Raw genomic sequence first — 115,343 nt, 5'->3', positions numbered from 1 at the left:
GTGTCTTTTGAAAATTCTGCTGGTACCACTACAACTCTTAATACCTGATTATCTGTATAACTTGAGTCTAAGGTTGCAAAATCTACAGTTCCTTCTAAGTATATTAATACATTAAAATAGGTATAATCAAAATTATATTGAAGTGCTTCGCCATTTATAAAATATGTTTGCGGCATTTGTCTCCAAACCTCAACCGGAGCACCATCGGCAACTCCATCTTCACCTGTTTTTAAGTAAACCAAAACTGCATCTGTTTCAAAAACTTCTAGATTGTAATCATTGAAATTAATTCCAAGTTCGTAGTTGTTACCGGCGGTAAAATCACTTTCAATGTCTATAACAGATCCTATTAAACCATCTGCACCAGCAGGTCCTTGTGGTCCTTGAGGTCCTTGATCACCATCGCTGCTACAAGAAGTTAGCGTGATTGCAGCTAAAAATAAAAGTATAAATGTCTTTTTCATAGTTTGTTGTTTTATATTATTGTTCAAATTCAATACTTGCGGAGTTTACGCAGTAGCGCTGTCCAGTATTTGTTGGGCCATCATCAAAAACATGACCTAAGTGACTTCCACAATTAGCGCATAGAATCTCAGTTCGTAACATTCCAAAAGTTCTATCCTGAATGTATTCTACACTACCTTCAATAGATTCATCAAAACTAGGCCAACCACAACCACTTTCAAATTTAGAATTGCTCTCAAACAATTTAGCATCGCAAGCAGCACAGTGGTAATCTCCATTATCTGCAAAGTGAAGATTATATTTTCCCGTATGCGGAGCTTCCGTTCCTTTTTGTCTTAGGACCCTAAATTGTTCTCCAGAAAGTTTCTCTTTCCATTCTGATTCTGATTTTTCTATATTATATTTCTTCATAGAATATTATTTTTTTGAAGGTTTAAACTCCATTGCTACTCCGTTCATACAATATCTCTTTCCTGTTGTTTCTCTTGGACCATCGTTAAAAACATGTCCTAAATGTCCGCCACAATCGGCACAAATTACCTCATCTCTGGCATAGCCTAATTTTTTGTCAGATCCAATATAAAGCGCGTCATCACTCACGGGCTTGTCAAAACTTGGCCAACCCGTTCCGCTTTCAAATTTGCGAGCAGTGGTATAAAGTTCGTTCCCACAGGCAGCACAAACAAAGGTTCCCGGTTCCTTAATTTTGTTCAAATCACTAGAGAAAGGCGGCTCTGTTGCAGCATGTCTTAAAACTTGGTAAGCTTCAGGGCTTAATTCTGATTTCCAATCTGCATCAGATTTTTCTATTTTAAAGGCTACATCACCTTTCTGTTCTTTCTTCTGCGCATTTCCATTACAACTAAAGGTTACAACTGCTAGAAGAACTAGAATTAACTTTTTCATCTTTATTTTTTTACTAAAATTACAAAGATTATACCACGATGAACGTTGTGGTTTTGTTAATAACCTCTGGGTCTCCAAGTATCTTTCTATGACCAAGTCCTTTAGTCAGGAATAATTCTGAATTTTCTAAGTTATCAGAAATTTCATGTGCAGAACTTATATGGACATCTACATCATCTTCGTCATGAATAATAAGCGTTGGGATCTTAACCTCCTTGGCAGAAATTGCCCCAGAATAGTTATCCATGTTCTCGCCGTATCTCTCATCAAAATAGGATTTCATTTTTTCTGCTACATCCTCATTTAATTTCATATTTCTTGCAAACTCTTTAGTAATATGAGTAACACTATTAGCAGTGCCTATAATCACCAATCTTTTAATATCGAAACCATCTTTTACAGCCCTTAACAGAGACATTCCTCCTAGAGAATGTCCTATCGCCGCTTCAAAAGGACCATATTTTTTTGAAATATGATGGATAGATTCAATAAAGAAAGGCATCATACTAACTTTACCAGAAGCTTTACCATGTGCCGGTGCATCAAAACTAACTACACTATATCCTTTTTCTAATAGGGCCTTGGCAATTAAAGAAAGTTGAGTTCCTCTGCCGCTCCAACCGTGTACCAGAAGGACTTTTTTTGGAGAGGTGCCATAAGTGTAAATAATAATTTCTCTATTTATAGAAGACACCATGATCTTTTCCTGAATTGATCTAGCATCCATTTCTTTTTCTCTTTCAGGTAATTTATACTTAAAGGGGGTAAGAAATAAACGAGCCGCAAATCTACTTGCTAAAAAGGGGGAGATCTTGGTAAGAATCTTTCCGATAGTAAAAATATATTTTGGAGTAAGTAAAACCTGAACAGGTTTTTTGTGAGAGTGCTTATTTGCCATATTATTATAAATCCGAAAGGTACTAATTTGTTGGGATAATAAGCGATCTGGGTTGCTTCGAGATTCTATGCATATAAATTTGGTATCATTTTTGAAAAATGTTAATTGTTAAAGCAAGCATAAACTTTTTAAGGCTAGCGTTACGCTTTTGTACATTTATCGATCTAAAACCAATAATTATGAAAATTAAATCACTATTAATAGTTGCACTAGCTGTGTCCACAGTATTAGGTTGCAAAACAAATCCTTTTACCGGTGAGAAGAATTTGAATTTTGTATCTAATGAGCAAATTTTCCCGGCATCTTTCGCTCAGTATGATCAGTTTTTAACTGAAAATGAAGTTGTTACTGGTACTAAAGAGGCCCAAATGGTTAAAAACATAGGGCAGAAAATCGTAACAGCCTCAGAAAGATATTTAAACGCTAATGGATACCAAGGGTACCTTAAAGATTTCGCATGGGAGTTTAGTCTTGTAAAAGATGATGCAGTAAACGCATTTGCAATGCCAGGAGGAAAGACAGTGGTTTATACAGGAATTCTTCCTATAGCTAAAGATGAAACTGGATTAGCAGTAATTATGGCTCATGAGGTAGCCCACGCCTTGGCAGATCATGGTGCTCAGCGTATGAGTGCTGGTCAATTACAACAATTAGGCGCAGTAGCAGGTACCGTTGCTCTTAGTGGTAAAAGCCAACAAACTCAACAAATATTTGCACAAGCTTATGGATTAGGTTCTCAAGTAGGGGTAATGTTGCCTTTTAGCAGAGGTCATGAATCTGAAGCAGATCATATTGGTCTTACTTTAATGGCTATTGCTGGTTATAATCCAGATGAGGCTGCACAATTGTGGGAAAGAATGCAAGCTAACTCTGGAGGACAAGCTCCACCAGAATTTTTAAGTACACACCCTTCTAATCAGACAAGAATTAATAATCTTACACAATGGGCACCTCAAGCTAAAGTTGAAGCTAGAAAATACGGTGTAACCTCATTTAAATAAGATTCACAAAAATATAAAGTATTAAAGCTACCTTCATAAGGTAGCTTTTTCTATTTTTAACAAATGGAAAACCTTCAAAAAGGGAGTAAAAAATTGTTAAATGCTTGGGCATTTTATGATTGGGCAAACTCCGTTTATAGTCTTGTTATAACTTCAGCAATCTTCCCAATATTTTATGGGGCCATTACTATCATTAAGAATGACGAAGGACAAATTATAAGTGATAAAGTTCAATTTTTAGGTTTCAACTTAAATAATGATTCTCTAATAAGTTATGTTACCGCACTTGCATTTTTAGCGGTTTCAATTTTAAGTCCGTTCTTATCTGGAATCTCAGATTACGTAGGAAATAAAAAATCGTTTCTAAAGTTCTTCTGTTATCTAGGAGCTATTTCCTGCATAGGTTTGTTCTGGTTCAGTTTAGATTACTTGTGGTTTGGCCTATTATGTTACTTTCTAGCTTTAATAGGATTTTGGTCTAGCTTAGTTTTTTATAATTCTTATTTACCAGATATAGCATTTCCAGAACAACAAGACAAAATTAGTGCTAAAGGCTTTTCTCTAGGATATATTGGAAGTGTGATCTTGCTTATTATCTGCTTGGTAATGATCTTGAAGTTTGAATGGTTTGGATTTGAAGATGAAGGTTTACCTACTAGGCTATCTTTTGTTTTAACTGGGGTCTGGTGGATAGGTTTTAGCCAATACACTTATTATTATCTACCAAAAGGAAATAAGAAACAGAAAATTACCAAGAATGTACTTTTTAATGGATATAAGGAACTTAGAAAAATATGGAATTCCCTTACACATCATAAAAGATTAAAGAGATATCTCGTTGCTTTTTTCACATATAGCATGGCTGTACAAACTGTAATGCTTATTGCAACTTATTTTGGCATTGAAGAATTAGATTGGGGAGATCAGGATCCTACCACAGGTTTAATTGTGAGTATCCTACTAATACAACTGGTTGCTGTTTTAGGAGCAACTCTTACTTCTAGGCTTGCAATAGTAATAGGAAATATAAGAACCTTAATTATTTTAAATATTTTCTGGATCGTAATATGTGTATATGCCTATTTTATAATTACTCCTCAAGACTTTTATGTTGCTGCTGCAGGCGTAGGTCTTGTCATGGGAGGAATCCAGGCATTATCTAGGTCTACCTATTCTAAAATGCTCCCTATTAACACGCTAGATACTGCAAGTTATTTTAGCTTTTATGATGTTGCAGAAAAAATTGGAATTGTAATAGGAATGCTTCTATACGGAATAGTAGCGGAGATCACAGGTAGTGTGAGAAGTTCTATATTATTTTTAGTAATCTTCTTTGTTATAGGCGTTATTTTATTGCTTAGAGTTCCTAAAGAAGAAAGCATAAAAAAAGACCCGTTAGCAGCGTAACAGGTCTTCAGCATTGTAAGATTAATTTTGCTAGTATTTTGAAATATCTCCAGAACCAAAAGTTTTAAAATTCTGCTTCTCCGGATTTCCCTTATAAGTTATATCCCCGGAACCGGAGACTTTAGCCTCTAGAGATTTAGACGCGCTAACTTCAATATCCCCAGAACCGGAAACAGCTGCTTCAACATCTTCTGCATTCAATTGAAAAGCTTGAAAATCACCGGAGCCGGTTACTGCACAATTTAAAGATTTAGTGCTTCCAGAGAGCATTATATCTCCAGATCCTGTAACGCCACTTTTAACCTCTTTGGCATAGATGTTCAATTTAATATCACCAGAACCTGTAACGTTCACTGTTAAATATTCAGATTTTATTCTATCCTTGTTCCAGATATCTCCGGAGCCTGTAAGGGTTACTTCATTTATATCTTCAAAGGGCACCGTTATTTTAATGGTCTTATTATTAGAAGATTGAATAGAAACTCCTTTTTCTACTGAGATCTTAAGCTTACCATTTTCTACCACAGTGGTTATATATTCTAATAAATTACTTTCGCCTTCTATAGTTAATGCACCTTCTTTACCGGCAATTAATTCAACATTCATCGATCCTACTAGGGCAACTCCTTCATAATTTCCCGTAGATCTTTTTTCACTGGTCATTTTACCATTCCCTTTAATGGTTTTACTGCCAAACCATTGTGCGTTCATAGTAGATATTCCTAGTAACATTATTGCTACAATAATTGATAATCTTTTCATTGGTGTTGTTTTTTAGTTATAGTTATTTTGTTTAATTTTTTCTGAAAGAGACACTGCCATAGCTGGCTTTCACTCTAATATTGCTGCTGCTATTTGCATTTAGATAATATCCGGAGAAACTTTTATCTGAAGAGCTGGAATTCTGTTTTCTAATTTCGAAATTATCCAAGCCTTTTACTCCACCGTATGAAGTATTTACATCAAAATTGAAAGCTTGGTCTGAGGCATATCCAATTTTTACTCCTACATAATCTGTGTTTAATGAAATATCTCCGGCACCTTTTACTATTTTATCAATAGAAACGCTACCATAATCGAAATTAAGATCTGCATTTTGATGAATCTGACCAATTTTTGTGCTAAGGTAATCTCCGGAACCAGAAACTCTCTTCACCTTTCCCACTGTTAAGCTTCCATAATCACAACTAAATTTTAAAAGCTCTACTTTATTAAATTGGGAATTTGTATAGTCTGCAGAGAGGTCTATAGAATTTGCATCTTCTATAGTAAATTCAGAATAATCTGCACTTATCACCGCTTTGTTCACAAATCCAAAATGACTATTTCTGGAATAATCAAAGCTAATCCTATTACTATTTCCTCGTAATTCTCCAATATCTATTGTGCCATAATCACAACTAATCTTAGAATCCCCGGTTAATTTGTCTAAATAGATATTTCCGTAATCATTACTAATATCTATATTGTTGGTAATTGGAGCCTTAATAATATAATTTACTTCCATATTAACATTGTTACTATTTCCAAAAAGAATATCCCACCAGGAATTATTCTCGTTCTTAGAAAAATAGGTTTTAGCGCTTACGTAGGAAGAACTTTGATTGAACTCTATTCGAATATCTTCCAATTTTTGACGGACTTTATCCTCATCATCGCCATTAGTTTTAATGAGTACTTCTATACTCACTATATTTTTGTCCCAGGTAGTGATATCTATATTTCCGTAGCTGTTGTCAATTTTAAGCAGGTCGTTGGCAGAAACATTAAATTGTTTAGAAACTTTCTTCTGTTTAGTATGTCTCCCATTCATTTCTCCTGAAACCGGTGAATTTTTAGCAAAAATAATACTTGGCAGTAATGCTAATAGAAACAGCAGTTTATATGTAATTGTTCTCATCTTTAAGGTTTTTAAGTTCATTAATTTCATCTATTCTAGATAAAACGTTATTTAATACATCTATACGTTGTTGAAGGTTAGAGACCATTGCAAAAATTACACGCTTATCTTTGCCGCTACTGTTTAAATCTTCTTTCAGTTTGGTATATTCTATATCCAGCCTTTCCATTTGTGCTAATGCATCTTTAATAACTGCCTCTGTTGCTGGAGATTTACCGGTATTAACCTTCTCTAATTCAGTTTTTATTAACTGGTTGTAAAAATGTTGAGTTTCTTTCATCTCTGGAGAAACTGCCGCTAGATCGGTATTTTCTTTAGCCAGTTTTGGAGCCCATAGATTTCCTGTAAGTAAGATCACCAAAATTATACTCGCAGCAACTGATACAATTGGAGCCCATAGCGTTCTAAGCTTATAATGATTTTTAGGTTTTGAGTCTTCATGGTGCTTCAACTTTTCTAAAAACCTATCTTGATGACCATTAGCAGGCTCTACAAGATCAAAATCCTGATCTTTAAATAGCTCGTTTATATCTATATCTCTATTTTTCATTTCCTAATAATTTTGCTCTCAAGCTTTCTTTCGCTCTGGAAATTGTTGTTCTGCAATTAGCGGCACTAATTTTCATGATCTCGCAGATCTCTTCATAATCATAGCCTTCAATTAAATGTAAATGCAGAATGATCCTGTAATTATTCTTCAGGCATTTCATTGCATTTAGAACTTTTAAAACTTTAGAATTGATTTGATCTTCATTATGATCTATGCCTTCATCTTCAAATACATCATTTTTAAATTCATCTTGATAAGAAACTTCCTGATATTTAGATCTTTTATTACATGAATTAATGCTTAGGTTCACCACGATTCTTTTTAACCAAGCACCAAAAGTTGATTTTCCTTCAAAACTTTTAATTTTAGCAAAAGCCTTTATAAAAGCTTCTTGCATTATATCTTCCGCTTCTGCACTGTCGTTAACAATTCTAAGTGCGGTATTATACATTGCTCTGTAATATTTATTATATATTTCTAACTGCGCACGTTGCTCGCCTTTGCGACATCGCAATATCAAATCGTCTATATAATTAATAGTTGTTATCAAGAAAATTCCCTTAGCTCTATTATAAAGATAGTCTTCAAATTAAATTGTTACAGTTTTAATAAAATAATTTAGCTAATAATAGGTGGCACAAGAATTGAATTGATTAAAAAGATAAGTTCTTTTAGAGCAGCGGTTTTGTAACCCCAGCAATTTAGAGGCCTTAAGACAGATTGAATAATAAACTGTAATGACAGTTTGACCTAAAAAACGATATGGCTAAATCAAAATTATTAAATATTGACAGTTTGTCATTTCAAGGAATAGATGAAGATGCAGAATTAATTCCTTTAATGACGCCTGAAGATGAAGAAGAGATAAATAAAGAAGAGCTTCCTAACGCGCTTCCTATATTACCCCTAAGAAATACAGTATTATTCCCAGGAGTTGTGATACCTATAACTGCAGGAAGAGATGCATCTATTAAACTAATTAATGATGCTAATAATGGGGATAAGGTTATTGGAGTTGTAGCTCAAAAAGATGAAGAAGTCGAGAACCCTAAGGATAAAGATATTTTTAAGACTGGGGTAGTAGCTCGGATCTTACGAGTGTTAAAAATGCCTGATGGAAACACAACAGTAATCATTCAGGGAAAAAAACGCTTTGAGATTGAAGAGATAATTTCTGAGACTCCTTATATAACTGCTTCTATAAAAGAAGTTCCTGAAGCAAGACCAGAACAGGAAAATGCTGAGTTTGGTGCGATCATAGAATCAATAAAAGAACTTGCTTTGCAAATTATTAAGGGAAGCCCTAATATTCCCACGGAAGCTTCTTTTGCAATAAAAAATATTGAAAGTCCTTCTTTCTTAATAAATTTTGTTTCTTCTAATATGAACCTTACGGTAGAGGAGAAGCAGAAACTATTGGAGAACAATGATCTTAAAGGAAGAGCATTAGCTACCTTGAAATATATGAATGTTGAATTTCAGAAATTGGAATTGAAGAATGACATTCAAAGCAAGGTTCAAAGCGATATGAGCCAGCAGCAGCGTGAGTATTTCTTACATCAGCAAATGAAAACCATTCAAGAAGAGTTGGGGGGAGTTTCTCAAGACGATGAGTTGGAAGAAATGAGAATGCGTGGCAAGAAGAAAAAGTGGAGCGAGAAAATTAAGAAGCACTTTAATAAAGAGCTTTCTAAGATGCAGCGAATGAATCCACAGGTAGCCGAATATAGCATTCAAAGAAATTACTTAGATCTGTTCTTGGATCTTCCTTGGGATGAATTCAGTAAAGATAAATTTGATCTTAAAAGAGCTAAAAGAATTCTAGATAGAGATCATTACGGGTTAGATGATGTTAAGGAACGTATTATAGAATATCTAGCAGTGTTAAAATTGCGTAATGATATGAAGTCTCCAATTCTATGTTTATACGGTCCTCCGGGAGTTGGTAAAACATCTTTAGGTAAATCTGTAGCAGAAGCCTTGGGAAGGGAATATGTACGTATTTCTTTAGGTGGATTAAGAGATGAAGCAGAGATTCGCGGACATAGAAAAACCTACATCGGTGCGATGCCTGGTAGAATAATTCAGAGTTTGAAAAAGGCTGGTACTAGCAACCCTGTGTTTGTATTAGATGAAATAGATAAGTTATCTAATGGTCATAACGGAGATCCATCTTCAGCATTATTAGAAGTACTAGATCCCGAGCAAAATAGTGAGTTTCATGATAACTTCTTAGAAATGGGGTTTGATCTTTCTAAGGTGATGTTTATTGCCACTGCTAATAATATGTCTACCATTCAACCTGCACTTAGAGATAGAATGGAAATCATTAATGTTACAGGATATACTATAGAAGAAAAGGTTGAGATCGCTAAGCAACACTTATTGCCTAAGCAGTTGGAAGAGCACGGGCTTACCAAGGATAACATAAAAATTGGTAAAGCGCAGCTAGAGAAAATAGTTGAAGGTTATACAAGAGAATCTGGTGTGCGTGGTTTGGAGAAGCAAATTGCCAAAATGGTAAGATATGCGGCTAAGAATATTGCCATGGAAGAAGAGTATAACGTTAAGATAACTAATGAAGATGTTATCAAAATTTTAGGAAGTCCTAGAATGGAGAGAGATAAATACGAGAATAACGAAGTAGCCGGAGTAGTTACAGGTTTGGCTTGGACTCAAGTTGGAGGAGATATTTTATTTATTGAATCTATACTATCTAAAGGTAAAGGGAATTTAAATATAACCGGAAACTTAGGAAAAGTTATGAAGGAGTCTGCCACGATTGCTATGGAGTATATCAAGGCAAATGCAGATATTCTTGGATTAGATGCAGAAGTATTTGAGAAATATAATGTACATATTCATGTGCCAGAAGGTGCTACTCCAAAAGATGGCCCTAGTGCAGGAATAACAATGCTAACTTCTTTGGTTTCATTATTTACTCAAAGAAAGGTGAAAAAGAATATAGCAATGACGGGTGAGATTACACTTAGAGGAAAAGTTCTACCTGTAGGAGGAATCAAAGAAAAGATACTTGCTGCTAAGCGCGCAAGAATTACCGAGCTTATTTTGTGTGAAGAGAATAAGAGAGATATTGAAGAGATAAAAGCAGAATATCTTAAAGGTCTTACCTTTCACTATGTAAAAGACATGAGTGAAGTAATAACCTTAGCGCTCACAGATGAGAAAGTGAAGAACGCAAAAACTTTATAAAACAGAAACCCGGCTAATGGCCGGGTTTTTTATTAAATGATACATCTGATTATGTATTTTTGCACTGTAATTTCAATCAATTAAAAAATCAATTTTGACAGATCATAAAATCACCATAGCGATAGACGGATTTTCTTCTACAGGAAAGAGTACAGTAGCTAAACAAATTGCAAAAGAATTAGGCTATGTATACGTAGACTCTGGTGCTATGTATAGAGCTATAACATTATATGCGTTAAGAAATTCCCTTATAACCGAGACCTCTTTTGATAAGGAATCTTTAATTGAAAAGTTATCTGAAATTAAATTGAAATTCAAATTCGATGAAAACTTAGGTTTTGCAGCAATTTATCTGAATGATGAAAATGTAGAAGATGAAATTAGACAAATGAAGGTTTCAAACTTCGTTAGTCAAGTGGCAGCAGTGCCAGAGGTAAGAGTGAAATTAGTACAGCAACAGCAACTTTTAGGAAAAGAAAAAGCGGTAGTTATGGACGGTAGAGATATAGGAACTGTTGTATTTCCCGATGCTGAACTTAAGTTGTTCATGACAGCAACTGCAGAAGAAAGAGCTAAGCGTCGCTTTAAAGAAATGGAAGAAAAGGGTGATAAAGTGAAATATGATGAGGTTCTAAAAAATGTTACGGAAAGAGATCATTTAGATACTACTAGAGAAGATTCTCCTTTAATTAAGGCAGATGATGCTATAGAAATAGATAATTCTTCACTAACCTTAGAGGAGCAATTCCATACCTTACTGAATCTTGCAAATGAGGTAATTGCTAAACAAAAATAAGTTGGAATAATAATGTCTGAGGCTAAACTTCCAAATTCGCTATTGTACCTAATGGCTGTTGGAGCTGGGTTGGTAGTTGCTAACAACTATTATAATCAACCACTTTTAAATCTTATTGCTGATACCTACAATGTTAAAGAAACCGCGGTAAGTAATATTCCTTTATTTACTCAGATAGGTTATGCTTTAGGATTATTATTTATAATTCCTTTGGGAGATAAATATCCAAGAAAGAAATTAATTCTTATAGATTTTATTGCCATCGTTATCAGTTTATTAGCTGCTGCTTTAGCTCCATCCTTATTAATATTAACCATAGCCAGTTTCTTTATCGGTTTTTCATCAGTAGTCCCACAACTCTTTGTACCCATGGCAGCTCAGTTAGCTTCGGAAGAAAGAAAGGGTAGGGCTATAGGAATTGTAATGAGCGGTTTGCTTATTGGAATTCTTGGAAGTAGATTCATTAGCGGAATGGTAGGGGAATATCTTGGTTGGAGAGCCATGTATTATATAGCTACAGGAATTATGCTTGTTTATTGGGTACTGCTTAAATACAAATTACCAGAACTAGCTCCAGATTTTAAGGGCACGTACGCTCAATTAATGAGATCTATAATTCATTATTTTAAGTCTGAAAGTTCTGTGAGATTGGCTGCTGTAAGAGGAGGATTAGGGTTTGCAGGGTTTAGTGCCTTTTGGACTACACTGGTTTTTCTTATGGAAGATTCTTTTAATTATGGTAGTGCGGTTACAGGTGCCTTTGGAATTCTAGGAATAGCAGGAGCGCTTGCAGCAACGGTCATGGGCAAACTAAGCGATAAAATGAATAAGAATAAACTTATTACCATCTCTACCATTATTATGATCTTGGCTTGGGGAGTTTTTGAGTTTTCAGGAACTTCTATTGTTGGGTTAGTTATAGGAGTACTTTTAGTTGATATGGGTTTACAATCTTTACATATTACCAATCAGAATATCATCTTTTCAAAGAATCAAGATGCCAGAAATAGGATCAATACTATCTATATGGTTGGATACTTTATAGGGGGAGCTATTGGTACTACTTCAGGAGCATATGCCTGGCAAGAATTTGGATGGACAGGCGTTGCCACACTTGGTATGATCTACTCTGTACTGATTCTAATTTTTCATTTTTTATTCAAAAATTCTGTTTCTTAATTCAGAATAATCAAATGTTTGAATTTTAAAAAATTAATTGTATTTTTGCACTCCTTTTCGGCAATAGTATAGGAAAAGAAAAGGGACTGAAAATCAAATAAATAATCGCTTCTACGTTTTTTAATTGCCATAATTTTTCCTGAATAAGAACATAGAATACAAATATTACAATCAGCAATGGCTGAAGAAACAAAAAATCAAGACGTTCAAGAATCAAACATTCAGGCGGTAGCCGGATTAGATAATGATTCTCAACCAACTGCAGCTGCACAACAGGCTAACCCTGAAAAATTCTTAGCAGACTTTAACTGGCACAATTACGAAGAAGGAATTGACCCGGTTGATGATTCTAAATTAGAAGAGTTTGAGCAGTTAGTAGCAGAGAATTTTGTTGATACTTTGGACGACGAAGTTGTAACAGGAACTGTAATTAATATTACAGATCGTGATGCAATCATCGACATTAACGCGAAGAGTGAAGGAGTTATTTCTCTTAACGAATTCCGTTACAACCCAGACCTTAAAGTAGGAGATGAGGTAGAAGTTTTAATTGATGTGCGTGAAGATGCAACAGGACAATTAATACTTTCTCACCGTAAAGCTCGTGTGATCATGGCTTGGGATCGTGTGAATAAAGCACATGATGAAGCATTAATAGTAAATGGTTTCGTTAAATGTCGTACTAAAGGTGGTATGATCGTAGACGTATTTGGAATTGAAGCATTCTTGCCAGGTTCTCAAATAGATGTGAAGCCAATTAGAGATTACGATGCTTATGTAGGAAAAACAATGGAATTCAAAGTTGTGAAAATCAACCACGAATTTAAGAACGTTGTAGTATCTCACAAAGCGCTTATCGAAGCAGATATCGAAGAGCAGAAAAAAGAGATCATCGGTCAATTAGAAAAAGGTCAGGTATTAGAAGGTACTGTGAAGAATATTACTTCTTACGGTGTGTTTGTTGATCTTGGTGGTGTAGATGGATTAATCCACATTACAGACCTTTCTTGGTCTCGTATCAACCATCCAAATGAGATCGTAGAACTAGATCAAAAATTAAACGTTGTAATTCTTGACTTCGATGAAGCTAAAACAAGAATTCAATTAGGTCTTAAACAATTACACAAACACCCATGGGAAGCTCTTGATGAGAACCTAAAAGTTGGTGATAAAGTAAAAGGTAAAGTTGTTGTAATCGCAGATTACGGAGCATTTATTGAAGTTGCTGAAGGTGTAGAAGGTCTTATCCACGTTTCTGAAATGTCTTGGAGCACTCACTTAAGATCTGCACAAGATTTCGTAAAAGTTGGGGATGAGGTTGAAGCTCAGATCTTAACTTTAGATCGTGATGACAGAAAAATGTCTCTTGGTATTAAGCAATTATCTCAAGATCCATGGACTGATATTACTTCTAAATATCCTGTAGGTTCTAAGCACACAGGTATTGTACGTAACTTTACAAACTTTGGTGTATTTGTTGAATTAGAAGAAGGAATTGACGGACTTATTTATATTTCTGATCTTTCTTGGACTAAGAAAATCAAGCATCCGTCTGAATTCACTAACGTTGGTGATAAATTAGAGGTTGTTGTATTAGAATTAGATGTTGAAGGACGTAAGCTAAGTTTAGGTCACAAACAAACTGAATCTAATCCTTGGGATAAATACGAAACTGAGTTTGCTGTAGGTACAACTCATACTGCTGAAATTTCTGAAATTGTAGACAAAGGAGCGACTATCGACTTTAATGAAGATATCACTGCATTTGTTCCTACTCGTCACCTTGAAAAAGAAGATGGTAAGAAATTGAAAGCTGGAGAGTCTGCAGAATTCCAGATCATAGAATTCAATAAAGAATTCAAACGTGTGGTTGCGTCTCATACTGCTATCCACAAAGAAGAAGAGCAAGAAATTGTGAAGCAAGCCGCTAAAAAAGCAGCTTCTCAAAACAGTAGCGACAAAACCACTATTGGTGATGTAAATGCTGAACTTCAAGCGTTGAAAGATAAAATGGAAGGGAAGAACTAATCCTTTTATAATATCATAAATAAGAAAAGCCTCCTGAATAAGGAGGCTTTTTTATTTAAAGATTTTCGAGATGTTTTAAAGAAACTTTGATAATTAATTAGAAGTTTTTAAAACTATCTTAATTATATAATTCCTGAGCTTTCCAAACCACCTTTACTGCAGATATCTTCTCTAATCCCAATCTACAGTAATTAAAGACTTCAAAATCATTGTTCTTGTAAAACTGTAGTGGAGACATATAAGCTTCTCCAGATCTTAATATTTCATTGTTATGATCTATTACCCACCCATTGAGCTCTAAGTGCTTTTGCTTTGCCATATTAAGCAGTTTCCTTCCTAAACCTTGTTTTTGAATGGTAGATGCCAAGATCAAAGCAAACCAATTTTCTTCACTTCTTATAAATGTAAAAAACCATCCTATTAATTCTCCGGAAGAATTTAAAACAAGTACATGTTCTATATTTTCCTTAGTATGTAAATACTCCTTGAAATGAAACATTTTGTCAATATAGAGCTTCTCCGGATATTCATTATTCCAGAGTAACTTAAGCTCTTCAAGCTGTTTGGCACTTAATATTTTAGTTTCAACAAATTCCATACAATTATTAAGGTACTTCAACTCCCATGGAGGCAGAATATATTTTATACCAATGCTCTAATGTAAAAGGCAGTTGTGAGGCATCTACAGCGGTCTTAATTCTATTAATATTTCCTGTGCCAACTATTGGGAGTATTTTTGCAGGATGCTTTAAAAGCCAGCTGTAAATTACTTTATCCAATTTATCTTGTTGCAAATCATTAGCCACTTCCTGTATAGCAGTAAGAACTCTTTTTCCTTTATCTGATTTGGGCTTTAGAATTTCACCGCCGGCAAGTGGAGACCAAGCCATTGGTTTAATATTGTTTTCAATTAGATAGTTAATATTATTATTCTCAAAATGTTCTAAACAGTAAGGAGAGATCTCAATTTGATTAGTTACTAATTTATCTTCTAATCTTGAATTCAACATACTAAATTCTTGAGGCGTAAAATTGGAAACTCCAAAATGAAGCACTTTTCCTGAATTTTTAAGATGATTAAAAGCTTTGGACACTTCATCTGGATCAAAAAAAGGGGCAGGTCTGTGCAATAATAAAAGATCTAATCTATCTGTATGTAATTGTTTCAAAGAATTTTCTGCAGAAGACACTATATGCTTATAGCTGTAATCATAATGTTTGATGGTTCTTTCCGGATATTTTTCAGAAATTAATTTGATTCCACATTTAGAGATAAGTTGAATTTTATCTCGAAGTTCCGGTTGTAACTTTAAAGCCGCTCCAAATAATGCCTCACAGGAATAATCTCCATAGATATCTGCATGATCAAAAGTGGTTACACCTAAATTCACACATTCATTCAAAAGCGATAGTAACTCGTTATTAGTTAAACCCCATTCAGATAAACGCCATTGGCCATGTATAATAGGCGAAACTTCTAAATCTTCAGAAAGTGTTACTTTATTTAGAGTTTCATATAATTTCATTGCTTGCTTAATTTTTATTTGTAGGTTCTAAATCATATTTCAATACATCTTCTAAGTCGTCAAAATTAGTAACTACTTTTAAAACTTTTCCATCTTTACCGAGTATGATGTGGGTAGGATAGTATGTAATTTTAAGATCGTATTTTAAAAAATCTTCCTGATCTGGTATCACGCTATAGCTTAAAGGACGTTTGATTAAGAATTCCTTCAGTTCATCTTCGGTATCCAGAGCCAGACTAATAAATTTAATATCAGCATGATCTTTATAATTTTCAACAAGTTCGTTTAGATCTGGAAATTCCTTGATACAAGCGTAACAATTAATGAACCAACATTTTATCACTAAGATCTTGCCTTTTGTATTTTTGCTGGTATAATTGTTATTCTGAAGATCTGTCCATTTAAAATTTGGAAATTCTGCTCCTTCCATTTTAACGAACTTTAGTTCTTTAATAGCATGAGATGTAATGGTTTGATTTATACTTATTGGAGCATTCTTATTTATTTTGAATATTTTATAATATATCAAATGGTCTTTAGACTCCAATTGAATTGGAATATAGTTTCCTGAGGTTAATGTATTCAAGAACTCCTCTTTGCTTATTCTTTTAGAATCCTGATCTAATGGAATGAAGTTACCAGCCAGTCTAATGGCATTAGATTGATAATTCCACTAGGTAATAAAGTCCTTCTGGAGAAGATCTGTGTCTGTTTTGGGTTTTAATGCGATAGTTCCATCTTTACAACTCAAAAGGCTACCAGAGACCAGTATAATCGTAATAATAGAAGTTAAGAAACGGTGCATAAAGGTTGGATAATACTAAAAATTTAGAGGCACTAATTTAAATTTTATTTTTGATATAGCTCTATTGGAAGGCCATCAGGATCAAAGAAGAATAGGAAATCTTTTCCTGTAATTTCATCTCTTCTAACTTTTTCATGATCAACTTTTAGTTTTTCTAATTTTGCTTTTTCTAAAATTAGATTGTCAACTTCAAAAGCTAAATGGCGTAGCCCCGTGGCTTCAGGTTTTGTTAGTCTATTTGGAGTGTTGGGAAAGGAGAAAAGTTCAATTATGTAATTACTTCCTAGGGCCAAGTCTAATTTATAAGATTCTCTTTCCTTTCTAAAGACTTCATTTAAAATCTGAAATCCTAGAATTTCAGTATAAAAAGTTTTGGATCTTTCATAATCTGAGCAGATTATCGCTACATGATGAATTTTATTTAAGCTAAGCATATTTATAATTATGAATAAAATTTTTCATATTATTTTCTTTCAAATCTAACCTTGCGTATTCCAAAATTAGTATCCCATTCTTTTATATATTTAAACCCATTTTTCTCATACAATTTAATTGCCGGAATATTATCTACCCCGGTTTCTACGGTATGAATAGGCGTATGATACGTTTCTAAAACATGATCTATCAATTTTTGTGCAATCCCCTGTCTAAAATATTGCGGAACTACTACCATACTTTGGAGATGAGTACTTCCATCAAATTTCCTAATTTCAATCACAGCCACAAGTTCCTGATGCTTCCAATATCCATAGAAATCTGTGTCATCTTTTATAAAGTCTGCTACCTGTCTCTTTAAAGGAGGAAACTCCTTCGCTTTTAACAATTGCGCTTCTACAACATAAGATTCTTGAAACACTTTATAAATTAAAGCGGTAATATCTTTATTTCTATGGTTTAATAGTTCTATCATTTTGGTATAGATCTAGTGATTTTTAAGATTTCAGGTTGAGTTCGTATTTTGCAAAAGTTTCCAATATAAATGCTCTTTTCCATTAATTATGTAAACTTACTACTTTCGTGATCTTCCAATCTGCTTCGATTTTTCTCCAAAAAATGATAAACTTACTTGGCTTGGATATCGCATCTGGCTCTTCGCTATTATAGAATTTGTGGTATCCAATTTCTACAGCGCCAAAATCTTTAATAGGATATACTTCCATACTTCCAGAAAGTATTGTTCTGGTAACTTTTCCACATATATTTTTCTCTGTGCCTTCTATTAGAGCTTCTTTAGAAGTCATCAATCCTCCCTTATCATGAAAAAACTCAATATCTTCTGAGTATATCTCAGATTGAAGTTGAAGATCACAAGTATTATAAGCTTTGAAGAATTTGGTATCCATCGCCTCAATTTCATTATAAAGATCTATATCTACGGGCTCATATTTTTTTAATTCTGAGATACTTGATTCTTTGATTTTACATGAAAAGATCATTAATAATAAACAAATAGAAAGAAAGTAAGTGCAATGATTTTTAATGTTTATCATAAGTTATGCGTTTTTGAAAGATGCTGTTTACTACCTAATTCTTTTCATTAATAGAATATTTCTATTCTTTTTTTAACTCCTGAATGTTTTTAGATTCAAACCAATTTTTACCATCTATGTTTAATTGAACAGTATTTAGCAGGTATCTTCTCGTAGATAACGGTATATCAAAAGCTTCATCCATTTCTCTATTAACATCAGAGATATACCCTAATTTCAAATTCTCGTCAGCAAAAATTCTAAACACAATGGTCTCATCAATTTTAAATGGATGATTTCTAATAATTTTCTTGATCTCAACTTTGATGTTTGAAAATTCTGTTTTGTTGGATTCTACATAAACCTGCTTGTTTGAATTGATAAATACATTTATATAAAACGTAGATTTATTTATAGCATTATTTTGAGAGAATAGTGGAAAACTTAAAAGAATGCTAACAGCAAGAAGGAAGATATTTTTGAGCATAGACCGAGTTTAAAATTTTAGTGTTGAATTATATAATTTGGATCGAGATCTCGATCCTATTGATTATCATCTATTCTTCATAAAATTAGTCAATTTATGATTTGTATTCTCTTGAATTTTTCTTCTAAGAAATCCGGTCCACCCTAGAAAAAATCCGCTTACTCCTAATGCCTGGATAGCCCACTTATAAGTATTAAATGAATCTCTATGCCGATAGATCTTTCCGTCTTTAAATTCAAATGTAGCAGAGACATTATTTATAACCTTTCTTTTCTTTGGTCCGAAATTATAGGAAGCTCTCCAGTGAACCCTTCCATTTTTATCATTAACCTCAATTATGTTATACGCTATTTTAAGTTCACTTTCTTTTCTGCTTAACAGCATTTGCCACATAGCTTTTACTTTAGCTCCTTGTAATTCCCCAAATGCAGGATCTCTGAAGATAATGTCTTCATGGTAACAAGAGTTCATCCCTGCTGCATCATTTTTAGAGAATGAGCTATAGAATTTTTCTAATATTGCTGTTTCTTTCATAGCTTTCAAAATACTTTAATAAATCTAATAAATATATGAGTTCTCAGTCTGCATTTAAATGTTCCTTTTCTTTAATAGCGCAATTAATCCCACTATTGGTCCTAGGGCTAAGATCATATAAATCAAATTTGTATTAAACTGATAATTTAGATATGATAATAATTGTATACTGCCAATGGTTATAAGAAATCCTATGCAATTTACAATTGTTAAAGCTGTTCCTTTTACTTTTACAGGCGCCTGCTGAGCAACTAATGTTGAAAAAAGTGGTGAATCTGCCACTACCATAAACCCCCAAAATAGAAGATATCCTATAAACAAGCTTTTTGAAGGAGTTGCTATAAAAAATGGCAGTCCTAAGCAACAAGCACAAGACATTAGTAAGCAAATAAATGCTGTTCTCTTAACTCCAATTTTCTGAGATATATAACCTCCCAGAACGCAACCTAGCGCCCCAATTGCTATTATTAGAAAACATAGAATTGGAATATTGAGCGAAATATTTGGATGAGATGTTTTATAAGCAATTAGGATTAATGGTAAAAATGCCCAAAACGCGTACAACTCCCACATATGCCCAAAATAGCCAATCGCAGGAATTCTGAAGTTTTTATTCTTAAAAACGTTGATAAAAGCATCTAGTTCTAAGCGTTCACTTTTTAATCTGTTAGTGCTTGGAATAGCAACTAGCATGATAGTTCCACCAAATACTGCTATTATAGAAGTGACTGCTATTACACCTTTCCATGGGAAACTATTGGTAAAACTGCTTAATAAATAGGGAAAGGCGGTGCCGAGCACTAATGCCCCTACAAGAAATCCCATTGCCTTTCCAAGACCATTTTTAAAATGGTCTGAAGCTATCTTCATACCAACCGGATAAATTCCTGCTAGAAAGAATCCTGTTAAATATCTCAGCGATAAAATGCTCCATAAATTATTACCTTCAAATATAATTGCAGCGTTACATAAAGCACCAAGCAGCGCACAAGTAAAAAACACTTTTTGAGCAGCAAATCTATCGGCTACTGTAAAGATCGCAAATAGTAAAGTACCAGTTATAAAACCTAATTGAACAGATGACGTTAAAGTGCCTAAACTGTTATCGTTTAGACTGAATTCGTAAATTAGATCGTTTAAAACCGCATTCCCGGCAAACCAAAGAGAAGTACAGCAAAATTGAGATAATACAATATTGATCAATACGAATTTAGGATCAGTCCTTTTTTTTAATTTCAATGTAGAAGTCTGTATGATTTTAAAATTACTTGCATAATACTATTTGCCTTGTTGCTTACTAAAAATCCAATTTACAGATATTATTGAAATTTATGACAATACTAGTAGGTAGCATTAACTTAAATTTCATCCTATAAGATGCAAGATGTCCTATCAAAGTCGTTCAAAATTACATGCTATTACAGTAATTGTTGTTTGTATAATTAGGATTGTAATACATTAATTTCTTAATTTTTAGAAAAATTTAAGAAGATGGCAGAATTCAATATTAGCATAAATGGAAAAAGTCGAAAAATAGAGGCAGACCCTAGTACTCCTCTACTTTGGGTTTTAAGAGATCAATTGAAAATGGTAGGTACCAAATATGGATGTGGAATAGCCCAATGTGGCGCTTGTACTGTACATTTTAATGGTACCGCAGTAAGGTCTTGCCAACTTCCCATTTCTGCTGCTGCAGATAATAAGATCACCACCATAGAAGGATTATCAGAGACGGGAGACCATCCAATTCAAAAGGCGTGGTTGGAGCATGATGTACCGCAATGTGGTTACTGCCAGGCGGGGCAAATGATGTCTGCTTCTGCTTTGTTAAATAGAAATCCTTCACCTAGCGATAAGGATATTGAAAACGCAATGAATGGGAACATTTGTAGATGTGGTACCTATACAAGAATTAAAGCAGCTATTAAAACTGCTGCAAATTCTGAGCTTTCATAATAACCATTAATTTGAAAATATTAAAATGACTAAAGTAAAAACATCCTTAGGTAGAAGATCCTTTATTAAAAGCGTATCTCTAGCTGGTGGCGGACTAATAATAGGATTTAATTGGTTAGCATGTAAAGGACCTACAGAAGATGGAGGAGAAGAATTGGCAATGCAAATGCCTAAAGAATGGTTTGAATTAAATGGATATTTAAAGATAGGTGAAAATGGTATTGTAACTATTTATTCTCCTAACCCGGAAATAGGGCAGAACGTAAAAACTTCGATGCCTATGATAGTGGCAGAAGAACTAGATGTAGATTGGAATAACGTTATTGTAGAACAAGCTCCACTAAATACTGAAATTTTCACCCGTCAACTTGCAGGTGGAAGTCAGTCTATACGTCAAGGGTGGCAATCTCTAAGAACTGCCGGAGCAACTGCAAGACAAATGCTACTTACGGCTGCTGCAAATAAATGGGAAGTTCCTGTTTCTGAATTAAGTGTTGAAAATGGTGTTATAAAACATTCCGGTAGCGATAAAACTATTGGATATGGAGATATTGCTAAAGCTGCGGTAGATGTTGAGGTTCCTGAAGAAGTGGAATTAAAGGAAGTCAAAAATTTTAAAATAGTTGGGACTTCTCGAAAAAACGTAGATGCAAAGAAGATCATTACCGGGAAACCTTTATATGGAATAGATACGTATAAGGAAGGAATGCTAATAGCTATGGTGGTTCAACCGCCGGCTTTTGGGATGGAATTTAAATCTATGAATGCGGAAAAGGCTAAATCAATGCCTGGTATAAAGGATGTTTTTACCATTGATACCTATCCTGAAGACATGGAAAAGGAATGGAGCGATGTAGGTTCTTTTTCGAAACTAGTAGTTGTTGTTGGAGAGAGTACCTGGCAGGTGATGCAGGCTAAGAAAGAAGTAAAGGTAGAATGGGATCTAAATCCAGAACTTACTAAGCAAATCGAGATATTAGAAAAATCTGCGGCAATGGCTGGTACTGCTGGATTAGAAAGCAGTACTACTCATACTTCGTTAATGGCAGATATTGGTTCTAAAAAATCTGAGATCGTTAGAAAAGATGGAGATCCGGAGAAAGCATTTAAAAACGCAGCCCGTGTTATAGAACGTTCTTATACGTGCCCCTTTCTAGCACATAATTGTATGGAGCCAATGAATTTCTTTGCAGATGTAAGCGGAGGAAAAGCAGAGCTTTTAGGTCCTATCCAAACGCCGGAATATGCCGAGATAAGCGTTAAGAAGCGTTTAGGGATAGATCTTGAGAATATTGATATCCAAATGACTAGAATGGGTGGAGGATTTGGTAGAAGGCTGTACGGTCATTTCTTAGTTGAGGCAGCAGTAATTTCAGAAAAAATGGGCGCTCCTATTAAACTTATGTATAGTAGAGAAGATGATATGACCAACGGGGTATATCGCCCTGCATATCATGTCACTTATAAAGCGGCACTCGATGGAAATAATAAACTTACTGCTTTTCATGTAAATGCAGGAGGAATTCCTGAAAGTCCGCTCTTTCCAAATCGTTTTCCTGCAGGTGCCATCGATAATTATTTAGCAGAAAGTTGGAGCGTAGAATCTAATATTTCTACTGGAGCCTTTAGAGCTCCGCGATCTAATTTTATTGCAGGAGCAGAACAATCTTTCTTAGATGAACTAGCAGAAGAAATGGGGCAGGATCCAATTCAGTTTAGATTAGATCTGCTTAAAAGAGCATCCATTCATCCTGTAGGAGAAGAAAATGATTATGATGCAGCGCGATTTTCCGAAGTTTTAAAACTAGCAAGAGAGAAATCTGGTTGGGATAGTGGTAATTCTAGTAAAAATAGAGGTGTTGCTGCTTATTATTGCCATAACTCTTATGTAGCTCAGGTCATAGATCTTAGTGTAGAAAACAATCTACCGGTTATAGATAAGGTAACCTGTGCAATAGACTGTGGAATTGTAGTTAATCCAGACGCTGCAAAAAACATGGTAGAAGGTGGAACCATAGATGGTATAGGGCATGCTTTGTATAGTGAAATTACTTTTAAAGATGGAGCACCTCAGCAAAGCAATTATGATAAATACAGATTAATTCGTCATAAAGAGGCGCCTAAAAGCATAGATGTTCATTTTGTAAAAAGTACTATAGATCCAACAGGTTTAGGGGAGCCGCCATTTCCTCCAATTCAGGGTGCTTTAGCAAACGCTCTTTATAAGGCTACGGGTAAACGTTTTTACGATCAGCCATTTATTTCTCATATGCAAGACGATCTAAAAACATAAGATTAACTTTCTAATGAAACAATTAAAGATCAAATGCTGGATAGAGGAAGATGGCGAAAAGTTTTATGGACCGGGTCCTCATATACTTTTAAAAGAGATCCAGAAAGAAGGATCATTATCTAAAGCTGCAGAAAAAATGCAGTTATCTTACAAGAAAGCTTGGGAGATGGTTCAAAGATTAAATTTAGGATCGAATCATAATTTGGTAAATCTTAAAAAAGGAGGTCAGCATGGGGGTGGAGCAGAAATTACTCCCCATGCTTTTCAAATTATGAGTGCATATGAGTTGCTTCAAGATAAGATAAAAGAACTAATAAAGGCAGAGGATGAACTAATGAAGGTCTTAAAAAAAGATTAAAGCCTCTTTATTAGTCCTTGTGGTTTATTAAATTTATCCACCGATATGTTTACAGATACATAACGCTTTTAATGAGTTTAAAAAAGAAGATATATTTAGATTTTAATGCCACGACACCTGTTGATAACAGGGTGTTAGAAACGATGTTGCCTTATTTTACTGAGAATTTCGGAAATGCCAGCAGCGATCATGTTTTTGGTTGGGATGCAAATGAAGCTGTTGAATTTGCTCGTGAACAAATTGGCAATTTGATAAATGCTAAAGCCACCGGAATCACATTCACTTCTGGAGCAACCGAAGCAGCAAACTTGGCTCTTTTTGGGTTTTGTAAAGCAAATAGTTCAAAAGGGAACCATATCATCAGCTGCAAGACCGAGCATAAGGCGGTTTTGGATACGCTAGAAGCGTTGGAACAGCAAGGTTTTAAAGTGACCTATTTGGAAGTAGATGCTGAAGGGAATATCGATTTAAAAGAGTTAGAAAAAGCGATCACTTCGGAAACCATTTTGGTAAGCCTGATGCTTGCCAATAATGAAACCGGCTTGATTCATCCTATGCAGGAAATTGAAAAGATCGTACATTCAAAAGGTGTTAGCCTGATGAGTGATATTACGCAGGCGGTCGGCAAGATCCCGGTAGATATGAAAGTATTGAATCTGGATATTGCTATTTTTTCTTCTCATAAGCTCTACGGACCAAAAGGCGTGGGCGCTTTATATATCAACAAAAAGAATAACATTGAGATCGATTCATTTGTTTTTGGTGGCGGACAAGAAAAAGGCATGAGACCTGGGACTTTAAATGTGCCTGGAATCGTTGGTTTTGGAAAAGCTGCTGAAATAGCTAAAGCTGAAATGGAAGAGGAATCTATCAGAATCTCCAAATTGAGAAACGTTTTCGAAAAAAAATTAGCAGAACTTGAAGAGGTGCAGTTCAATTCGAAGAATTCAAACCGACTACCAAATACCACGAATATCTCCTTTCAAAATATCGACGGTAATTTGATGTTAAGAAAACTAAGTAGATTGGCTATTTCTCGAGGTTCGGCCTGTACCTCCAATACTATAAATCCTTCGCATGTTTTAAAAGCGATGGGCATAAATGATGAATTAGCACTTGGGTCTTTCCGGATAAGTTTAGGTAGAAATACAACTCAGAAAGATATCGATTTGGCTGTGGAAGAAATTAAATCTTGCGTAAACCAGTTAAAGAAAGTGGAAGTATGAGAGAACTGGAAGCTATAATTGCCCAATACGATCAGTTAAAGTCTGCTGATACAGGCTGTATTCTGGCAACAGTTGTGCATGTAGAAGGTTCTTCCTATCGCAGGGCAGGCGCTAGAATGCTTATAGATGAGGTTGGTAATATTACTGGTGCAATTAGCGGTGGATGCTTAGAAGGTGATGCTTTGCGAAAAGCGCTGCACGCTTTGCATCAACAAAAGAATAAATTGATTACTTATGACACCAGTGATGAAGATGATGCGGTGATTGGTGCACAGTTGGGATGCAATGGAATTATACAGGTAATGTTTGAACCATTAAATTTTCAAGATGAATTCAATCCTTGTGAATTGTTGAAAAATGTAATTTCCAAAAATGCCGCTCAGGCAATCATTGTTCAATTCAATTTGAACCGGACTAGGGAACAATCGGGAACAACTTTAGTTATTGATGAAAATTCAGAAGTTATAGGCAAGAAACCTGAGTCAGAATTACTTCAAATTTTTCAGAAGCAGGCAAAACTTAGTTTAGAAACTACAAGATCTCAATTTGCAGAATTTCAGAATTCCGAAGAAATACAACATGTTTTTATTCAGAATTATCAGCCGCCAGTGAAACTTATAATTGTTGGGGCAGGGAACGATGCACAAATATTAGCACAACAGGCTGAATTACTTGGTTGGGAAGTTACGGTGACCGACGGCCGACCTACGCATGCGAATGAACAACGTTTTTCCAGCTCGTGCCATGTGATCGTTTCAAAACCGGAACAAACCCTGGAGAATATTGAAATAGATGAGCGAAGCTGCTTTGTGTTGATGAGTCATAATTATAATTATGATCTGGCTGTGCTAAAATTGTTGCTTAAAGAAGATGCGATCCCATATATAGGAATTCTAGGTCCACTGAAAAAATATGAAAGGATGCAAGCAGATCTAGAAATTGAAGGTTTTGATATTTCAGAAGAAAATTACGACAAAATATATGCTCCGGTAGGTTTAGAGATTGGTGCAGAAACTCCGGCAGAGATCGGACTTTCTATTTTAGCTGAAATTCAGTCGGTGCTTACTCGGACATCTGCGGGAAACCTTAGGGAAAAGTCGGAGCCTATACATGAAAAGAAAAATAACCATTTCATGCAGTTAAAAGTTTGATACAGAATGCTAAAATAGGAGTTGTGATTCTTGCCGCTGGTTCTTCCAGCCGACTTGGATATGCTAAACAGCTAGTGGAATTCAATGGGAAATCTTTATTGCAACATGCGATAGATGTTTCAGGTTTACTTGATTTTGACAGCAAAGTTTTAGTTTTAGGAGCTAGAAAAAATAAGATAGAAAGTGAAATCGATCTAAAGGAATTTGAGGTTGTAACGAATGAGAACTGGGAAGAAGGAATGTCTACCAGTATTAGCAAAGGTGTGCTGAGGTCTCAAGAATTAGAACATGAGTTGGATCATATATTAATCTTACTATCAGATCAACCCTTTGTGAGTAAAGAAAGAATTAAAGAATTAATACAGGTTCAGTTGGACAAAAATAATCAAGCGACCTTTTCAGAATATTCAGGAGACATTGGCGTTCCTGCAATTTTTTCGGCAGAAGTTTTTCATGATCTTAAAGAATTGAAAGGATATCAGGGAGCTAAAAAACTCATTCATGATCAGAATTTAGATTACGGGATCGTGAAGTTTGAAGAAGGTAATTTTGATGTAGATACCGCGGAAGATGTGGAACGATTAAAAAAGTTGGAAAAAGAATGAAAGTGACTATAAAATATTTTGGAATGATCTCAGAAACTGCTGGAAAATCTGAAGAGATTCTGGATCTGGAGGCGGGAGTTTCAGTGCAGGATCTTAAAGATCTGCAGGTCCAAAAATATAAAATTGCAGATCCGGAAGCGGTCCAAATTGCCGTGAATCAGGATCTGAATTCAAATTCAGAGTTAAAAGAAGGTGATGAGGTAGCGTTTTTGCCGCCATTCGCAGGAGGATAATGAGATACGACAGACAAATAACCTTGGATGAAGTTGGAGTTTCCGGACAGGAAAAACTCCGCAAAGCCAGTGTGCTCATCATCGGTGTGGGCGGACTCGGTTGTCCTGCCGCGCAATATCTTGTAGGTGCAGGTGTTGGAAAGATCGGGTTGATGGATCACGATAAAGTTTCAATCAGCAATTTGCATCGCCAGGTTTTATATAATGAGAGTGATATCGGTAGATCGAAAGCTTTGGTTGCTCAGGAAAAATTACAGCAATTAAATAGTGAGATCGAAATAGTTGCTATTGATGAAGCTTTAAGCATTGAAAATGCACAAAAACTTTTTAAACAATATGATATTATCCTTGACGGGACAGATAATTTTGAGACTAAATATTTGATAAATGATGCCTGTATTTTAGCAGATAAGCCCTGGGTTTATGCTTCGATCTATAAAAATGAAGGTCAGTTATCTGTTTTTAATTATAAAGGTGGACCAAGTTACAGATGTCTATTTCCTAAGACCACCAGACAGAATGTGAATTGTGAGGCGACTGGAGTTCTGGGAGTAGTTCCCGGAATTTTTGGAATGCTTCAGGCGATGGAAGTTTTAAAGATAGTTTTAGGAGTTGGAAATGTGCTTTCAGGAAAACTGAAATTATCCAATTTGCTAACCGGTTCAGAACAAGCTCTTAAGCTTCAGAAACGAGAAGATGAGATTGAAAAGATCAAGGAAAATGGAATTATTCCGGTTATAATTGAATGTAAGATCAGTGATTACTCAAAACTCTATCTGGATATTAGGGAAATTTTTGAACAACCCAGGATCACTTCAGAGAAAGTGATACAGATACCGATGAGTGATCTGGATGAAAGGCTCTGGGAAATTCCGAAGGAGGAAGAAGTTTTCGTTTTTTGCCAGTCGGGGAAACGAAGTAAGAAAATTGTTGACCTTTTGAAAGCTGAATACGGCTTCGAGAATTTAAAGAATGTTGAAGGAGGAATAGAAACTATAATAGATGGATAAGAAAAAACCGAAAAAAGTATTTATACAAGGCGCGATTCCGCCCGAAAAGATTGCGACTTCCATTGCAAATCATCAATCGAAGACCAATATTGGTGCGCATAGTATCTTTTTGGGTCAGATTCGAGCAGATGAAATTGATGGAAAAACGGTGAGCGCGATTAATTATTCAGCATACGAGGAAATGGCAGAGAATGTTTTTCATGAAATAAGAGAAGCTGCTTTTTCTAAATTTGATATTACCTGCGCACACATCTATCATAGCCTCGGTGATGTTAAAACCGGTGAAATATGTCTTTTTGTTTTTACTTCTTCGGCACATCGTAAGATTGCCATAGAAGCCTGCAATTATTTTGTGGAAGAGATCAAGGCAAATGTACCAATTTTCGGAAAAGAGATTTTCGAAGATGAAACCCATCAATGGAAAGTGAATAAATAATGGTTGATATTACCCATAAAATAAATACGCTTAGAGAAGCTACTGCGATTGCGATTGTGCGAACTTCAAGCGAAGAAACGATCAAGGCATTGCAGGAAAATAGAGTTCCCAAGGGAAATGTATTTGAAATGGCGAAAGCTGCAGGTTTATTAGGGGTTAAGAAAACTCCAGACCTATTGCCAGATTGCCATCCGCTTCCTATTGAATACACCGGAATTGAATACGAGATCAACGGACTCGAGATCCAGATCTCTATGACGGTAAAAACTATTTACAAGACTGGCGTTGAGGTGGAAGCAATGCATGGAGCCAGCGTTGTGGCTCTTACCATGTATGATATGCTGAAACCTATCGATAAAAATGTGGAAATTGGGACTATAAGATTAGACAACAAAAAAGGCGGAAAATCATCTTACAAGATAGATGCTGAAGGACTTACCGCAAAGGTGGTAGTGTGCTCAGATACTATTTCTAAAGGAATAGGAGAAGATAAAGCCGGGTTAGCAATCGTCTCAAAATTGGAAGCATTTGGAATTAAAGCAGAACGCATTATTATTCCCGATGAGCCTGAAGAAATAGAGGCAGCCTTAAACGGAGCAGATACAGCTATGGTCATTTTTACAGGCGGAACAGGTGTTGGGCCTAGAGATGTAACCCCGGAAACAATAGAACCCATGCTGGATCTTAGGTTGAAAGGTGTGGAAGAGCAAATGCGCAGCTATGGGCAGGAACGTATGCCATATGCAATGTTATCTAGATCTGTAGCGGGAATCGCTAAAGGCAAAGTGGTGCTGGCATTACCGGGATCTACCAAAGGAGCTGCAGAATGCATGGATGCGATATTTCCGCATGTATTGCACGTTTTTAAAGTGATAGAAGGAAAAAGACATGATTGAAGAAAACAAACAAATAGTAGATAATTTCGGGAGAAAGCATACCTATCTCAGGATTTCCCTTACCGACAGGTGCAACCTTCGTTGTTTCTACTGCATGCCTGAAGAGGGAATCGAGTTGATGGAGAAATCCAGTATTATGACCATTGAAGAGATCATTCAATTGGCGACTACTTTTCGTGATTTGGGAGTAGATACCATTCGGCTTACCGGGGGAGAACCTTTGGTACGTAAGAATTTCGGATATCTGGTTGAAGAACTGGCGAAACTTGGTGTTACTTTAAAAATCACTACCAACGGAATTATGCTGGATAAATACCTGGAACTGTTTCAGAAGATAGGTTTAAAAAAGATCAATCTCAGCCTAGATACTTTGGACAAGGCGAAATCTGTATTTATTACCAAGCGGGATTATTTCGATAGAATCTGGAAAAATATTCTACAGGCTTTGGAAATGGATATGGAAGTGAAGCTGAATATTGTGTTGATCAAAGGAGTGAATGATAATGAGATCAATGATTTTATTGAATTGACCAAGCATAAGAATCTAGCGGTAAAATTTATTGAATTCATGCCGTTTAAAGGAAATAAATGGGACTGGAGCAAGGGTGTTTCTGAACAGGAAATCCTGAATATCATTTCTGAAAAGTTTGGAGATATTGAAGAACTGAAGAACCCAAAACATAGCACTTCCAATAATTTTCAGGTGAAAGGACATGTGGGTAGCTTCGGAATTGTGAGTACCATCACCAATCCGTTTTGCGATGAATGTAACCGTATTCGTGTTACTGCAGATGGGAAAATGAAGAATTGCCTCTTTGCTAATTCAGAAACAGATCTATTAACGCCAATGCGAAATGGGGAAGAAATGAACGAATTGATCATTAATTCGATCAAGACGAAAAAGTTTTCTCGTGATGGGATGGATGTGAAAATGGATGCTGAACATTATGAACAGAACAGGTCTATGATCTCAATTGGAGGATAATGGTAACAATTGAAGAAGCACATAAGATCATTAAAGATCAGCCGAAAGAACTTAAAACCGAAAACAGAAATCTGAGCGATTGCCTTGGGTTTTCTCTTTCAGAAAATATCACTGCGCCATTTGCGATGCCTTCTTTTGATAATTCTGCAATGGATGGTTATGCATTATTCGGAATTTTCCAAGAATATAAAATTGTAGGAGAAGTAGCTGCCGGAGACATGAATGAGATCGATCTTAAAGAAGGAGAAGCTGTGCGCATCTTTACCGGTGCGAAAGTTCCGGAAAACACCACTGCCGTGATGATGCAGGAAAAAACCAGTGTAGAAGGCAAAACGCTTCATTTAGAACAAATGCCTAAAGAAGGGCAAAATATTCGAAGAAAAGGTGGAGAATTAGAGGAAGGTGAGTTAGTTTTTGAAAAAGGATATACTATTACTCCGGCGGGAATTGGTTTAATAGGAGCTTTAGGAATTGAGAAAGTGCAGGTTTATAAAAAACCAGCGATTCACTTAATCACTACGGGAAATGAATTGGTAGCTCCCGGAAAACCAAAAGGCGAAGGTCAGATCTACGAATCTAATAGTTACGCATTAGCTGCTGCAGCTGAGAATTTCGGATTTGTATGTCAGGAGAAAAAGCAGATTGCAGACGATTTTGAAAAAATAAAATCAGGAATAAAGGATTCGCTGGAGGTTTCAGATGTTTTGATACTTTCTGGTGGAATTTCGGTAGGAGATTATGATTTTGTAAAACAGGCGTTGGAAGAAAACGGCGTAGAAGAATTGTTCTATAAAGTATTTCAAAAACCCGGAAAACCTCTTTACTTCGGAAGAAAAGGAAACAAATTTGTTTTTGCCTTACCAGGTAATCCAGCTTCTTCTCTAAGTTGTTTTTATTTGTATGTGTTGCCTTTACTTCAGCAATTAAGCGGATCTAAGAAGAACGGATTGCAAAGATATTTCTTTCCTATTATACATGATTTTGAGAATAGCGGTGATAGACCTTCATTTTTAAAGGCAAAAATAGTAGAAGGTAAAGTAGAAATTCTGGACGGACAGGGTTCTTCCATGATAATATCTATGGCCTTGGGAAATGCACTAGCCTTTTTAGATGCTGAAACTTCACTTAAGCAAGGAGATCTTGTGGAATGCTTGCTAATTTCGTGATATGCCACTGGAATATCTACCCTTTATTTTTTTCTTTATCGCCTTATTTTACAGTTCTGTAGGCTTTGGTGGAGGTTCTAGTTATCTGGCGATTTTGAGTCTGGTGCTAACAGATTTCTATGAGATTCGCTCTACAGCATTAATTCTTAATATTTGCGTGGTTACCATTGGAACGTTCGTGTATATTAAAAACGGAGTTTTAAAGCCAAAACTGATATGGCCTTTCTTTGTGCTAAGTATTCCCTTAGCTTATTTAGGAGCACAGGTAAAACTCTCTCAAAACGTATTTTTTCTCATCTTGGGAAGCGCATTAGTGCTCGCAGGATTTTTTATGTTGTTGAGGTTTGTTCAGAGTAAAATAGAGTCGGTAGAATTTTCTAATACCAAGAAACTTATTTTAGGAGGAAGTATTGGCTTGCTTTCTGGAGTATCGGGAATTGGAGGAGGAATTTTTTTATCTCCAGTTCTAAATTTGCTGAAATGGAAAGATCCCAGAATAATCGCTTCTCTGGCTTCAGTATTTATTCTGGTGAATTCTATTGCGGGATTAGTAGGCTTACAAGTAGCCGGCACCTTTCAGTTAGATCATGAACTCGTATTAAAATTGATCATCGCCGTAATTCTTGGCGGAAGTATTGGCTCTTATCTATCGAGTAAGAAATTCAATTTAAAAATCCTGGGAATACTTACCGCGGTGCTGGTTTTTTATGTTGGTCTGAAGCTCGTCCTTCTTCATGGTTATGAGATTAATATTTAATATCCAAGATTATCCAAATCAAAGAAGATCATCGAAGTGAATAGGGAAGTTGTTTATACGTTTTCCTGTAGCATGATATATGGCATTTGCAATTGCAGGGGCCATAGATACCAAGCCAATTTCTCCAACTCCTTTAGCGCCCAGTTCGTTTATAATATCATCTTTCTCTTCTACAAAAATCACTTCTAGATCATTAATATCAGCATGTACAGGAATATGATATTCTCCCAAGTTGGTATTCATATACTTTCCAAGGTTATGATCTATTAAGGTCTCTTCTTGCAATGCTTTCCCTATTCCCCAGATCATTCCTCCCAATATTTGACTGCTCGCTGTTTTCGGATTAATGATCTTTCCTGCAGCTACGGCGGTTACAGCACGAGTTACTTTAATTGTTCCAAGTTGTTCGTCTACTTCCACTTCTACAAAAGCAGCACTATGTGCAGCTCGTGTATATTTTTTTAATTTGAACGCATTAGGAATATTACTTTTGGAAGCTTTTAATTTCTTGCCATTATCCGAAACAAGTTGCTGGAAAGAGAAGCCAATATTTGGATCCTTTTTTAATTTAATATAATTGTCACTAAATATCACATCATCTAAAGTTGCACCTTTAAAGGAAGAAGCTTCTACACGCTTTACGGCCTTAAGGATCTTTTTCTTTAAAGCCTCACAAACAGCCTTTACTGCAGATCCAATTACCCCGGTGGTATAAGAGCCTCCTTGTATTGGTGCCAAAGGCATTTTGCTATCTCCATATTCAAATACTACATTATCTAGTGTCATTCCCAAACTATCTGCAGCAATTTGAGTCATTATTGTACGGGTACCGGTACCAATATCTGTAACTGCACTTTTAACCTTTAGCTGTCCTTTTTTGTTGAGGGTAGCTTTAGCCTTTCCGGGAAGTGCAATGACATCCCAAATCCCAGAACTCATTCCCGTTCCCACCAAACGTTGACCTCTTTTTGTAGTTCTTGGTTTAGGATTTCTTTGCTCCCAGCCAAATGCTTCTGAAGCCTTTTGATAGCAAGCTTTTAGTTCTTTACTAGAAAATGGTTTGTTCGCACTTTCATCTGTTTCAGAATAATTAAGTAAGCGAAATTCTAAAGGATCCATATTAAGAGCATAAGATAGCGCATCCATGGATGTTTCTATTGCATGCATTCCTGTGCTTCCACCTGGGGCTCGCATATCCATAGGCGTAAATATATCTAAAGAAACTAACTTATAATCGAATTCTGTATTCTTAACGGGGTATAGCATACCTCCCCAGTTCACTACAACTTCATTATAATCCTCATTTTGAGAGGTTTCTGCAATAGCAGTATGATGAAGTGCAGTTAGCATACCATCTTTAGAAGCACCAAATTTTGTTTTTTGATAAGTTGGAGGTCTATGTCCAAATGTAAACATTTGGCTCCTATCCATTGCTACTCTAACGTTTCTCTTAAGTTGTAGCGATGCCATGACGCAAAGAAATAATTGATATTGTGGTCTTAATCCAGAGCCAAATCCACCTCCAACAAAGGGCGCTATTACACGAACATTCTTGTAATGCAAACCAAAGATGTTGGCTATATAAAGTTGAGAGTTACTTGTACCCTGTGTTTTATCGTAAACCGTAAGCTTTCCTTTGCCTTCATAAACGGTTGTAGTGGCAAACAGTTCTAATGGATTGTGATGTTCTGGGGGGTGATTAAATTCTCCCTCATAGGTTACATTTGCTGCAGCATAGGCTTTCTCAAAATTACCTTTATCATCTGGCGGTAGCGGTTTTACCACGGTAGCCATTCCTTTTTTAGGACTACGACTATCTTGAAGATTGGATAAAAGGCTTGTTTTAAATTTAGATTCTTCATATGTGATCTTGATAAGGGATGCTGCGTATCTGGCGGTCTCAAAAGTTTCTGCCACGACTAAGGCAATAGGTTGACCATTATAAAGTACATTTTCATCATATAAAGGTTTAAAGGGTGTTCCTGGAGGCGCATCCATATCTGCATATAATATATCAAACCATGGTAACTTGCTGCGGTTATTATGGGAGAAAACCTCAATAACTCCAGGTAATTCTCGAGCTGCTTGCTCATCGATATCTATAATTTTTCCTTTAGTAATGGTGCTATTTACCACATAGCCATGTAGTAGATCTCCCACCTCATATTCAGCTGCGTAAGTTGCAGCGCCTGTGACCTTTAAATGACCTTCAAGTCTATCGATTGGTTTTCCTATTGAGTGTGATGTTTTCATAGTAAGTTATAATGAGGGTTGTGCACCTGGCCTTTGGCATTCAGGATTTAGAGCCATCATACAATTTCTAATGATCGCTCTTTTGGAAAGTTCAATTTTGAAATCATTTTTCCCGAAACCTACGGCACCATTTAAGATCATATCTGCTGCAGTGGCAAAATTAGATTCATTTGGCTCTTTATCGATCAAGAAATTCTCTGCCTCGGGAACACGCCATGGCTTGTGAGAAACACCACCTAAGGCAATGCGAATTTTTTTGATGTTTCCATCTTCAAGATCCATTCCCGTAGCCACACTTACAAGAGCAAACGCATAGGAACTTCTATCGCGTAATTTTAAATAGGAATAATTTTTAGAAAAACCTTCTGGTGGTAGGCTTAAACCGGTAATGAGTTCACCAGATTTTAAATTATTATCCAATTCGGGTGTATTGCCAGGTAATCTATGAAAGTCTGCAAATTCAATAATTCTGTCTCCAGTTGTGCTTGTTACATGAATACGGGCTTCTAATGCAGCTAAGGCAATAGACATATCTGATGGAAAAACGGCAATACATTGTTCGCTAGTACCTAAAATGGCATGCATTCTATTTAGCCCATCTTTGGCTGGACATCCGCTGCCAGGATTTCGTTTGTTACAGGGAACAGCAGCATCGTAAAAATAATAACAACGTGTGCGTTGCAAGAGGTTTCCACCATTTGTAGCACTATTTCTAATTTGTGCAGACGCTCCGGCTAAAATTGCTTTGGATAGTAAAGGATAATTATTTTCTACAAGATCGTGGTAAGCGGTATCAGAATTTGTTACCAAAGCTCCAAGATGTAATCTCCCATCTTTATCTTTAGAAATAGTATTTAGGGTATCAATAGAATTTATATCTAACAAATTTGACGGATGCAAAAGATTATATTTCCATAGATCTATTAGATTAGTTCCTCCGGCAATAAAATAAGAGTCTGGATTTTTTGAAACGTTTGATAACGCATCAGAGACTTCTGTAACCTTGCGATAATTGAAATTATTCATGACTGCTGGTATTTTTTACGTCCATAATAGCATCTATAATATTGGTGTTAGCCCCACATCTACAAAGATTACCGCTCATAAGTTCTTTTACTTCTTCTCTCGTGTTGGCTTTCCCTTCTTCTAACATAGATACGGCACTACAGATCTGCCCCGGAGTGCAATAACCACATTGGAAAGCATCATGTTTAATAAAAGCTGCTTGCAATGGATGTAATGTTCCTTCATTTGCAATACCTTCTATAGTTGTTATTTCTGAACCATCCTTCATTACAGCTAGACTAAGGCAGCTAAGTATTCTTTTACCATCACAAATAACCGTGCAAGCTCCACATTGACCATGATCACATCCCTTTTTGGTACCGGTAAGCTTGGCATGATCGCGAATAGCATCCAATAAACTAACCCAAGACATGACATCTAAATGATGTGTTTTACCATTGATGTGAAGTTGTATCTGAGAAGTACTAAAAGAATGCTTCATATTTATCTCGGTTTTATGCATATGCGGAAAGTTATATTATAAATGAAATTTATCTGGCAATGGAATTCGTAGCAATTCAAAAAATGTAATTCAAATATAGAATTGAAGATATTGTTTTTTTTCAACAGGAAGAAAAAAATATACAGCCTATCATTTTTAATTGGTCAATGGAGGTAAATAAAAATAAGAATCATTGGTTGTGAGATATGATTAGGATAAAGCTAATAATAATTCAAATGTTAAAATACCAATGGGCATTTCGTTAGCACCAGAACTTCTGTATTATCATGATTTTCTAAACTCTTTAGACGCCAGTACGATACATTTTGTTTTCTCTTATTTTTACTTAGAATTGATATAAATAAAGGTTGTTATAGTTAATTAAACTTCTGATTAACATATCTCTAACTTTTTAAAAATAAAAATTATTTAATTTTAACAAATTGATTTACCACAAAAAAAATTCACATGAGAGAAAATGAAAAATGGAACCAGAAAGTTGATGCTGATGATTTTACCGAAGACGAAAAGCAAATTTTCGATCAAATGGGACTTAATGGAAGTTCCAGAAGAAAATTTCTTAAGCAGGTTTCAGTAGCAAGTTTAAGTTTGTGGGCCTCTTCTTATATGACATCAGATATGTTTGCTAGTACTATGAAAGATCTTCCAGAAAATCCAATGGTTTTACTTAATCAGATTAAAGTGAACCTCCGCGTAAATGAAATGGTGAAACCATTAAATATAGATTCCAGAACAAGTTTGCTAGATGCTTTGCGAGAAAGGCTGGCTCTAACAGGAACTAAAAAAGGCTGTGACCATGGGCAATGTGGTGCATGTACTGTTATTATTGATGGGAAACGTAAATTATCCTGTTTAACACTAGCAGCTACGTGTGAAGATAAAGAGATTACCACAGTAGAAGGTTTGGCAAAAGGTGGGGAAATGCATGATATGCAAAAAGCCTTTTTAAAGCATGATGGCTTTCAATGCGGATATTGTACTCCAGGCCAGATCTGTTCTTCTGTAGCTTTATTAGAGGAAGCAAAGAACGGTGAAATAAGTTATGTTACAGAAGATATTACAGATGTGAAAAGTGATCTCAAACTTTCGGAAGAAGAAATTAGAGAAAGAATGTCTGGAAATATATGTCGATGTGGTGCATATAATAATATAGTGCAAGCATTTAAGGAAGTTCATTCCGGAGATGATGAAATGCCAACTTGGGAATTTGCTACTCAAGAGCAAATGGATAAAGCCAAGAACGCATAAGCAGGAGAACTTTCTAATTGTTATGAAAGTTGAATTATTCAAGACATTAAAAAATTATTGACTATGAAACCATTCACTTATACAAGTGCAAAAAATAAAGATCAGGCGCTACAGGCTTTTACCGAAAATTCACATTATCTAGGTGGTGGGACTAATTTGGTGGATCTAATGAAGGAGAATGTAGAACATCCAGATCAACTTATCGACGTTACTAATCTCGATTATAAAACCATTACATCTAATGATAAAGGTGGATTAACTTTAGGCGGAATGCTTAGCAATTCTGAAACTGCTAATCATAAAGATGTAAGAACAAAATATCCTTTACTTTCTATGGCTATGCTCTCTGCAGCTACTGCTCAGATAAGAAATATGGCAACCAATGGAGGAAATTTATTGCAACGTACACGCTGTCCTTATTTCTTTGAGACATCAATGCCATGTAATAAAAGAGAACCAGGATCTGGTTGTGGAGCGCTGAAAGGAATGAATGCGCAACATGCTATATTTGGTTATAGTGACAATTGTATTGCTACAAATCCTTCAGATATGTGTGTGGCATTAGCTGCGCTTGGAGCAACTGTTGAGGTTCAGAAGACAGACGGATCTTCTAGAATGATAGATTTTACAGATTTTCATCGTCTGCCAGAAGATAGACCAGAGGTTGATAATAATTTAATGCCGGGAGAATTAATAAAAGCAATACATTTGACTGAGCCTAAATTTTCTGAAAAGTATTATTATTTAAAGATCAGAGAACGTTCTAGTTACGCATTTGCATTGATCTCTGTAGCTGCAGGTTTGCAAGTAAAAAGTGGAACGATCACTCAAGTTGGATTAGCAATGGGGGGTGTTGCCCATAAGCCTTGGAAACTTTCTAAAGCAGAAGAATTTCTAATGGGAAAAAAGCCAACTAGAGAGAATTTTGAAGAAGCTGCAAAAATAGCTTTAAAAGATGCTAAACCTTTTGAAGCTAATAAGTATAAAGTAGAAATGGGAAAGAATGCTATCGTAAGAGCACTTACGCAAGCTAATGAAAGAGAAGTATAGAACCACCCAAAAAAAATAAATTATGACAAAGACAAAAAATACTTCTGGAGTTGGAAATGCAATAAATAGAGTTGAAGGTCATCTAAAGGTGATGGGTAAGGCAAAATATGCAACAGAATTTCCAGTAGAAAATAAAGTTTATGGACAGGCTATTAATAGTACTATTTCTAAGGGTGAAATTATTTCTATAGATACCTCAGAAGCAGAAAAGCTAGACGGGGTATTACAGATCATTACTTATAAAAATGCTGAGAAATTAAAAACTCTGGAAGGAGTTAGACCAGAAATTGCTACAGATACCATTGCTCCAGTCCTTCAAAGTAATAAAGTGCATTATTATGGAGAATATGTTGGCTTGGTGGTAGCAGAAACTTTTGAACAAGCGCAATATGCTGCAAGTTTAGTAAAATTTGAATATAAGGAAGATAAATCTGCAGTTATTGATTTTGAGAAGTCTAAAGAGAAGGCTTATACTCCAGATAATGGTTCAAATTATTCTAGAGGAAATATGCAAAAAGGCCTTTCTGAGGCAGATATGGTTGTAGAACAAACATATAATACTCCAATTGAGCATCACCATCCAATGGAACTTCATGCTACTATTGCGAACTGGGATAACGGTAAGGTACTGGCATATGCAAGTCAACAAATTGTTGAAGATGCTACCATTTCCATTTCCGCAACATTTCAGATCCCAAAGAAGGACGTGCGTGTGGTAGCTGCCTTTGTTGGTGGAGGATTTGGTTCTAAACTTAACTTGGAGCGCCATGTTATTTTGGCTGTAATGGCTTCTAAAATGGTAAAACGTCCGGTGCAAGTTACTGTAACCAGAACTCAAATGTTTACCAATACCGGATTACGTCAGCAAAACGAACAAAAAATGCGAGTAGGGGCAAAAAAAGATGGTACTTTAACGGCATTATCTCATGAGACACTTTCTCATACTTCTACAACTCAGGAATTTCAAGAGCCTTGCGGAATGGTTTCTAAAATGCTTTATAATGTTCCAAATAATGAAGTTACTTATAAGTTGATTCCTATGAACAGGCAAACACCTTTTGCCATGAGAGCTCCCGGGGAAGCTACCGGAAGTTTTGCATTAGAATCTGCAATGGATGAGATGGCATGGAAATTAAAGATGGATCCGCTAGAATTTCGTATAAAAAATGATACGCAAACAGATCTTCATGAGGAAAAGCCATTTTCTTCTAGATTGTTAGTAGAGTGTCTTAGAATTGGAGCAGATAAATTTGGTTGGAAAGATAGAAAAGCAGAGCCAAGAACTAATGCAAAAGGGAACTGGCTTATTGGATATGGAGTAAGTGCTGCGTCTAGAAATTCTCCTTATAAAGAAACTCATGCCAAGGTTTTATTAGAATTAAAAGAAGAAAAAGTGTATGCCACTATTCAAATGGATGCCACAGATATTGGTACGGGTAGTTATACAATTATAAGTCAAACAGTCTCAGAATATTTAGATCTTCCAGAAGAGCAGGTAGTTGTGGAATTAGGAGATTCAGATTTCCCTGTAACTCCAGGTTCTGGAGGATCCTGGGGAGCAGCTTCTTTTTGTAATGGAGCTCGTGCTGCATGTGAAAATGCGATCAAGACCTTAAAAAATAATAGAAATATTAACCAAAAAGAAGAGATTGCAATTGCAGAACTTTTAAAGCGTAATCAGCTTACTAAATTTGAAGCAGAAGGTATGGCCAAGCCATCTTCAGAATTTGAAGATTATTCCATATTCTCATTTGGTGCCAACTTTACAGAAGTTTGGGTAGATAAAGATACCGGAATGTATAAGATTAAGAAGATGGTAAATGTTGGAAGTGCCGGAAAGATCTTAAATCCTAAAACCGCCTACGGGCAGATCATTGGAGGTTTAACCATGGGTGCTGGAATGGTAATAGCAGAACAAACTAGAGTTGAGCCAAATTTTGGGAATTTTATAACCAGATCATTTGCAGACTACCATGTTCCGGTAAATTTAGATATGGCTAATATTGATGTAATCTTTCTACCAGAAGAGGATAAGATTGCAAATAAAATGGGAATAAAAGGAATTGGAGAATTGGGAATTACCAGTGTTGCTGCTTCCATCTCTAATGCAATATTTAATGCAACGGGTAAAAGAATGCGAGATCTGCCTATCACACCAGAGAAGCTCATCGAAGCAGAATTAGAAGAAGGCGTAAAAGCTTAATAATAAAAGCCCGGTATAATTCTACCGGGCTTTTTTATTTTATGAAATTCAATATTCTAAAAACTAGGTGGTTGAATTTATAAAGTCTGGCTGCAATAAAGAATATATTTCACTATCTAAATATTTGCCATTGAAGTAATAATTTTCTTTGAAATAGGCTTCTTTTCTAAATCCAACACTTAATAAAACACTTCTGGATTTTTCATTGGCTGGATTGATATTCGCTTCAAAACTATGAAGATTCAATTCCTTAAATCCAAAGTTGAATAAAGCTAGCATGGCTTCTTTCATCAAGCCTTTTCCCCAAAATTGAGGAGATAATAAATATCCTATTTCTGTTCTAGAATTTTTTGAATCTATGTTCCAAAAGGAAAAATCTCCGATATAATTATTAGATACCTTATCTATCAATGCCCAAAACAGTCCTTTTTTTGTGGCGTACATCTCTAAATTTTCTGTAATAAAGTTTTCAGAATTCTTAAGAGTTAAATGAAGATCAGAATCCATATACCTCATTACTTTCTCATCTTTTCTATTAGATTGCATGGCTGCTGTATGCGAAAGATCTAATTTTCTAAGCAAAATTCTATCTGTTTCTAACTCCGGAAATTGCTCAAAATAAAGCTCATTAATCATATTCTAGAAGTATATAGTTTAAACTTAAATCATTTAGCCATGTATGGTTTCATGTTTCCCGTAGCTCTTTATGAGCTCGCCTTCAAACTCAACAAGTTCTTTCCAGCGTTTATCTACATCTATTTCTTTTCCATATTTTCTGGCAAACGTGATAAAGGTGGTATAATGGCCAGCTTCGCTAATCATAAGGTCGTTATAAAATTTAGAAAGCTCAGGATCATTTATTTCTTTAGATAGTAGTTTAAAACGTTCACAACTTCTAGCTTCGATCATTGCAGAAAATAACAACCTATCTACCATTGCATGCAATCTACTACCACCTTTGTTCATAAACTTATAAAGTTCGTTAACGTAGCTATCTTTACGCTCTCTTCCCAAGGAAAAACCTCTTTTCTTGATGATCTCCTGCACCATTTCAAAATGTTCTAGCTCTTCTTTTGCCAAGGCCAACAATTCTGTTACCAATTCTGGGTATTCAGAATTTAAAGTAATTATAGTAATGGCGTTTGTAGCTGCTTTTTGTTCACACCATGCATGATCTGTAAGGATCTCTTCTATATTAGATTCCACAATATTTACCCATCGTGGATCTGTTTTCAATTTTAAATGAAGCATTTTATATTTTTTTCAAAGATACTTAAAGCATAATATCTTTATTTCTTCCTTTTTCTAAACTATATATTAATCTATCTCAACTGAATTATTTTCTTAATTTTTCTATGCCTTATTTCTTTTTCTATCTCATTTATAAAAAGGAAAGTAATAAGATGAGTAATAAATAATGCGAGAATAAGAATCTTCAACTATTTTATAGATTCATATTTAGCCTTGAGCTTAATACTTTGTAACATAATGATTAAGGTTTCGTCTGAAATTTCATCATAAAAAATACCGTCTTCTTGACTATCATCTTTATAAATATTCTTCCTAAGGTTTCCTTTGAATCTTGTTTTATTTTAATCTAACAGAGAAATGTTATGACTTTGCTGACTTCTAATAACTCTTCCTGCAGATGGCTTTAGATCTACTATTAGGTTTTCTCATCGATTGGTAGTCCATTACTGTAGAGATAAATATACAAATATTAAGTGTTTAGTGGTGTAGGTTAAATATTTTCTTAATTATATTAAAAAATAGATAAAGTAGCATTTCAGTAAATTTCAATTATTAAGGAACTTAATGTAATCTGCATTCTAAAAGTAAACAACTCTTTTAAAAATCACACAGTAATTTGAGTAAAAAACTATGTGTTTTAGTGATGCTAATATAAAAAGTATAGATAAAAAGTATAGATATAAAATTTGTAAATTAGAAGTTCAGTTTAGAAATATCACATAAAATTTATCTCATTATGGAAAATAATCATTCAGGAAGTAAAGACAATCATAAGGTTTGGGAGGTTAATGAATCTAGTAAATGCCCTTTTATGGGTGGTGATTTAAAAAATACCGCCGGGGGAGGAACTTCAAATAGAGACTGGTGGCCTAATCAACTCAATTTAAATATACTTAGACAAAATTCAGTCTTAACAGATCCAATGGATGCAGATTTTGATTACGAGGAAGAATTTAAAAGTTTAGATCTAAAGGCTGTAAAACAAGATCTTTATAATCTAATGACAGATTCTCAAGATTGGTGGCCTGCAGATTATGGGCATTACGGTCCTTTCTTTATAAGAATGGCTTGGCATAGCGCAGGAACTTATAGAATTGGAGATGGACGTGGTGGAGCAGGCGCAGGGCAGCAACGTTTCGCACCTTTAAACAGTTGGCCAGATAATGCAAATTTGGATAAAGCCAGATTATTATTATGGCCTATCAAACAAAAATATGGTAAGAAGATCTCTTGGGCAGATCTTATAGTACTTGCTGGAAATTGTGCTCATGAATCTATGGGTTTAGAAATGTTTGGTTTTGCAGGAGGTAGAAAAGATGTTTGGGAACCGGAAAACGATGTGTATTGGGGTGCAGAAAGCAAGTGGTTGGATAATGAAGAGCGTTATGCAAGCGGTGAATTAGAAAGTCCATTGGGAGCGGCTCATATGGGTTTAATCTATGTAAATCCTGAAGGTCACAATGGAAATCCAGATCCGGTAGAATCTGCTAAATACATTCGTGAGACCTTTGGAAGAATGGCAATGAACGATTATGAAACTGTGGCTCTTATAGCAGGTGGCCATACCTTTGGAAAAACTCATGGAGCTGCAGATGCAGAGAAATATATAGATGCAGAACCAGCCGCTGCGGGTATTGAAATGCAAAGTACCGGATGGAAGAATAATTTTGGAACGGGAATGGGAGCAGATACCATAACCAGTGGGATTGAAGGAGCTTGGACAGATACGCCCACAAAATGGAGCAATACCTATTTCAATAACCTGTTTAAATATGATTGGGAATGTATAAAAGGTCCGGGTGGTGCGTACCAATGGCAGCCTAGAAATAATGAAGGAGTTGGGACCGTTCCAGATGCTCATGATTCAGAAAAAAAGCATGCACCTTTTATGCTAACTACAGATCTTTCTTTGAAAATGGATCCTGAATATGAAAAGATCTCCAGACATTTTCATCAAAATCCAGACGAATTTGCAGATGCTTATTCTCGTGCTTGGTTTAAATTAACACATAGAGACATGGGGCCTATAGAACGTTATTTAGGACCGGAAGTGCCACAGGAGGAATTATTATGGCAGGATCCTATTCCTAAGGTAGAATATGAGATAGTTGATAATAATGATATTGACTCTTTAAAGTCTAAAATACTTGGATCTGGACTTAAAGTCTCTGAAATGGTGAGTACTGCATGGGCTTCAGCTTCTACCTTTCGAGGTTCTGATAAGCGAGGTGGTGCCAATGGAGGTAGAGTTAGATTAGCACCACAAAATGGTTGGGAAGTTAATAATCCTCAGCAATTAGGTCGAGTTATAGGAACATTAGAAAATATTCAGAAGAATTTTAATGAATCTCAAAGTAGTAAGAAAATATCTATTGCAGATCTTATAATACTTGCCGGATGCGCTGGAGTAGAAAAAGCAGCTAACGATGCCGGGCATGATATAAAAGTTCCTTTTAGAGCAGGACGTGCAGATGCTAGCCAAGACCAAACAGATGTGGAGGCATTTGAACCATTAGAACCAAATGCAGACGGTTTTAGAAATTACTTTAGAAATAGAGATCATATTTCTGCGTCTGCAGAAGAAATGCTGTTAGATAAAGCTCAATTGCTAACGTTAACTGCTCCAGAGATGACAGTTTTGGTAGGAGGTATGCGAGCCATTGGAACCAATTTTGGAGATTCTAAGAATGGCGTATTTACGGATAGAGTTGGATTATTAACCAATGATTTTTTCAAAAATTTATTGGATATGAGAACTACATGGAAGGAAAGTTCAAATTCTCAAAATCAATTTGAAGGAAGAGATCGTACTACAGGAGACCTAAAATGGACGGGGAGTAGAGTAGATCTAATTTTTGGATCTAATTCAGAGTTGAGAGCATTGGCAGAAGTATATGCTACCAATGATGCAGAACCTAAATTCGTTAAAGATTTCGTGAAAGCATGGACCAAGGTAATGAACTTGGACAGATTTGATCTAAAATAATATCGTGTAATTACGTGCTACGTTATTAGAAAAGGCGGCCAATTCATTGGTCGCTTTTTTTATTATTTATTCTAATTTAATAGGAAGATTAGTTCCTATTCAAAATGTAATAAATCTATATTTAATCACTCATTAATAAGAACACTGTCTTCAAGCCCCCATTTATCTAAACTTCTTAGAATTGTTTCCAGAGATCTGCCTCTTTCACTCAATTTATATTCAACTTTAGGAGGTACTACTGGAAATACCTTTCTGCTTACAAGACCGTCTTTCTCCAACTCTCTAATGGTTTGTGTAAACATTTTATTAGAAATCTCCGGAATTTTCTTTTGTAAAATACCAGATCTTACGGCACCCTCTAACAAATGAAACAATAATAAAGGCTTCCACTTGGTTCCAATTAGGTTCATGGTATAATTTAAAGGACATTGACTTTTATTATTCATTTTTTATATCTTAAAACACTGATAATCCATAATTTACTCTTTTAAGTTGCTATATCACTTTTAGGTAAGTTGTTGCTAATAAGGCAAATATAGCTTAAATTTGTTATCTAAATTATTAAATATGAAAGCTACTAAGAATTATCCGAAGTCTTTTTCTCATGTTGGAATCACCGTACCTGATATAAAAGCGGCAGTAAAATTTTATTCTGAAGTTATGGGGTGGTATGTTATTATGGAACCATCTACCGTTAAGAAGGAAAAAGATACTGCCATAGGCCAAATGTGTATAGATGTATTTGGAGATAACTGGGAAGAATTTGAGATTGCTCATCTTTCAACATCAGATGGAGTAGGAGTAGAGTTATTTTCTTTTCCTCATGGCGTAAAAGAGGCACCAGAATTTAATCCTTTTAATACAGGGCTTTTTCATTTTTGTATTCAAGATCCCAATATAGAGGAGCTAATTGAAAAGATAGTTTCTTATGGAGGTAAGCAGCGAATGCCAATAAGAGAATACTATCCTGAGGATAAACCTTTTAAAATGTGTTATGTTGAAGATCCATTCGGAATTGTATTTGAGATCTATACGCATAGTTATGAACTTACATATTCCTCCGGAGCTTATCAGAATAAATAGGTTGATAGGATATTTTATGAATAAAAAATAGCAGTGAGCATGCATTAAACTTTATCTCACTGCTATTTTTATTTTATCCAGAAGTAGGTCGTTATGCCACCTGTGTCATCTTCTTTATAACTATATCTGCAACAGCGCCATCTATTGCTTTTTGAAAATCTAACATATGCTTACTATCCATATGTGCTTGAAGTAGTTCTTTATTTTCCCAATGCTCAATAAAAGTAAAAAGGTTTTCGTTCTCTTCATCTACATAAAGGTTGTAGCTAATACATCCTTTATCAGATCTTGTTTTCTCAACTAATTTTAGAAGTTCTGCTTTTACCAGATCTCTCTTTTCTGACTTCACCAAAGCATTGGCTACTACAGTGATTTTTGAATTTTCCATCGCAAATTTTTTAAATTGTTTCTATTACTTTTTGAAGATCTCTTCTAGATTTCGGTTTTTTACTTGGCTGGTTAAAATCTTCCGGATCTCTATAACCAATGGCAACCGCAACTACAGTGGCATGATCAGAAAGACCTAAAATATCATTATACTTTTCTGGTTCAATACCTTCCATGGGAGTAGCATCTATTCCCATTTCTGCACAAGCACTTAAAAGCACTCCTAAAGCTAAATAAACCTGACGATCAAACCAAGCTAAAATCTCTTCTTGTGATAAAGGCTTTATAAATTCCTTAAAATAATCTACAGCGCCTTTAGGCAGTTCTTTTTCAATTTGTTCCTCAAACAATGATATGTTATTAATTCTGCTAAGAACAATTAACTGATCACTATCTAGAACCTTATCGGTATTTAACCAGGACACTTTAGATAACTGCTGTTTTTTATCAATATTAGTAACAAAGAAGAATTTCCAAGGCTGGCTATTGATAGAGGAAGGACTTAACTGAAGGATACGTTTTAATTCCTCAATTTTCTTAGGGTCTATTTTTTTAGAAGCATCGAAATTTTTGGTGGTATAACGATGCTGCATAGATTCTATAAAGCTCATACTTATATATTATGATTAAACTATAATTTTTATAGTAGCAAAAATAACTATTGTTATAACTTCATGCAAGAACGGTCGAAAAGGATAGTTCATTTTCTATAATTACACCAAGGTTGTTTAAATTCTAATTCGTTGCTCCGCTTATAGATATTAAAACTTATTGAAATGTTATTTAACAAAAGATAAAGTTTTTGCTCTCCATAAAATTCCGAAATTGAGAATTAAAATTTAGAGAAAGTTATGAAGTTAGATAGACCAACACCAAAGCATAAGGCACCAAAATTATCTTTTGAAACATTAAATTCTGAAACTTGGAATATAAAAGATCAGAACCCAGAAAACTTTACGTTACTTGTTTTTTATAGAGGACTTCATTGCCCTATTTGTAAGAAGTATCTTAAGGAACTAGAAGAGCTTTTACCAGATTTTAAAGAAAAAGGAGTAGAGGTTGTAGCAGTGAGTATGGATGACGAAAAGCGGGCTAGATTATCTCGTAAAGATTGGGATCTTAAAGAGCTAACCTTAGGGTATAACTTAGATCTGGAAAAGGCCCAGGATTGGGGCTTATATATAAGTAAGGGAATTAAAGAGGAAGAGCCGGAAATTTTCTCAGAACCGGGATTATTCTTGTTAAATAAAGACAATGAAGTTTATTATTCAGCAATTAACAGTAATCCATGGGGTAGACCTTATTTGCCATCTTTCGTGAAAGCAATAGACTTTATTTTAGAAAATGATTATCCTGCTAGAGGAGAATATATCAAATAGAATCTTAAATAAAAAAAGCTCAATTTTAAAATTGAGCTTTTTTTATTTAACCGATGATTTTTCTTGTTTAATCTTCTTTATCATCTTCACTATATGCTCTGTCTATAAGTTCTTGTGGCAGAAATTGTTCTAATATAAATCTTTGTTTTTTCTCTACTACTAAGAATTTCCAATTGGTTTCACCATCATTAGAAATAGCATAAACCTCTTTTGTTGCTTTAATTTCATATTGATCTATCTCCTTATCATATTTCACATTTTCCAAGCCAAAGGTCTTTTGAAAATTTAGAAGTAATAAGGTATTTCTTAGATCGCGTTGCTCCTTTTCTTCCTCCTCGGGATTATTGATCTTCATATCCATCACAGAAGAATATATTAGAGTGGCGTAGTATTTTTTATTAAACTCTTCCTTATCTGCCACACTTACAACCTCAGCATCTTTTAACTGTATTTCCATATTAGGATTGTTGAACGTACTTTCTAATAACTGGATCATTTGTTCTTTTGGAACGATCTTAAAAAAATCTTCTGATAAGTATTCTACAGATTTTTCAAATTCTAAATTTGTCAAAGCATCTAAATACGCTGTGAACTCTGTTCTTATCTCTTTTTTATAGTCTTGAGCATAGTTTGTAAACGACAGAAGTAAAAATAATAATGAGGTAATAATAGTTTTTAATTTCATAATGGTTACAGCTTTACTAATGTTTAACAGGATTTGGTGATACCCAATTATAGTCTAAGAAATGTTTTTTATAAGGTATCGTTTTATTAAATATGTAAATTCTGATATAATTTAATAAATCTTCTATTTATTGAATTTGATTTTAATATTTAAACATTTCCATTTGCTCAAAATCTTCAATCTCAGCAAGCCTTATTGCCTTTTTAATATCAATATCTTTCCAGGTTTCCTTAAATATTTCATCTTTACCTTCTTCATTTTTATACATGTTTTCTAATAACTGTTTTTTTCCGGTAAGAAAATTAATACTTGTTTTAGAAGTGATGATTGGTCCTCTATTTTCGCTAGATTCATAACCTATTAAATCAAAATTTGAGTTTTTATATCTAAAAATGTATTTCCAATTTCCATATCTCCCATGATCATAAATAATTTTTAATTTTCCATTTTCAATATTTAAGCTGAGTTCAGGTGGGAAATACACTCCGCCATCTTCATTTTCTGAACTGAAACAATTTAAGTTTTGAACTGCTATATTATATCCTTCAGAATCGCGTAAGAGAACAATGATCCCTCTTCTATTTCTGTCTACAGTATCTCCAAATCTATTTTTTACAATATTTTTTTCTTTTGTATTTTTAACTACTAAGACACAATCTTCTAAGCCATCTTTATTAAGATCTCCACTGTATTCTTCAAATAAGATATATCCATCTGGAATATATATGGATCTGTTTTGAGCTGTACATAGACTATTATTAAAAATAAAAAAAAGAGCTATAAATATTTTGAGATTATTTGTCATTGCTGAAGTATGATATTTTAATTAGATGGTAATTTAAATAAAAATGCAGCTAGCTGAAGAAAAATGTTATGTTTCTTCAGCTGGCTGCATTACCTATCATTTTTAATAAAGAGGAGAGATATCCTTTGTATTACTCATTAGCCCACAGTTCCAGCAAGGCTTTAGCGGTTGGTCCAGCAGATAATGGATTTTGTCCTGTAATTAACAATCCATCTTTTTCTACATGAGAAGTAAACGGAATAGTCGCCGTATGATAATCTGCTCCTAATTCTTTTAATTTATCTTCTAGGGTATAGGGTATATTATTAGACCTTAAAGCTAATTTCTCTTCAGCATTGGAAAAGCCTGTTACCTTCCTACCTTTTAAGATTGAAGGATCCATTTCTGCTGCTTTAATAAGAGCTGCTGGGCCGTGACATACAGACGCAACAGGCTTGCCGCTAGCCAAGAACTCTAGGATCAATGTTCCACTTTTTTCATTCGATGCAAGATCGAAGATAGGTCCGTGTCCTCCAGGAAAAAAGACCGCATCAAAACTAGTAGCAGATAATCCTTCTAATCTAACAGTGGTATTCAAGGAATTTTGTGCAATAGTATCTTCCTGAAATCTTCTATTAGAACTTGTTATGTTCTCTGTAAGTTGACTCATTGGGTCTATTGGGGGTTTTCCACCCATTGGGCTCGCAATGGTAACCTGATGACCTGCGTCTATAAATTCATAATATGGATCTGTAAATTCACCTATCCATAAACCAGTAGTAGAATCTGTATTTACTAACTCTTTATGTGAGGTAACAATGAACAATATTTTTTTCATGATCTTCATTTTTTAGTTGATTAAAATTAATAATAGTCTTTTTAGGTTATCATTAATTAAATCATAAAATATAGTTTCATAGAATTGTAGCCCTAGGCTGCAAAGATTTATAAATAAAAATTACCTAGTGGCTTCTATTATTTTGCTTGCCGTTAAATTTCCTGCTAAAATAGCACCATCCATATATCCAGGAAATTCTGGTGATGATTCTGAGCTTGAGATCAATAATTTGCCATCGTAGAATGATCTTCTAAAAATAGGATTGCCATTATTTTGATGAGGATAAATAGGTGCACCAGTATCTTCAAATGTATTTTTCTCATTGCTCCAAATACATTCTGTATACTCTAAATAGTTACTAGCTTGTTCCCCATATACTTCTTCCAATTGCTTCATTACTTCCTGCTTTCTCACTTCTTTATCTAAATACTTTAGAGAAGAATTCATAAATCCGCAAAGCGCAAATTTAGATCTGTTAGCGTTGCAATGATCATATAATTCTGTAATGGGCCCGCTATTGCTAAAAAGTGCTCCAGATAGATCTCTAATTGTCCAGAAATCATTCTTATAAGTTATTGCCACCTTAATAGAATCTTCCATCCAAGTATGAGTTTGAGTCGCAATATTTAGGAGGTCTTTAGGCAACTCAGGATGAAAAGAAATTTTTCTCGACCATAATTTTTGGGGAATGGCTAATATTACTTTATCTGCTTCAAAGATCTTACTGGCAGTAACCTTGAAGGAATTATTATTAAATTCAACTTTTGTGACTTGCTGATCTAGCAGAATATCATTTTTATCTAAATGTTGATATAAGGTATTTATAAGATTAGAACTACCACCGTTAATTCTATAGCTTGGAGGTTGTTCAGGTATTTGGATAGCTTGCGCAGGCTCATTAGAAACCGGTTGATAGAAAACCGTTCCATTCATATATTGCCCAAAGTAATTTAGGTTCAATTCTTTTAATAGAGCAGCGATGTGAAGATGTTGAGAGTGAAACCAAGTAGCCCCTAATTCTACAGGAGTATTGCTTTCTCCCAGAACGGTATTAATTCTTCCACCTATTCTAGATCTTGCTTCCAGTATCTTAAAAGGGATTCCTTCTTTTTTAAGTCGATATGCTGTTAATAGGCCAGATAGACCTGCTCCAATTATTATATTCATTTCACAAAATTAATGAAGTAGCTTTATAATAATCTTAATACGATATTAATATTGATAAGATGTAGTGCCTATAATTGGTAGTAATTGTAGTGGAAGTTTGATAAATATAACTGTAGATTTGGGTGCTATTAAAAATTCTGAAACAAAAATGCGCAAACTTTTATAGTCTGCGCATCTTGATATTTAATTAGAATAGATTAAATTATTAAATTACCATTTCTTTTATTTTTTTCCCCTCTTGAACTGTAGTATCAGTTTTGAATTGATTGGAAGTATTTTTGTTTCCTCCAGCTTTAATTGCTTTTTCTCCTGCAAAGAATGATTTATGATCGTCTCCGAGGTCTGATCCAGCCATACGTTGATGCTTTACACAAGCAACTCCTTTTCTAATTTCTTGCCTTTGAATACCCTTAACATAAGCGAGCATTCCATTATCTCCAAAATAACCCTGAGTAAGATCATTCATATGAAGAGCAGTTGTATGATAGGTTGGCAGTGTAATTAAATGGTGGAAGATACCAGCTTCTTTAGCACTATCCATCTGAAAGGTTTTAATTTTTTCATCTGCACGGAAACATAATTCTGAACCATCGTATTGTGCATTCATAAGATCATTTCTATCATACCCTGTCATATTCTCGCCTTCAGATAGCATTTCTTCATATACCTGATTGCGGAAATTTAGCGTCCAGTTAAAAGAAGGAGAATTATTATATACCAGCTTGGCATCTGGAATGACTTTTTTAATTCTATTCACCATATGTGAGATCTGCTTCACATTAGGCGTAGGGGTTTCAATCCATAATAGATCTGCTCCATGTTGTAAACTGGTGATGCAGTCTAAAACCACCCTATCTATGTTAGAACCTTCTTTAAATTTATACAGCCCATTAGACAATCTAACCGGGCGGACTAATTTTCCATCTCTTTTTAGAAGTACATCATCTTCCTTCGCAGCATGAATATCTATCTCTTCAGCTTCCACAAAGGCTAAGTATTTTGACGCTAGATCTCCCGGCTCTTGGCTTACAGGTAATTTTTGCGTTAACCCGGCGCCTTCAGAATCTGTTCTTGCTACGATTACACCATTATCTACTCCTAATTCTAAGAAAGCATATCTGATAGCATTTAGTTTAGCTATAAAATCCTCGTGTGGAACAGTTACTTTTCCATCTTGATGGCCGCATTGTTTAGCATCAGAAACTTGATTTTCTATTTGAATAGCACACGCTCCTGCCTCTATCATTTTTTTGGTTAATAAGTAGGTTGCTTCTTCATTACCAAATCCAGCATCAATATCTGCAATTATTGGAACTATATGGCTTTCAAAATTATCTATTAGATCTTGAACATCCTCTCCTTTTTCTAGTCTATTGAATAGGTCATTCAGCTCTATGGCATCTGCCTGTTTTAAAAAATCATATATTTCTTTTATTAGTGAAGGTACCGCTGTCTTTTCATGCATAGATTGATCTGGTAGCGGACCAAATTCAGATCTTAAGGCAGCTACCATCCATCCAGAAAGATACAAGTATTTCTTATTGGTAGTTTTATGGTGCTTCTTTACGGCTATCATATTTTGTTGCGCTACAAATCCATGCCAGCATCCAAGAGATTGGGTATATTGGGAAGGGTCTGCATCATATTCTGCCATATCTTTTCTCATGATGCTAGCCGTGTATCTTGCGATATCTAATCCTGTTCTAAATTTATTTTGAGAGATCATTCTTGCAGCATTCTCAGGATTTATTGCATTCCAGGTATTTCCATATCTTTGCTTTAATTCTCGTACGGTCTCTAAGGCAGAGGTGTAATTTGTTTGTGCTAGATTTTTCATAATTTTGTAAGACGTTATTTATTATTAATAATTAGATCCTGTTGATTGTTGCAGCAATCGCAGGATTGTTTTTTACAAGAGTTGATATGCGGGAATCGTTAGAAATTCTTCAAATCTTTCTGAAATTACCAAATTATCAAAAAGTTGAAAAGCTTGTTCAAATTTTGTGTTCTTAATATTAGCTTCACCATATTCTGTAAGAAGTTTTTCTACTTCATCATCAAAAAAATCTATATATAATTCCATATTAAACTTTCTGCCGTCATCTAATAGCACTTCATTTTTAAGCCATTGCCATAATTGAGTTCGCGATATTTCTGCAGTGGCAGCATCTTCCATTAAATTGTAAAGTGCTACAGCGCCTTGTCCTCGAAGCCATGCTTCTGTATATAAAATTCCAACATTGATATTTTTTCTAATACCTGCTTCTGTAACACTACCCTTAGGCAATGCTACCAGATCTTCTTCGGTAATTTTGATATCATCTCTAGATACTTCCAGCTGGTTAGAAAGTGGCATATGTTTATCAAATTCAGAAAGTGCAACCGGTACTAATGCAGGATGAGCAACCCACGTACCATCATGTCCGTTCATAACCTCTCGCTCTTTATCTTTTCGTACTTTTTCCAGGGCGGTTGCATTGGCTCTATCATTGTTCTTAATAGGAATTTGGGCTGCCATTCCACCAATTGCAAGAATCCCACGTTTATGGCATCTTTGAATTACAAGTTTGGAATACGCCTCCATAAAAGGAGAAGTCATAGTAACTTGGTCTCTATTAGGTACTACAAAGTTTTCATGATTTCTAAACTTTTTGATATAAGAAAATATATAATCCCATCTTCCACAATTAAGACCTACTATATGATCTTTTAATTCATAAATAATCTCATCTAATTGAAAACTTGCGGTAATAGTCTCTACTAGTACAGTTGCCTTTAATGTACCTATGGGAATTTCAAGATAATCCTGAGCAAAATTAAAGACATCATTCCACCAGCGAGCTTCCATATAATGCTCTAATTTTGGAAGATAGAAGTAGGGAGCGGTATTATTATTTAGTAAGGTTCTATAGTTATGAAAGACATAGAGTCCAAAATCTACAAGACTTCCAGAAGCTATTTCTTCATTTATCAAAATATGCTTTTCATTGAGGTGTAAACCCCTTGGTCTTACCATTAGAACAGCAACTTCAGAATTTAAATTATAAGATTTACCGCGTTTATGATCTTCTAAGGAGATTGTTTTGTTATTGGCATCTATTAAATTTTGCTGACCTTCCATTACATTTCTCCAGGTAGGGGCGGTACTATCTTCCAAATCTGCCATAAAGGTTTTAGCACCAGAATTAAGAGCATTGATGATCATTTTTCTATCTACGGGACCTGTGATTTCCACACGTCTATCTTGTAGATCATCAGGAATACCGGCAGCTTTCCAATCACTTTCTCTAATAGATTTTGTCTCTGAAGGAAATTCAGGGAACTTACCAGTGTCAAAGATCTTTTGTTGTTCTAATCGTTTTTCCAAAAGTATATTGCGGCTTGCATTAAAATTTTCATGTAAGGCTGTAAGAAAATTTAGAGCATCTTCCGTAAGAATATCCGGATAGTAATTAGAGACGTCTTTAGAGAAATTTAATTTGTAAAGTTTTAAAGCTGTGTTTTCCATGATGTTAATATTTTACAAAGCAATAATATAACAAAGAATTATAAAAAACAAACGAACGTTCGCTAAATGTAAATATTCACTAATTACCACTATTCGCAAATTAGTTTATATTTGTTCTATGGAAGAAGATTATATAAAGCTTATATTTGGATTGAAGCTAAAGCAGATAAGAACAGAAAAGAATTTATCATTATTTGGATTATCAAAACTCTCCGGTCTTTCAAAATCTTATTTGAATGAGATAGAGAACGGTAAAAAATATCCTAAACCAGATAAGATTGCAACTCTATCTGATAAGCTTGAAGTACCCTATGACCAAATGGTATCATTAAAGTTAGATAAGAATTTAGCTCCCATAGGCGAACTATTACAGTCTAAAATATTAAAAGAGATCCCGCTAGAACTCTTCGGAATTAAAGAAAGTAACCTTATAGATATTGTATCTAATGCTCCTGCGAAGGTGAATTCTTTTATAAGTACTATTATAGAAATCGCAAAGCATTATAACTTTAGCAGAGAGAGTTTCTTTCTGGCTTCTGTACGTTCTTTCCAAGAGGCTAACAATAATTATTTTGATGATCTGGAGCAGCAGGTTCTAAAATTCTCCAAGGCTTATCAAGTAAATCTTAATAGAAAGCTTACTGCAAATGATCTTGAAGAAATTCTAATTGAAGAATATGGATATAGCATTAATTATAATGAAATTAGCAAGCATGAAGCTTTAGGTAATTTAAGATCTGTATTTGTACCAAACACAAAAACTTTATTACTAGCCAATGAGATAGACGAGGCTCAGCGAACTTTTATATATGCAAAAGAAATTGCTTATAATTATTTGGAGATAGAAGATAGATTACACACCTTTCCGTGGATAAAATTTAATCGATTCGATCAGGTTCTTAATAATTTCTATGCTTCCTATTTTGCGGGTGCCATGGTGATACCTAAGGACGAATTGACTACTCAACTGGAATCCATATTTGAAAAAGAAACCTTTGATAAATCCCAATTCTTAAGTATGATAGGCAGATTTAATGCGTCTCCAGAATCTTTCTATCAACGCTTAACCAATATTCTACCAAAATCTTTTAATTTCAAGAATTTATTCTTTTTGCGCATTTCTCACAAAGCAAATAGCGATAAGTATTACCTTAATAAAGAACTTCATCTAAGTCATCAACATTCTCCACGTGCTAATGAAACCAATGAACATTATTGTAGACGCTGGGTATCTCTAAAGGTTTTAAAAGATATTAGTCTAAGTAATAGTTCTCATGAATTTGACATTCAGATTTCCAATTATCCTAGTCATGATACCAAATACTTGGTGTTTTCTTGTGCTACCAAAGATCCATTCAGAAAAGATCAATTTAGAAGTATAAGTATAGGTCTTTTAATTAATAAGCAATTGGAGCGAAGACTAAAGTTTTTAGGTGATGAGGGTATCAAAAATAGAGAAGTAGGAGTAACTTGTGAGCGTTGCGCCATTGCAGATTGTGCAGTAAGACAAGCCCCAGCCATCGTTTTAGAGAAAGTGGAAAGGAATAAAAAGATAGAATTGATAGTGGAGGAATTAAATGCCAAATTTCAGAATCCTTTAGATTAAAATATTCCTATGATAGGAACTTTTTCAAATGAATGTTTTACGAGTTGATGTATAATAGCATAAATCATTAACCGGACAAATCCATCTTTGAATTTTTAATGCAATATTTTATTTATCTATTGTGTTCTATTAATTCAGAAACATATGAATGTTAAGGAACTATAACAATAGTTTCTTTTGTATTGGCGGCGTCTGTTAGTCTTATATTAATCTTATTATAGATCCACGAATCGTCCTTCCAATTGGCCTCTATATCCATCTTACCTTTCCCTTTACTACCTATAACTTTAATCGTTGTTTGAACTGTACTATTATCATTGGTGTAGTGCACGTCCCCATTGATAATAGTCATCTTTTCTATAGGTTCTATAATCCCAAGTTTAGTTTGTACAGTCTCATTAGCATTTACTTTGATAATGGCATTCTGGTAAAGATTTGGATCTGCATAAGCCTGGACAAGATCTGTTGCTATTTTAGAGGCTCCAATGGAAGTAAATAAATATATAACAACACCTAATAATACAAGTGCTAAAGCTATCCATTTTAATCTTTTTTTCATTTTAAAACTATTTCAAGAACAGCAAATCTCAAGAGAGGCATTCATTATTTGCTACTAACTCATTAAATTTAAGTATAATAATATGATTATAAGAGAGTTAATCCTCTTTAAAAAAATTTCCCCGAGGAGCATTACTTTGATGTAACGCAACGTCAGAATGTAAAAATTTTGCGGCTTTTGCAGAATCTTTCACTTTAGAACTACTACGAGCTAACATTTCTTGTTCAAACGTATTGAGAGCATTTTCCCTTACGCCATCTTTTTTCCAGTGCACTATAGAACTACATCCTCTAGCTATCTCTCTAGCTAGCGAAAGTGCGTCTAAAAGCGCCTGATTGGCTCCTTGGCCTTTAAATGGACTCATAGGGTGAGCAGCATCACCTATTAAAGTAACTTTATTTAATTCTTTAAGATCTTCTTGTTTTATAAGATCTCTGTCATACACAGGATAGCCTGAAATTTTTTCTGTAGCAGTATTATTAATGATCTGCGGAATTGGCTCATGCCATTGAGTTTTTATTAAAGCTTCCTCTTTAAGAGCTTGGGCACCTTTGGCACTCAATTTTTTTGCATCTTCTTCTTTCATAGGAAAACTAAGCTGCCACATTATAGCGTCTTTAGAAAAAGGCATCATATAGATACGTTCAGTTCCATTGGCAGTTTGAAAAACTGTTTCACCATCTAGTAAAGGATGAGGTGCTATTTGTTTTAGATCACAAATACCTAAAATTACGATACAGTCTAGATATCTCAATGGATAAGATTCTTCTCCCAGTAACGCCTTTCTCACAGTACTCCGAATCCCATCTGCGCCAACAACAATATCTGCTTGCAACTTTTTTTCTTCGCCATCAACTTGAAAAAAGAGGTCTATATTTTTCTCTTCATTACTCTTAATATCTATAAGCTTATGATTCCATTGCACGTTTGCATGATCATTAAGTTGATGTAAGAGCGCAGCTCTTAATGCTTGTCTTGCGATGTGTATGTTAGAGTGTTTAGAAGGAATCTTCTCATTATTATTTAGCCATTTTCTAACTCCCCATTCACCTACAACAGTGCCTTCTGGTGTATGTACCACATGTTTTGTAGAAACTACGCCCTCTTCCAATGTTTTTATTCCTAAGGCTTTAATAGCTTTACTTGCCTGTTGCAACGTAAGTCCATACCCTTGAGAACGAGCTTCAAAATTAGCATCACGTTCAAAAATTGTAAATGGAATACCTCTATGAAGGCATGCCACGGCAAGGGCAATACCACCAATACCACCGCCGATAATAGCTACCTGAGGGAGATTAACGTAATCTGGTAAAGGTGGATTAGAAGCGGCGAGGAGTCCTGTTCCTTTACAAATTGGACACGTATACAAATGTCCCTTCGGTTTTATAGGAGCTTTACTCTTATGCTCCATTTGTTCAAATTGATCTAACTCTCTGAGATAGCGAAGCTTTACTTTCTTTCGGATTCGTTGACTTTTTTTACCACGACCCTGACATTCGGTACAGCTAGACCAGTTGGTGAATGAGTTTTTAGCCTCTTTCAATTCCTATAGTTTTTAGTCGCTTCCATTGTCTTTTAGGTTGAGGTCTTTTTGCATTTAATAACTTTCACAAGCACATCTAAAACCTGTTACGTCATTTGGGAATTCTAATGGGGTCACACTTCTCCAATTCTCTCCATATACATTTTCTGAACTGGTATATTCTGAGATGTTGAATAGTGCAAAATTATCTTGATTGCTATAAGGTTTAAATCTTGAAGGGTCTTTACCATCATAAAAGCTGAATAATTTCTTTTCAGTAAAAATTTCCTTGGAAGTGGCTAATTCTTTCTTTGTAGGTAATCTATATACTATTTTTTGATTCTCAACAATATTATTTTTTAACCATAAATATCTAACCATCTCCGTTCTCCAGTTACAATAATCTTCGGCTTGTTCTTTTGATATATTTAATACCGGAGAATATTCAAATTTAGTATTTTCAAAATAATTCTTCTTAGCTAAAAGGCTGCCTTCTCGATCTAAATTTTTTAAATAGGAAGGATATAGTATTATTAATCTATTCAAGATCTTATCTTCAGTTGTATGATATTCTTTAAAAGAAGTAAAACCTTTTTTTCTTAGATCATTTTTAGCGGTTAAATATTCCAGAAACATCCTATTTGTAACCGGGGTTCTATCAATAAAAATACTATCTTTTAAAAAAATAGTTCCAGGGGGAGTTTCAAATTTTGCCTGAGAATAGCAAAGAGAAGAAAAACTGAATAGCAGAATTAATAGCGCAAGTTTTTTCATAACAAATTGTAAGCAGTAAGTTTTAATATAATGTAGTTCTATGTGCCTCTAAAATAAGATTATTAAGACCAAATCACATGTTAGATTGATCATTTTCTTCTATTCTTCATAATTCTATTATACATGATCTCAGATAAATTCCAGTTATATGCATCAAAATTAACTGTTTTTGTATATTGAATTACAACAATATCCAAATCTTCATGATATTTAGCAATAGTTTGATATCTTGGTATAAGCCCTGTATGTTCAAACTTATATATGGAAGAGTAGATATTTCGTGACAACTTTTCAGTAAAAGCAGAACCATCATTTAGCGCTCTAATAAACTTTCCCAGATCTTCTGCTCTAATAAACTTTCCCAGATCTTCTGCTTTTAGATCTTTATCTAAATCTTTAAATAGCCACTCATAACATCATTTAAAGAAACATCTCTAATAGCGCCAAGGGTATTTTTCAATTGAAATGGTTCTGAAGTATCAGATTTAATAAATTTAAAATGATCATATTCCAATACGCTATCCATAATTCTACCCAGCAATAACTAATTTGTAATGGAATACTCATAATTTTCACCTGGTTCAAAATTAGTAGGTAGCTCGTAGAATAATTCTAGTTTTTCTTCATCACTTTCTTTTAGATTAGCCCAATAGTTATGAGCATCTATGAAATTAGGAATATTACTTCTATGCTGTACCATCATTTTTAGAGAGATCTTATCCGCATTTTCTATCCTACCTTGTAACTCTGGTCATGGTTCCATCCATACATTTTACAAAAAAAAAGGAAATTATAGTACCAATAAGCAGTGCTAATCTTATAGCCCAAATACTTTTCTTATTTTTCATATTGTGGTATTTGGACTTATTCTCGAGATTGATTTCAGGACTTAGGTTTTATAAATTTATTCAATGATTAATGCTAGATGTTCTAATCACTAAAGTTGCAACTTCATTTTAAAACAAAACAACCTTTATTTTATATAAGCTTAAAAATTTCCAAATGAAGTTAAGAATTTTTAGCCTCTAAGATCTAATGAGAGCGTAGGGTATTAGCTAGATTTTTATTGATTATTTAATTATTTAAAGCCTATCTACTTTTCTTTATTGGCAATAATTCTCCATAGGTTAAGCATCTCCAGAGCCATTCTAATGGTCCGAATTTAAAATAAGTTAACCAGATCTTACTTAACACAACCTGGAATATAAAAACTAAAAAGGCCACTACTAAAGTTTTTGACGGACTCATGGTTTCATAAAGCGAAAATCCTATAGAAGTAAATAAGATAATTCCTATAAAGCTCTGTAAAATATAATTTGTTAAAGCCATTCTCCCAACATATTTTAGAGGAGATAAGATCTTCTTCCAATTCCTGTTATAATATAACCAGCCCAGTAGCCACAAGTAAAATAGACCCATTGCAACATCGCATATAACCATGAGCTTTATGAATATTGGTCTATAGACATCTGAAGAAAAGATCTCATTTTTTACTAGAACGAATAAAAAAAGTACTCGGTAAATATTAGTAATTAATGCCAAGAACAACATAGGAATCTTAATCTTCTCAATTAAGCTATCTATAGTTTGATAGATCTTGATCTTACCTAAATAAAGTCCTAGCAAAAACATAGAGCAAGCAATTGGGGCTAAGAAGCCAAATAGCATAGGGATATTAGTAAGGTATTCTAATGTCCTTAATTTAATACCTTCTATGTAAGTGCCATTGTTCATGATCTGATTTACGGATGCTCCTGTATAGTTGGCTAGAAAAGATGATGGTTGAAAATCTATAAGGGTGAAGATATAATTTAGAACTTCTTCATAAAATGGGAATACTAGAAAAATTATAGAAAGTGTGATAATAAACGTATTAGATCTTTTAATCATTAAAGTAGTAAACAGTCCTAGGATAGCGTATAAATTTAAAACATCTCCAGACCATAGAAATAGTATATGGCAAACACCAAAAGCAAATAGAATAAGCATTCTTCGTATAAAAAAAACAGAAGTTAGCTTTCCATCATCATACATTTTTAAAGCCTGCATAGAGATTCCCAATCCAAAGAGTAATGAGAATATGGGAAAGAATTTAGTGTAAAAAAATAGCTGAAGTATTTTTACAGAGAATAAATCTATATTAGAAGTAAACTGTTGTGCAAACTCATCCTGATTAAGAAACGTGGAGTTCATGATGGTAATGTTCACTACAAAAATTCCAAGAATTGCAAATCCGCGAAAGATATCTAATAGGTCAATTCGCTTTCCGGGTTTTGTGGGATGTTCCTTCAATATGCTTTCTTTTTAGTTTTATAAAATGAATTCGCTAAAAATAGATTCTGAAAATAAGTTTGATTTCTATATTTATCGCTAGATATCTTATTTTGAATCTCGTTAATTTTTGATATTTCTAATCAGCTAATGGTTTATCGGATAAAACATTCTTAAAATAGTCTGCAACTATAGAAGCACCTTTATCGCCACCGTCATCTATATTAGACAATATGATCACAGTATAATGATCATCCATAAAATCTAACATTTCGCAATGAATACCATACCATCCGCCTGTAATGCCTATAATGGTCTGGTTATATCTAGTGTCCACATCAATTCCATATCCTAAAAAAGTATTATATCCCTTAACTTTAGGGGCGAACATCATCTCTGTGGTTTTCTTTTTTAGCAATTTAAAGTTTCTTAAAGCCTTTGAAAAGGAAAACAGATCTTTAACCGTGGAATAATAAAAACCAGCTGGAGAAGCTTTGGTAAGGTAATAATCATTTTTCTTAAGGATCTCATTTTCTCCAAACATAGTTGTATAACCACTAGCCTTATTTTCTCTAATAGCATCAACCTCTATTTCTGAAGTATTTGGCATTTGAGCTCTATTGAGTATATTTTTTCTAATGTAATCGTAATAACTTACTCCAGAAATCTTTTCTATTATTAAACCTAGCAATACATAACCAGAAGCGCTATAATTATAAGTAGCACCAGGTTTTGATAATAGTGGATCGTTCTCAAATAGGGGTAAGAAATCTGAAATTTTATTATAAGTTAGAGGGTTTATATTATCTAAACTAGAGACATAAAAATTGTTAAGGCCGGAAGTGTGAGTTAATAATTGATGCACGGTTACAGAATCTCTAACTAATTTATTAGGATAATCTGGTAGGTAGCTACCAATAGGTTTATCTAGCTCTAATTCTCCTTGTTCATATAGTTGAAGTGTAGCTACAGCAGTGAATAGTTTTGTGATAGAAGCGATATTGAATTTTGTATCTATGTTGTTTAGAATATTATATTCAATACTAGAATATCCATAAGCTCGTTCTTCGAGGATCGAATCGTTTTGAGCGATTAAAATGGTACCGGAAAAGTCTTTCTCCTCTAAAAGATCTAGATGCTTTTTTATGCTTGAATTTATAGATTGTGCATTACCAGCAATCATAAAAAATAGCATTAGTAACGTAATCTTAGTTTTAGAGTTCATCGATTTTTCTTTTAAATAAATAATTAGCAGATATAATTTCCCTTATTAGGTTTTAGTATCTGCTCAATCTTTATAAGTACTTTGAAAAGTAAATAATTATTATCAAGTTATAGGTATCAAGTCTTTATTACTAATTTATTGAATTTACATATCATGCAATTTAGATCTGCAAATACTCCAATTAATCGTATAAAAGCATCGAAAAACAAATATAACGGTTTAGTTTAATTAATGGCGAAGGAGTAGGGTAGATGCTCCAATATAAATTTGTAAAATTACAGATCTTAATCAGGTTATAAATATGTTGACTTTCAATAAAATGCGTGCTATTTGCGCTTAAATGATTTATTGTGTAATAATTTAATTATTATAGCTTTTCATTTAGGAAATATTCCTGTTATTCCTATTTAAAGATCGAATAATTCCAAATTCCATTCTGAGTATTATTTTTTTTGTGTTCTCATTTTATCTTGCGGATAAAAGAATCAAAGTCAATATTCCCAAAAACTAAAAGTTTGGGTTTATTAATATGTCGAAAATATTATTTTCATTAGGTAGAGTTTATTCTAAAACAACAAAAAAACTTCTTAATCCGGTTAATATACTTTGTACAGCATAAGAAGCTAAAATTAGCCCCATTATTTTACTAACCACTGTAATTCCGTATTCTCCTACGCGCTCTTTCACTCTGTTTGCAATTAATAATAGAAGGCAAGTTACCGCGATCACTATAAAAACTAATAGGGTGGTAATTGCTTGTTGTTTAAAGTTATAGATGTTATTATCTGTCATTAAAACTACCGCCATAATTGCTCCCGGAGATGCTATAGAAGGAATAGCTACCGGAAAGATGGTCACGTGTTTATAATCTTTAATTAGATGTTTTTCAGATTCTGGTTTGCCATCTCCAAATATCATGGTGAGTGCAAATAAGAATAATATAACTCCACCCGATATTTGAAATGCATCTAAAGAAACCTCCATGCCATCCAAAACGACCTGACCAATAACTATGAATAGGAATAATATTAGAAATGCAATTACAGAAGCTCTTACCGCTACACGCTTTCTATATTTTAGATCCAACTCTTTGGTTGCTTCCAAATAAACGGGTACAGATCCTAAAGGATCTATTACTGCAATTAAAAATAAGATGGTAGTTATTATTTCGTTCATCTATTAAAATTTAGAATTCTTAAAATTAAACTTTTAAAATTTTCTATTTTAATTTAGATATTGAAATATTCTGTTCAAAAATTTATAAATAGTGATACTAAGATCAATAGTACAGGTAGAAACATCAAACTTTATATCAAAGTAGGAGGTATAGTCAATCTAATATTGCTATGATCTTGGTTTAATCAAACTTATTTTTTCTCTAAAAGCTTAGATGGATTTGAATTTTTAATATAAATAAAAAAGTCATACAGGTTTGAGGTATTTCCATCTAACAATCTAAACTGCTCATTGATTTCTAAAGCCCCAATAGATCTTTTTTCTAAGTATTTATTGAACAAATGATCTTTTAAATATGAATTCTTAGAGGCAGATTTATTATTAAATAGAAGAACAGGAAATTTATAAACATCCATTAAACTTTCTAATGAATTGCATTTCATCAATGATAAAATATTATTGGAGTCTAATTTTCCATTTTCCTTGTCTATTGCGGTAAATTGACCACTGCCTAGGAGAAATCCTAGAGTTATATAATTATCTGCAAATATTTCAGTTAAAAAACCACCCGTCCATCCTGCTTTTTTCTGAATATGTAGATCGTGAGCCCAATAAACTATTTTTTCTTTTGGAGTTAATTTGTGATCTACTAATTCAATATTCAAAGCCATTAAACTGTCGCGAACCTTAGAATATTCTAATCCGCTATATTGATCTAGAAAATAAGAATTTTTGAGGATTCTGGCATTGTTCGATATACTTTCCTCTTGTTCTTTAGATACGATCTGGTTAAATAATCGTTGAGATATCTCAATTTTTTTTGTTAATTTAATCGAGTCGCTATTTAATTGATTTAAAAATTCAGTAGTAGATGGATCATTTTTAAATTCTTCCAATAATATCTGAAGTGAATTTCCTCCAGATTGTGAATCGACCCCTGTTATTGAAACTTTTTTTTCCGTTTGCTTATTATATTCCTGCAACCATTCTATAAAGGCCAAAAAATCTTCGGTATAATAATTCCAGAATTTTAAATTAGCGATCAACTTTTTTGAATCTCCTTTACCAGTAATTATATATTTGTTTAGTTCTTCCGTATTTGCATAATAGGATTCTAATGCAATACTTCTAACATTATTATTTTTAATCAAAGACTTTATTATCGCTATTTTAAATAAGAATATCTCTTTAGTTCCATGTGTTGCTTCTCCGATGCCAATTACTCTGCAATCTGCATTCTGTTGTGAAATTGAAATACCTACATTTTCGATACTTTCAAGGTCTAACGGTGACACATACTCACTTAGCGATTTTTCTATTTCGATGGCTTCTGAAGAATTTTTAAAGAATAAGATTTCTTTCACTTCTTCCTCATCTATTTTTATTTTAAAATTATCAAACCAAGCATTTCCCTTTCCTTGCATTAATCCACTTAGAATAAGGTAATTCAAATCCTCATTAGCAATTGTAGCAATAGAGACTAGAGTCCAGTTCACCGTACCTTTTAACGGTTGATCATTAAATTTAAATATTGACGGATTTGCACCTTTAATATCATTGTACCCCATCAGTCTTAACATGGCACCCGAGTTTTCACCTTGTAGTGCATGGGTCTTCACCCAAACAGATAACTTTATAGCAGCTCCTTTTTTAACTTTAAGCGGAACTTTTAGCGATAGTGTTGCAAAAGTTTTTACATTTTCTTGATAGCCATCTATTCGTAAACTTCTACTGCCGTCAAAAAAGTGAGTAGTGTCTAAATTAACCTTTTAATTTTCATCTACGATATAAGATATGTTAGTATCTAGACCCTTTAAATTGTCTGCTTCAAAACTAAATGATTCTGAATTGAACATTGCCTCACAATCAGAAATATGAACTGCCTGACTATAAATTTTTATAGAGCTAAGGAAAGCGATCACTAGTACGGTACTGTATAATTTCATTAGTTGATTCTGTAGGATTTAGTCATTTCTTAGAAAATTTCACTTTACTATAATAGGTCTGAATGAATTAAGCCAAAAGTGAAAGTAAGAATTTATTTATTTTTGATATAAGCTTAATAGCTACTTTCATTTCTTAATCTAGTTTATTCTTGTTGTATTTACCAATTAATTTTTTGATTGATTGTAAAGCCAAAATTCTACCTGGCGTTGTATACTTTATAAGGCTCTCAAGAACGCTCTCATCATCATCCGCTTTCTTAGTTACTTTTACCTGTCCAAATGCAGTAGTTTCTGAAATCAGCTCTAATTTATTAAGATCATAAATTATAATTTTTGTCTTAGCGTCGTTATATTTTGTTACAGTTCCTATATTGGGAGTACTCATGGAAGAAGAACCCATCTCATCTTTTATAATTTCAGAATGAATATTTATTAGATAGTCACAATGCGAATATTTCTTGATCTCTTTCAGCTCTGATCTTGTTGGGTCTAATGGCAACTGCTTTTTAATAATTTTAGTTTTCCTCAACTCTGTAAGGTCTAATAGCGAATCGCCTAAGATCTTATGAAATTCCTCTTTGGAAAACTCGTAAGCATCTCTATCCTCATAATTTGTAAAAGGCTCATTTAAGATCCATTTTCCGTTATTAAAGTGGATGTTTTTTCCTTTCTCAAAACTGTAAGTATATTTTGCTCCCCCACAACTGCAAAGTATGAGCGTTAGAACAATTATTAAAAGCCTGTAGATTTTCAATTCAATTTATTTAATTCTTAAGTAATAGAAGTTCTGTTATGGACTTGATCCAAACCAGTCCAATTTTTGTAATGCTAGCTAGTTGGTAATTCTTTAATAAAAAGCTAATATAACTATTGTCTGAAGAAAGCCGTTCTCTTTTAATTTAAACCATTAAAGGTTATAATCTCCACATGCCCATTGCATGGTTGGTTTCATCCATTCTGAAAGCGGTTTAAATAGAAAACCGTGATTCAACCCGGTATTCAATTCAATTTCTTTAAAATGCTTAATTTTGCACGTAGAATTTTCTAATCTCGCCTTTGCAGAAACTCCAAACGCATCAGATTTTTCATATATGGTAAGGATGTTCCCGCAAAAGTTAATATTAGGAATATTTACAATATCTTCATTTCTAAAGCTAGCTATAAATACATAATTCAGATCTTCGTTATTAGCCAAAGTAGACACGTATTGTGCAATGTAACCACCTTTAGAAGTTCCCACTATTGTTATGTTATTAGGTTTAGTTCCCGAATAAATTAAACTGTCTATCTGTTTAATTATTCCACCTGCATATTCTCTTGCATTAACGTTGCCGGTTCTTTTTTCACTAATTACTTTAAATCCATTCTTTTGAAACTCACTAATTATCTCTAAATATTGAGTACGTCCGTATACTGAATGCATTTCATTTAAGTCATGTTCTTCCAAAAACCTGTTATGTAAAAAGAAAATAAATTTGTCATCCTTCGTTTTAATAAAGGTGAATAATGCAGCGCTAAAGAGAACACCAATAACCAGTATTATTTTCATACCATCTATTTAAATGATGCATGTAACCGGCATCATATTTTATTTCGCGCTAAGAGTACACTTCAATATAAACTCAGAAGTGTGTTTAGTTTAATTCTAATTTAGAAAGATTGATCCTATAGATATTTCCGAAGCCATTATAGATGCTATTTCCTTCTTCTTTCAAGTGTTCGATAGTCATTACATCAAGTCCATCTGCAGCTCTTTTTTCACTGGTAAAGTAAAAGTTGTTCCTTTCCCAATCTATAAAAGGGCAGAAATCTAGTGCCTGTGAATTGATCATCGCACCCATATTTTTGGACTCAGTCCAGTTATTATTATCATCTTTTATACTAAAATAAAGATCTCCACCACCAAATTCATCATCTCTTCCAAAAGAACTAAATATGAGAAGATCTTCCTTCGGACTTATATACGCGTTAAATTCGAAGTTCTTCGTGTTGATAGTAGAATCTAAAGGCTCTGGTTTTAGATAGATACCTTGTTGCTTTATTGCTTTAAAGATATCTTCCCTGCCTACCCCATCTGCTCTAGTAGCTGTAAAATAGAGATTGTTATTAGCACTTACAGAAGGGTAGAACTCATCTCCTTTAGTGTTTATAATAGAATCTAAGGCAATGGGTTCTGCCCATTCTCCATTTTGCCTATCACTATACCAAATATTATAATCATCTCTGTTTAACTTTCCGAAAATTGGTCTATTAGATGCAAAATATAACCTATCTCCATCAAGAGCTAAGAAGGGTTCTATATCCTGATATTTTCCTGATATTTTTAGAATTTCTGGAGAACTCCATTTTCCGTTGGTCTTCGTGGTTACCGCTAGAAAACGCTTGTGTTGCTTGTAATCACCTATGGTATAAATAATTTCTGCTCCATCTTGTGAAATTGCAATATCCCGTTCGTATAATTTTGTTGAAATAAAATCTTCTCCAAATAATTGAAGATTTTCTGGAGACTCTTCCATATTTAGGTTTCTAATATTGGAATTGCAGCTAATTAGAAATATCATAAGAATGGACACTAATAATGCTCTGGAGATTTTATTCATTTTCCTATTTATATAAATATTATTGTCTTTTATACTTATTTTTTGGATGTAGTTTTTAGAATATAAATATTCTCTAATTACAGTAATCAAGAGCTATTCAAACTTAAACTATCTTAATTATTCGCACTATTTACTTTGAACCTTGATATCGCTAATGATTAAAACCTGTGGTTAACATTCGTATTTTTTATAAAAATACTCATTATAATTTTTTATCAAATCGATATGATTTGTCCATCATTTGGTATAATCAATCGGTTTTTATCAATACCATTGGCATCTGCTTTTTGTCTCAAAGAATTTCTAGTAACGGTGCAATGGTCTAAACTCTCTAAGTGAACGGCTATAACTTTTGCATTTTTTGCATACTGAGCAAGTAAAATAGTTTGTTCTTCATTCATTAATATAGGGTTGTTCTCATGTCCTGGCATAATTGCTCCTCCTGAATTTGTGATAATGATTTCTGGTTTAAAACTGGAGATCACATTTTGTATTTCCGCTATCCAAATACTATCTCCAACGATGTAAATTGTGGGTTCACCTTCTGCTTCTAATACAAATCCGGAAACTTCCCCCATTTGTGATAATATTTCACCACTTCCATGTTTTCCACCGGTTCTAGTAATAGAAATAGTATCAAAAACCGTATTTGATTCTATTACTTCGGTGTTTACAAATTTTTCATTGGCTATAAATTCTTTATCTGAGGGTTGACAAAATAACTTTATATCTTTTTGAAGTTCTTCCTTTGCTAAACTATCAAAATGATCGATATGCTTATGGGTAATGATTACAAAATCTACACCTTCTAAAACACTATCTAAAGAAACCGTTAGATCCACAATTGGATTTTTCGAGATGCCTGCAAAAGATTCAAAGCTACCTTTTGAAGAAAACATCGGGTCTACTAAAATAGTCTTACCAGCGTATTTTAATTTAATTGTTGCGTTTCGAATAAGTTGAAAATCCATTTAATATGTTTTAGTTTGGTAAGAGATTATTACTTTAATATCAAGTATTTTTTTTATTAGTAATGCAGAGAGAAGAAAGTAATATTATGTTTATTATATTGATATTGGTTATTTGAGAATTTAGTATTGAAGCCTTTTTTAAGCCTATTCGATATCGATTTAAAAAGCTAATTATTCAACTTTCTCGCCAACTATTTCATAAGGTTCATCTGGTGTCCCATAGAGAATCATCCTATCTTTAGATACTTCCTTGATTGGAAATACCGTTTTTCTAGTGCCAGATTCGTAAATGGAAATGAAATATGTAAGATTAATCTTCTCGAGATTCATTTTTATTAATTCACTCAATCCTATATTTTTCAAGAGCTGAGGATCTCCTAATTCCTTATTAAATATAACGGTGAACATATCATCGCGCCAATTAAACTGAAACGATAACTTTTGAATTTCTTCAGACGATAAATTGGTTTTTGTAGGTATCAATCTCACATATTCTGTAGAGATCAAACCGTCTATATTATTCACAGTTCCTTGACTTTTTATCTTAAATCTATTTTCATTTATAACTTCAATGAAACTAACTTGTTTCTCGCTGATGATCTTATCTTTCTCAATTTTAATAGGAATGGTAGATTTTAGGGTATCAAACGAAAAAAATTTTAAGGTATCTGAACTTATTTCTAACACTAAATTTTCTGGAATAATATAAGTATCACCCTCTTTAGTCATCATCCACTTCCCCTCTAAATCCTGGGCAGTGCTGGAAACAACAATTAGACAAAACGTTAATAGTACAACTATTTTCATATTTTTTTAAAATTTTGATTTAATACATGTTCTAAGCGTAATTTAAGTAATATGTGTCAGTTTTATCTATACGAGGAGAGGTACTATTTGTTCTAAGATACTTAATGAATTAGTCATTATGAATTTTCTAATAAAGTTACAGGTTATTTTAATTGCAGTTATTCTCGACTTATAAGGGTAATATATTCACGGTTCACATCTTTTTCTTCCACAGATAATCCGTAAGTTTTTAGACTATTAATGATATCCTCTTTAGTTTTAATTCCTATAATAAAATCATATTTCGTATCATTATCTTCATTGGCTTTAAACGAAGCTGAAGATAGATTTGATAGCTCATCGAGTGTATTATCTATGGTAAATGCAGTAAAAATTATTTTATCGTCTGCATCAGATTTAGCTGAAAATCTTTGCTCTAAAGTTTCCTCTAAAAGTGATTCATCTTGTATTGAAACCATATTAATTTTTGTTGATTTGAAGACTGAGTTCTTTTCAAGATCCAATTTGTTTAAAATATTATTTTCGAGCAGCTCTAGATTACTACCTTCTTCAATATTCTTGTAGAGTAGGTCAAAACGCTTGTCTTGAAAATCAGTAGGAACTTTTATATGATCTGGTTTGATATTTAGAATATCACTATAAATCTCTTCCAAGCTATAAGCTTTCAAGCTAATAATTTTTGTTCCCAATGTTTTTTTTAACTTCTCAGTACTCTTCGCTTCTTGTATGTCAAAATAATTAGCAATTTCATTATTGCTTAAAAGTTCTTTAAAGCTTAACGTATTATTTTGCTCAATTTCAATTTCTGTTTTTTTGAATTCATTATCCTTATTTTCTGTTTTAGCATTGGCTAGAAATTTGGACATGATCTTAGAATTTAAATTTTTTGGTTCGCCTATCCATTTTATAATTCCTTTATTATCAATTAAAACTGTTAAGGGGTATGTATCTAAACCTTTTTTACCGTCGCCAAAATTTATTTGAGTTTCCTTTGTTAGATCTGTTACTACGATCGATTTAAAATCTATACGTTTTAAACTCCTTTTAACTTTTTCTACAGATTCATCGGTAATTGAAATATAGACAAGATCTTTGTTATTAAACTCACTTTGTATTTTGTTCATGTGAGGTACAGCTGCAATACAAGGTCCGCACCAAGTTGCCCAGAATTCCAGCACTGTAAATTTATTGTCTAAGCTTTTGTTGGTAGGCACATTCTCAATCCAATGGGTAATATTTATTTTAGGAGCTTTTTCATTGACTTCTATATTGGACTGGGCATAAGTACTTCCCATAGTTAGAAAAGTCAGAATGTATATTAAATATTTCATGATTGATGATTCGTTGCGTTAAGTTATTGAACTCAGAATTTTATAAATAATAGGTAATAACGGTCTCGATTACCATAAGGTGCGGGATTAGGGATGTGCACTTGTGTGCTTTGACTTTAATTGTTGGTTAATTTAATTATTTTATTTGAAACCTTATCCATTATTTGTGAGAAGCGAATGTTGGCTTAGTTAGGTTTAATTGGTTATGAATTTTATTGCTTCTAAAATATTTCCATCCAAAAGATAATTGTCAAAATTATCCTGTTTTATTACATTAATATCAGGTACAATGCTCTCATAATAAATGCCATTTCTATCACTATTATACGTTTTAGTTAAAGCCATTATAGTATTAAAAGGTAATATTGAAGAATAATTTTCTGATGTAAATCCTAATGAATTTTCACCAATAAAAACTGTATTAGGTCTTCCCTTAAAAGCCATCGCTACAATTTCTCCTGAACTTGCCGTCACAGCACTAGTAATAATGGCCACTTTAATTTTGTCCAACAATTTACCTGTGGGTGTAATTTGATATTGCTTTTTAGAATCTACTAAATATTTCCCTTTTGACAGACTCTTTATTCCTATTAGATTTTTATTACCATCCAAGGTGCCAGTAATATTGTTATTACCCAGAAAATCATATAACCCTAGAAGCATTGGCCAGGAGTTTCCACCTGTATTAAAACGCAAATCAATGATCCAACCCTCCAATTCATTTCCAGTTTTAATTTCAACAACTTGATTATATAAATTCTGCGCTATCTTATTTACATTTTTTGGATGTAAGTCCGTAAAGAAAAGTGATGGTACTAATATGTATCCAAATTTCTCTTGAATTATTTTTACTTCAAAACCTGGATTAGTATCATATTTCATTTTCCATTGATTACTATAACTTTCCGAAGACACCTTTTTTTGTACACTGTAAACACTGTTCTCAAAGTAGATTGAACAGTGCGTCGCATCTATTTTTGAAAATAATGGTTCAACTTCATTAAGAGAATTTTTAAAATTGGTATACAAAGCTAAATTTGAAAAAGTTTCATTTTCAATTTCTTCCCAATTCACTGAATCTTTTTTTATGAAGCCCTCTTTTAAGTTTAAGAATAACGTATCATAAAATGCATGTATACTGTCTTTAGAAGTGTTGTATTTCTGTGCATTCATAGAGATTGAAGTGATCAAGATGATCAATAGAGTTAATTTTTTTCCCATACGTTCTTATTCCATTATTTATTCTTTAAAAATCGAATTTAATTTGGTGTTAAGCTCTCTTCAAATACAAGTTGAGGGAGTAAGTTGAAGTACTTATTGACTTAAGCTTTTATAATTTCTGTAAATCACTGATATACTTAGGAAGTCATATCTCTCCGATGATAATCGCAGTTTACAATTTTCTATTTTGAATTATTTCAAATAATTCCTTTTTATAAGTGTCGCCAATGGGTATATCTTTATCTTGTATGTAAACGCTTAAAGAGTCAGTTTTCTTAATATGCCGAAGGGAGACTATAAATGATTTATGGGTCTTTATAAATTCAGATTTTGGAAGTAGATTCTCAATATTTTTTAGTGTATTATTTGTTATTATTTGACTTTCAACTAAATGAATAGCAACATAATTTTTTAGCCCTTCAATATATAATATGTCTTTCACATATATTTTTTCAAAATTATTTTTGCCATCAGTTTTAACGAAAAGATACTCCGAAGAAGTATTTGGTGTTTCGGTTACCGGATCCTGGGATATGTTTAAGTTTTTAACTTTATTAACTGCCTCATAAAAGCGTTCAAATTCAAATGGTTTTAGCAAATAATCTACCGCATTTACATCGTAACTATCCAGCGCAAATTGTGCATATGCAGTAGTAAAAATAATTTTTGTTTTTCCTTTTATAATTTTGGACAATTGTAATCCAGTTAATTCGGGCATTTGAATATCCAGAAAAACTAAATCAATTTTTGATTGTTCAATTATAGATAGTGCTTGTATAGAACTGGTTGTTGTGGCTTCTAATTCGAGAAATGGAATCTTGGCTACATATTTTTCAAGTAATCGAATTGCGGGCGGTTCATCATCTACAATTAGACATTTTAATATTTTCATAGTTTGTTGATAAGAGGCAGTTTTAAGAGCGTGGTAAATTTCCCATCTATTTCTTCAGATTGAAAATCGAAATTATCCTTGTAAATAGCAAATAAACGGCGTTTTAAATTTTCTTTTCCAATGCCATTGTGGTTATATTTTTCAGATTTTGAAATTAGGTTCTCTGTTGTTACGATAACTTCTTTACCTGTTATTATTATAGAAATCTTTGCTGGATTCTGCCTGTCGTTTATAACGCCATGTTTAAAAATATTTTCAACAAAATGAATAAACATTAAAGATGGAATAACTTGATTATCAATAGTACCTTCTAAATTATATTCTAAAAACATGGTATCCTCAAACCTTTTTCTGTGTAGGTAAATGTAATCTTCTATAAATTTTATTTCCTTTTCCAAAGGCATCATTTCCTGTTCTGCCTCATAAGTTACATATCTTAAAAGTTCACAAAGCCTATGAATATCCTTTGCAGTATTTGGCTGCGTATCAATTAATTCTGTATAAAAAGTGTTTAGCGTATTAAATAGAAAATGTGGTTCTAATTGAGATTTTAAAAAATTCAACTCTGCTTTTTTATAATCTAGCTCTAACTGAAAAATGCGATTTTGATTGGTAATATATTCATAAAATACATATAGTAATGTACTGTATAAAATTCCTTTAAAAGCAAAAAAGGAATTGTCTACTGTATAAAAAAAGAATTTTCTAGATTCTTCATAATAGTTATGATTACCAGTAAAATGGAACAAAACTACCTCTTCAAGAAAATACCGAATCTGACCAAAAACGACTATTAAAATTATAACACCCAGAAAAAATCTTAAATAATATTTCTTTTTTAAAGTATATGGGCAAACCAAATAGAAGTTTAAAAAGTACACCGCAAATGTTGCGGTATACATTATAATTCGTGTGAAATTTAAGGGTGCTTGAAAATTTCTTAAAAATCCATCCATTCCGCCATAAACGTAATCGGAGAAAAAATCCATAAAGATCACGATCAATATGATGGCTATATGAAGGTGACGTTGTTTTTTGACTATTTCCATGTCATAAAATTACCCAATATTTTTCGACGTATTTATTTTTTTTGACAAACTGGATAAAATGCTACACGAAATAGCTTTTTATCATACAGAAGTAGAAAACAACTACCTCTTAAGGTTTGGTGTAACGTTATTTCCGGTTGGTGTAAACTAATTATTTACAGAAGATGTCTTGAATAAATTTGCTTAACAAATAGATAAATCATGAAAACAACATTCTTCTTTTTATTACTACTAAATAGCTTTTTCTTCTTTGGTCAAAGCGTACAAATCAGCGGAACCATCACTGCTGAAAATACTAATGAGAAACTGGCATATGCAACAGTTTCTATATTTAAAGCTGAAGACAATAGTTTTAAGCAAAGCACAAACACAGATGAATTTGGTCACTATAACATATCTGTTGAATCATCTCAATTTTATATTCAAATTAATTTATTGGGTTATAAAATACTGAAATCAAATATTTTACAGAAGAGCAATGGAGATCAAATACAAAATTTTATTTTACAAGAAGATGCATTTGACTTAGAGGAAGTTGTTGTAATGCAAACAAAAAAATTACTGACTCTAAAGGGTGATAAGATGATATTTGATGTAGACAAAGCAGGCTTTGGAAATGGTAATGATGCTTTAGAAACACTAACAAAATTACCTGGGGTTCGGTTAGATAAGGATGACAATGTAGTGTTTAGAGGAAGTAATAACTTGCAAATTATGATTGATGGAAAGCCAGCACTTCTAAGCGGCGAGGAGTTAAATCAATATTTAAAAACAATGGACGGCAGCAATATAAAATCAGTAGAAATTATAGCAAATCCTTCGGCTAAATATGATGCCTCTGGTAGCGCAGGAATTTTTAATATTGTTCTTAAAAAATCTGCTGCTACTGGCTTAACTGGTAATGTTAGAACATCTGTTGGTTATGCTGAATTCATTAAAAATTATAACAGCATTAATTTATATAATAATACAGAAAAATGGAATTTTAAATATGGATTAAGTTATGGTTATACAGAAAGTGTTAACCATAGAAAGATTAATCAAACCATAGTAAATCCTACCAATACATTATTATTAGAACAAAATAACGATTGGTTACCAATTTCAAATAGCTATTCAGGAAATTTTGGAGCTGGACATGAGTTAAGTAAAAATGCAAATATTGGCGCTTCCGTTAGTTATAATATTTACAATAGTAATGAAGTAACTAATGGTAGAACAAATGAGTACGACAATAGAATTTATGAGCGTTACACCATTTTAAAAACGGACGATGCTATTTTAAATAAAACAATAATTGGAACCCTATTTTACAATTTTGCAACTGATAGTCTGGATACCAAGGTAGACGCACAACTAAATTTCGCCAATTATAACAATACAAGTGATCGCCAAACTTCTAATTTTTATTTCAACGCAGATACCAACGAAATGTATAAAAATGATGATCAAATAAAGTACAACAATCCAACAGATTACAACATTTTAAGTGCTAAAATCGATGTAGAACATAAGCTAAATTCTGCTATAAACTTAGAAACTGGTGCAAAATACAGCTATGTAAATAATGATTATGATATTGATTTAAAAGAGCGCAACTTATCTGGAGATTACATTCAAAATACTAATAGAAGCAACAGATTAATTTATAAAGAATCGATATTCTCTGGTTATGGAATTGCTAATTTTAATACAGGAAAATTCGATTTCCAAGCTGGTTTACGTGCTGAATATATTGATTATAATGCAACTTCACTAACATCTAATACTTCAAATAAAGATCAATACCTTTCATTATTCCCATCTTTTAGTGTGAATGCTAATATGGAAAATAATCAATACAAAATCTCTTACAGCCGCAGAATTCAAAGACCTCGTTATTTGTATTTAAATCCTTATTACGAATATATTGATACTTATAACGTTTCTGTTGGAAACCCTGATCTTACGCCACAATTTACCAATGCTTTTGAAATGGTTTGGATCAACAAACAAAAAACATCTCTCTCACTTTTTGCTAATTTTTCTACAGATGAAATGTATCAGATTATTAGTTATAATCCAGAAAATAAAATTACCACATTGTATTATGACAATATTGGAAGTTCTAAAAGCATCGGACTATCATTTAATACCAGTTGGAATGTAAATAAATACTGGGACATTCAATTAAACAGTGAGCTATATTACGGCCAAGCAAAATCAGATTTAGAAGGTTACAAATTTAATGACAGCGGCATCTCTTATTATGCTGGCTTAAATCAAACTTTTGACTTTGGAAAAAATTGGAACGGCACTTGGAATAGTTTTTACAGTGAAAGCGGAAAGTATGGAAATACTACTTTTAAACCATCTTATGATATGTCTTTCAGTTTACGTAAAGACCTTCTGGAAAATAAAATAAGATTAAATTTAAGTGCGCAAAATGTATTGAAGAAAAGCCAATGGATACAAAATACACAGCAAGACAATGTATCTACCAACTGGATTAACCGCTGGGAAACGAGAAAAATTACGCTATCTGCAACTTATAATTTTGGTAATGCAAAAAAGAAAGATGTAAAAGACGCAGACTTAAATGATGAGCAAAACAGATTATAAAAAATTGATTTAATCCTTTAAAAAGATCACCAACATAAGCCAGACTGTCTCAATCCAGTCTGGCTTTTGTTGCTCTACAAGATTCAACTATTATTTTTGAGCGACAGACAAACATTAGGTTTACAGCTCATTCGGTTAAGTATCTAAAGGTTTAAATTTTGGTCGACCTAATTCAGGAAAAGCACAATAGTAATGGTTGTATTCATTGTGGTAACGCTAAAATTCAAAGTTGTTATCATAACTCTAATTCCAATGATATTCAAATTTGAATTAATATTTTGAATCAGTCATGATTCGAGAATTTAAATACTCATAAATTTCATTCAATCTAGTTTCTACTAGTTCCAAATTTCTGGAAGCTACAAATAATTGCTGAATTGTTCCTCCGCCTGAATACTCATCTTTTGAGACTAAATTATTGAGCTTCATTTCAGAATCTTTAAATTTTATCCAATTTCGTTGTGCTTGTTTTAAAGTCTCTTTATCCTTAGGATTCAATTTATGAAGTAATTCCTTATAATATTTATTTAGTAAAACATCATAACTGGCGTACGCATTATATGTTGCTTGAAGCATTCCCGCAGTGGTATAATCATTTTCAATTTCCAAATCCATTTTTTTATTGATCCTGAATTTTTCTATTACGAATTCTAAATTGTTAGAGAATTTGTTAAGTTGAATAATTGAATCTTTATATTTTCGAGTTTCAAAATCAACTTGTTCTAATAATTCTGTTTTCTGGGCAAAGGTATTTGAACAGAGGATTATGGATAAGAATAGGAATATCTTCTTCATTTTTTTCTAAAAAATTATACTTAACTGTCACTTTTTTATACATATTGTGCTACGGAGAAAGACCACATGTAGAATTAGATTTAAATTACTATTAAATTTAATTATTTTGTATGGCTTACGGCCCATTCTTTTTGATAAGCATTCTTTTAAGTTGTTTTTGTTAAATAGCCATGTTGAATAAGCTCCATTTTATCTGTAATCTTTTTGAGACCTGCATTTTTTAGAAATAGGATTTTATCAGACACTCTCATTACATTCTCATAGTCATGGTCTGTAATAATGAAGCCTTTATTTGGTTTTTCATCAGTTATATATTTTATAATTTGCTCTCGAACTATAGGACTAACGCCATTAAATGGCTCATCAAGTAAAACAAAATCAGCTTCTGAATTTAGTAGTAGTAATATTTCTAAAATTCTCTTTTCACCTCCAGAAAGTACTTGATATTTCTTTTGTAATAATGGTTTTATGAATACATTTTCTTTTAATCGAGCTCTTTTATTTACTGGAAGAAATAAATTTATAATAGTTTTTATCTTAAAGCCTTTTGGCAGAAAATTATTCTGGGGAAGGTAGTTTATCACTTTACTGGATTCTTTAAAGCTCTGTAAAATCTTTTTATTAACTCTAATAAATTTATTTTCAGCATTTTCAATTCCAAAGATTATTTTTAGCAAAGTAGATTTTCCTGAACCATTTCTACCAATTAATCCAACGATTTCACCTTGTTTGCAAGACAAAAAAATGTCTGTCAAAATTAATTTATCTCGATAAGATTTTCTGACACTATCAACATGAAGATTATTCATAAGAGTGAAAAAATTAGAAGATTAACTACCCCAAGAATTATTGTAGAACACCATAAACCTATCTTACGAAATCCAAGATTGAAATAATAATAATACTCATTATTACCTTTTACCTCGTAAATTAAATAATGAATAATAGGGCTAATAAGAACATAAAATAATCCAGTCATTTTATAATTATTCATAGTTATACTTAATACAGTAGAAATAAGTATTCCTACTAAGAAAATATGTCTTTGAAATAATAGTATGTTCTTTATAAGTCTAATTTTCTGATTTTTTATATAAGAACTTCTCCAACATTTTTGTTTAGCTTAAGTTGTGGGAGAAAGCACTTGTTCTCTTAGTTGGTGTTACTTATTTCTAAAATAGTGCTTTGCGCTCGATCGCCATTATTTGTGCGTAACCAATTTTAACGATCGCTTTTATTTGTATTTGCTCAACTCTAAAATTTTATGGGCTTCAAGATTTGTCCAGTTGCCGGCATTGAGATTTTCGTTGTTAATCAATGCTGTTAATACCATGTCGTAACCTAATGAATAGCCGCCCCAAATAGGATATTTTCTCGATCCAAACATAACCTCCATTTGATAGCTCATGTCTTCGCTTTTTAAGTTAGGTTTAATTGTTTTCCACAATTCTAATTTTTGACTTTCTGTCAAAGCTATTGTCCAGGGAGCTATTACCGTTGGATAAAGCAAATGAGCGAAATAGTCACCTCTACCTTCAAATATTAAGTAGTCAAGTAAAGTCCATTTTGGAAATTTTCCAAAGTTTAAATTTGTCCAATAAGCGTGATTAAATTCGTGTGCAACTGCATACTCAAGCATATTTTCCCAACCTGATATTTCAGGTTCAATCGTCAAAATAATTTGTTTAGAACCCGCTGTTAACCCCATTATTCCAGTCATTCCATCTATAATTTCTCTGTTTTCAGGATTTACTGGCATTATATAGATGGTTAAACTATCGTTACCAATTTTTTCTCGGCTCATTTTTAATGCTCCAATTATCTTATTTTTTATTAACTCACGATTTTCCTCAATTTTTTCAATTGATTTTTTAAGTTCAGAGGTGTTATTAATTGGTGCTGCAAAAAAATCTTTAACGATTAAGGCATATTCACTTTTTTGAAAGTGCTTTTCAAAGATTGAATTCTGTATGATCTCCTTGTAAATGCTATCTCTATTTTCATCATCCAAGTTCACCTTTTCTATGTAAGTAGTGTAATTGTCGGTTAAGAAAATAATTTTGTCTGAAGTAGTTTGTCCAAAGGCTGGAGAGAAGTTTGCGGATAATAGTATAGCCAACAGTACAATTTGAATATTCCTTTTTATCATTAGTTCCGTTTTTAATATGACGATTAACCTGTTAATATATTACTTTTTATTATGCCTTAAAGTTTCTGATAACTATCTCTATTAAAACGAATTGCGGGAGTAAGGAGGATAGTTTGTTTGCTTTGTTCTTATAAATTTGGTTTCATCAAAATAACTTCTATTTTATGATAACAGTTGTTGTAAATAGTTTTTAATCCTTTAACATCCATTTAAGTAGATCTTCTTTGTCAATTATAGACCAACTATGTGGATTTTTAGTTCCATCTGCTCTAAATCCTTTATTCTCAGTTGCTATAAATTGAACATTTTTAAAGTCTTGGGAACTTAAAAAGTCTGATAATCTTTTTATATGAAAGGCATTCATTTGTTCATAATCAACACCCATATTTTCTTTCCACCAAACTTTATCTGGCTCTGTATAAAAACGAATTTTTGTCTTCTTTAAATCTTTTAAATTTTGAAAATCTTTAGTTTCATATGTAAAAGCAGCATACTTTTCATAAAGAGCTATAGTATCATTTGGATTTCCCAATTGGTCATGAAAGTAATTAAAAATAAAAGTGCTTTCTCCAACCGAAGCTTCTGAAAATTTTCTTTTAATATTTGACTCTGCAATACGGTATAATGCGGCAAGATCAACTGGAGAATCTACAATGAAAACACCGGCAGGATTTAAATTGTATTCTGATTTTTGTGAAAGATAATTACTAATTAGTAATGCCATATTTCCTCCACTAGATAGGCCACCAATATAAATATTGTCTGATGGTAAATTATTTGAAGTAAATAATTCTTGTAGTGAAAGTGCTAATTGCTCTTTTTCATCTTCCTCTAACCATAATTTACGATTGAAATTTAAATACGCAACTGCAACTTTTTTTTCATTTGCTAAGTCAGTTATTTGGAATTCATTTTCAATTCCTTCGGCGTCTTCCGGAAACCCACCGAAAAGCAATAAAACGCCCTGTGTGTTAATCGGTTTATATAAATTATAGTCTTCATTTTCTATTAAACTGTTGTTCCCTTTAGCTTCTTGAGCATAGTTTAAAATTGTAGAAAATATAACAGTGATGAATAATAAGTTTTTCGTGAATTTTTTCATATAAATATTATTTTCAACGGTTTTGGTTAAGACAAGTAGCGCAGAGTAGGGAAGGGAACTTGACGGTTAGTTTAAAATTATTGATTAATTTAAATATTTTATTTGAAAATCTACTCTTTAGCTATGATAATCATTGTTATAGCCAATATGGTTTATTCCTCTAACCAACTAATCAAATCAAAAGGGTTAGAACTAGGACTTTTGTTGTCCACAAGCATTATTTGTTCCAAAAGTCTCATTTTATTTTCTCCTTTAATTATTGTGTCAATTTGTATTGATTCCCAAATTATTCCACAAATATTTTCATCATCAAAATCTATATAGTCAAATATAAAATGATTGTATCCACTTATCGGAGAATAAGTTTTACTATATGAGCTATCCTTATTTTTATGAAAAATAGTTAACTCAATTTTTCGGCTATTAAACTTTTTCAAAGTATCATAACAGGAATAGAAATCTAGATCGACTTTTCTAATGGTATCATCAAATTTCAATTTTCCAAATTTGTAATAATTACTATTTAAAGTATCTAATATTCCATTTTTAAATTTTTTATATTGATTTTGTATGGAGTCTCCATTTGGAAAAATATATACCTCTGTTTCCAAACGATCAATCTCCACTTGTTTTTCAACTAACCATATTCTATTGATAATAGAATTTTCATTTTTGATTTGCTTTAGTTTATTAGCTTTTTTTACAGCTAAAAGAACAAAAAAGTATTATTGTAATTAATAATCTCAATTTTCTTATTTATTATTTGCCAACGGTCTCTGGTGTCATAAGCTGTAAGAGTAGGGAAGCGAGCTTGTTGTTTTGTTATTTCCTTTCACAGGAGATTTAAATACTCCGTATCGATAATGTTTGTAATTGTAATACCGTTGTAGGCAACTTTTCTTGTATTAACAAGGGCTCCAATACATAATCTTTATTAATTTTTCATCCTTAATAAGAAAAATAAATCCATCTTCTTTAAATTTATTTTTATTTGGAATAAATACGATTCCCGAATCGTCTTTTAAATTGTTAGGAATATTATTCCCAAATATTTCATTTAATTGGTCCAGAGTGGTTTCACTATTTAATTGAAATTTAGAATAAGTAATTGAAGTAGATTCATCGTTGAAATTAACTACGTCAAGAATGAAATTGTCCTCTTTATTTCCTGTAAATTTTATATTTTGATACTCTAAGGTTTCAAAGTCTTTCATTTGTTCATCTGTAGAGAGAAATCCACATTCGTAATTAGGATTGTAAACTTTTAATGGTTTTCCCAAATCTTCAATTATTTGGATCTTTGAAGAGTAACATGATATTTCCTTATACATCAACTTTTCAAAGTCAATATTTTGAGATATTATATTTTGAATACTTAAGATTATTACTAATAAAAAAGTCAATGGTTTCATACTTTATTTTTTTTAGCTTGTTCGTAATAGTCGTAATAAAACAAGTGGAGTGGAGTAGGGATACTTACTTGTTGACTTAGGTTTTAATTTTTGAATAATTTAATTATTTTTTTGAAACGCTCCCTGTTTATTGGGATAACATTTAGTGGTACGTTGTTATTTACTCCTTACTAAATAGAAATTCTTTACCACCTTGTTTCATTATCATTTCTTCAGTTCCTGTCTTGAATTCTATTTTCACACCCGCTTTTTCAAAGACGAAGGTATTTTTTGATCTTGGTTCTAAAGGGAATGCTGATTGACCAGTGGCTTGTGCTAACAAAGTAGAGCCTTCTTTTGAAATGATAATTTTTGGAGGGATCTGTTCACTTGAGTATGTACCTAAAAATTTTTCTAAATCTTTTTCTGTTAATTCTACTGTATTGAAATTCGGTAAATCAAATCCTTGTCCATAATAACTTCCTAGTACAGCTAAGAGGATATCGTCATTTTCGTAGTTTATTCCGTTCGACATAAGGCTAATGGCAAGTTTATCTGCAGGAAATAACCTGGTTGAAGATCGAAAACCATCTACGCCACCAGTATGGCCATAACTCAGTTTATCAGCATAAGGGAATCGAAATAGTCCTAAGCCATATCCATTTTCAATATTCTTCATTTGATCCAAACTACTTTTAGAAATAATATTTTCATTAAATAGTGCCATAATAAAAACATTCAAATCACCAGGAGTTGATACAATAGCTCCAGCACCTTGTGGAATAGACATATCAGTTTCTGTTTCTTTATTCCATCTTCCTAAATAAGTGTATGAATAGGCTTCATTATTTTTAGAATCTATTTTTCCTCCATAAAATGTATTTGTTAATCTCAACGGATCTGTAATTTTTTCTTTCAGTAATTTTCTAAAAGGTTTTTTATAAACGTCCTCTAGAATATATGTTAATAAGACGAAATTGGAATTACTATATTCACTTTCTGAGTTTGGAGTGAAGTCGCTTGTATAGCTTGCAATCCTTAGAATCATTTTGTCCTTTGGCTGTTTTATTTGATTCCATTTTAAGTAATCTTCATTTCTAGTAAAATCATGGATGCCGCTACTATGGTTTAATAAAGATTTAATTGTTATCATTCCTGAATTGACTACTTCAGGATAGAAATCTTTTAGGCTTTGATCCAAATTTAATTTATTTTCTTCAACTGCTTTTAAAACCAATGTTGCAGTAAACATTTTTGAAATTGAACCAATCCTATATTTAGTATTTTGATTGGATTTAATTGAATCCTCGAGGTTTTTAAAACCTATAGTGTTTTCGTAAATACTATTTCCATCTTGGGAAACTGCAAGGCTTCCCATGAATTTATCGTTTTGTTCCAGAATTTGGAAAAGACTATCTAACTTTTTTGTGTTTAGTTTTTGGCCTACACAAATTGCAGACAAAAGAATAAATGATGTTGTGATGATTAAGTTTTTCATTTTTTATTGATTGATCTTTTAAGTTTTAATAATAGCGTTATAAGTAAGTAAGAGAGTATAATGGATATGAGCATTACAGGTATAAACCAATTACCCAAAACTTCAGAAATATTTGGGTTTTGTAAATAACCTTTATTCAACTTACCTAGCACCATAAAGGAATCGTTTTCCATAAATAAACCAACTTCATCTGGATTATTGAACTTTGCATAAATAAGAAATACGAAACCAAAAAGAGATAAATAGAGTATCCCAAAAATCAAATAAGAAATTCCATTTGATATATTTAGAGCTAAGGCTTTAAATAGATGAATTGGATTGAAAGTTCTGGTTGCCTCCTCCAATTTTTTATCTGCGATTAAAGGCTTCAAAACTTCTTCGGGATTCCCTAATTTGTCTAGAATGTCTACAATTTTAAAAATTTCGTTTTTTTGATGTTGGTGTGCTAAACCCTCGAAAATATGGCTATTAAATTCTAATAAAACTTCTGTTTGATCAGTTTCAGATAAAGGCTTAATCATTCTTTCAATTCGCTTCATATAGCTTAAGTAAATGCGTCTTGAAGCATCTTCCTTAAATTGAATTTCTTTTATTTTCATTTAGATATTTTTTTGATAGATGATGATAAATCTTCCCAATAAGCTTTCATTTGTTCTAGGGTTTCTTTCCCAGTATCTGTAAGACTGAAATATTTTCTGGGAATTCCAGATTCTTGTTCTACCCATTTAGATGTAACAAGGTTCTCTTTCTTTAATCGATTCATTAAAGGATAAAAAGTTCCTTCTGCAATTTCGATTTTAGTAAGTTTTTTAACCTCCTCAATAAATTCATATCCATAGAATTCATTGTTTCTAAGTACGTTCAGGATGATAAAAGTCAATGTTCCTTTCTTAACCTGAGATTGCCATTTAGCTATAAAATTTTCATTCATAATTTAAAGGTATAACAAAATACATAGTTATACAATGTATTATTACATAAATTATAATTTTAATGGATACTCTTGAAAATTAAAAGCATACACCGGTCCTGATTAATATAAATTAATGGAGTAGGCAGTCCAGCGTTTTTGCTTTTTACTCGGTTACTAAAATAAAATTTTTAATCAGAAAGTACGCTATTTGCACTTAACCTATTATAGCTGTTGGCCTTTTATACTGACTTTAATATCCTAAAAAAAGCCCAATACGACTATTGTCCTATTGGGCTTAAAAGTTTTAAATAGAATTTGTTCTAAGAAGGTATAATTTGCTTTTCTTTTAACGTATCGAATAAATCAAAGAATGAATCTCTGGTATCTTGATATTTTTTAAACCCAAATTTTCTACTTTTAGACATATCTGTCATCACCTCAATAGGACGTCTCAGATCTAGATCAGTATGCCATGGAGATGCTAATTTATTTAAATCAGATTCTTGAAGATTATACTTCTGGGAAATTTTTAACCATGACTTTTCATCTCCTTCCATAATTTCTTCCAGGCTTCGGTTATTTTCATAAAATCCCTGATATTCAATGTCAAAATATTCCGCTATTTGCTTCCACAACCATTTCCAACGAAAAACATCTCCATTCACTATATTGAAAGCTTGATTTTTGGCTTCAGGAGTTGTTGCTGCCCAGTGAAAATGTTTTGCCAAGATATGTGCATCTGTAACATCAGAAATTCCATTCCACTGCGCTTCGGAACCAGGCCATATTAAAGATGTTCCATTTTCTTTACATATACTGGCATATACGGCTAAAGTGGTTCCCATGTTCATTAGATTCCCAACAGCTTCCCCAATAACGGTATGTGCTCTATGAACACTCCATGTAAATCCATCACGTTCTGCACCTGCAAAAACTTCATCTTCTTGAGCGTAATAAAAATTATTTATTTCTAATCTTGGATGTTCCTCTCTCACTGGAGTAACCGGGTTAAAGCCTTCTTGAGCATAGGCATCAAAGGGTCCTAAGTAATGCTTCAATCCCGTAACTAATGCCACATGCTGTACAGAATGTTTGGGAGATAATACTTCTAACATGTTACGTACCATCCCACCATTCACTTTAATATTTTCTGCTTCCGTTTCCTTACGCATCCATGCAGTAAAAAAAACATGGGTTGGATTTATATGTTCTAATGCATTTGTGAGCGATTCTTTATTAAGCAGATCAGCTTTAATATTTTTCAAACCCTTTATTTCTACATCTGAATTTCTTGTTAAACCGTAAGTGGTCCAATCATTAGCAATAAGTTCTCTAGCTAAATTATTTCCGGAGATTCCACTTGCTCCAACTATCAATGCAATTTTTTCCATAACTATTATATTTTAATTCGTTAGCTAAATTACTTTGAAATGGAGAGCTATACATTGATCTAAAACAAGAAATAATCTTGATGTAGATCAATTCTTAGTAAATTAATTTTAGATATTTTTTTTAATTCTGCTAATAGTTTCTGGAGTCACACCTAAATATGAAGCTATTAGATGTTGAGGAACTCTTTGAGGAATTTGAGGATACATACTTACCAATTCTTTATATTTTTCTTCTGCGGAATAGGTATTTGAACTTATCAATCTTCGATCCTTAGTGACTAAACTATTCTGATATAATATTCGAAAATAGCGTTCCATAACAGGGATTTCTTCTAATAATCTTTCATAGTTTGGTTTAGAAATTAATAAAACTTCACTATCTTCTATTGCGTCTATTGATAATATAGATTTTTCACCACATATAAAACTTCTAAAATCTGATACCCACCAGCCTTCCCATGCGAATAAACTTATGTGTTCATTTCCTTTGTCATCTAACGTGTAAGATTTAATAATACCTTCTGAAACAAAAGTCAGATTTTTACAAAAATCACCCTCCTGTATTAGAAATTGACGTTTACGTATTTTTTTATGCTCAAAGAACATAGGTATCCGTTTGCGGTCATTATCAGTTAATTCTACTTTCTCCTGAAGATGTTTTAACAGTTTATCAAACATTAAGAGGTCTTTAAATTGATTATAACAAATTTACGAATGTTTAAATTTTTACATGTTTTTAATAAAATGAAATTTTATGAAGACTTGGTAGCTAACGGTCTTGGTTAAGACAATTAGTGTGGAGTAGGTATATGGACCTATCGATTTACGTATTTTCTTTCTTAGGTTACTACATTACACTTTTTAGAGAACACCTGTTAATTATGATAACCGTTGTTGGTAAATGGTGTATTTTCAGGTGTTAAATCTAGATTTGCTAAAACATTTTTTAAATCTAAAAGTGACGAATGTTCTATTAAGTTAATTTTAATTTTTAATTTCTTTGAATCAGTCCTCAGATAATAATTTCCTGCACTATTTTCAATTGAATTAATCTTTACAAGATCAATTTTATTTACAAACCCGTAAAGTATATTTTTTTTAATAGTTCCGCCTTCAATTTTCAGGTACTGATTAATTATATCGTTTAAAAAATGTGAGATATATAAAATTCCGAGACCTATTAGAATATAGTCTGACCATCTTAAATTATCATCATCTATCAAATTATATATTCCAAGTGCAGTCCAAAGTAATCCAAGTGCTAAATTACTATAAAGAGTTTTTTTATTAAATCTGATTTTCATTTTTTTTGTTTTCTATTTTTACTAACGGTTTCGGTTAACACGAGTTGTGGAAGTATAGACGCGGAATAGTTGGCTTAGGTTTTAATTGTTGGTTAATTTAATTATTTTTTTTGAAATGATATCGGTTATTTGTGATAACCGTTGTTGTAAACTGAGCCTATACGTTTGCTTTTTTATTTCTTTTTCTAAAAGAAAAGCCACCTTTTAGAATAGGTGACTTTAATGAGAGGTACTTCTAAATTTTTAATTCTCTAAGACATATTTTCAAATGCAGCATACTCCAGTTGAATAATTGAAGATTCTGAATCCTGCACTTCCTGAAATACCGTATTAAAATCGTCAGAGTTATTTAAAATAATTCCATTACGATGGGCCTTTAATGTAGAGAAAAACTTCACTTCGAACCACACTTTGTCTAATGTTTTCTGTTCTTCAGCAGTTAGTTGTTCGGTCCCGTCAATAATCAAATTCATTTTCTTTCGAGCTAAATTTTTAATTTCCCCAGATGCTTTAGTCCCGGTAGGCATATTACGTATGGCTCCAACGACATAAACTATTTTTCCGTAATAAACTTTGTTAACGTATTCATTTCCATATTTCAGTTCGAATAGGGAAGGATCTTGTTCCATTTCTTTAGTGAGGGATAATCTCTCTTCGGAAGGAGGTAGGAAGCTACTGCTACCTTCTTTATACATGTAATTTAAAGTAAGAACTTGATCTTCGGTAACCGGATACTGTTCAATAATTGATTGGTAAAGTTCTGAGCTGACCGCGAATTTCGTTGCAAATTTTTTGTTAGGGAAGTAATATTCGTAAAAGTTGCGATGGGGCGGTACGCCTTCAATAGGATCAGCATCGTTTTGCCAATTAGCATTATGAAAGAATGATTCATCAATTTTACGATAATTTCCTTCTGGATTAGCAAAAGGATTGGCTAAAGGAACCTGGTTGTTCGTTAGTATTGATGCACCAATACCTTCCATGTAAGGATACACTTCTTCGAGAATAGTTTCGCCATCTTTTTTGATCATAACTGTTCTTGTTCCTGCAATTTTATTGAAAATTGTTGAGCTTGTCCCACTCTTATCAGCCCTGGTGAAATCTATTGAAGTCAGGTCACCTTCCTCATAACTATAAATTGAGGTGCCTTTCTCACTGTAAACCTTTTTTTCTGAAGCCAAGCCATTCTCATATAAAGTCTCAAACCATAGATCACCTTCAGGAGTGTAATATTTAGACCAAAGGGGTTTATTGTCTTCACTGCGGCTCACTTCCATATATAAGTGCTGTTGTGGATAGCTAGAATAGATTTTAGCAGATTTTATATTACCGTTTTCATAATATTCAAACTTCTCAGATGGATTGTCATGTTCACGTTTAGCCTCCTTGATCCAACCATTAGGATAATTGCTGATGACCTGGAAAAAATCATCAGATTCTATAGCATAATCCGTTTGGGGAATATTGTCTTCCTTCTGGCAGGAAGACAATAAAACTGTAACTGCTAATAGTACTGAGCGAAAAATAAAATTGTTCATTGGAGGGAGGAGTAAGTATTGAGTTTTCATATATATGTATGTATAAATATATGAAGTAAATATCTTATCAGATTATTTGTTGACGAAAATAGTTGATTCTAATAATTAAAAAACAATTAGTACAGAGTTTTTCATAAAGTATATTGAATTTATATGTCAATTGATTTAGAATTTTCTCTGGCTATTGTTTAGATAGTGATTGTGTAAGGAAGGTTGCGTGTTTGTGTGTGAGGATTTTCCGAAGAAAAATAAGAAGCTAGTAATCAAAGAAAAGACCAAACGGTTAAATTGAAAATATGCAATGTTTTTAACACGGTGTTAGGCAAAGTTCATTTTTCCTAGTTATTTTAGAATGAATAACCAACATTAACAAATACTCCATTCATTGTGGGGGTTATTTCAGTTAGGATGAAATTTGAGTTAACCTTTATTTTGGCTCCTAAACCAACGTTCACAGTTGGTAAAAACCCAAAATCTTTTTGACTTCCAACAATTTCGTAATCCTCAATAATATAGTCGTTCATCATTAATACAGCTGCTCCTGCACCAAGATATCCATAGAGGATTATATTTTTTGAATTGGTTTGAAACTTAATTCCTACGGGAATAATATTTAACATTTGCCATCTATAATTTGAGGTTCCATTTTGATATTGGTTATTCCATTTTTTATCACTGTCACTCCAATGATGATATACAACTCCAGTTAAATATGAGAATGTATTTGATTTCTCAATAAAAGTTTTATTTCTATATACCCCAATTCTAAAATGTAATTCTTCCGATTTCAGACTTAATGGAATACCTACTAAAATATCATAATTATATTCAAAGGGTTCCTGATATATTTCAATTGGATATTCATCCTGAAAATTCCTGTTAAAGGAGATGATATCCTTACGTATCAATTTTTCACCAAAACTTAACTTATTGTTATTTTCTGCTTCTAAATTTTCATCCTTTTTAACAAAGGATATATAGTTTTTAAAATTACTATCCTTTTTAGAATAATTTTTACCATCTAATTTTATCTCATTTTTCTTAGGTTTTACTAAGTGTGCTTCTCTTTTTGAAGTATTATTTGTTATAAAAAAATCTTTTAAACTATTCTTTTTATGGCGCCTAACGAAAAGATCAATTTTGCCCTTAACAATTCTTTTTGCAAATATATATATACTGTCTTTAGGGGTTTTATTATCGTTCTTAATTCTCTTCCTCTCAAAAACCCGCCCAGAACTGAAACTAAAACTCAATAGCTCATTAGGGTTATATTCTATATTAGTTTCATCCGTTAAATTGCTTTTAAAATAGATCTTATAAGATAATTCAGAGTCAATTTGGTTAAGAATAAACCCATTAATAGTATCCTTATTTGTAGTTAATACATATCCTGAATTATATTTATCTTGAGAATATAAAGAATGTCCAAACAGTATAATCAATATCAATAAATTGATTTTTTTATTTTTCATAAAATAGATGAGTTTATTTTTTTGGTTTTTATGTATCACTTAGTATGTATTATACTGAAATAGGTTGACCATTTTTGATTCAATTTTCAACAGTTTAAATGGTCAATAGTTCTAAATTTTGTTTGTTCCTTTTGTAGGAATGATAGTCTACATTTCTATTCAAATGAACAAAGTTAGGGGTGTTCAATTTGAGACTAAAATGAGGTCTTTTGTTGTTGTAAATCTCAACAGCCCTTTTGACCATCTTCTTCGCTAAGTTAGTATTTTTTATAGTTCGTTTTAAATCGTATTCATATTTAAGCGTTCTGTTGATTCTCTCAGCCACGGCGTTCTCATACGGATCGTATTTCTCGGTCATGCTCATTTGTATTCCGTTTTCCTCAGCAAAGCTGGTGTATTGGGGATTGCAATACTGAATTCCACGATCTGAATGATGAATGAGTTTCTGATTCTTGTATTTCCTGTTTTTAATGGCCATTTTAAGCGCATCGATGCAAAGTGATGTCTTCATATGGCTTGCCAATTTATAACCCATAATTTGCTTAGAATAGGCGTCTGTGACTAATGCCAAGTAACTGTGTCCGTTCTGCGTTTTAATATAGGTAATATCGCTTACCCAAAGTTGTTCCGGCCTGGTGGGAACTTTGTCTTTTACGAGGTTTTTGTATTTAAAGAACCGGTGTTTTGAATCGGTTGTGATATGGAACCGCTTTAATTTAGGAACGAGCAGGTTATTCATTCGCATTACTCGATAGAATTTATCCCTTCCTATTTTAATACCGAGTCTGTCCATATCAGCCTTTAATTCCTGATACAGTTTAATTCCACCGGTACGCAGTCCATACTGACTCCGATACTCTTTGATGAGTCGAATAATTAGCTGTTGCTCTGTTTGCCTGTTCTGATGAGATTTTAAGCGCTTATAAAAAGCTTGTTTGGAAACCCCAAAACATTGGATCAACCATTTTCTTTTAAACGGTTTTGCTTCTTTTTTTCGATCTCGTCTGCTAATGTTTTGGGCAATGACTTTTTTGACATATCAACTCCGGTAATGAGTTCCATGTCAGCAATAATGTCTTGTTGGAAGTCTTTTACAAACTCTAATTCCTCTATTTTTTCTTTGAGTTTCTTGATCTCATCTTTCTTGCTCATCCCTTGTTTCTTTTGTTCTAAAGTACTGTATTTTTTCAACCAGTAATAGATGGAAGCTCTGGAAACCTGATATTTATCGGAAGCATGATTGATAGAGATTTGTGCATTTTGGATCTGATCAATAATAACTAGCTTAAGATCATACCCTACTTTTTTGTAGGAAGTTTTTCGACAGTGTTCATTTTGTTCTTTCATTAGGTATAGTGCTAAAAGGTTTAATTTTTAGTCAACCTATTTCAGGAAAGTACACGAGTCAAAATTGCATACAACGGTCTCGGCTATGAGTAGTTGCGTGGGTTAACACTAACTTTTGCAAGTAAACACCAAGTTGGAAATTCCGCAGGAATTTCCAAAGTAGGCGAGTAGAATCAATTACTTATAGCCATTGTTGGCAATAGTTTTATTTTTTGTAGAAAAACTCAATTCCATCATAGATAGATTTAGGCAAAAGAGACATATGATCTTCTTTTTCATATATCTGAAAATTGTATTCTAAATTATCAAACTTATTAAGTTTAAAATATTCTAAGAGATGGTCTGTTGAATTTACGATTGACCAACCTTCAGATCCTCCATAGCACATAAAAATGTTAGCTCTAGTCTTACTGGTCTTAAAATCATTTTCTATTTTTTCATAGAGTTTTATCGACTTATTATACCATAAAGCAGGTGAGATTATAATGTGCTTATTAAATAACGGTTTTTTGTCCATAGCATCATTTATACCAAATAACCCTCCGAGAGAATGACCAATAAATCCTCGGTTTTTTTTGTCAATGGCATATTTTTTTGAAACAAAAGGAAATAATTTGTCCTTTAAAAAAAATTTAAAATTGTCAGCATTTCCCGAGTTAGTAGAGTCTACTATAAGGGCTCCAGATTCCAATGGAAGAATAAATGGAAAGTTCAAATTGTATGGTGTTGGAGTGTAGTCTCTTATTCTTTGTTTAGTAAAGTCATCTATAGAACCATCAATTGATATTCCTACTAATACTATGTCTTCCACAGTTTTACTCCTATTCAAAAGGGTATAATTTCCTTTTACAATATCCTCAAGCCACCACGCATCTAAATAATATAGAGTTTTGTAAGTCTTTGAATCATCATAATGTGGCGGAATAGTTACAATTACTTCGTATTCATATTTTTTTTCAGAAACTAATCTGTGAATATACGTTTTACCTTTTGTATTAAATTCTTGTGCGAAAATTATACTACTAGAACAAAGCAAAATGAGTGCACAAATCTTTTTCATATAAATTTTAAATTATTGCCAACGGTCTTGGTTAAGGCAAGTAGCGTGGAATAGGGATGCGTTCTTGTCGGCTTAGTTATTTTTTACTTGATGTCTAAAATAGCACTTTTCACCAGAATGCCCGCTATTTGCGCTTAACCGATGTTGTGCATAGTGCTTTTCCGTAAACTTACTAGCGTTGGCAGAAGACATACTCTTTTGCTGTTTTAAGTGTAGCGCTGGCTGGAGCGAATTGCAAATGTGTATGGCTTTCAGCGTTGGCTATCGTTTTCAATATAATATTCTTGGTCTAGACCTTTTTTTTCTAATTGAATAATATCAATTAATTCTAGAATTTTCGATTCCTGTATGTTGTCAATTTTGAAATTTATTTTTTGGTTATCAAATCGTTCTCTATTACCATTTTTTCTTAGGACACTTTTAATATTCTCAGGAATAAAAAATGTCGATTTTCCCGATAAATGCTTTTTGTATTCATTTAAGTAAATCCCAATTCCTGCAATATCGAAATCTCCAAAATGCAGATAATTATTTGGGATAGAATTCATCCATTTTATAAAATCTTTATTTCGGTTTTGTGGATAACGTGAAACGAACAAAGGATTTATATTTTCAAACAAGTATTTCTGTTCTTGAATCTGACTAAAATTTTTAGCATTTTCAACTCCAATAATTGTTATTTCTTTTGGAACTTTGAAAGATTCATAGTCATATATAAAAACAAAGCTTCCTTTATCAGGATTGATGATTATGGTTTCATTATTCAGTTCAGCTTTTATAGAATTATAACTATTTACTAAAAAACCTTTAAATGCTCTCTCTTTTGATTTTTTGGAATCTGTTGTAATCTTAACAAACTCTGCACGAGTTGAATTTTCATTTTCTAAAGCCAAAGTATATTTATTCAAATCATTAACTTGTAATTGATTTGCTAAATAGGTGTGTAAATCCGTTTTATCTAATAATTCTAAGGACTTTTTGTGCTTTCCTTTTCTAGTTATGATATTCTCAGATACTAAATCGTCAATTAATCTACTTTTAGCAGAGTGATTAGGAATAGATTCTCCATTAATTAGTTGAACTAATACTTTTGCTATTTTTAATGTTAATTTCATTAATTAAGAACTTTGGTATTTACTTTTACCAATCGATTAATTTTTGTTATGTATTTTTTAGTGTTGCTTTTGGATTGTTCTTTTGCAAGTTTATATGTGTATTTATAGTCTGTAGCATTTTGACTTGTTGGTGAACCATTAATTAATAGAATGTTTCTTTCGTTCGCAAATCTTAAAATCCCTTTAACATTATTAGGGTGAAGTCTTCCTATTTCATCCATCATGCAATGTAATTTAAAGTCTTTGAATTTTTTAGATGCACTATCTTTAAAAACATTAAGAAGTAAAATGTTTATCATTGCCTTTACTAAAACGTCTGTTCCCTCACTACCTACATTCGAAAGCTTTTCAACCCAACCAGAATCATTATCATTTTCTATTATTCTAAATTGTAAATCAAAAGATTCTGAGAGTGTTAGCTTTGTGCTTTTTGATTTCATCAATTCTTTTACTAGTTGTTTTAATAACTCTACAGCTCTTTGATTTTTTGAATTGCTTTCTGACGAAGTAAAAAGATTCGTTTTTCCTAAAGCAAGACTGTTTTCATCATTAAACTCTTTTATCTGAATTAATAACTTGACTATTGGATTAGAACTTTCTAAAGTTTTCATTTCCATTCCTTTGATGGCTTGCACAAAGTTTTTGCCAACAAAATCATCATTAATTTTTTTAATGATTTTTTCAATTTCTCCTTTTTTAGAGTTTAGTTCAGTTGTTTCTCTGCCTATTAAGTGAATGATATGTGCAAATCGGTCATTTACCCGTTTTTCATATTCGTTAATTTTATCTACTTCAATAAATTCTTTAAGGTCAGACGCAAAGTTTAAAAACTCTTTATCTTCATTTAGTTTTACTTTAAAGCTAAATATATTCTGTTCACCAAAATTACCTATAAATGCATTTGTAGATTGTTGTAATTCATTAAATGTCTCAATTCCTTTATAGTGTTTATCATTTATCTCTGTGATAATTGAGATAGCAGTTTTTGTCTCATTAAATTCTCTAATTGGCTCAGAAAAATAAATTTGAACACTTTTGTAGGTTTCTGACTTTTCTTTAAACTCTATAAATTTATTTTCGTCAGTATCAAATTCCTCAATTTTAGATTTTATTGATTTTACAAAATCCTCTTGTTTAGAATATTTTGTATTTATTTTATTCAATTCAATTTTATGTTCCTTAATTATTGAAGTTTGCTTTATTTCTAAACTAGCTTTATCAACTTTTAACAGAGGTACTTTATCGAAGAGTTCTCTTTTATCTTTATTGTATTCTATAACAATTATTTCGTTATTTTTTATATAATCTAAGTCCTTTTCTACATCGTTTAATCTATTGTCGATTACACTGAGCCTTTTCGTGTCAGCTCCTTTGTTGCCTAATTCAGAGGTTTGTTCTTTTTTTAGCTCTTGAATCCGTTTATCTGACACTTCTTTACCATTTGAAATAGAAGTGTTTATTTCGTAAATCTTATTGTTTTTGATTTCTTCTAAAGATTTAATTTCAGAGTCTCGTTCATTTTCTTTTAAGCTTGTTTTACGCTTTATTCCTTTCTTAATAACTTTTAGGTTGTCTTCAGCTTTTAATTTCTTTGACGCAATCTCGTCTAAATCATTTTCTAGTTTTTGTAAAATATTTTCTTTTTCCAATTTAGCTTTTGAAACCCATTCATCTAAATCAATCTTATTTTTCTTTAATTTTTCTTCGTTTTGCGATATTGTGTATTCATTTTCGGTAATAACTTCTTTAAGACTATTTAGTTTTTTCTTAAATTTTGTTTTTAGTTTTTGTGAACTATCGACTTTATTCGCATTAAGTTGCTGAATAGTATTTTGAATTTCATCAATCTTACCTTTATATTCCTCAATTTCTTGATTATATTCTTTAACAGTTTTAATACTGTTTTTTAAAGTGTTTAAGTTTAACTCAATGCCAAATAAGGTAGTGGAAGTAATATCAATTAGTTTAGGATTTAGTTCTGTGTTGAATAATACATTGTCTTCATCAATTACTTTTCCTATTGTATTTTGCCAATTAGAAACATTGTCGTTTAGCCAACCATATAGAGAAGATTTACTTTGTTGAATTTTGTTTTCAATTTTCTCAATTTTTAAAACCAACTTTTGACTTTTTTCTTTTTCTTTCTCAACGGATGTATTATTAATCCTTTCAACTTCTTTTGTCTCTAGCTCCCATTCTTTGCGAATCGTAGCTGTTTGATTTGTTGAATTTAGAATGATGCTTTTCGAATTTGAAATTTTGTCGCCAAGTGTTTTTTTACTGTCTTTGCACTTATCAATTTCTGAAGAGAAAAAGGTTTTATGTTTTAATTCTGATTTCTTTCTTTTTAAGTTGTTTTCGCTTTCTTTTAATTTGTCTAACCCATTATAACCTTTATCTACTTCATCTTTGTTTTCTTCTTTAATTTGATTTATCAACTTTTGGTAGTTATCAAATATTAAAGTTTTATTCTCTCCAAAATCACTTTTTATTTTGTTTATTTCTGCGTTTTGTGTATTGGCAAACTCCTGTTGTTGATTTAGAATTTGGGATATGAGAGCTTGGAATTTTTGACTAATTTCCGCGAATTTAGAGGTTAGTAGATTTTTTTCGTCTCCTAAAGTCTTTTGCTCAATAATCAAAGAATCTTTCTTTGCAACTTTTGAAATTATTTGATTGATGTTTTGATTATCGTATTCCGCTTGTTTTTGCTTTGCTTTTGCTAACTCTGTCGTAATTATTTTGATATCCGAAACAATATCCTGTTCTCTTCTTCGATGCGTTTTAGATAAGTTTTCTCTTTTTTTAGAAAGCTCAGTTAGCTCATTGTTTTCTTTTGAAAAACTAGAATATAAAATTGGCTTTTCATTTTCTATGTAATCTTTTCTAGATGCCAGTTCATATGCTAGTTCTTTCTTTTCCCTTTTTAGAAAGTTGAAAACTCTGAATCTGTCAATAATTTTGTCGGCTTGTTTTCTTACTACAATTTGCCCTTTTCGATTTTCTTTAAACCATATTTTAATATCATTAATCTGAGTTTCAAAATCACGTAAATGATTCTTAGAATAGTTCTCAATATCTATAACGAATTCTTCCTCATTTAGAGAATTTATTATGGTGTCTTTAATAAATTTCGCTTCTAAGTTAGTATTGAGAAGTACGTTTTGAATAGTTCTTGGTATATTTTGGTATTGCTTACTCTCAATTAAAGCGTACTTTTTAAGCTCAGGCTTTAAGCCGTTATTATCTCCATAAATGATTCTACGAAAATCTTCATAACTCTTTATTAATTTGGTATAATAAATCTCTTTTCCAAAAGCATTTCTGATTTTATCCCAACTTACAAAAGCTCTATTATCTTTATCAATAAATAATTCTCTCTTATATTCAGAATTAAAAAACCTGAACGCAACTTTTCCATTTACTTTGTATGCTAAAACACAAAAAGGAATGTTTTCTTTTATTATTTCATAAATAATATATGAGTTCTGATATTCAAAATAATAATCATCAAATCCCTTTTTCTCTCTAGGTATCCCAAGCGTAGTTTTATTCGCATTGTAAAAAAACAAGATAGCACGAAGTAAGGTGCTTTTCCCCACACCTTGCGTTCCAATTAAATGAACATTTCCGTCTAATTCAATTTCTGAGTATTTTACAGATGCACTATTTATAAAAACTATTTTATTCAGGTATCTCATTTTCTATTTCTTCTGGAATATTAATAGCTGTTATAATGTCTTTCAAATAATTTAATGAGGTAAGTACTTTGTAAGTTTCTGAAATCTCGTTTTCCAATGTTATAAAATTATCTTTCTCAAGTTTTTCAATTATTTTTTTTATTCTATCTGAGTAGCTTTTTTTGTCAACACCTATTTTTTTAAATTTTTCTAGTTTGGCTTTTAAATCCGCATTGTTTTTTAGTTGATTTACAATGTCTGATGGTGAAAACCTAAAACCTACATCAAAAGAAGAATCAAAAGTTTTAAAAAAATCTAATATATCAATCCAATTAAATGCTTTTTCTAATTTTCTATCTAAGTCTGCATTATTTTCTATGCGACTGAAATAGAAATATTCATTGCCTTGCTCTAAAATGTAGTTGATTTGATAGAAGTATTCGTATAAATCTTCAAATGTTTCGTTTTCTTCTAAAACCTTATAGAGTTTTTGAATGTCATCATCTGGACTGTTTGAGCAGATGAATTGCCCTTTACGTAGCACGTCAAATATTTCTGAAGTATATTTTGTAATCATTAAAATTTATTTTGAAAATACCATAGCATATTCAATACTATTAGTTATTTGGAAATTGTCTTTTATTTTTAATTCTTGCTCATATTGGGAAATGATTTGACAGAATATAGTTACTCGCTCATTAAAATCTACATTTTTTGAAAAATCATAGTTTAAAATAAAATTGAATAAGTTGTCACTTGTAGCAACGAAACGATTTCGTATTTCTTCTAGATTTATCATTACTTCTTCCTCAATATTACTTTCAAGATATTCATTAGAAATACTTTCTGCTATTTCTGGTTTGAAGAGTAATCTGTCTTTATGATTTTTAGCAATTCTTTTAATTGCTTCAAAAGCTTTTTCACTTTCTCTAAGAAAATCAATAGATAAATTTAAAGACTGAATTGTTCTTACCTCAAAAATCACTTGATTTTTGTTTGATACTATTTGTCTAATGTCAGTTTCTGCTTCAATAGTAAAATTGTCTTTTAAATATTTTAGTTTTCGTAATTTTTCTAAGAATTTCCCTTGTTGTTTTATCTGATTTAGATAATCAATTATATGCTTTTCTATTTCAATTAGGTTATGTGAGCATTCTCCTAGCTGATATTTTAATTCAATAATAATTCTACTCAATTCTTCATCTAAGGCTCTATTGAAAAAAGTTATTTCTTCCTCGTTAATAAGAGCCAATGTTTGCTGTATCAAATTTGTTACTATTGTTCTTTTTTCATCAAGATTTTCTAACCTTAATTGTTTGTTCTTGTAATTGGATTCGTTTTTAAAAGTGTTCTCAATATTTCGTCTTAAATCGACCACACTTCTAAGTGTTATTATTCCCATTTTCCGAAACGTCTTTTTTATAAACCTTAGATAACTATATCTTCTGTTTTCGTTATTTTCGTTTAAAAAATAGTCTATGTTTTCTTTGATTTTTTTGATGTTTTCATCAATATATGACAAGTTTATTTCTTCACTTACAAAAAGCACTTGTTCAAAGAATTCCAAAAATTGACCATCAAGTTCTAAAAGACCTCCATTTTCTCTAATTACAGATTTTTGTATTAATAAATCAATACGACTTTCCTCATAATCAACTAGTTCTAATGCATCACTCAATGTATAGTCAATTGATTTCCTTTTGCTAAACATTTCAGATATTAGTTTTTCCTCTCTTTTCAAAGCGGAAACCAACTCTTTTATGTCATTGAAAGTATTCATCGTTTTGTTTTGTGTGTTGGCTTAAAAATAGCTCTTTTAATTTTTAAGCGTTGGCAGAAGCGTTCGGAAAAAAATAAATGTGCTGTTTGCGTGTTGGTTCTTCAGCTCGAATTTTGATGATTAGCACAATTTCCGCATGTCTTGTCCTGAAATATGGCTACAGGTTAAAATTGATTTTACGCTGTTAATTTATATACCATATTTGGTGTTTGATAGTCTAAAGATAAATGTAATCTTATTTCATTATATAATTTAATGGCGTTTTTTGCAGCTCTTTTAGCGTGTTCCTTATTTGTGAAGACCTGATCGAGATAGAATTCATCTTTCAGGATCCCATTTACGCGTTCTGCCATTGCATTTTCGTAACAGTGATTTTCTTCAGTCATACTGATAGCTATCTTTTTTCTTTTAAGGATTTGAGTATACACATTGCTGCAATATTGTATCCCTCTGTCTGAATGGTGTATGAGCCCTTTGATGTCTTTGGCTTGGTAAATCGCTTTATTAAGTGCTCTCACGCATCCTTTAAGTTCTAGGCTATCACTAAGGTCATAACCCACAATCTTTCTGGAATGCATATCTGTAATGAGTGCTAGGTAACAAAATCCTTTTAGAGTTCTGATATACGTAATGTCCGATACCCAAACTTGATTAGATCGGTTTACTTTTAGATCTTTTATAATGTTATTGTACTTATAAAACCTGTGATACGAATTGGTTGTTCTGGCACTGTACTTTTTTCTTAATGTCAACATTTTATGTTCTCTTAGTACATTGAATAATGTGTCCCTACCTACTTTTAACTGCTGCTTTTCAAAGTCCTGGCTCAAGGATTTCATAAGCTTGCGCACGCCTTCTCGCGGAAGGGATTTGCGTTTTCTTTTTACGATAGCAACTATATGTTGTTCGATCTCTTTTCGTTTATCAGCTCTGCATTTGTACTTATAATAAGCGTCACGTTTTAGTTCAAAACAATCACATATCTTGGATAACGAAGCAAATCCCTTGGCTTTTTCCTTTGCTATGATTAAGGCTTGATATTTAGTTTTTTTTTAAGTTCCAAGACACTTTTGTAGCCTAGTTTTTGGGCAGCTACTTCCAAGTATGCATCATCGACCAGTTGATCCATATCTTTTTTAAGGAGTAGTTTTTTAAGCTGTTCAATTTCTTTTTGGAGTGCTTTGATCCGTGTTATTTCATCCTTTGTTTCTACCATAACCCTTGTGTTCATTAGGTCTTTACGCTCATACTTCCTAATCCATTCATTGATGGTTGAGGGAGCAATCCCATAGAGTTTACCTAGTTCATAATTAGAATATTTTCCAGTACTAAGTTCTGATAAAATTTTTAATTTGAATGGTTCACTGTAACGTCTGGTTACTCTGTCATTTTTATACATAACTGTTTAGAATTATGTAGCCTTTATTCAGGACGAGTCAAAATTGCTGCCAACGGTCTCGGTTAACACAAGTTGCGGGAGTAGGGATGCGAACTTGTCGGTTTAAGTATTTTCTTACTTAGGATACTAAATTACACTTTTTCGACAAAACCCGTTATTTGTGATAACCGTTGTTGTGAGGCGTTTTTACTTTTGTAATTTTCTTTTACCCAATTTTACTTAATCGGATACAACCTCCAAACATATTTCTACAATCGAATTTGAACATAGATCTTGCTATTTTTTCTTCCTTTTCTGTTAATTTATCAGCGTCCGTAACATATAAGGTAGCTAGTCGGGAGTTTTCTTTTAATTTTTGGAAATCTGAAAAATAGGTTTTCTCTAAATATCCGTTTTCGAGATACAGATTGCTATAGTTTATTGAATAAAATTCGTCAAGCTGTTTCATTATAGCTTTTTTGAATTTAGATGGAATAAGAATTTTTTCTAAAAAATGAGATTTATTTTCCTCTTTATGATATTCCCATAAATCATAACTTTCTGTTTTTTCATCACTAAGCGGTGAATGTCCCCATATCATAAAACTACCAGACTGTGCTCTCATTCTAGGATTATTTACGGTTGTACTAACGAAAGCTAATTTTTGAGTCTCCATAATTTGATCTTCATACGAAGCGAAAAGAGGATAATCATTTTGATTACAAACAAAAAGAGCTCCATCATTTATTTGTTCATTGGAACATGCAAAGAATAAAGCTATTAGAATATCCGCAGTCCAATCAATTAAGCGAGTTGGAACTCCATAATGTTGGCAAATCATTAGCCACTCTAATTCAAAATTTGTGTAGGTTAATGGAGGATTAGGTTTTGGAGGTTTTGCTTGCAATATATTTTTTTCAAATTGCACAGTTTGATATCGTTGGAAGTTGTTGAATCTATAAATAGAGGGAATTAACGTCCATTCATAATTAGCTTGTCCTCTAAACCGAAAATCAGAATTGTTTAGTGATAAATTATATAAGTATTCAAATGCTTCGGTAACAGATTTTATCTCCATTTCAATTTATTATTTTTATAGTCACAATTTTACTGTAAAAATGCCTTACAACGGTCTCGGTTCGTATGTTAGATTTGAGATTGTAATTTAGCTAAAAATAGGAATTAATTATTAAACTCCATAGAAGGGATAGGGAGGTCTCGGTAGATACATTTAATCAATGATATCGTGTGTTAGAAATTCCACCCTTCTATTAATTTCTCTAAGAACTTGAACAGTACCTAGATCCTATAACAGAGATCGTATCAAAAGCGAGCAAAAGTGATGGAGAATAGAGTTTAAAAAATCAACATTATTATGAAGAATGAAATTTTGAAACTCTCCTTAGGAGTAGATGTCTCAAAAGAGACTTTGGCTGTTTGTTTGTGCCGTCTAACGGCTAGACTTACAAAGGAGTTTGAAGATCCATTTGAGGTTAGTAATGATTTATCAGGTTTTAAAAAGTTGGTAAAGTGGTTACTTAAAAATGCCAGTTCTCCAGAGGATATAGTTGTCGTTATGGAATCGACAGGTATTTATCATGAAGCTTTGGTATACCATCTCTATGGGGAAGGATTTCCTGTAAGTGTTATGCAATCAGGACGTGTAAAGCGCTATGCTCAAAGTTTGGATCAACGTTCCAAGACCGATGCCTTAGATAGCCGTATGCTTGCCATGCTTGGTTGTGAAAGAGAGTTGGCATTATGGAGCCCACCAGATCCAATATTACGTCAGTTAAAAGGGCTGAGTCGGGAACGATCTTTTTTACTAAAGGAAAAGCAGATGGAGCGAAATAGACTTCATGCCTTGGAACACTCCGTTTATAAAAGCAAGCGGGAGCTAAAGCGCTATGGACAGCGATTAAAATTGATTGAAAAGCAGTTGATAGAAATAGAAAAGGAGATGGAAATTCTAGTTAAGAATGATCCACAGATGCATCAAAGGATTAAGCATTTGGAAAGTATCCCCGGGATCTCTTTTAAATCTGCAGCGACCGTAGTAGGTGAAACTTTGGGTTTCACCGGTTTTACTAATGCTAAACAATTGACTAGTTATGCAGGATTTGATGTGGTCTTGAAAGAATCTGGTGCTTATAAGGGAAAGACGAGAATCAGTAAGAAAGGGAATAAACATATTCGTAGTGCACTATATATGCCAGCGATGAGCGCCATACAATGGAATCCAACCTTGAGAAAATTTTACGAACGAGTCCAACCCACTAAAGTCAAACCAATGATAGCCTTAGTAGCAGTAGAGCGAAAGCTATTGGTATTAATGTATAGTTTATGGAAAAATGAAATAGATTACGATCCAGAACATGAGCAAAAAAAGACAGCAAGAACCGAAGTCCTTGCTGCACAGGATAGAAGCAATTTAACATTGACTTCTTCCTAAAAATTTTCTCAAAATTACTTGTTTTATAACACAGTACCTAACACAAGTTGCGGGAGTAGGGACGCGGACTTGTCGGTTTAAGTATTTTCTTACTTAGGATACTAAATTACACTTTTTCGATAAAACCCGTTATTTGTGATAACCGTTGTTAGGTGTAGTTTTTTTACTTGATCATAATTCTAGAGTTTAAATACTCATAAATTTCATCCAACCTATTTTTAACCAGATCAAGGTTTCTCGAAGCTATAAATAACTGCTGTATTGTTCCTCCTCCAGAATATTCATCTTTTGCGATTAAATTATTAAGCTTTATTTCTGAATTTCTAAATTTTATCCAATTTCGTTGAGCTTGTTTTAAAGTCTCTTTGTCTTCATGGTTTAATTTCTTGAGCAGTTTCTTATAATACTTATTCAGTAAGTCATCATAGCTTACGTATGAATTATAAGTTGCTTGAAGCATTCCTGAAGTGGTGTAATCATTATTCAATTCCAAATCCATTTTTTTATCTATTTTGAATTTGTCAACGGTGAATTCCAAATCTAAACTACTCGAGAATTCTTTAAGTTTATGAATTGAATCTTTAAATTTTTGAGTTTCAAATTCAACTTGGTCAGATATATCTTTTTTCTGGGCAAATGTATTTGAACAAATCATTATTATTAATAAGATAAATATTTTTTTCATTTTTTTCTAAAAAATTACACCTAACGGTCTTGTTTAACGCAAGTGGCGTGGAGTAGGGACACGTTATTGTCGGCTTAGTTGATTTTTACTTGGTCTCTAAAATATAACTTTTAATTAAATACCCGCTATTTGCTGTTAAACGATGTTGCCACACGTTTTTTTCGGTTCGTTATTTATCTCAAGTCTAAAAGCACACTATCTTTTACTTTGATAAAAATCAGATTGTCGTTATGATACATTTTTATTGTGTTGCCTACCTTTTCTGTGCGCACAAAATCAGATTGAATTTTTTCTTCACTATTTTGATCAAGGTAAATCGGTATCGTTACACAAAGAAAACTTCCTATTATAATTACAGAATTTGTTATAATTATTCCTTTGAGGTTCAGCGTTTTCTTTTGAAATATAAATTTTCCTAAACTGATAAGCATCCAAATCAAACCAACTACTAAAGTCAGAAATAAAATCAAATGATGAATTCCTGGCGCGTGGATGTAAGGGTTTCCAATAATCAAATAAGCTATTCCCGCAAGTCCGAAGCCTATAACGTAGAATAAAAGTGTTTTTAATATTCCTTTCTTCATTTTATCCGCTAAAAGTTTCCGTCGGTAAATTCAGGCAAATAATTGCCGAAATAATGTGAATTCCGAGTATGGCATATATCCATTTAATTTTTCTGCTTATAAGTATCGCATAAATTGGAATTTGAATAATCGCAATTATAATTGCAAAAATTCCGATTTGATTATTCATTACTGCAATATTCATCGAATAGGGATAAATCAATTTAGCTGGCCAAAAAATTCCGTGTCCGCCACCCATAGAAAGCACTACAAATGCTAAAATCAGAAAGGTTGCTAATACTATGATTATTGTTTTTTTCAAATGTGTGGCAACGGTCTTGTATATGGCTCGTAGCGTGCAAATTATCAATATTTTTTTCGGTTAAGCACTAGCCGGATTTTTTAATTTTCTTATTACCTTTTTTTCTCAATAAGTCAAATTAAAAAATTTGGCGGACTTCGCAAATATGCCTAAACTTCGATTAAGCAACTGCCCAGCTATGAGCTATATACGGTGTTGTAAGTAGTGCTTTTTTCATTCACTTACTTAATTTCAAAATCCTAAACGCTCCTTGAATTACCAATATAAAAACGATTGTTCCAATAATCAAATCAGGTTTATTAGAACTCAAATAATGCACTAAAATTCCTGCAATTATTACTCCTAAATTTATAATCACGTCATTCGAGGTGAAAATCATACTCGCTTTCATATGTGCTTCTTCTTTACTTTTTGACTTTTGCAAAATATAAAGACAAATTCCGTTTGCGATAAGTGCGAAAATCGAAACGATAATCATTGTCGAAAAATCGGGAAGTTTCTCGTCTCCGAAAAATCTTCTTAAAACTTCTACAAATCCAATAATCGCAAGTATTATTTGAAAATATCCAGCAAGTTTGGCAATCCGTTTTTTCTTTATTACTGTTCCGCCAACCGCAAACAAACTAATTCCGTAAACAAAACTGTCCGCAAGCATATCTAAACTATCGGCAACAAGTCCCATAGATTTTGAGATAATTCCTGTTGTCATTTCGATTATAAAAAACGCAAAATTTATAACGAGTACAGACCAAAGTAGCTTTTTTTGGTTTTTGTTTTCTTTAAATTCCGTTTGGTCGGTTTGTTTAGTCGAGATTTTCTTTCCACCTAAATTTAGTTCGATAACTGACTTTTCGATTTGGTCAATTTCTCCGCTGTGAAAAACGGTCAATTTTCGATTCGGAATATCAAAGTCCAAATTCGCAATGCTTGAAATTCCATCTAATTTCATTCGGATTAGATTTTCCTCTGAAGGACAGTCCATTTTGGTAATTTCAAATATTGTCTTTTTCATTCGGTTTCTGGGTTTTTCGGCATTACTTACAACGGTTGTGTATATGGCTCGTAGCGTGCAAATTAGCGATATTTATTCGGATTAAGCACAAGCCAGATTTTTAAATTTTACTATTTATCTTTTTTTATTGGAAATCGTCAAATTTAAAAATTTGGCGACTTTACAAATATGCCTTAACTTCGTATAAGCAACTCATTAGCTATGAGCTATATACGTTGTTATGTGCATACTGAATTTAATAGTGTTGCTTTTTTAGTATTACTTTCCTGAAAATCGTCCATGCCATAGTAATAAACATCCATTCCACAGTCCTTTATTTCTCTCCAAATTTACACTGTAACAAAAAAACAAGAAAAAATGAAAACTATAGTTCCATTAAAATTAGCGCTCCTGGTTTTTTTACTAGGATTTACAATTCAAACATTTTCAAAAACTAAAAACACAAACATTATGAACAGTACAAAAAATGAAACAATCGGATTATTAGTAATTATGAAGGCAAAACCAGGAAAAGAACAAGACGTAAAAGACTTTTTGCTTGGTGGATTAGCACTAGTCAATCAAGAACCTCAAACAGTATCTTGGTTTGCCTTTCAGATAGACAGTAAAACTTTTGGTATCTATGATACCTTTGAAGTTGAAGAAGGTAGACAAGCGCATTTACAAGGAGAAGTTGCAAAGGCACTATTAGCAAATGCAGATGATTTATTAGAAGATTTTGATGCTGACACAGATATTCAAGCCATAGACATATTGGCATCTAATCATAAGTCTGGACTGCAAAACAAAGGCTTGCTTGTTATCATGAAATCTAAAGAAACAAAGACAGCAGATGTCGAAAACTTTCTAAATGTTGGAAAACAATTAGTAAGTGATGAGCCAAAGACTTTATCTTGGTATGCTATAAAAATAGATGCGACTACGTATGCAATCTTTGATACTTTTGCTGATGATTCAGGTAGAGATGCCCACTTAACAGGTAAAGTTGCTGCAGCACTTATGGAAAATGCTCCGGTTCTTTTAGAAGGTTTTAAACCAACTGCAATTCAAAAAATAGACATCATTGCTTCAAAATAATTGATATCTTTAGAAAGGAGTGCAATAAGCACTCCTTTGTTTTTAAGGATACTAAAAAAGAAATAGATGTTTATGGCTCAAATTATTATTGATAAACAAAATGGTGAATTAGCCTTTAGACTAGAAAGGTTTGAAAATCTTAATCAATTTGACCATTTACAGCGAAAGAACTATTATTCTATTATTTTACTTTACGGAAGCAACTATAAGTTAAGTGTGGACCTTTCTAAGTATGAACTGCAAGGTTATCAAATGATTTGCCTGTCGCCTTATCAGCCATTTATGATTTCTTCTGCAGCATCTTGTTCGGGCTGGTTATTAAATTTTCACCCAGATTTTTTCTGTACTTATCGTCATCAAAATGATATTGAAACAGAAGGCGTTCTTTTTAATAATTTTAGTGGAATACCACATTTTAAGATTTCTGAAGAGGCTTTGTTTTTTAATCTCATAGACCAAATTTCAAAAGAGATGGATAAAGATTCTATAGCTCAACATGAAGTTCTTGTCGCATTTTTAAAGATATTTTTAATAGAAGCAGTGAGGCAGAAAAAACAATTCGATAAAGAGATAGTTCCAAAATTTTCAGATGGCCAATCTGAAATCCTACAAAATTTAGTAGATTCTATTGAGAAAAACTTTTGTGAATTACATTCTCCGAAAGATTATGCAGATGTTTTGTGTGTTAGTACAAAAACATTGGCAGGGATTGTAAAAAAGTATTTACAGCAAACACCTAGCGATTTAATTTCTAATAGAATTGTTATAGCGGCTAAACGAGAGCTATATTTAACATCAAAACCTTTGAAACAGATTGCAGCTGGACTTGGTTATTATGATGAATTTTATTTTAGTCGGTTTTTTAAGAAAAAAGTAGGTGTTTCTCCAGATAATTACAGAAAGACAGTAGGTTTCGCCAAACTAGAAAGGCTATAATTATCAGGTGGTGTATTATACTGAAATAGGTTGACCATTTTTGATTCAATTTTCGACAGTTTAAATGGTCAATAGTTCTAAATTTTGTTTGTTTCTTTTGTAGGAATGATAGTCTACATTTCTATTCAAATGAACAAAGTTAGGGGTGTTCAATTTGAGACTAAAATGTGGTCTTTTGTTGTTGTAAATCTCAACAGCCCTTTTGACCATCTTCTTCGCTAAGTTAGTATTTTTTATAGTTCGTTTTAAATCGTATTCATATTTAAGGGTTCTGTTGACTCTCTCAGCTATGGCGTTCTCGTACGGATCGTATTTCTCGGTCATGCTCATCAGTATTCCGTGTTCCTCAGCAAAGCTGGTGTATTGGGGATTGCAATACTGAATTCCACGATCTGAATGATGGATGAGTTTCTGATTCTTGTATTTCCTATTTTTAATGGCCATTCTAAGGGCATCGATGCAAAGTGATGTCTTCATATGGCTTGCTAATTTATACCCCATAATTTGCTTAGAATAGGCGTCTGTGACTAATGCCAGGTAACTGTGTCCGTTCTGCGTTTTGATATAGGTAATATCGCTTACCCAAAGTTGTTCAGGTCTGGTGGGAACTTTATCTTTTACCAGGTTTTTGTATTTAAAGAATCGATGTTTTGAATCGGTTGTGATATGAAACCGCTTTAATTTAGGAACGAGCAGGTTATTCATTCGCATCACCTGATAGAATTTATCCCTTCCTATTTTGATACCGAGTCGGTTCATGTCAGCCTTTAATTCCTGATATAGTTTGATTCCACCGGTGCGCAGTCCATACTGACTCCGATACTCCTTGATGAGCCGAATGATTAGCTGTTGCTCTGTTTGCCTAGTCTGATGAGATTTTAACCGCTTATAGAAAGCTTGTTTAGAAACCCCCAAAACATTGGATCAACCATTTTCTTTTAAACGGTTTTGCTTCTTTTTTTCGATCTCGTCTGCTAATGTTTTGGGCAATGACTTTTTTGACATATCAACTCCGGTAATAAGTTCCATGTCAGCAATAATGTCTTGTTGGAAGTCTTTCACAAACTCTAGTTCCTCTATTTTTTCTTTGAGTTTCTTTATTTCATCTTTCTTGCTCATCCCTTGTTTCTTTTGTTCTAAAGTACTGTATTTTTTCAACCAGTAATAGATGGAAGCTCTGGAAACCTGATATTTATCGGAAGCATGATTGATAGAGATTTGTGCATTCTGGATCTGATCAATGATAACCAGCTTGAGATCATACCCTACTTTTTTGTAGGAAGTTTTTCGACAGTGTTCATTTTGTTCTTTCATTAGATATAGTGCTAAAAGGATTAATTTTTAGTCAACCTATTTCAGGAAAGTACAGTAAATTATTTTCTTACTAACGGTGCCGCTTATTGGCGATTAACCGTTGTTGTGAGCTGGCTCATTGTTTGACTTTTCTCCAATATTCTAAATCAAGATGTACTCTCAAAATTCCCTTTCTCTCAGCAACAGTATATGCGATATTTTGATATTTGTCACTTGTAATTTGATCCAAACTTTTAATAGATTTCCATCTTTTTAAACTCTTATTCTCCTTTTCTTGTAATAAACCTTTTGCTACATCTTTGTCCAATGGAACTTCTAGTTTTTTGAGGTGTTTAATCGAATCTGAATTTATATTTAAATCTTCTCTTAAGTAGTGATTGTAAATTACATCTCTTAAAAATAAATTCAAACCTTTTCTTGCTGCCCCCCAACTTTGACCGTTTTCAGGAAATAGATTTCGAAGTTTTATTGTATTATCATCTAAATATTCTTTGAAATTATCAGAGTATAATTGTTGTTTAAATTCTTTTAAATCAATTTCATTTTCAAAATAATTTCTAGAAATTTCAATAATTCCCTTTGCTCCTTGATTTCTAAGTGCTGAAGAACCAACCGACGTTTGAGCAACTTTTCTTTTTATTAAAGAATGGAAATATTCTTTGCTCTTATCAATATTTCTTTTTTCTATCTCTTCTTTTAACAAATTTCCAAATTCTTGGGTAGCTCCATTTATATTTTGACTTCTAATTACGTTTAATGAATTCTGTAATTGATTAGTTGAAAATTTTGAAAAGTCAGACATAGTTTTATGTTACAATTTTGAAATGAGCTTGCTCACAACGGTCTTGGTTAAGGCAAGTAGCGTGGAGTAGGGACACGTTCTTGTCGGCTTTGTTGGTTTTTAATTAGGTTCTAAAATAACACTTTTCATCTGATTGCCCGCTATTTGCGCTTAACCGATGTTGTGCATAGTATCTATCCTCAATTATTTTTGTGAATACTTCTTTTTAAAGTTCGTAGGTGTTATTCCTGCCTTAGATTTGAAATATTTTGAAAAGTAAGCATAATCTGAAAATTCTAAAGTCTCAGAGATATTTGATAACGAGCTATTCGAATGTACAATTAATCTTTTTGCCTCTAAAATCACTCGGTCAGAAATCATTTGATTAGTAGTCTTATTAATTGTTTCTTTTACTACTCTATTTAAGTGCTTTGTGCTGATGTTTAATTTGTCAGCATAGAACTTGGGTAATTTCTGCTTGTCATAGGATTGATCCAATAAATGTTCAAAATTTTCTATGATATGTAGATAGCTGGAATGAGAATTGTTTGATAGATCGAGATCGGAAGTGTATTCTCTGGTTAGATCAATATAAATATCATTTATAATATTTACTATTTTCAAGTTTCTAAAGATTTCTGAATCAACATACTCTTGATATAAATCCTTGAATTTTTTTTGAAGATCGTGATGATTTGATTTCAATGAAATTACAGGGGGATTTTGATAGGAATAAAAAAACGGAAAATTGGTAAGTCTATGGTTCACAAATGTCATTTCATAAAATTCTTGAGAATGAAAAAAGATAAAACCTTTTGGTTCTGTATCAAATTTCCAGAAATGTGTCTGTCCTGGTTTTAAGAAAAAAACTTTTCCTGGATTTATAGAATATGAATTAAAATCGATTTCGTGTGTTCCAGTTCCTTCCGAAAATAAAACACACAAATAGAAATTATGGCTGTGGGGTTTATTAATTAGATCTTGATTCAAATTGATATGTTGTGAAAATGTGTTTACATAGACATCTTTTAAAACCTTGGAGTTTTTGAATTGATCAATATTTAAAACAGTTATCTTCATAGTAAATGTCTCAAAAGTACAAAAATGAGCGTAAAAAATATATCATTCAATCCTGGATTTGCTGCTAAATTTGTGATATAAATTTAATCGGAATATGAATAAAGTAGAAGGTGTTATAAAAGGTAAATGTCCTAATTGTAAAAATGGAGATATTTTTGAAACGAAAGGAAATATTTTTCTATTCCGCATGCCGTTAATGAATGATAAGTGTAAAGATTGTAATTTTAAATTTGAAAAAGAAACTGGCTTTTTCTTTGGAGCTATGTTTGTCAGTTATGCTATTGCTGTTGCAGAGATGATTGCTAGTTTAGTAGTCTTCTGGATGTTTTTAGATTTATCACCATTAAAAGTGTTTTTCATCATATCAGTTATTGCTGTTGTTTGTAGCTCTTTTAATTTTCGAATGTCTAGGGCTATTTGGATATATATGTTTTATTAATTGATCTGAAAAGTCACTGTTGGATATTATGCACAACGTTTTTGTATATGAAAAGTAGCGGATTTTATGCACTAACTTTTCGGATTATAGGTGACCTTTAATTTATTCATTTTCTTTTGATTAAGCGATTATTGAACCGCTATTTTTTATATACGTTGTTAGCTGCTGCCTTTTCTATGCTCATCAATTAGGTTCTATTTTTAAAGAAGTCATTGACAATGAACCTCCAACAGATTTGTCGTTAAACAATGTTACCTTTTCATTTTCTTCTTTCAATGCCAAGGTATAAAGTAAAGGCAAATAATGCTCAGGTGTTGGGATGGCTAAATCAAATGCTTTTCCTTGCGATTTAAAGTCGATAAGTTTTTGATGGTCTCCACTTAAAATATGGCTTTTCATTTTTTCGTTGGCTTCGGTAGCCCAATCGAAAGCAAATTCTTCGTTTAGCTTGTTCCAGGACACCCTACGCAGGTTGTGCACCATATTACCGCTTCCAATAATTAAAACGCCATTATGGCGAAGGCTATTTAGCTCTTGAGCCAATTCGTAATGATACCTTGCCGGTTTCGAATAATCAATGCTCATTTGTATGACCGGAATATCGGCATTTGGATATAAATGTTTGATTACGCTCCAAGCTCCATGGTCAAGCCCCCATTTATCGTCTAATCCAACTTCTGTTTTGGTAATAATACTTTTGGTTTCTTCCGCCAATTCTGGGCTTCCTTTTGCTGGGTATTGAACGTCAAACAATGCTTGTGGAAAACCACCAAAATCGTGAATGGTTGGTGGATTTTGCATTGCTGTTACAAATGTTCCTTTAGTTTCCCAATGTGCTGAAATACAAAGAATCGCATTTGGTCTTATAATTTCTTGACCTAATTTTCTGAATGCCGAAACAAATTCGTTTTCTTCAATGGCATTCATAGGGCTGCCGTGACCTAAGAAAAGCACAGGCATTTTACCTGTGTTACTCATTGTTGAGGTCATTTTGTTTAAATCTTTTAATGTCATACTGTAAGGTATTAAGGGCAATAAAGCTATTGATTTTAAAAATTGCTTTCTATTCATTTGCTGCAAAAATTAGATTAGGCCGTTTTTTTACCCAACCGATAATCAATTGAATATTTTCCTGCTCCCGTAAAAATTAGCCCCACAGCGCCAAACAAGAATAAAGCGTTCAGTTCAATAGCCCAAGCACACATTGCCCAGTTTGTTGCTATGCCGGCGGGTTGGTGCAATGCAAAATCTATAGTGAGAATTTTATTGACCTCATCGTAATTTTTTAAAGTATAAGTGCGCACTTTAGGCTTTTTTCGGTTGGCCACAGGGAGGTGTAACTTTACATAGCAACCTGGTTTGAATACAATAGCCGAATTAGATTGCGAAATTTCAAAATCTATGCGCAGCATATTTTTTGTTAGTTGAGTTTTCTTAATTACACGACATGTATGTCCTGGAATAACCTTCATCTTCTATATTTATATTACAATATCAATAATACCTCCTTTCATCTGCAATATTTCGCCATTGGTAGCTGAAGAAATTGGACTGGCTATTTAACAAACCGTATTGACCACTTCTTCAGACCTATTATAGCGTTGCAATAGTGGACTAGGATCAATTAATAATCTATTCGTATTCTAATAACCAATTGTGTTGAATAAAGAATAAAACCGGCAATAGATTCTATGTTTCTATTGCCGTAATTTTAAAATTTAATTCAATCCAGTTTTAACCGCCTGTGATAAAGAAGTAGTGGGACGGTTAATTAAACGGGCGAGTTCGCCACTTTCATCATGCAAATCGTTTTTAGAAGCGCTATAATCTAAACTCGCAAACGCTTTGGCCATCCCTTCAGGTAATCCAATTTCCTGTAGCTTTTGTGCATATTCTGCTTCTGGAAGGTTCACAAATTCGATGTTTTTACCCGTTTGTTTGCTCACTTCGGCAGCCAAATCCTGCATGGTGAAGGTTTGATCACCAGCCAATTCATACGTTTTGCCTGTATGGTCATCGTTTATGATGGTTTCGGCTATAGCTTCGGCATAGTCTTCACGTGTTGCTGATGAAATTTTTCCATCTCCCGCACTACCAATTATAGCACCTTGCTCTACTGCTTGCTTTAATCCCGCAGTATAATTTTCGGTGTACCATCCATTACGTAAAATCGTGTGCGGAATGCCCGAGTCTTGCAGCATTTTTTCGGTAGCAAGGTGTTCTGGAGCTAATATCATTGACGACGTATCGGCGTGCAGCAAGCTGGTGTAGGCAATTTGCTTAACTTGAGCTTGTTTTGCCGCATTGATTACATTTTTATGTTGGGTTTCACGTTTACCTATCTCGCTTCCCGATATAAAAACCAAACGATCTATGTCCTCTAAAGCCTTTGGTAAAGCTTCTGGTTGTTCATAATCGAAAGCTTTGGCCTCTATACCTAAAGGTTTTGCCTTATCGGGATTTCGCACGAGTGCCACTAATTTGGCATCGGGATTCTTGTCTTTTAGCTTTTGTACTACTAATTGGCCCAGTTGGCCTGTAGCACCTGTTATTCCTATTTTCATGACTTATTGTTTTACAAATTGAACTTCTGCATTAATTTTTATCTCATTTCCAACCATTACACCTCCGGCTTCCAGGGCGGCATTCCAATTAAGGCCAAAGTCTTTTCGGTTCAGTTTACCATTTATGGAAAAACCTGCTTTCTCGTTTCCGTAAGGGTCTTTCATATAACCTCCAAACTCGGTATCTAGTGTGATTTCTTTTGTAGTACCTTTAATTGTAAGGTCACCTACTAATTGGTATTCATCATCATCTACTTTTTTAATGGATTTGCTCACAAATGTAATTTCCGGATATTTTTCAACTTCAAAGAAGTCGGGGCTTTTTAGATGCGTGTCTCGATCATCATTGTTCGTTGATATAGACTTGCATCAATGTTTGCCGAAATGGTTGCTTTTGTAAAATCTTCGCCATCTATGGTTCCTTGAAAGGTTTTAAATTCTCCTTTTACGTTAGAAATCATCAGGTGTTTTACTTTAAATGTAATTTCGCTGTGTGTTGGGTCTATTGCCCATTTTGTTGTTTCCATTTTCTTATATTTTTAATGTTATTGGATAATTTTTAAACGTATTACTGCTTGGCAAACTGTAAGTGCACCACTATGTTTACATCTTTGCCAATACCTGCTGCGGTAGGATCATAATTAATATTGTAGTCAAATCTGTTAATGGTGGTTTTGGCTTTCAATCCTAATTTTTCGCCCTGGTCACTTTTTGGCAGTTCCGCCATAGTACACATCAAAAATCACGGGTTTGGTTACATCTTTTATGGTTAGGTCGCCATATAATAAATACTGATCAGGTTTTCCAGTAGCTAAGATTTTCGTGCTTTTAAAAGTCATTTCTGGATATTTTTCAACTTCAAAAAAATCAGCACTTCTCAAGTGGTTGTCCCTGTCTTCTACATTGGTATTGATACTTGTTACTTTAACAGTAAAATCAACATTTGCCCCTTCTAAAGCTTCCCCATTTGTAGTAAGGTTTCCGGTATATTCCATAAATTTCCCATTCACGATACTAATTCCGGAATGTGAAATATTGAAATTTAAGGACGAATGGTAAGGGTCTACC

119 protein-coding genes and 1 pseudogene (1 of these 120 running past the window's edge) are annotated in these 115,343 nt (G+C 32.9%); 31 read left to right on the top strand and 89 right to left on the bottom strand.

What is annotated here, in order from left to right:
* The 4 genes in view from P163_RS17445 to P163_RS17430 are tightly spaced (at most 28 nt apart) and all read right to left on the bottom strand, a layout consistent with a single transcriptional unit that may run on beyond the window.
* On the bottom strand, positions 1-464 hold the 5' portion of the coding sequence (locus P163_RS17445) for a hypothetical protein (protein WP_034894997.1). Its footprint begins 88 nt before the window's first position; only the first 464 of its 552 coding nucleotides appear in the window; the start codon lies at positions 462-464; its stop codon lies beyond the left edge, outside the window.
* Positions 465-480: 16 nt separating this feature from the next.
* Positions 481-876 (bottom strand): peptide-methionine (R)-S-oxide reductase MsrB, encoded by a 396-nt coding sequence (gene msrB, locus P163_RS17440; RefSeq protein WP_034894994.1) that lies wholly within the window; start codon positions 874-876, stop codon positions 481-483.
* A 6-nt stretch (positions 877-882) separates the two neighbouring features.
* The gene (gene msrB / locus P163_RS17435; RefSeq protein ID WP_034894991.1) at positions 883-1,371 is read right to left on the bottom strand and encodes a peptide-methionine (R)-S-oxide reductase MsrB; all 489 of its coding nucleotides are present in this window, start codon (positions 1,369-1,371) and stop codon (positions 883-885) included.
* Positions 1,372-1,399: 28 nt separating this feature from the next.
* Positions 1,400-2,269, bottom strand: coding sequence for an alpha/beta hydrolase (locus P163_RS17430; RefSeq protein WP_034894988.1), 870 nt, complete (start codon positions 2,267-2,269; stop codon positions 1,400-1,402).
* A gap of 179 nt (positions 2,270-2,448) precedes the next feature.
* Between P163_RS17430 and P163_RS17425 the strand changes: the two genes are divergently transcribed.
* Positions 2,449-3,270 carry a M48 family metallopeptidase gene (locus P163_RS17425; protein ID WP_051931323.1) on the top strand — a complete coding sequence of 274 codons (822 nt, stop codon included), beginning with the start codon at positions 2,449-2,451 and terminating at the stop codon, positions 3,268-3,270.
* Between the two features lie 63 nt (positions 3,271-3,333).
* Entirely contained in the window at positions 3,334-4,677 is a 1,344-nt protein-coding gene (locus P163_RS17420) for an MFS transporter (RefSeq protein ID WP_034894985.1), read from the top strand.
* Between the two features lie 30 nt (positions 4,678-4,707).
* On the opposite strand, the gene P163_RS17415 is transcribed toward P163_RS17420, so the two are convergent.
* Genes P163_RS17415 through P163_RS17400 form a run of 4 tightly spaced genes read right to left on the bottom strand, consistent with a single transcriptional unit; the run spans position 4,708 to position 7,677 of the window.
* Entirely contained in the window at positions 4,708-5,439 is a 732-nt protein-coding gene (locus tag P163_RS17415) for a head GIN domain-containing protein (RefSeq protein ID WP_034894981.1), read from the bottom strand.
* 31 nt (positions 5,440-5,470) lie between these two features.
* Positions 5,471-6,577, bottom strand: a complete 1,107-nt coding sequence (locus P163_RS17410) for a hypothetical protein (RefSeq protein ID WP_034895136.1) — start codon at positions 6,575-6,577, stop codon at positions 5,471-5,473.
* A complete protein-coding gene (locus P163_RS17405) occupies positions 6,558-7,127 on the bottom strand; it encodes a hypothetical protein (protein ID WP_034894978.1) in 570 nt (189 codons plus the stop codon). The genes P163_RS17410 and P163_RS17405 overlap by 20 nt, the downstream gene beginning before the upstream one ends.
* Positions 7,117-7,677: an RNA polymerase sigma factor gene (locus tag P163_RS17400; protein WP_034894975.1), complete on the bottom strand. Its 561-nt coding sequence runs from the start codon at positions 7,675-7,677 to the stop codon at positions 7,117-7,119. Before P163_RS17400 ends, P163_RS17405 begins: the two co-directional genes overlap by 11 nt.
* Positions 7,678-7,889: 212 nt before the next feature.
* Here P163_RS17400 and lon point away from each other — a divergent pair, with 212 nt between their 5' ends.
* From lon to rpsA, 4 genes are all read left to right on the top strand, one after another.
* Complete coding sequence (gene lon / locus P163_RS17395; RefSeq protein ID WP_034894972.1) at positions 7,890-10,340, top strand: endopeptidase La; 2,451 nt, start codon at positions 7,890-7,892, stop codon at positions 10,338-10,340.
* 94 nt (positions 10,341-10,434) lie between these two features.
* The gene (gene cmk, locus P163_RS17390; protein ID WP_034894968.1) at positions 10,435-11,136 is read left to right on the top strand and encodes a (d)CMP kinase; all 702 of its coding nucleotides are present in this window, start codon (positions 10,435-10,437) and stop codon (positions 11,134-11,136) included.
* Positions 11,137-11,148: 12 nt separating this feature from the next.
* Positions 11,149-12,315, top strand: a complete 1,167-nt coding sequence (locus tag P163_RS17385) for an MFS transporter (RefSeq protein WP_034894965.1) — start codon at positions 11,149-11,151, stop codon at positions 12,313-12,315.
* A 177-nt stretch (positions 12,316-12,492) separates the two neighbouring features.
* Positions 12,493-14,343, top strand: coding sequence for a 30S ribosomal protein S1 (gene rpsA / locus P163_RS17380; protein WP_034894962.1), 1,851 nt, complete (start codon positions 12,493-12,495; stop codon positions 14,341-14,343).
* A gap of 118 nt (positions 14,344-14,461) precedes the next feature.
* Here the strand turns inward: rpsA and P163_RS17375 are convergent, their stop codons facing one another.
* The 9 genes from P163_RS17375 to P163_RS17335 all read right to left on the bottom strand — a co-directional run bounded on the left by P163_RS17375 (position 14,462) and on the right by P163_RS17335 (position 20,403).
* Positions 14,462-14,941: a GNAT family N-acetyltransferase gene (locus P163_RS17375; protein ID WP_034894959.1), complete on the bottom strand. Its 480-nt coding sequence runs from the start codon at positions 14,939-14,941 to the stop codon at positions 14,462-14,464.
* Between the two features lie 7 nt (positions 14,942-14,948).
* A complete protein-coding gene (locus P163_RS17370; RefSeq protein ID WP_034894956.1) occupies positions 14,949-15,869 on the bottom strand; it encodes an aldo/keto reductase family oxidoreductase in 921 nt (306 codons plus the stop codon).
* Positions 15,870-15,876: 7 nt separating this feature from the next.
* A complete protein-coding gene (locus P163_RS17365) occupies positions 15,877-16,455 on the bottom strand; it encodes a TlpA family protein disulfide reductase (RefSeq protein WP_051931322.1) in 579 nt (192 codons plus the stop codon).
* Positions 16,456-16,718: 263 nt separating this feature from the next.
* Complete coding sequence (locus tag P163_RS17360; protein WP_034894953.1) at positions 16,719-17,108, bottom strand: VOC family protein; 390 nt, start codon at positions 17,106-17,108, stop codon at positions 16,719-16,721.
* Between the two features lie 29 nt (positions 17,109-17,137).
* The gene (locus P163_RS17355) at positions 17,138-17,584 is read right to left on the bottom strand and encodes a GNAT family N-acetyltransferase (protein ID WP_034894950.1); all 447 of its coding nucleotides are present in this window, start codon (positions 17,582-17,584) and stop codon (positions 17,138-17,140) included.
* An 82-nt stretch (positions 17,585-17,666) separates the two neighbouring features.
* A complete protein-coding gene (locus P163_RS17350; RefSeq protein ID WP_081891380.1) occupies positions 17,667-18,164 on the bottom strand; it encodes a nuclear transport factor 2 family protein in 498 nt (165 codons plus the stop codon).
* A 61-nt stretch (positions 18,165-18,225) separates the two neighbouring features.
* A complete protein-coding gene (locus P163_RS17345) occupies positions 18,226-18,630 on the bottom strand; it encodes a hypothetical protein (protein WP_034894947.1) in 405 nt (134 codons plus the stop codon).
* Positions 18,631-18,696: 66 nt separating this feature from the next.
* Positions 18,697-19,164: a nuclear transport factor 2 family protein gene (locus tag P163_RS17340; RefSeq protein WP_034894944.1), complete on the bottom strand. Its 468-nt coding sequence runs from the start codon at positions 19,162-19,164 to the stop codon at positions 18,697-18,699.
* A gap of 54 nt (positions 19,165-19,218) precedes the next feature.
* Complete coding sequence (locus tag P163_RS17335; RefSeq protein WP_034894941.1) at positions 19,219-20,403, bottom strand: MFS transporter; 1,185 nt, start codon at positions 20,401-20,403, stop codon at positions 19,219-19,221.
* A gap of 252 nt (positions 20,404-20,655) precedes the next feature.
* Between P163_RS17335 and P163_RS17330 the strand changes: the two genes are divergently transcribed.
* The 13 genes from P163_RS17330 to P163_RS17270 all read left to right on the top strand — a co-directional run bounded on the left by P163_RS17330 (position 20,656) and on the right by P163_RS17270 (position 32,236).
* Complete coding sequence (locus tag P163_RS17330; RefSeq protein ID WP_034894938.1) at positions 20,656-21,120, top strand: (2Fe-2S)-binding protein; 465 nt, start codon at positions 20,656-20,658, stop codon at positions 21,118-21,120.
* A 25-nt stretch (positions 21,121-21,145) separates the two neighbouring features.
* Complete coding sequence (locus tag P163_RS17325; RefSeq protein WP_034894935.1) at positions 21,146-23,413, top strand: xanthine dehydrogenase family protein molybdopterin-binding subunit; 2,268 nt, start codon at positions 21,146-21,148, stop codon at positions 23,411-23,413.
* 13 nt (positions 23,414-23,426) lie between these two features.
* Complete coding sequence (locus P163_RS17320; protein WP_034894932.1) at positions 23,427-23,771, top strand: winged helix-turn-helix domain-containing protein; 345 nt, start codon at positions 23,427-23,429, stop codon at positions 23,769-23,771.
* A gap of 71 nt (positions 23,772-23,842) precedes the next feature.
* Positions 23,843-24,997, top strand: a complete 1,155-nt coding sequence (locus P163_RS17315; RefSeq protein ID WP_034894929.1) for a cysteine desulfurase family protein — start codon at positions 23,843-23,845, stop codon at positions 24,995-24,997.
* Positions 24,964-26,148, top strand: a complete 1,185-nt coding sequence (locus tag P163_RS17310) for an XdhC family protein (RefSeq protein WP_231556270.1) — start codon at positions 24,964-24,966, stop codon at positions 26,146-26,148. The genes P163_RS17315 and P163_RS17310 overlap by 34 nt, the downstream gene beginning before the upstream one ends.
* Positions 26,145-26,753: an NTP transferase domain-containing protein gene (locus P163_RS17305; RefSeq protein ID WP_034894922.1), complete on the top strand. Its 609-nt coding sequence runs from the start codon at positions 26,145-26,147 to the stop codon at positions 26,751-26,753. Before P163_RS17310 ends, P163_RS17305 begins: the two co-directional genes overlap by 4 nt.
* On the top strand, positions 26,750-26,986 hold the full coding sequence (locus P163_RS17300; RefSeq protein WP_034894919.1) for a MoaD/ThiS family protein: 237 nt from the start codon (positions 26,750-26,752) through the stop codon (positions 26,984-26,986). Before P163_RS17305 ends, P163_RS17300 begins: the two co-directional genes overlap by 4 nt.
* Complete coding sequence (locus tag P163_RS17295; RefSeq protein ID WP_034894916.1) at positions 26,986-27,996, top strand: HesA/MoeB/ThiF family protein; 1,011 nt, start codon at positions 26,986-26,988, stop codon at positions 27,994-27,996. The genes P163_RS17300 and P163_RS17295 overlap by 1 nt, the downstream gene beginning before the upstream one ends.
* On the top strand, positions 27,989-28,432 hold the full coding sequence (locus tag P163_RS17290) for a molybdenum cofactor biosynthesis protein MoaE (protein ID WP_034894913.1): 444 nt from the start codon (positions 27,989-27,991) through the stop codon (positions 28,430-28,432). The genes P163_RS17295 and P163_RS17290 overlap by 8 nt, the downstream gene beginning before the upstream one ends.
* On the top strand, positions 28,432-29,328 hold the full coding sequence (moaCB, locus tag P163_RS17285) for a bifunctional molybdenum cofactor biosynthesis protein MoaC/MoaB (protein ID WP_034894909.1): 897 nt from the start codon (positions 28,432-28,434) through the stop codon (positions 29,326-29,328). The genes P163_RS17290 and moaCB overlap by 1 nt, the downstream gene beginning before the upstream one ends.
* Positions 29,321-30,313, top strand: coding sequence for a GTP 3',8-cyclase MoaA (gene moaA / locus P163_RS17280; protein ID WP_034894905.1), 993 nt, complete (start codon positions 29,321-29,323; stop codon positions 30,311-30,313). Before moaCB ends, moaA begins: the two co-directional genes overlap by 8 nt.
* A complete protein-coding gene (glp, locus tag P163_RS17275; protein ID WP_034894902.1) occupies positions 30,313-31,479 on the top strand; it encodes a gephyrin-like molybdotransferase Glp in 1,167 nt (388 codons plus the stop codon). Before moaA ends, glp begins: the two co-directional genes overlap by 1 nt.
* A 1-nt stretch (position 31,480) precedes the next feature.
* The gene (locus tag P163_RS17270) at positions 31,481-32,236 is read left to right on the top strand and encodes a sulfite exporter TauE/SafE family protein (protein ID WP_051931321.1); all 756 of its coding nucleotides are present in this window, start codon (positions 31,481-31,483) and stop codon (positions 32,234-32,236) included.
* An 18-nt stretch (positions 32,237-32,254) separates the two neighbouring features.
* Here P163_RS17270 and P163_RS17265 read toward each other — a convergent pair whose 3' ends face one another.
* The 3 genes from P163_RS17265 to P163_RS17255 are packed head-to-tail and all read right to left on the bottom strand — an operon-like array spanning position 32,255 to position 35,996.
* Positions 32,255-34,489 carry a xanthine dehydrogenase family protein molybdopterin-binding subunit gene (locus tag P163_RS17265; RefSeq protein ID WP_034894899.1) on the bottom strand — a complete coding sequence of 745 codons (2,235 nt, stop codon included), beginning with the start codon at positions 34,487-34,489 and terminating at the stop codon, positions 32,255-32,257.
* Between the two features lie 6 nt (positions 34,490-34,495).
* A complete protein-coding gene (locus P163_RS17260; RefSeq protein ID WP_034894895.1) occupies positions 34,496-35,515 on the bottom strand; it encodes an FAD binding domain-containing protein in 1,020 nt (339 codons plus the stop codon).
* A complete protein-coding gene (locus P163_RS17255; protein ID WP_034895125.1) occupies positions 35,508-35,996 on the bottom strand; it encodes a (2Fe-2S)-binding protein in 489 nt (162 codons plus the stop codon). Before P163_RS17255 ends, P163_RS17260 begins: the two co-directional genes overlap by 8 nt.
* Positions 35,997-36,464: 468 nt before the next feature.
* Here P163_RS17255 and P163_RS17250 point away from each other — a divergent pair, with 468 nt between their 5' ends.
* From P163_RS17250 to P163_RS17240, 3 genes are all read left to right on the top strand, one after another.
* Positions 36,465-37,265: a 2Fe-2S iron-sulfur cluster-binding protein gene (locus tag P163_RS17250; protein WP_034894892.1), complete on the top strand. Its 801-nt coding sequence runs from the start codon at positions 36,465-36,467 to the stop codon at positions 37,263-37,265.
* Between the two features lie 63 nt (positions 37,266-37,328).
* Positions 37,329-38,315 carry an FAD binding domain-containing protein gene (locus tag P163_RS17245; RefSeq protein ID WP_034894889.1) on the top strand — a complete coding sequence of 329 codons (987 nt, stop codon included), beginning with the start codon at positions 37,329-37,331 and terminating at the stop codon, positions 38,313-38,315.
* 22 nt (positions 38,316-38,337) lie between these two features.
* Complete coding sequence (locus P163_RS17240; protein ID WP_034894886.1) at positions 38,338-40,518, top strand: xanthine dehydrogenase family protein molybdopterin-binding subunit; 2,181 nt, start codon at positions 38,338-38,340, stop codon at positions 40,516-40,518.
* Positions 40,519-40,581: 63 nt separating this feature from the next.
* On the opposite strand, the gene P163_RS17235 is transcribed toward P163_RS17240, so the two are convergent.
* The gene (locus P163_RS17235) at positions 40,582-41,154 is read right to left on the bottom strand and encodes a GNAT family N-acetyltransferase (RefSeq protein ID WP_034894883.1); all 573 of its coding nucleotides are present in this window, start codon (positions 41,152-41,154) and stop codon (positions 40,582-40,584) included.
* A gap of 33 nt (positions 41,155-41,187) precedes the next feature.
* Positions 41,188-41,769 (bottom strand): tRNA-(ms[2]io[6]A)-hydroxylase, encoded by a 582-nt coding sequence (locus P163_RS17230; RefSeq protein ID WP_034894880.1) that lies wholly within the window; start codon positions 41,767-41,769, stop codon positions 41,188-41,190.
* A gap of 736 nt (positions 41,770-42,505) precedes the next feature.
* Here P163_RS17230 and katG point away from each other — a divergent pair.
* Positions 42,506-44,755 carry a catalase/peroxidase HPI gene (katG, locus tag P163_RS17225; RefSeq protein ID WP_034894877.1) on the top strand — a complete coding sequence of 750 codons (2,250 nt, stop codon included), beginning with the start codon at positions 42,506-42,508 and terminating at the stop codon, positions 44,753-44,755.
* 125 nt (positions 44,756-44,880) lie between these two features.
* On the opposite strand, the gene P163_RS17220 is transcribed toward katG, so the two are convergent.
* Complete coding sequence (locus tag P163_RS17220) at positions 44,881-45,201, bottom strand: winged helix-turn-helix transcriptional regulator (RefSeq protein ID WP_034894874.1); 321 nt, start codon at positions 45,199-45,201, stop codon at positions 44,881-44,883.
* A 121-nt stretch (positions 45,202-45,322) separates the two neighbouring features.
* Between P163_RS17220 and P163_RS17215 the strand changes: the two genes are divergently transcribed.
* A complete protein-coding gene (locus P163_RS17215) occupies positions 45,323-45,838 on the top strand; it encodes a VOC family protein (protein WP_034894872.1) in 516 nt (171 codons plus the stop codon).
* Positions 45,839-45,929: 91 nt separating this feature from the next.
* Here the strand turns inward: P163_RS17215 and P163_RS17210 are convergent, their stop codons facing one another.
* Positions 45,930-46,226 carry a putative quinol monooxygenase gene (locus tag P163_RS17210; protein ID WP_034894869.1) on the bottom strand — a complete coding sequence of 99 codons (297 nt, stop codon included), beginning with the start codon at positions 46,224-46,226 and terminating at the stop codon, positions 45,930-45,932.
* 10 nt (positions 46,227-46,236) lie between these two features.
* The gene (locus P163_RS17205) at positions 46,237-46,836 is read right to left on the bottom strand and encodes a nitroreductase family protein (protein ID WP_034894867.1); all 600 of its coding nucleotides are present in this window, start codon (positions 46,834-46,836) and stop codon (positions 46,237-46,239) included.
* Between the two features lie 240 nt (positions 46,837-47,076).
* Here P163_RS17205 and P163_RS17200 point away from each other — a divergent pair, with 240 nt between their 5' ends.
* The gene (locus tag P163_RS17200; RefSeq protein WP_034894863.1) at positions 47,077-47,604 is read left to right on the top strand and encodes a peroxiredoxin-like family protein; all 528 of its coding nucleotides are present in this window, start codon (positions 47,077-47,079) and stop codon (positions 47,602-47,604) included.
* A 67-nt stretch (positions 47,605-47,671) separates the two neighbouring features.
* Here the strand turns inward: P163_RS17200 and P163_RS17195 are convergent, their stop codons facing one another.
* From P163_RS17195 to aceB, 6 genes are all read right to left on the bottom strand, one after another.
* Positions 47,672-48,289 (bottom strand): hypothetical protein, encoded by a 618-nt coding sequence (locus P163_RS17195; RefSeq protein WP_034894860.1) that lies wholly within the window; start codon positions 48,287-48,289, stop codon positions 47,672-47,674.
* A 142-nt stretch (positions 48,290-48,431) separates the two neighbouring features.
* Positions 48,432-49,094, bottom strand: coding sequence for a hypothetical protein (locus P163_RS17190; RefSeq protein ID WP_034894858.1), 663 nt, complete (start codon positions 49,092-49,094; stop codon positions 48,432-48,434).
* A 130-nt stretch (positions 49,095-49,224) separates the two neighbouring features.
* Complete coding sequence (locus tag P163_RS17185; RefSeq protein WP_034894856.1) at positions 49,225-49,911, bottom strand: type 1 glutamine amidotransferase domain-containing protein; 687 nt, start codon at positions 49,909-49,911, stop codon at positions 49,225-49,227.
* A 120-nt stretch (positions 49,912-50,031) separates the two neighbouring features.
* Positions 50,032-51,078 carry a flavin monoamine oxidase family protein gene (locus P163_RS17180; protein WP_034894854.1) on the bottom strand — a complete coding sequence of 349 codons (1,047 nt, stop codon included), beginning with the start codon at positions 51,076-51,078 and terminating at the stop codon, positions 50,032-50,034.
* 205 nt (positions 51,079-51,283) lie between these two features.
* Complete coding sequence (locus P163_RS17175) at positions 51,284-52,915, bottom strand: isocitrate lyase (protein ID WP_034894851.1); 1,632 nt, start codon at positions 52,913-52,915, stop codon at positions 51,284-51,286.
* Positions 52,916-52,987: 72 nt separating this feature from the next.
* On the bottom strand, positions 52,988-54,586 hold the full coding sequence (gene aceB / locus P163_RS17170) for a malate synthase A (protein WP_034894849.1): 1,599 nt from the start codon (positions 54,584-54,586) through the stop codon (positions 52,988-52,990).
* A 118-nt stretch (positions 54,587-54,704) separates the two neighbouring features.
* On the opposite strand from aceB, the gene P163_RS17165 reads away from it, so the two are divergent.
* The gene (locus P163_RS17165) at positions 54,705-56,192 is read left to right on the top strand and encodes a helix-turn-helix domain-containing protein (protein ID WP_034894847.1); all 1,488 of its coding nucleotides are present in this window, start codon (positions 54,705-54,707) and stop codon (positions 56,190-56,192) included.
* A 151-nt stretch (positions 56,193-56,343) separates the two neighbouring features.
* Here the strand turns inward: P163_RS17165 and P163_RS17160 are convergent, their stop codons facing one another.
* From P163_RS17160 to P163_RS17080, 20 genes are all read right to left on the bottom strand, one after another.
* The gene (locus P163_RS17160; protein WP_034894843.1) at positions 56,344-56,751 is read right to left on the bottom strand and encodes a cytochrome c oxidase assembly factor Coa1 family protein; all 408 of its coding nucleotides are present in this window, start codon (positions 56,749-56,751) and stop codon (positions 56,344-56,346) included.
* Between the two features lie 97 nt (positions 56,752-56,848).
* Positions 56,849-58,294 (bottom strand): FAD-dependent oxidoreductase, encoded by a 1,446-nt coding sequence (locus tag P163_RS17155; RefSeq protein ID WP_034894839.1) that lies wholly within the window; start codon positions 58,292-58,294, stop codon positions 56,849-56,851.
* 54 nt (positions 58,295-58,348) lie between these two features.
* Positions 58,349-59,047 carry an SUMF1/EgtB/PvdO family nonheme iron enzyme gene (locus P163_RS17150; protein ID WP_034894836.1) on the bottom strand — a complete coding sequence of 233 codons (699 nt, stop codon included), beginning with the start codon at positions 59,045-59,047 and terminating at the stop codon, positions 58,349-58,351.
* 89 nt (positions 59,048-59,136) lie between these two features.
* Positions 59,137-59,334 carry a hypothetical protein gene (locus P163_RS18400; protein ID WP_156100751.1) on the bottom strand — a complete coding sequence of 66 codons (198 nt, stop codon included), beginning with the start codon at positions 59,332-59,334 and terminating at the stop codon, positions 59,137-59,139.
* 101 nt (positions 59,335-59,435) lie between these two features.
* A complete protein-coding gene (locus P163_RS18395; RefSeq protein ID WP_156100750.1) occupies positions 59,436-59,573 on the bottom strand; it encodes a hypothetical protein in 138 nt (45 codons plus the stop codon).
* A gap of 18 nt (positions 59,574-59,591) precedes the next feature.
* Positions 59,592-59,750, bottom strand: a complete 159-nt coding sequence (locus P163_RS18390) for a hypothetical protein (RefSeq protein WP_156100749.1) — start codon at positions 59,748-59,750, stop codon at positions 59,592-59,594.
* A gap of 386 nt (positions 59,751-60,136) precedes the next feature.
* Positions 60,137-61,339 carry a DUF418 domain-containing protein gene (locus tag P163_RS17140; RefSeq protein WP_034894834.1) on the bottom strand — a complete coding sequence of 401 codons (1,203 nt, stop codon included), beginning with the start codon at positions 61,337-61,339 and terminating at the stop codon, positions 60,137-60,139.
* 118 nt (positions 61,340-61,457) lie between these two features.
* On the bottom strand, positions 61,458-62,543 hold the full coding sequence (locus P163_RS17135) for a serine hydrolase domain-containing protein (RefSeq protein ID WP_034894831.1): 1,086 nt from the start codon (positions 62,541-62,543) through the stop codon (positions 61,458-61,460).
* 561 nt (positions 62,544-63,104) lie between these two features.
* Entirely contained in the window at positions 63,105-63,719 is a 615-nt protein-coding gene (locus tag P163_RS17130) for a MarC family protein (protein WP_034894828.1), read from the bottom strand.
* 191 nt (positions 63,720-63,910) lie between these two features.
* Complete coding sequence (locus P163_RS17125; protein ID WP_156100748.1) at positions 63,911-65,338, bottom strand: erythromycin esterase family protein; 1,428 nt, start codon at positions 65,336-65,338, stop codon at positions 63,911-63,913.
* 150 nt (positions 65,339-65,488) lie between these two features.
* Positions 65,489-65,665 carry a hypothetical protein gene (locus tag P163_RS18385; RefSeq protein ID WP_156100747.1) on the bottom strand — a complete coding sequence of 59 codons (177 nt, stop codon included), beginning with the start codon at positions 65,663-65,665 and terminating at the stop codon, positions 65,489-65,491.
* 133 nt (positions 65,666-65,798) lie between these two features.
* On the bottom strand, positions 65,799-66,419 hold the full coding sequence (locus P163_RS17120; RefSeq protein ID WP_034894822.1) for a hypothetical protein: 621 nt from the start codon (positions 66,417-66,419) through the stop codon (positions 65,799-65,801).
* A 153-nt stretch (positions 66,420-66,572) separates the two neighbouring features.
* A complete protein-coding gene (locus tag P163_RS17115) occupies positions 66,573-67,214 on the bottom strand; it encodes a hypothetical protein (protein WP_034894819.1) in 642 nt (213 codons plus the stop codon).
* Positions 67,215-67,299: 85 nt separating this feature from the next.
* Positions 67,300-68,265: a PD40 domain-containing protein gene (locus P163_RS17110; RefSeq protein ID WP_034894816.1), complete on the bottom strand. Its 966-nt coding sequence runs from the start codon at positions 68,263-68,265 to the stop codon at positions 67,300-67,302.
* 215 nt (positions 68,266-68,480) lie between these two features.
* Positions 68,481-69,236, bottom strand: a complete 756-nt coding sequence (locus P163_RS17105) for an MBL fold metallo-hydrolase (protein ID WP_034894813.1) — start codon at positions 69,234-69,236, stop codon at positions 68,481-68,483.
* A 171-nt stretch (positions 69,237-69,407) separates the two neighbouring features.
* On the bottom strand, positions 69,408-70,043 hold the full coding sequence (locus tag P163_RS17100; RefSeq protein WP_034894810.1) for a hypothetical protein: 636 nt from the start codon (positions 70,041-70,043) through the stop codon (positions 69,408-69,410).
* 158 nt (positions 70,044-70,201) lie between these two features.
* Positions 70,202-71,374 carry a TlpA family protein disulfide reductase gene (locus tag P163_RS17095; protein ID WP_081891378.1) on the bottom strand — a complete coding sequence of 391 codons (1,173 nt, stop codon included), beginning with the start codon at positions 71,372-71,374 and terminating at the stop codon, positions 70,202-70,204.
* Positions 71,375-71,569: 195 nt separating this feature from the next.
* Positions 71,570-72,595, bottom strand: a complete 1,026-nt coding sequence (locus P163_RS17090; protein WP_034894803.1) for a S41 family peptidase — start codon at positions 72,593-72,595, stop codon at positions 71,570-71,572.
* A 172-nt stretch (positions 72,596-72,767) separates the two neighbouring features.
* The gene (locus tag P163_RS17085; RefSeq protein ID WP_034894801.1) at positions 72,768-73,487 is read right to left on the bottom strand and encodes a LytR/AlgR family response regulator transcription factor; all 720 of its coding nucleotides are present in this window, start codon (positions 73,485-73,487) and stop codon (positions 72,768-72,770) included.
* The gene (locus P163_RS17080; RefSeq protein WP_081891377.1) at positions 73,484-74,536 is read right to left on the bottom strand and encodes a sensor histidine kinase; all 1,053 of its coding nucleotides are present in this window, start codon (positions 74,534-74,536) and stop codon (positions 73,484-73,486) included. The genes P163_RS17085 and P163_RS17080 overlap by 4 nt, the downstream gene beginning before the upstream one ends.
* Before the next feature lie 201 nt (positions 74,537-74,737).
* Between P163_RS17080 and P163_RS17075 the strand changes: the two genes are divergently transcribed.
* The gene (locus P163_RS17075; protein WP_034894798.1) at positions 74,738-77,137 is read left to right on the top strand and encodes an outer membrane beta-barrel family protein; all 2,400 of its coding nucleotides are present in this window, start codon (positions 74,738-74,740) and stop codon (positions 77,135-77,137) included.
* Positions 77,138-77,407: 270 nt separating this feature from the next.
* On the opposite strand, the gene P163_RS18010 is transcribed toward P163_RS17075, so the two are convergent.
* The 24 genes from P163_RS18010 to P163_RS16950 all read right to left on the bottom strand — a co-directional run bounded on the left by P163_RS18010 (position 77,408) and on the right by P163_RS16950 (position 102,128).
* On the bottom strand, positions 77,408-77,932 hold the full coding sequence (locus tag P163_RS18010) for a lysozyme inhibitor LprI family protein (protein ID WP_051931319.1): 525 nt from the start codon (positions 77,930-77,932) through the stop codon (positions 77,408-77,410).
* Positions 77,933-78,078: 146 nt separating this feature from the next.
* Positions 78,079-78,741, bottom strand: coding sequence for an ATP-binding cassette domain-containing protein (locus P163_RS17065; RefSeq protein ID WP_034894795.1), 663 nt, complete (start codon positions 78,739-78,741; stop codon positions 78,079-78,081).
* Between the two features lie 425 nt (positions 78,742-79,166).
* On the bottom strand, positions 79,167-80,081 hold the full coding sequence (locus P163_RS17055) for a DUF2268 domain-containing putative Zn-dependent protease (RefSeq protein ID WP_034894789.1): 915 nt from the start codon (positions 80,079-80,081) through the stop codon (positions 79,167-79,169).
* A gap of 190 nt (positions 80,082-80,271) precedes the next feature.
* Complete coding sequence (locus P163_RS17050; RefSeq protein WP_034894785.1) at positions 80,272-81,183, bottom strand: hypothetical protein; 912 nt, start codon at positions 81,181-81,183, stop codon at positions 80,272-80,274.
* Positions 81,184-81,335: 152 nt separating this feature from the next.
* Positions 81,336-81,809, bottom strand: coding sequence for a hypothetical protein (locus tag P163_RS17045; RefSeq protein WP_197055459.1), 474 nt, complete (start codon positions 81,807-81,809; stop codon positions 81,336-81,338).
* 279 nt (positions 81,810-82,088) lie between these two features.
* On the bottom strand, positions 82,089-82,595 hold the full coding sequence (locus tag P163_RS17040; RefSeq protein WP_034894780.1) for a hypothetical protein: 507 nt from the start codon (positions 82,593-82,595) through the stop codon (positions 82,089-82,091).
* Between the two features lie 160 nt (positions 82,596-82,755).
* Positions 82,756-84,072, bottom strand: coding sequence for a serine hydrolase domain-containing protein (locus tag P163_RS17035; RefSeq protein ID WP_051931318.1), 1,317 nt, complete (start codon positions 84,070-84,072; stop codon positions 82,756-82,758).
* Positions 84,069-84,671, bottom strand: a complete 603-nt coding sequence (locus P163_RS17030; RefSeq protein ID WP_034894777.1) for an HAAS signaling domain-containing protein — start codon at positions 84,669-84,671, stop codon at positions 84,069-84,071. The genes P163_RS17035 and P163_RS17030 overlap by 4 nt, the downstream gene beginning before the upstream one ends.
* Positions 84,668-85,003 (bottom strand): PadR family transcriptional regulator, encoded by a 336-nt coding sequence (locus P163_RS17025; protein ID WP_034894774.1) that lies wholly within the window; start codon positions 85,001-85,003, stop codon positions 84,668-84,670. Before P163_RS17025 ends, P163_RS17030 begins: the two co-directional genes overlap by 4 nt.
* Positions 85,004-85,305: 302 nt before the next feature.
* Positions 85,306-86,376 (bottom strand): SDR family oxidoreductase, encoded by a 1,071-nt coding sequence (locus P163_RS17020; protein ID WP_034894771.1) that lies wholly within the window; start codon positions 86,374-86,376, stop codon positions 85,306-85,308.
* Between the two features lie 108 nt (positions 86,377-86,484).
* Complete coding sequence (locus P163_RS17015; RefSeq protein WP_034894768.1) at positions 86,485-87,054, bottom strand: Crp/Fnr family transcriptional regulator; 570 nt, start codon at positions 87,052-87,054, stop codon at positions 86,485-86,487.
* Between the two features lie 197 nt (positions 87,055-87,251).
* Entirely contained in the window at positions 87,252-87,680 is a 429-nt protein-coding gene (locus tag P163_RS17010) for a hypothetical protein (RefSeq protein ID WP_034894765.1), read from the bottom strand.
* A 251-nt stretch (positions 87,681-87,931) separates the two neighbouring features.
* Positions 87,932-89,248, bottom strand: a complete 1,317-nt coding sequence (locus P163_RS17005) for a hypothetical protein (RefSeq protein ID WP_156100746.1) — start codon at positions 89,246-89,248, stop codon at positions 87,932-87,934.
* A gap of 317 nt (positions 89,249-89,565) precedes the next feature.
* Entirely contained in the window at positions 89,566-90,690 is a 1,125-nt protein-coding gene (locus P163_RS17000) for a hypothetical protein (RefSeq protein WP_156100745.1), read from the bottom strand.
* Positions 90,691-90,784: 94 nt separating this feature from the next.
* Positions 90,785-91,651, bottom strand: a complete 867-nt coding sequence (locus tag P163_RS16995; RefSeq protein WP_081891282.1) for an IS3 family transposase — start codon at positions 91,649-91,651, stop codon at positions 90,785-90,787.
* Positions 91,648-92,037, bottom strand: a complete 390-nt coding sequence (locus tag P163_RS16990; RefSeq protein ID WP_034886817.1) for an IS630 transposase-related protein — start codon at positions 92,035-92,037, stop codon at positions 91,648-91,650. Before P163_RS16990 ends, P163_RS16995 begins: the two co-directional genes overlap by 4 nt.
* A gap of 205 nt (positions 92,038-92,242) precedes the next feature.
* On the bottom strand, positions 92,243-93,097 hold the full coding sequence (locus tag P163_RS16985) for an alpha/beta hydrolase (RefSeq protein ID WP_034894757.1): 855 nt from the start codon (positions 93,095-93,097) through the stop codon (positions 92,243-92,245).
* A gap of 251 nt (positions 93,098-93,348) precedes the next feature.
* The gene (locus P163_RS16980) at positions 93,349-94,212 is read right to left on the bottom strand and encodes a hypothetical protein (RefSeq protein WP_034894754.1); all 864 of its coding nucleotides are present in this window, start codon (positions 94,210-94,212) and stop codon (positions 93,349-93,351) included.
* On the bottom strand, positions 94,212-97,913 hold the full coding sequence (locus P163_RS16975; RefSeq protein ID WP_034894751.1) for an ATP-binding protein: 3,702 nt from the start codon (positions 97,911-97,913) through the stop codon (positions 94,212-94,214). Before P163_RS16975 ends, P163_RS16980 begins: the two co-directional genes overlap by 1 nt.
* Positions 97,897-98,469: a condensin complex protein MksE gene (locus P163_RS16970; protein WP_081891376.1), complete on the bottom strand. Its 573-nt coding sequence runs from the start codon at positions 98,467-98,469 to the stop codon at positions 97,897-97,899. Before P163_RS16970 ends, P163_RS16975 begins: the two co-directional genes overlap by 17 nt.
* A gap of 6 nt (positions 98,470-98,475) precedes the next feature.
* Positions 98,476-99,672: a hypothetical protein gene (locus P163_RS16965; protein ID WP_034894748.1), complete on the bottom strand. Its 1,197-nt coding sequence runs from the start codon at positions 99,670-99,672 to the stop codon at positions 98,476-98,478.
* A 176-nt stretch (positions 99,673-99,848) separates the two neighbouring features.
* The gene (locus P163_RS16960) at positions 99,849-100,697 is read right to left on the bottom strand and encodes an IS3 family transposase (protein WP_034894745.1); all 849 of its coding nucleotides are present in this window, start codon (positions 100,695-100,697) and stop codon (positions 99,849-99,851) included.
* Positions 100,698-100,699: 2 nt separating this feature from the next.
* Positions 100,700-101,071, bottom strand: coding sequence for a transposase (locus P163_RS16955; RefSeq protein ID WP_034894742.1), 372 nt, complete (start codon positions 101,069-101,071; stop codon positions 100,700-100,702).
* Between the two features lie 205 nt (positions 101,072-101,276).
* Positions 101,277-102,128 carry an FRG domain-containing protein gene (locus P163_RS16950; RefSeq protein WP_034894739.1) on the bottom strand — a complete coding sequence of 284 codons (852 nt, stop codon included), beginning with the start codon at positions 102,126-102,128 and terminating at the stop codon, positions 101,277-101,279.
* Between the two features lie 297 nt (positions 102,129-102,425).
* Between P163_RS16950 and P163_RS16945 the strand changes: the two genes are divergently transcribed.
* Positions 102,426-103,502 carry an IS110 family transposase gene (locus P163_RS16945; protein ID WP_034890609.1) on the top strand — a complete coding sequence of 359 codons (1,077 nt, stop codon included), beginning with the start codon at positions 102,426-102,428 and terminating at the stop codon, positions 103,500-103,502.
* Positions 103,503-103,665: 163 nt separating this feature from the next.
* Here P163_RS16945 and P163_RS16940 read toward each other — a convergent pair whose 3' ends face one another.
* From P163_RS16940 to P163_RS16925, 4 genes are all read right to left on the bottom strand, one after another.
* Entirely contained in the window at positions 103,666-104,187 is a 522-nt protein-coding gene (locus P163_RS16940) for a lysozyme inhibitor LprI family protein (protein ID WP_034894735.1), read from the bottom strand.
* A 173-nt stretch (positions 104,188-104,360) separates the two neighbouring features.
* Positions 104,361-104,771 (bottom strand): hypothetical protein, encoded by a 411-nt coding sequence (locus tag P163_RS16935; protein ID WP_034894732.1) that lies wholly within the window; start codon positions 104,769-104,771, stop codon positions 104,361-104,363.
* A gap of 1 nt (position 104,772) precedes the next feature.
* Complete coding sequence (locus tag P163_RS16930; RefSeq protein ID WP_156100744.1) at positions 104,773-105,072, bottom strand: hypothetical protein; 300 nt, start codon at positions 105,070-105,072, stop codon at positions 104,773-104,775.
* Between the two features lie 217 nt (positions 105,073-105,289).
* Positions 105,290-106,084: a cation transporter gene (locus tag P163_RS16925; RefSeq protein ID WP_034894726.1), complete on the bottom strand. Its 795-nt coding sequence runs from the start codon at positions 106,082-106,084 to the stop codon at positions 105,290-105,292.
* Between the two features lie 357 nt (positions 106,085-106,441).
* Here P163_RS16925 and P163_RS18005 point away from each other — a divergent pair, with 357 nt between their 5' ends.
* Together P163_RS18005 and P163_RS16915 are read left to right on the top strand one after the other, a co-directional pair.
* Positions 106,442-107,161 (top strand): putative quinol monooxygenase, encoded by a 720-nt coding sequence (locus P163_RS18005; RefSeq protein ID WP_051931316.1) that lies wholly within the window; start codon positions 106,442-106,444, stop codon positions 107,159-107,161.
* A 72-nt stretch (positions 107,162-107,233) separates the two neighbouring features.
* Positions 107,234-108,097 (top strand): helix-turn-helix domain-containing protein, encoded by an 864-nt coding sequence (locus tag P163_RS16915; RefSeq protein WP_034895110.1) that lies wholly within the window; start codon positions 107,234-107,236, stop codon positions 108,095-108,097.
* 60 nt (positions 108,098-108,157) lie between these two features.
* Here P163_RS16915 and P163_RS16910 read toward each other — a convergent pair whose 3' ends face one another.
* The 4 genes from P163_RS16910 to P163_RS16895 all read right to left on the bottom strand — a co-directional run bounded on the left by P163_RS16910 (position 108,158) and on the right by P163_RS16895 (position 111,272).
* Positions 108,158-109,012 carry an IS3 family transposase gene (locus P163_RS16910; RefSeq protein ID WP_034894723.1) on the bottom strand — a complete coding sequence of 285 codons (855 nt, stop codon included), beginning with the start codon at positions 109,010-109,012 and terminating at the stop codon, positions 108,158-108,160.
* A 9-nt stretch (positions 109,013-109,021) separates the two neighbouring features.
* Positions 109,022-109,411: an IS630 transposase-related protein gene (locus P163_RS16905; protein ID WP_034886817.1), complete on the bottom strand. Its 390-nt coding sequence runs from the start codon at positions 109,409-109,411 to the stop codon at positions 109,022-109,024.
* Between the two features lie 115 nt (positions 109,412-109,526).
* Entirely contained in the window at positions 109,527-110,213 is a 687-nt protein-coding gene (locus tag P163_RS16900) for a hypothetical protein (RefSeq protein ID WP_034894720.1), read from the bottom strand.
* 183 nt (positions 110,214-110,396) lie between these two features.
* On the bottom strand, positions 110,397-111,272 hold the full coding sequence (locus P163_RS16895; protein WP_034894717.1) for an AraC family transcriptional regulator: 876 nt from the start codon (positions 111,270-111,272) through the stop codon (positions 110,397-110,399).
* A 94-nt stretch (positions 111,273-111,366) separates the two neighbouring features.
* Here P163_RS16895 and P163_RS16890 point away from each other — a divergent pair, with 94 nt between their 5' ends.
* On the top strand, positions 111,367-111,711 hold the full coding sequence (locus tag P163_RS16890) for a DUF983 domain-containing protein (protein WP_034894714.1): 345 nt from the start codon (positions 111,367-111,369) through the stop codon (positions 111,709-111,711).
* Between the two features lie 183 nt (positions 111,712-111,894).
* Here P163_RS16890 and ygiD read toward each other — a convergent pair whose 3' ends face one another.
* From ygiD to P163_RS16865, 6 genes and pseudogenes are all read right to left on the bottom strand, one after another.
* Positions 111,895-112,782, bottom strand: coding sequence for a 4,5-DOPA dioxygenase extradiol (gene ygiD, locus P163_RS16885; protein ID WP_081891346.1), 888 nt, complete (start codon positions 112,780-112,782; stop codon positions 111,895-111,897).
* Positions 112,783-112,799: 17 nt separating this feature from the next.
* Positions 112,800-113,183: a siderophore-interacting protein gene (locus P163_RS16880; RefSeq protein WP_034887672.1), complete on the bottom strand. Its 384-nt coding sequence runs from the start codon at positions 113,181-113,183 to the stop codon at positions 112,800-112,802.
* A 246-nt stretch (positions 113,184-113,429) separates the two neighbouring features.
* Positions 113,430-114,275, bottom strand: coding sequence for an SDR family oxidoreductase (locus P163_RS16875; protein ID WP_034887670.1), 846 nt, complete (start codon positions 114,273-114,275; stop codon positions 113,430-113,432).
* A gap of 3 nt (positions 114,276-114,278) precedes the next feature.
* Positions 114,279-114,802: pseudogene (locus P163_RS16870) on the bottom strand (YceI family protein).
* A 41-nt stretch (positions 114,803-114,843) separates the two neighbouring features.
* The gene (locus P163_RS18665; RefSeq protein WP_231556267.1) at positions 114,844-115,002 is read right to left on the bottom strand and encodes a YceI family protein; all 159 of its coding nucleotides are present in this window, start codon (positions 115,000-115,002) and stop codon (positions 114,844-114,846) included.
* The coding region (locus tag P163_RS16865; RefSeq protein WP_231556265.1) for a YceI family protein at positions 114,980-115,343 on the bottom strand (364 nt) is incomplete at its 5' end. The genes P163_RS16865 and P163_RS18665, both read right to left, overlap by 23 nt.

This window comes from Gillisia sp. Hel_I_29, assembly GCF_000744275.1.
In the GTDB taxonomy this organism is placed as follows: Bacteria; Bacteroidota; Bacteroidia; order Flavobacteriales; family Flavobacteriaceae; genus Gillisia.
This window is presented reverse-complemented; position numbering and strand designations above follow the sequence as displayed.

Coding starts and splice junctions, on each gene's coding strand:
- msrB (WP_034894994.1), bottom strand. CDS start 876: ATGAAGAAATATAATATAGAAAAATCAGAATCAGAATGGAAAGAGAAA.
- msrB (WP_034894991.1), bottom strand. CDS start 1,371: ATGAAAAAGTTAATTCTAGTTCTTCTAGCAGTTGTAACCTTTAGTTGT.
- P163_RS17430 (WP_034894988.1), bottom strand. CDS start 2,269: ATGGCAAATAAGCACTCTCACAAAAAACCTGTTCAGGTTTTACTTACT.
- P163_RS17425 (WP_051931323.1), top strand. CDS start 2,449: ATGAAAATTAAATCACTATTAATAGTTGCACTAGCTGTGTCCACAGTA.
- P163_RS17420 (WP_034894985.1), top strand. CDS start 3,334: ATGGAAAACCTTCAAAAAGGGAGTAAAAAATTGTTAAATGCTTGGGCA.
- P163_RS17415 (WP_034894981.1), bottom strand. CDS start 5,439: ATGAAAAGATTATCAATTATTGTAGCAATAATGTTACTAGGAATATCT.
- P163_RS17410 (WP_034895136.1), bottom strand. CDS start 6,577: ATGAGAACAATTACATATAAACTGCTGTTTCTATTAGCATTACTGCCA.
- P163_RS17405 (WP_034894978.1), bottom strand. CDS start 7,127: ATGAAAAATAGAGATATAGATATAAACGAGCTATTTAAAGATCAGGAT.
- lon (WP_034894972.1), top strand. CDS start 7,890: ATGGCTAAATCAAAATTATTAAATATTGACAGTTTGTCATTTCAAGGA.
- P163_RS17385 (WP_034894965.1), top strand. CDS start 11,149: ATGTCTGAGGCTAAACTTCCAAATTCGCTATTGTACCTAATGGCTGTT.
- rpsA (WP_034894962.1), top strand. CDS start 12,493: ATGGCTGAAGAAACAAAAAATCAAGACGTTCAAGAATCAAACATTCAG.
- P163_RS17375 (WP_034894959.1), bottom strand. CDS start 14,941: ATGGAATTTGTTGAAACTAAAATATTAAGTGCCAAACAGCTTGAAGAG.
- P163_RS17370 (WP_034894956.1), bottom strand. CDS start 15,869: ATGAAATTATATGAAACTCTAAATAAAGTAACACTTTCTGAAGATTTA.
- P163_RS17360 (WP_034894953.1), bottom strand. CDS start 17,108: ATGCTTAGCTTAAATAAAATTCATCATGTAGCGATAATCTGCTCAGAT.
- P163_RS17355 (WP_034894950.1), bottom strand. CDS start 17,584: ATGATAGAACTATTAAACCATAGAAATAAAGATATTACCGCTTTAATT.
- P163_RS17350 (WP_081891380.1), bottom strand. CDS start 18,164: ATGATAAACATTAAAAATCATTGCACTTACTTTCTTTCTATTTGTTTA.
- P163_RS17345 (WP_034894947.1), bottom strand. CDS start 18,630: ATGCTCAAAAATATCTTCCTTCTTGCTGTTAGCATTCTTTTAAGTTTT.
- P163_RS17340 (WP_034894944.1), bottom strand. CDS start 19,164: ATGAAAGAAACAGCAATATTAGAAAAATTCTATAGCTCATTCTCTAAA.
- P163_RS17330 (WP_034894938.1), top strand. CDS start 20,656: ATGGCAGAATTCAATATTAGCATAAATGGAAAAAGTCGAAAAATAGAG.
- P163_RS17325 (WP_034894935.1), top strand. CDS start 21,146: ATGACTAAAGTAAAAACATCCTTAGGTAGAAGATCCTTTATTAAAAGC.
- P163_RS17320 (WP_034894932.1), top strand. CDS start 23,427: ATGAAACAATTAAAGATCAAATGCTGGATAGAGGAAGATGGCGAAAAG.
- P163_RS17315 (WP_034894929.1), top strand. CDS start 23,843: ATGAGTTTAAAAAAGAAGATATATTTAGATTTTAATGCCACGACACCT.
- P163_RS17300 (WP_034894919.1), top strand. CDS start 26,750: ATGAAAGTGACTATAAAATATTTTGGAATGATCTCAGAAACTGCTGGA.
- P163_RS17295 (WP_034894916.1), top strand. CDS start 26,986: ATGAGATACGACAGACAAATAACCTTGGATGAAGTTGGAGTTTCCGGA.
- P163_RS17290 (WP_034894913.1), top strand. CDS start 27,989: ATGGATAAGAAAAAACCGAAAAAAGTATTTATACAAGGCGCGATTCCG.
- moaCB (WP_034894909.1), top strand. CDS start 28,432: ATGGTTGATATTACCCATAAAATAAATACGCTTAGAGAAGCTACTGCG.
- moaA (WP_034894905.1), top strand. CDS start 29,321: ATGATTGAAGAAAACAAACAAATAGTAGATAATTTCGGGAGAAAGCAT.
- glp (WP_034894902.1), top strand. CDS start 30,313: ATGGTAACAATTGAAGAAGCACATAAGATCATTAAAGATCAGCCGAAA.
- P163_RS17270 (WP_051931321.1), top strand. CDS start 31,481: ATGCCACTGGAATATCTACCCTTTATTTTTTTCTTTATCGCCTTATTT.
- P163_RS17265 (WP_034894899.1), bottom strand. CDS start 34,489: ATGAAAACATCACACTCAATAGGAAAACCAATCGATAGACTTGAAGGT.
- P163_RS17260 (WP_034894895.1), bottom strand. CDS start 35,515: ATGAATAATTTCAATTATCGCAAGGTTACAGAAGTCTCTGATGCGTTA.
- P163_RS17255 (WP_034895125.1), bottom strand. CDS start 35,996: ATGAAGCATTCTTTTAGTACTTCTCAGATACAACTTCACATCAATGGT.
- P163_RS17250 (WP_034894892.1), top strand. CDS start 36,465: ATGAGAGAAAATGAAAAATGGAACCAGAAAGTTGATGCTGATGATTTT.
- P163_RS17245 (WP_034894889.1), top strand. CDS start 37,329: ATGAAACCATTCACTTATACAAGTGCAAAAAATAAAGATCAGGCGCTA.
- P163_RS17240 (WP_034894886.1), top strand. CDS start 38,338: ATGACAAAGACAAAAAATACTTCTGGAGTTGGAAATGCAATAAATAGA.
- P163_RS17235 (WP_034894883.1), bottom strand. CDS start 41,154: ATGATTAATGAGCTTTATTTTGAGCAATTTCCGGAGTTAGAAACAGAT.
- P163_RS17230 (WP_034894880.1), bottom strand. CDS start 41,769: ATGCTTCATTTAAAATTGAAAACAGATCCACGATGGGTAAATATTGTG.
- katG (WP_034894877.1), top strand. CDS start 42,506: ATGGAAAATAATCATTCAGGAAGTAAAGACAATCATAAGGTTTGGGAG.
- P163_RS17220 (WP_034894874.1), bottom strand. CDS start 45,201: ATGAATAATAAAAGTCAATGTCCTTTAAATTATACCATGAACCTAATT.
- P163_RS17215 (WP_034894872.1), top strand. CDS start 45,323: ATGAAAGCTACTAAGAATTATCCGAAGTCTTTTTCTCATGTTGGAATC.
- P163_RS17210 (WP_034894869.1), bottom strand. CDS start 46,226: ATGGAAAATTCAAAAATCACTGTAGTAGCCAATGCTTTGGTGAAGTCA.
- P163_RS17205 (WP_034894867.1), bottom strand. CDS start 46,836: ATGAGCTTTATAGAATCTATGCAGCATCGTTATACCACCAAAAATTTC.
- P163_RS17200 (WP_034894863.1), top strand. CDS start 47,077: ATGAAGTTAGATAGACCAACACCAAAGCATAAGGCACCAAAATTATCT.
- P163_RS17195 (WP_034894860.1), bottom strand. CDS start 48,289: ATGAAATTAAAAACTATTATTACCTCATTATTATTTTTACTTCTGTCG.
- P163_RS17190 (WP_034894858.1), bottom strand. CDS start 49,094: ATGACAAATAATCTCAAAATATTTATAGCTCTTTTTTTTATTTTTAAT.
- P163_RS17185 (WP_034894856.1), bottom strand. CDS start 49,911: ATGAAAAAAATATTGTTCATTGTTACCTCACATAAAGAGTTAGTAAAT.
- P163_RS17180 (WP_034894854.1), bottom strand. CDS start 51,078: ATGAATATAATAATTGGAGCAGGTCTATCTGGCCTATTAACAGCATAT.
- P163_RS17175 (WP_034894851.1), bottom strand. CDS start 52,915: ATGAAAAATCTAGCACAAACAAATTACACCTCTGCCTTAGAGACCGTA.
- aceB (WP_034894849.1), bottom strand. CDS start 54,586: ATGGAAAACACAGCTTTAAAACTTTACAAATTAAATTTCTCTAAAGAC.
- P163_RS17165 (WP_034894847.1), top strand. CDS start 54,705: ATGGAAGAAGATTATATAAAGCTTATATTTGGATTGAAGCTAAAGCAG.
- P163_RS17160 (WP_034894843.1), bottom strand. CDS start 56,751: ATGAAAAAAAGATTAAAATGGATAGCTTTAGCACTTGTATTATTAGGT.
- P163_RS17150 (WP_034894836.1), bottom strand. CDS start 59,047: ATGAAAAAACTTGCGCTATTAATTCTGCTATTCAGTTTTTCTTCTCTT.
- P163_RS18395 (WP_156100750.1), bottom strand. CDS start 59,573: ATGGATAGCGTATTGGAATATGATCATTTTAAATTTATTAAATCTGAT.
- P163_RS18390 (WP_156100749.1), bottom strand. CDS start 59,750: ATGATGGTACAGCATAGAAGTAATATTCCTAATTTCATAGATGCTCAT.
- P163_RS17135 (WP_034894831.1), bottom strand. CDS start 62,543: ATGAACTCTAAAACTAAGATTACGTTACTAATGCTATTTTTTATGATT.
- P163_RS17130 (WP_034894828.1), bottom strand. CDS start 63,719: ATGAACGAAATAATAACTACCATCTTATTTTTAATTGCAGTAATAGAT.
- P163_RS18385 (WP_156100747.1), bottom strand. CDS start 65,665: ATGAAATTATACAGTACCGTACTAGTGATCGCTTTCCTTAGCTCTATA.
- P163_RS17115 (WP_034894819.1), bottom strand. CDS start 67,214: ATGAAAATAATACTGGTTATTGGTGTTCTCTTTAGCGCTGCATTATTC.
- P163_RS17110 (WP_034894816.1), bottom strand. CDS start 68,265: ATGAATAAAATCTCCAGAGCATTATTAGTGTCCATTCTTATGATATTT.
- P163_RS17105 (WP_034894813.1), bottom strand. CDS start 69,236: ATGGATTTTCAACTTATTCGAAACGCAACAATTAAATTAAAATACGCT.
- P163_RS17100 (WP_034894810.1), bottom strand. CDS start 70,043: ATGAAAATAGTTGTACTATTAACGTTTTGTCTAATTGTTGTTTCCAGC.
- P163_RS17095 (WP_081891378.1), bottom strand. CDS start 71,374: ATGAAATATTTAATATACATTCTGACTTTTCTAACTATGGGAAGTACT.
- P163_RS17090 (WP_034894803.1), bottom strand. CDS start 72,595: ATGGGAAAAAAATTAACTCTATTGATCATCTTGATCACTTCAATCTCT.
- P163_RS17085 (WP_034894801.1), bottom strand. CDS start 73,487: ATGAAAATATTAAAATGTCTAATTGTAGATGATGAACCGCCCGCAATT.
- P163_RS17080 (WP_081891377.1), bottom strand. CDS start 74,536: ATGGAAATAGTCAAAAAACAACGTCACCTTCATATAGCCATCATATTG.
- P163_RS17075 (WP_034894798.1), top strand. CDS start 74,738: ATGAAAACAACATTCTTCTTTTTATTACTACTAAATAGCTTTTTCTTC.
- P163_RS18010 (WP_051931319.1), bottom strand. CDS start 77,932: ATGAAGAAGATATTCCTATTCTTATCCATAATCCTCTGTTCAAATACC.
- P163_RS17065 (WP_034894795.1), bottom strand. CDS start 78,741: ATGAATAATCTTCATGTTGATAGTGTCAGAAAATCTTATCGAGATAAA.
- P163_RS17055 (WP_034894789.1), bottom strand. CDS start 80,081: ATGATAAAAAGGAATATTCAAATTGTACTGTTGGCTATACTATTATCC.
- P163_RS17050 (WP_034894785.1), bottom strand. CDS start 81,183: ATGAAAAAATTCACGAAAAACTTATTATTCATCACTGTTATATTTTCT.
- P163_RS17040 (WP_034894780.1), bottom strand. CDS start 82,595: ATGAAACCATTGACTTTTTTATTAGTAATAATCTTAAGTATTCAAAAT.
- P163_RS17035 (WP_051931318.1), bottom strand. CDS start 84,072: ATGAAAAACTTAATCATCACAACATCATTTATTCTTTTGTCTGCAATT.
- P163_RS17030 (WP_034894777.1), bottom strand. CDS start 84,671: ATGAAAATAAAAGAAATTCAATTTAAGGAAGATGCTTCAAGACGCATT.
- P163_RS17025 (WP_034894774.1), bottom strand. CDS start 85,003: ATGAATGAAAATTTTATAGCTAAATGGCAATCTCAGGTTAAGAAAGGA.
- P163_RS17020 (WP_034894771.1), bottom strand. CDS start 86,376: ATGGAAAAAATTGCATTGATAGTTGGAGCAAGTGGAATCTCCGGAAAT.
- P163_RS17015 (WP_034894768.1), bottom strand. CDS start 87,054: ATGTTTGATAAACTGTTAAAACATCTTCAGGAGAAAGTAGAATTAACT.
- P163_RS17010 (WP_034894765.1), bottom strand. CDS start 87,680: ATGAAAATCAGATTTAATAAAAAAACTCTTTATAGTAATTTAGCACTT.
- P163_RS17005 (WP_156100746.1), bottom strand. CDS start 89,248: ATGAAAACTCAATACTTACTCCTCCCTCCAATGAACAATTTTATTTTT.
- P163_RS17000 (WP_156100745.1), bottom strand. CDS start 90,690: ATGAAAAATAAAAAAATCAATTTATTGATATTGATTATACTGTTTGGA.
- P163_RS16990 (WP_034886817.1), bottom strand. CDS start 92,037: ATGAAAGAACAAAATGAACACTGTCGAAAAACTTCCTACAAAAAAGTA.
- P163_RS16985 (WP_034894757.1), bottom strand. CDS start 93,097: ATGAAAAAGATTTGTGCACTCATTTTGCTTTGTTCTAGTAGTATAATT.
- P163_RS16980 (WP_034894754.1), bottom strand. CDS start 94,212: ATGAAATTAACATTAAAAATAGCAAAAGTATTAGTTCAACTAATTAAT.
- P163_RS16975 (WP_034894751.1), bottom strand. CDS start 97,913: ATGAGATACCTGAATAAAATAGTTTTTATAAATAGTGCATCTGTAAAA.
- P163_RS16970 (WP_081891376.1), bottom strand. CDS start 98,469: ATGATTACAAAATATACTTCAGAAATATTTGACGTGCTACGTAAAGGG.
- P163_RS16965 (WP_034894748.1), bottom strand. CDS start 99,672: ATGAATACTTTCAATGACATAAAAGAGTTGGTTTCCGCTTTGAAAAGA.
- P163_RS16955 (WP_034894742.1), bottom strand. CDS start 101,071: ATGTATAAAAATGACAGAGTAACCAGACGTTACAGTGAACCATTCAAA.
- P163_RS16950 (WP_034894739.1), bottom strand. CDS start 102,128: ATGGAGATAAAATCTGTTACCGAAGCATTTGAATACTTATATAATTTA.
- P163_RS16945 (WP_034890609.1), top strand. CDS start 102,426: ATGAAGAATGAAATTTTGAAACTCTCCTTAGGAGTAGATGTCTCAAAA.
- P163_RS16940 (WP_034894735.1), bottom strand. CDS start 104,187: ATGAAAAAAATATTTATCTTATTAATAATAATGATTTGTTCAAATACA.
- P163_RS16935 (WP_034894732.1), bottom strand. CDS start 104,771: ATGAAGAAAGGAATATTAAAAACACTTTTATTCTACGTTATAGGCTTC.
- P163_RS16925 (WP_034894726.1), bottom strand. CDS start 106,084: ATGAAAAAGACAATATTTGAAATTACCAAAATGGACTGTCCTTCAGAG.
- P163_RS18005 (WP_051931316.1), top strand. CDS start 106,442: ATGAAAACTATAGTTCCATTAAAATTAGCGCTCCTGGTTTTTTTACTA.
- P163_RS16915 (WP_034895110.1), top strand. CDS start 107,234: ATGGCTCAAATTATTATTGATAAACAAAATGGTGAATTAGCCTTTAGA.
- P163_RS16905 (WP_034886817.1), bottom strand. CDS start 109,411: ATGAAAGAACAAAATGAACACTGTCGAAAAACTTCCTACAAAAAAGTA.
- P163_RS16900 (WP_034894720.1), bottom strand. CDS start 110,213: ATGTCTGACTTTTCAAAATTTTCAACTAATCAATTACAGAATTCATTA.
- P163_RS16895 (WP_034894717.1), bottom strand. CDS start 111,272: ATGAAGATAACTGTTTTAAATATTGATCAATTCAAAAACTCCAAGGTT.
- P163_RS16890 (WP_034894714.1), top strand. CDS start 111,367: ATGAATAAAGTAGAAGGTGTTATAAAAGGTAAATGTCCTAATTGTAAA.
- ygiD (WP_081891346.1), bottom strand. CDS start 112,782: ATGAATAGAAAGCAATTTTTAAAATCAATAGCTTTATTGCCCTTAATA.
- P163_RS16880 (WP_034887672.1), bottom strand. CDS start 113,183: ATGAAGGTTATTCCAGGACATACATGTCGTGTAATTAAGAAAACTCAA.
- P163_RS16875 (WP_034887670.1), bottom strand. CDS start 114,275: ATGAAAATAGGAATAACAGGTGCTACAGGCCAACTGGGCCAATTAGTA.
- P163_RS18665 (WP_231556267.1), bottom strand. CDS start 115,002: ATGGCGGAACTGCCAAAAAGTGACCAGGGCGAAAAATTAGGATTGAAA.